Raw genomic sequence first — 115343 nt, 5'->3', positions numbered from 1 at the left:
CCCCACTGCCCGGGGTCGGCCGTCCACCCAACATGGATACCTTTTTTCGGATCTGATTCATTTTTGGCGATGGCCGGTCATGGATGCAGCCGGCACCAGGAATGCCAGCCAGAGGGGAATCAAGACACAAAATGAAGTTCAGTCTTTCCCATCGCGCTGCGGTCGGATGGGTATGAGCCGAGAATCCTGCTTGAGATTACCGATGACGTCAGGCTCGAATATTTCAGTTATATTTCATTTTAATGACAGTCACTGAACGAGCATGCCCATGAAAATCCGAGCGACCGTCATCTGCGAGGAAAATCGCCACATCTTGCTGGTGCGCAAACCCAACAGCCGTTGGGCCTTGCCGGGCGGTACCGTCGAACGCGGCGAAAGCCATGCCGACGCCGCGCTCAGGGAGCTCGCAGAAGAAACCGGATTGGGCGCCGAACACCTGCTGTACCTGATGCGCATCAGCGATGGCGACACCCTGCATCATGTATTCGAGGCTTCCGTCAGCGACACTGGGGCGGCCAGGCCACAGAACGAAATCAGCGATTGTCTCTGGTATCCGCTGGACACCATTGCGCAATTGCAGATGAAGAAAGGTACGCGGGAGATACTTGAGGCGTTCAGGCGGCGGTTGTGAGGCCACGGCACAGCTCGGTAGACTGATGCGCAAACAAAAAGGGTTGCATGAGATATCTCATGCAACCCTTTGTTTTATATGGTGCCCGAAGCCGGAATCGAACCGGCACGCCCTTACGAGCGGGGGATTTTAAGTCCCATGCGTCTACCAGTTTCGCCATTCGGGCGGTAGCGCGATCAAGCCTCGTGGAGTGGCGGATCTGAGGATCCGACAATGCCGAGGCTGTGCAGCAGAGGGACGAAATATATACATCCCTCCCCGACGAAGCAAGGTTGCCCATGTCCTTTTCAAGACAAAAGGCTTCATTGCTCCATAAAGTAAAAAGCTCTGTAAATCATAGATCTACAGAGCTTTTTAATAGTGGAGGCCGAAGTCGGAATCGAACCGGCGTAGGTGGATTTGCAATCCACTGCATAACCATTTTGCTATTCGGCCTCAAGACGCCTGATGCAATGAAGCCACATCAACCGTGTACCAACCTGATCGGAAGATAATTGCTTACTAAGCGCTATCTCCTTGAAAACATTAGGATTTTTTACGTCCCAATGCGTTCGATGGGCGCAATTATGTACTCATTTGCCAAAGCTGACAACCCCTTGATTTCAAAAAAAAATCGGTCGACGGCGGCCTCCCTGCTCGTCTCGTAAAGACTGGGCTGTGGGCTTGCTTCTGCCGGCTTGATGGCAATCCTCGAAAGACCTCCGGCATCGCCACGGGCTGCGGAGTCTTCATGCCGGAGTCGCGGCCCAGAGCCATTATGGGTAACATACCGGCCTTCCCCGCAGCCCTTCTGCGACCTGCCAAATAAGCCTTTTCCATGCCTTTTGAACTCAGCGTTGACCTCACCACCCTCGCCATTCTGACCGTTGTCGCGTTCCTGGCCGGTTTCATCGATGCCATTGCCGGGGGCGGCGGACTGCTGACCACTCCGGCGCTACTGACCGCCGGCCTGCCGCCGCACCTGGTGCTGGGGACCAACAAGCTCAGCGCGACCTTCGGTTCGGCTACGGCCAGTTTCACCTTCTACAAGCGCAAGCTGTTCGATCCGAGGCAGTGGACCCACGCATTGGTCGGCACGCTGGTGGGCGCCTTGAGCGGCGCCGTCGTCGCGCATTACCTGCCTGCCGAATGGCTGAACAAGATGCTGCCGGTGATCGTCTTTGCCTGTGGCCTGTACCTGTTGTTTGGCGGCACGCCCAAGGCGCCGCTGGACAGCGACGCACCGATCAAGAAGAAATGGCAATCGCCCCAGGGGTTTGCCCTGGGTTTCTATGACGGCGTGGCCGGTCCCGGCACGGGGGCGTTCTGGACCGTCAGCAGCCTGCTGCTCTACCCCATCGACCTGGTCAAGGCCAGCGGCGTGGCCCGCAGCATGAACTTCGTCAGCAACATTGCGGCGCTGGTGGTGTTCATGCTCTCGGGGCAAGTCGACTGGATCATCGGCCTGTGCATGGGCGTGTCGGTGATGATCGGCGCGTTCTTCGGGGCTCGCACCGCCATCAGCGGCGGCGCGAAGTTCATCCGGCCGGTGTTCATCACCGTGGTGTTGGGCCTGACCGTACGCCTAGCCTGGCAGCACTGGTTCAACGTGGCCTAAGCGCCGCGCCACGTAGAGATCGATCAGGTAGCGTGCGATGGAGCGCGAGGCCGGCAACGGTGGCAGGTCGTGGATGCTGAACCACTGGGCGTCCTCGATTTCATCTTCCTGGCACACGATGTCGCCACTGGCGTACTCGGCGTGGAAACCCAGCATCATCGAATGGGGGAACGGCCAGCACTGGCTGCCCATGTACTGGATGTTCTTCACCTCGATGCTGACTTCTTCGCGCACTTCGCGTATCAGGCAATCCTCGGCCGACTCGCCCGGCTCGGCAAACCCGGCCAGGGTGCTGTAGACCCCGGCGACGAAGCGCGGTGAACGGGCCAGCAGGACCTCATCGCCGCGGGTGATCAGCACGATCATGCTCGGTGAAAGCCGCGGGTAGTGCCGCAGGTCGCACACATCGCAATACATCGCCCGCTCCAGCGGAATCTGGCCCATGCGCTTGCCGCAACTTCCACAGAAGCGGTGCTCACGGGCCCAGGTGCCGATCTGCGCCGCATAGCCCAGCACCTTGAACAGCGTGTGATCGTCCTCGAGCATGAAGGCCCGCAGGCCTTTCCAGTTGCAGCCAGCAATCTCCTGTGAACTGTGCAGTTCCAGCAGGTAGACCGGCTCGCCATCCAGGTGGCCGATGCCATGTTCGGCGAGGACCGACAGGTCCTGGCGCTTGAGCCATTCGCGGGGAAACAGCGCGCCGTTGTCATCGAACAGGAAGCCTTCCGGGCTGCGGGCCACGGCCCAGCCGCCAGGAAGATCGGTATCGAGTACTGCGGTGGTCCAGCGTGAAATCATGGTCAGTCAATCCAGAAATTCGGGTTTCTGTTTGCTCATATGGGCGGCCATGGCCACGCGCAAATCGGTCGATTGCAACATGGCGGCGTTCCAGGTGGCGACGTATTCCAGCCCGTCGTCGATGCGGTGGTCGCGCATGTAGCTGATCATTTCCTTGGTGCCGGTGATGGCGATCGGCGACTTGGCGGCGATATCCCGGGCAATGCCCATCACGCCGTCGAGCAGGCTGGCGGTATCACTGTAGACGCGATTGACCAGGCCGATGCTCCGCGCTTCGTCGGCACCGAATGTGCGCCCCGTATAAGCGAGTTCACGCAGCATGCCGTCACCGATGATCCGGGGCAAGCGTTGCAATGTGCCAACATCGGCGGCCATGCCGATATCGATTTCCTTGATGGAGAACTGGGCATCCTCAGCGGCGTAGCGCATGTCGCAGGCGCTGATCAGGTCGATGGCACCGCCCAGGCAATAGCCCTGGATCGCTGCGAGTACCGGTTTGCGGCAGTTGTCCACGGCGTTGAACGAGGCTTGCAGTTGCAGGATCTTGCGCCGTAGCAGGCGTGCGTTGCGGCCGACGTCCTTGCCCAGCTCATTGGCCACACCGGCCAGCATCATCAGGTCGATGCCTGAGGAAAAATGCTTGCCGGCACCGCTCAGCACCACGACCCGCACTTCGTCGGTATCGTCGATCCACTGGAATATCTCGACGATCTCGCTCCAGAACGCAGCGTTCATCGCATTGATCTTGTCCGGGCGATTGATCTGCACATGGGCGATGTTGTCTGCAAGTTCAACGTTGAACGCTTGGTATTGCGACATGGCAGTGATCCTTTACCGGCTGAAAAGAGGCTTGAACTATAACAAGCGATTGCGACGGGTCGTAGGCAGTGCATCGGCCAAAAGCAGGACCTGGCAGTCATACAGGCAAGGATTAAGATAGATGTATCTGTGGCGAGGGGATTTATCCCCGTTGGGTCGCAAAGCGGCCCCAAAAGTAATTCAGTCGACACAAAATCGGGATGACTGAAAAGAGGGCCGCTTCGCAGCCCAGCGGGGCGGTGCGACGTTTCGCTAAATCCCCTCGCCACAAAAGCTCTTCCAGCGATTTATTCATTCGCCTCCATCTGCCCATCCCATCCCCCACCCAACGCTGCAATCAACTGCACGCTGGCGATCAACCGGCTCTGCTGCAGGCTCAACACGCTGCGCTCGTTGCTCAGGGCGGTGGCCTGGACGGTCACCACGTCGAGGTAGGCAATCAGCCCGGCCTTGTACTGGTTCTGGGTCAGGCGCAAGGATTCGCGCGCGGCGTCGAGGGCTTCCTGGCGCACGCGGGCTTCGTCTTCCAGCACCTTGAGCTGGATCATGTAGTTTTCCACCTCGCGGAACCCGTCGAGCACGGTCTGGCGATAGGTGGCGACGGTCTGGTCGTAGGCCGCGACGCTGCGGTCGACTTCCGCTGAACGCTGGCCGCCGTCGAATAGCGTCATGGCCAGTTGCGGCCCCACCGACCAGAAGCGATTCGGCACGCTGATCCAGTTGTCGTAGGTACTGCTGCTGTAGCCGCCACTCAGGCTCAGGGTCAGGTCCGGGTAATAAGCCGCCTTGGCCACGCCGATATTGGCGTTGGCGGCCATCACCGAGCGCTCCGCCGAGGCGATGTCCGGCCGGCGTTCGAGCAACTGCGACGGCAGCGCCACCGGGATCTGCGGCAATGACGGGATGTCCTGGGTTTCCGCCAGGTTGAACTCAGCCGGGGGCAAGCCCATCAGCACGGCGATGGCGTTTTCGAACTGGGCCCGTTGCCAGATCAGGTCGATCAGGTCGCCCTGGGTGGTCTTGAGCTGGTTTTGCGCCTGGGCCACTGCGTCCTTGCCGGACACCCCGGCGCGATACTGGTTTTCGGTCATCTTCAGCGAACGCTGATAGTTCTCCAGGGTGGCCTGCAGCAGACGTTTCTGTTGGTCGATCACGCGCAATTGCAGGTAATTCTGCACCAGCTCCGATTGCTGGCTCAGGCGCATGGCGGCCAGGTCGGCGAAACTGGCCTGGGCACTGGCTTCATTGGCCTCCAGGGTGCGCCGCAGCTTGCCCCAGACGTCAGCTTCCCAACTGACGCCGGCCTGGGCGCTGTAGGTGTCGCGGATACCGCTGGCCGAACTGCTCAGGCTTGAACTGCTGCTGCCGGTGCCCTGGCTGGAGCGGTTCTTGCCGACGGTCAGGTCCACCGAGGGGAAGAATGCGCCCCGGGCACTGCGCGCCAAGGCCTGGGCCTGACGGTACTGGGCTTCGGCCTGGGCCACGGTCTGGTTGGAGGTGTTGAGCTTTTCCACCAGGCCATTGAGCTGCGCGTCCCCGTACAGCTCCCACCAGGCACCACGGGCCAGGGCGTCGCTGGGATTGGCCTGGCGCCAGCCCTGGGCCTCCTTGTACTGCGCCGGTGCGGTGGCCTGCGGACGTTGGTAATCCGGGCCGATGGCACAGGCGCTGAGCATCGCCACGCACAGCGCCAGGCTCAGCGCCCGCGAGCCACGGGCAGTCGCCAGCGGCGCGACTAGATTGAAGAACGAACGGTCGGTCATAGCGGAGTTTCCAGGGCAGCATCAGTGCGCACGCCGCGCCAGCGGTTGAAGCGATGGCGCAGCTTGTCGAGATAGAGGTAAACCACCGGCGTGGTGTAAAGCGTCAGGACCTGGCTGAACACCAGCCCGCCGATGATGGTCAGGCCCAGCGGCTGGCGCATCTCCGAACCTTCGGCGCCGCCGATCAACAGGGGCACGGCACCGAGGATGGCCGCCAGGGTGGTCATCAGGATCGGCCGCAAACGCAACAGGCAGGCGCTGCGGATCGATTCCAGCGGAGCCTGCCCACTGCGTTCCAACTGCAACGCCAGGTCGATCATCAGGATCGCGTTTTTCTTCACCACGCCAATCAGCAGAAACAGCCCCAGCAGGGAAATCAAGCTGAACTCCCCGCCCAGCACGTAGATCGACAGCAACGCACCGACCCCGGCCGATGGCAAGGTGGAGAGGATGGTCAGCGGGTGAATGTAGCTTTCGTACAGCACACCCAGTACCAGGTACACCGCCAGCAGCGCCCCGAGAATCATGAACGGCTGGCTCTTCTGGGTCGCCGCGAAGGCATCGGCGGTGCCGGCCATTTTCACGATCACATCCTCGGGCATGCCGAGCTTGGCAATGGCCCGCTCGATGGCCGCAGTGCCCTGCTCCACCGTCACCCCTTCGGCCATGTCGAAGGAAATGCTCTCGGAAGCGAACTGACCTTCATGGCTGACCCGATCGTCCTCCAGGCTGTTCTCGTAATGAGCGATGGTCGACAACGGCACCCGCGCGCCGTTGGCGGTGATCACCTGCACCTGCTCCAGGGTGTTCGGGTCCCGGGCGTATTTGGGATTGACCTCCATCACCACCTGATACTGGTTCAGGCTGTCGTAGATGGTCGAGATCTGGCGCTGGCTGTAGGCGTTGTTCAGCACGGCGGTGACCATGTTCATGTCGATGCCCAGGCGCTTGGCCTGGTCGCGGTCCACCACCAGCGTTACCTGCTGTGCCCCGCCGCCGTCCCGGGCATCGATGGCGGTCAGCTCCGGCAAGGCCCTGAAGGCGGCCACGAGCTTGGGGTACCACTCGCGCAGGGACGCCAGGTCGGCGCTTTGCAGGATGTAGGAATATTGCGAGGTGGTCTGCTCGCGGCCGCCGCCGAACTGCAGGTCCTGGTCGGCCATCAGCATCAGTTGGGCGCCGGGCACCTTGGGCATTTCCTTGCGCAAGCGCTCGATGACTTTCTGCGCGGAAATGGACCGCTCCTTGATCGGCTTGAGGCGCACCAGCATGAACGCATTGTTGGTGCCGTTGTTGCCGCCGATGAAGCCCGCCACGCTCTGCACTGCGTCATCCTTGAGCACGGCACGGCGAAAGATCTCCATCTTCGGCTGCATCACGTTGAACGACAGACCATCGTCGCCGCGCACGAAACCGATCAACTGGCCGGTGTCCTGCTGCGGCATGAAGGTTTTCGGCACCACCACATACAGGGCGACGTTGACCCCAATGGTCACCAGCAGGCTCAGCAAGGTCAGGCGTCGATGACGCAATACCCAGTCCAGGCTGCTGGCATAACCGCAGACCATCCACTCGTTGAGACGCCGGCTCTCACGCTGCAAACGGTTTTCCTGTCCGGGTACATGGGGCTTGAGCCAGCGCGAGCAGAGCATCGGCGTAAGCGTCAGGGACACCACCAGCGAGACCACGATGGCCGCCGCCAGGGTGATGGAAAACTCGCGAAACAGGCTCTCGATGATGCCGCCCATGAACAGGATCGACAGGAACACCGCCACCAGCGAGGCGTTCATCGACAACAAGGTGAAGCCCACCTCCCTGGCGCCGAGGTATGCGGCCTTCATCGGCGGGACACCTTCGTCGATGTGCCGGGAAATGTTCTCCAGCACGACGATCGCGTCGTCCACCACCAAGCCGGTGGCGAGGATCAACGCCATCAACGACAGGTTGTTCAGGGAGAAACCGTAGAGGTACATCACCGCGAACGTGCCCACCAGCGACACCGGCACCGCCAGGGTCGGAATCAGCGAGGCGCGGAAATTGCCGAGGAACAGGAACACCACCAGCACCACCAGGGCCACGGCGATCAGCAGGGTCATTTCCGCTTCGTGCAGGGTGGCCTTGATCACCGGGGAACGGTCCATGGCCAGGTTCAGCTTGACGCTGGCCGGCAGCACCGCCTGCAACGCCGGCAGTTGCGCCTTGATTTCGTTGACTGTCTCGATGATGTTGGCGCCGGCCTGGCGGTTGATCACCAGCAGCACGGCGGCATCGTTGTTGAAGAAACCACTGTTGTAGCGGTCCTCGACACTGTCGGCGACCTTCGCCACGTCCTTGAGGCGCAGCACCGAGCCGTCCTGGTAACGGATGATCAGGGTTTCGTAGTCCTTGGCCTTCTCCAACTGGTCGTTGGCCTGGACCTGCCACATCCGCCGGTCGTCCTCGACCGACCCCTTGGGTCGACGCACGTTGCTGTTGGCGATCGCCGTGCGCACGTCATCCAGCGCCACGCCGTACTGGTTGAGCAACTGTGGTTCCAGTTCGACGCGGACCGCCGGCAGTGAACTGCCGCCGATCTGCACTTCGCCGACACCGGACACCTGGGACAGGCTCTGGGACAGGATGGTGGAGGCCAGGTCGTAGAGCTGGCCTTTTTCCAGTACGTCCGAGGTCAGCGACAGCACCATGATCGGTGCCTGGGACGGGTTGACCTTCTTGTAGGTCGGCATACTGCGCATGCCGCTGGGCAGCAGGTTGCGCGAGGCATTGATGGCCGCCTGCACTTCCCGCGCCGCGCCGTTGATGTCGCGGTCCAGGTCGAACTGCAGGATCACCCGGGTCGAGCCCTGGCTGGAGCGACTGCTCATGGTATTGACCCCGGCGATGGCGCCGAAGGATCGCTCCAGAGGCGTCGCCACCGTCGAAGCCATCACCTCCGGGCTGGCCCCGGGCAGGTTGGCCTGGACCACGATCACCGGGAAATCCATCTGCGGCAACGGCGAAACCGGCAACAGGCCGAAGCACACACCGCCGAGCAGCATGATCGCGAAGCTCAGCAGCATAGTGGCGACGGGGCGCTTGATGAATGGGCCGGAGAGGTTCATGGGGGGCAACTCCAAGCGGTTAGCTTCAAGCTGCAAGCGCTTTTGTGGCGAGGGGATTTATCCCCGTTTGAGTGCGTAGCGCTCACAAAACAGTCTGCTGCGCAGCCTGACGGGGCGGTGCGACGTTTCGCTAAATCCCCTCGCCACAAAAAGCGGCCCTGCGCCGGGCCCACGGAGGGGGCAGCTTTGCGGCCCCTCATGCCCGCACCTCTTTCCCATCAGCCTTGGCAAACCGCCGCCCGAGGCGATCGAAATACAGGTAGATCACCGGCGTGGTAAACAGCGTCAGCACCTGGCTCACCAACAACCCGCCCACCATCACCAGCCCCAGGGGCTGGCGCAGTTCCGCGCCGGAGCCGGTGGCGAGCATCAGCGGTACCGCGCCGAACAGGGCCGCCAGGGTGGTCATCAGGATCGGCCGGAAGCGCAGCAAGGCGGCTTGATAGATCGCCGTCTGCGGATCGACACCCTGGTTGCGCTCGGCGTCGAGGGCGAAGTCGATCATCATGATCGCGTTCTTCTTGACGATGCCGATCAGCAGGATGATGCCGATGATCGCGATCATGCCCAGGTCGTTGCCGCTGAGGATCAACGCCAGCAAGGCGCCGATGGCCGCCGATGGCAAGGTCGAGAGGATCGTGATCGGGTGGATGTAACTCTCGTACAACACGCCCAGCACGATGTACATGGTCACCACCGCCGCCAGGATCAGCAGCAAGGTGCTCGACAACGAAGCCTGGAACGCCTGGGCCGCGCCCTGGAACTCGGTCTGCACGCCCACCGGCATGCCGATATCGCGCTGGACCTTCTCGATCACATCCACGGCATGCCCGAGGGCCACGCCCGGTGCGAGGTTGAACGACATCATCACCGCCGGGAACTGGCCGATGTGGGCAATCGCCAATTGGGCCTGACGCTCCTCGACCCGGGCCAGGCTCGACAAGCGCACCTGTCCGCCGTCGGTGGTCTTGACGTGAATCTGATCCAGGGCCTGGGGGCCGATCTTTTCCCCGGACTGGGCTTGCAACACCACACGGTACTGGCTGGCCTGGGTGTAGATGGTGGAAATCTGCCGCTGGCCAAAGGCGTCATACAGCGCATCGGTGATGTTCGACACCGACACGCCCAGGCGCGAAGCCGCGTCGCGGTCGATCACCAGGTAGACCTGCAGGCCCTTGTCCTGCAAGTCGCTGGCGACGTCGGTCAGTTCCGGCTGACGGGCCAGGGCTTCCACCAGGCGACCGCTCCACAGGGTGAGCAATTCAGCGTCCGGCGAGGACAGGCTGAACTGGTACTGGGTACGGCTGACCCGATCCTCGATGGTCAGGTCCTGCACCGGCTGCATGAACAGGCGAATGCCCACCAATCGATCCAGTTGCGGTTGCAAGCGGGCAATGATCGCGCTGGCGCTATCATCCCGCTCGCTGTGGGGCTTGAGGTTGATCAACAGGCGCCCGCTGTTGAGCGTAGCGTTGTCGCCGTCCACGCCAATGTACGAAGACAGACTCTCCACGGCCGGGTCGGCGAGGATCACCTTGGCCAGTTCTTGCTGGCGTTCGCTCATGGCGGCGAAGGAAATCGACTGCGGCGCTTCGGAAATGCCCTGGATCACCCCGGTGTCCTGTACCGGGAAGAACCCCTTGGGCACGGCCAGGTACAGCACCACCGTGAGCACCAGGCTGCCCACCGCCACCAGCAGGGTCAGCGGCTGATGCTTGAGCACCCATTGCAGCTTGCGACCATAGGCGGCGATCAGCCAGTCGATCCACGCCCCGCTGGCACGGTAGAAGCGCCCCTGTTCATCCGCCTTGGGCTCACGCTTGAGCAGGCGCGCGCACATCATCGGCGTCAGGGTCAGGGAAACCACCAGGGAAATCAGGATCGCCACCGCAAGCGTGATGGCGAACTCACGGAACAACCGCCCCACTACGTCAGCCATGAACAACAGCGGGATCAATACGGCAATCAGCGACAGCGTCAGGGACACCAGGGTGAAGCCGATCTGCTTGGCGCCCTTGAGCGCGGCCTGCAACGGGCTGTCGCCCTCCTCTATGTAGCGGGCGATGTTCTCCAGCATGACGATGGCATCGTCCACCACAAAACCGGTGGCGATGGTCAGGGCCATCAACGTCAGGTTGTTGATGGAGAACCCCGCCAGGTACATCACACCGAACGTACCGATCAGTGACAGCGGCACGGCCACCGAGGGGATGATGGTAGCGCTGACACGGCGCAGGAACAGGAACGTCACCATGACCACCAGGGCAATGGCGATCAGCAATTCATGCTGCACGTCGGTGACCGAGGCGCGGATGGTCTGGGTGCGGTCGGTGAGCACGGTAACGTCCAGGCCGGCCGGCAGGTTGTCGGTGATGCTCGGCAGCAGCGCCTTGATCCGGTCCACCACCTCGATGACGTTGGCTCCCGGCTGGCGCTGGATGTTCAACAGCACGGCCTGGTTTTCGTTGGCCCAGGCAGCCAGGCGCTCGTTCTCGGCGCCGTCGACGATCTGCGCGACGTCCTTGAGCCGTAACGGTGCGCCGTTGGCGTAGGCCAGGATCAGCTCGGCGTAGTCCTTGGGCGAGGTCAACTGATCGTTGGCATCGAGCATCGACACCCGGGTCGCCCCGTCGAAGTTGCCCTTGGGCTGGTTGACGTTGGACGCGCCGATCAGGGTGCGCACGTCCGCCAGGTTGAGGCCGCTGGCCGCCAGGGCTTCGGGGTTGACCTTGATCCGCACCGCCTGGCGCTGGCCGCCGGCGATGGTGACCATGCCGACCCCGCTGATCTGGGCAATCTTCTGCGCCATGCGGGTGTCCACCAGATCGTTGAGCTTGGGCAGCAGCATGGTCTTGGAGGTGATCGCCAAGGTCAGCACCGGGGTGTCGGCCGGGTTGACCTTGTTGTACACCGGCGGCGCCGGCAGATCGCTCGGCAACAGGTTGGTGGCCGCGTTGATCGCCGCCTGCACCTGCTGCTCGGCGACATCCATGTTGATTTCGAGGTTGAAGCGCAGGGTAATCACCGAGGCGCCACCGGAGCTGGTGGACGCCATCTGCGTCAGGCCCGGCATCTGCCCGAACTGCCGCTCCAGGGGCGCGGTCACGGCGCTGGTCATCACATCGGGGCTCGCGCCGGGGTACAGGGTCATGACACGGATAGTCGGGTAATCGACCTGGGGCAATGCCGACACCGGCAGCAACCGGTAGGCGATCAGGCCGGCCAGGACAATGGCCAGCATGCTCAGCGTGGTCGCTACCGGGCGAAGGATGAACAGCCGCGAGAGGTTCATGCGCCGCCCTTTTTCGCCTTGTCGGCCACGGCCGGTTCAGCCGGCGCCGCGGCGGACTTGCCCTGCAGGTGTTCGGTCGGCGTGGTGGGCACGTCCTGGCTGTCGTTGACCACCTCCACTTCGCTGCCTTCCTTCAGGCGGTCGGTGCCTTCGAGCACCACCCGGTCGCCGACGGCCAGGCCTTCGGTGACCACGGTGTTTTCACCGTCACTGGCACCGACCTTGAGCTTCTTGATGGTGACCTTCTTGTCGCCCTCCAGGGCATAGACGAAGGTGCCGTTGGTGCCGAACTGAATGGCGGCGGTCGGTGCCAGGACCACGCCCTTGAGCGTGTCGGCCAACAGATGCACGTTGACGAACTGATTGGGAAACAGCGACTGCTCGCGGTTATCGTAGCGGGCCTTGAATTTCAGGGTGCCGGTGGTGATATCGATCTGGTTGTCCAGGCTTTGCAGCACACCGCTGGCCTGGAGCTTCACATCGCCACGGTCCCAGGCTTCGACGGGCAGCTTCGCGCCGCTGCGGTAGCGGGCGAGTACCGTGTCGAGGTTGTTTTCCGGCAGGGTGAACACGACGTTGATGGGCTGGGTCTGGGTAATGACCGCCAGGGCCGTGGTGTCATTGGCCGCCACCAGGTTGCCGATGTCCAGTTGCCGTAGGCCGACACGTCCGGAGATCGGCGCACGGATCTTGGTGAATTCAAGGTTGAGCCTGGCGTCGTTGACCGCCGCCTGGTTGGTCTTGACCGTGCCCTGATACTGCCCCACCAGCGCGGCAGCGGTGTCGAGGGTCTGCTTGGCGATGCTGTCCTCGGCATACAGGCCGCGATAACGCTCAAGGTCGACCTGGGCGTTCTTCAACTGGGCCTGGTTCTGCAGCAAGGTGCCCTCGGCCTGCAGCAAGGCGTTCTGGTAGGGCCGCGGGTCGATCTCGGCCAGCAGGTCCCCGGTCTTCACCATCTGCCCTTCTTCGAAGGCAATCTTGACCAGCTCACCACCCACCCGGCTGCGCACGTTGATGGTGTTGAGCGCGGTGACCGTGCCCAGCGCCTTGTAATACAACGGGAAATCCCCGGTGACGGCCGGTGCCACCCGCACCGGGATCGGCCCCGTCGCGCCGCCAAACCCGGGCCGCATGCCGCCCGAACGCCCCATGTGCCCAGCGGCGGCTTTCTGCCCGGTGGTGGACTTGTGATCCGCACCGGCCGGCCAGAACTTCCAGGCCAGCACCGCGACGACCAATACGATGAACAGGCTGAACAGCCAGCGACGGGAATTGCGGGGAGCAGAGGATTGCATGGAGTGATCAACCATTGGGCGCGTGGGCATCTTTTATGGAAGGCTGAACGATAAGCACTGGCGGGTATTTAGCAAAGCGCCTTTACCGGCAATTTACCTTGGGCTTACGTATCGCGTTGCAGGCTAAGCGTTTGAACTACAAATGAAAACGGCCTGGACAGGGCCAGGCCGTTAACAATTGTAATAAATACGCTGTTCAGGGCACTTATTTCAGTACAGCAAGTGCAGCGTCGTAGTTCGGCTCTTCGGCGATTTCCTTGACCAGTTCGCTGTGCAGCACCTTGTCGTTTTCGTCCAGCACGACCACGGCACGGGCGGTCAGACCCTTCAGCGGGCCATCAGCGATGGCCACGCCGTAGTTCTGGATGAACTCGGCGCCGCGCAGGGTGGACAGGTTCTGAACATTTTCCAGGCCTTCGGCACCGCAGAAACGCGCCTGGGCGAACGGCAGGTCGGCGGAGATGCACAGCACGACAGTGTTGTTCAGCTCGTTGGCCTGGGCATTGAATTTACGCACGGAAGTGGCGCAGGTCGGGGTGTCGACGCTTGGAAAGATGTTCAGCACCTTGCGCTTGCCGGCGAAATCCTTCAGGGAAACGTCCGACAGATTGCCGGCAACCAGGGAAAAGGCTGGCGCCGTGGAACCGGCTTGCGGCAACTGCCCATTGACTTGAACCGGGTTGCCTTTGAGGGTGACTTGAGCCATGAACGGTTTCCTTCTGACGTGTTTGAAAAAGGTCGAGGCCGGAGTTAACCATGAAATGCCGCCGCGACCTATGGCTGGACATAAAAAGTCATGGCTCGGAGGCCGCTACTTGCCCTTGAGTTTCAGGAACGACTGGTGCAGGTCCGCCGCCCAGTCATCGATGACGCCTTTGACATCATCAGGTTTCATCACCTGGGACTCGTTGGACAATGGCTTGCCCATGCCCTTGCGCACTACCTGGGCGATCACCGCGTTGGTGCCACCGTCGAGGAACACCGCCTCGGTGCCCAGCGTGGTTTCCTGGTCGCGAATACCGCTGGCAGTACTGACGGCGGCCGCCACCAGCGCAATCGGCACCACCTCATAAGGCTTCAACCCCTCGGTCTTGCTGCCAACGGCGGTGATGGCCGCACGCATCACCAGTACGCCCGGCCCCGGAGCGCTCGCCAGCGGCAAGGACTTGCCCGCCTCGCGCCTGAGCGCCTGGTCGTAATACGCGGTGATGCCGGACAAGGTGGCCTGGGGAATTTTCACCGTCGGCTGCGGCTTGGGATAAAACTGCGTCGGCTCGATATAGATCTGGGTGTACCTGCCCGGCTCGAGCTTCGGATCGACCCAACGCATCACCTCGGCCCCCGAGGGCGATTTTTCTTCCTTGAGCCGGCTGTAATCCCCCAGGAACCCGGAGTACTCATCGGGCTGAGTGACTTTGCTGGAGCACCCCGCCAAGGCGAGCGAGACGATGCATGCGGTGCCGATCATTGACGCGAGTTTCATGCTGCCACTCCTGTAAGCCACACGAGACGGGCCGGGACTACAGGTATAGCCAATGGACAATTTCTTGCCCACTCCAACATGAAAGTAACCTGCCCGATAGAAGGGAAGCCGCCTCTTCGTCGGTTGGGAACATCCTGAAAATGTGATGAGCGGCGGGTTTTATGTCCATCACCTGTCAGACCTGACAGTAGTCAATGCCGCCTCAGAGAGGTTTGATAAAACCCATCGCTGAGACGAGACGGTTCGTGATAACGGGAGCACATGACATGACCAGCCAGAACACCGACAACGAGCTCCTGGACATCGAACGGGTCCATATTCCGGGAATGATACCGGTTGAGCATCCCGCGAATCCGCACGGCGGCCTACCGCTCAACCTCCTCACCGGTGGCCTCCTTCCAATCGTGATTGATCCTTGGACGGAACAACACGCGAACGATAATGCCCGCATCCTGCTGGGTGACTCCGACATCCCCGTCTTGAACAAGACCATTCAACCAGGTGAAGAAAACGACCCCTTCACTCTCCACCTGCCAGGCGACCTGCTGAGCAATGGCATCAACAAGATTCGCCTGAGTGTGCTGCGTATCGGTCAAACGGTGCCCCAGACATCGCTGCCATTGGTCGTGCTGTTTCATCGGCCACGTCCTGGCGGCGAAGTTTCCGGTCCCGGTGATAACCCGAACCTGACCCTGACCCTGCCCGCAGATGTCATCGCCAACGGCGTGGACGCGGCAATGGCCGCCCAGGGGGTATTACTGAAAATAAGCTACCCCTACATGCGCGAGAAAGACGTCATCACCCTGGATCGCGACAGCCAGGAAACACTGCGCACCGTAACAGCCTTCGAGGCCAGCAACGGCAACGTGGAAATGATCCTGAGGACAGCGGACTTCTGGCAGGACAATCCCAGGTTCGCCTTGCGGTACAGAGTGACCGATCTGCTGGGCAATATCAGCGGCCCGCAAGCCATATGGTCACGGACCACCTATATCGACGTGCATGTGCGCCAACCGGCACTGGACCTGAGGAAGCCCAAGGTACTGGAAGCCAGGGAGCTGAACGGCGAGCGGCTGAACTTCGAGAACGATTTCTACTACGCCGACTTCGCCACCGTCGAAGTCAGCTATACCGGCTCTGCCCAAGGGCAACAGGTCAAGGTCTACTGGATCGGACGTAATTCGACTTGGGGCAGCGAAATCCAGACCGTCACCCAGGCCGGACAGACCCTGAGGTTCCTGGTTCCCAGGAACGAAGTGGTCGATTGCATCGGCACCGGAGCAGCGGTCGGGTATACCGTCAGGCTGCCAGGCACCGCTACGGATATACCCTCACCGAACTTGAACATCACTGTCACTGCGCAAAAACACCGGTTGCCGGAGCCGACGCTCGATGCCAGCAAGACCAATCTGCGGGTTTACCACCCGCTGTTTTCCACGCCCCATAGCGCAAGAATGGCGCTGTTCGGCGTGACTACCCGCTATGGCGAGGAAATCCCCATCATGCCGAACGTCAGCCAGACCGATCTGCGGGTGGATCCCGCCTGGATCAGGGAGAACCAGGGACGTCTTATCATGATCAATTGGACCCTCAGAGAAACCGGAGCCGGCACGCCACTGATTTTTTCCTGGTTTCTGAGGCTGATTGCCTGACCCCGCCGTTTAACCCAGCGTTCGACTGAACTGCAACTCACACCGCAGGAGCACTCATCATGCTTAAATTCATAAGCATGCTGTTCGTTACATTGATTGTCGGCTGTGTAGCGGTGACGACAACGCCGCCTGATGTCATCACCGTCAGGGGCGCCCAGGTACTCGACGGCCCCGGCACCGCCGACTTCCTGAACACCCTTTACAATCGAGAGTTTCCCAACTGCAACGGTTCCGACTCTCAACCGGCCTTTCTCTGTGCGGGGGTGACCCTCAGAGTAACGGTAAAAGATCCCGAGGAGGTCTACAAAGTCTGGGATCCCAGCCCAGCTTCAATAACAAATGGTGGTGTGTCTTTTTCCTATCTGCGGGCAGATGCCAATTTCGGCAGGCTGGCATGGGGTCACGGCAACGGCTATATCCTGTACCCCATCTTCGGCGCACCGGCTGACAAGATTGACCTGGACTATTTGTGCTCATATCCAATGGATGGATGGACCTGGTACCGAACGCCACCATGCGGTCCATCCTGGGACTATCCCGCCTATAGCAGACTTTGCCACATCGCTGGGGTGACCACTGCTGCGCAATGGCTGGGTGTATGGACACTCCCCGGGGGGAACCCGAACCTTCGCCAATGCGGATTCGACGTCGCTGATGAGCGCAACCATCTGGCCGGCCCCGCGTTCCACAACTCATTGTTGGCCAAGGCCTTGGTGGGCCCTTCCGGATTCAACGAACACAACGAAATCGTCATCAAAACCTGGACGCCGGGACGTCCCAATACGTTCCCCCTCATGGCTTTCTTCTTCATTGCGGGAGGCGACAATGCGGGATTGGCCGAGGCCCAGTACAACCAGCGCGACTTCTATAACTCGACCAATCCGAAGATCGTGGTACCGATCATTCGCTTGACCCCCGCCAACAGCGCCAGCGCAAAGGCAACCTTCACTTATAACGCGGCAGATCAGGTGGTGACACCCTGAAGGCCCCGGTACCATGACACCTGACGCCAAGATGAGCGTTACAGTTGATGTTCCTCTGGCATCCGCCCCTGAACAATTGGAGACTCCAGGCAGGCCTGCCCGTCGACCCAGGCCATTGCCCGAGGACATCCAATGCGCACCATCGGCCTTATCGGCGGCATGAGCTGGGAATCCAGCGCCGAATACTATCGCTTGATCAACCAGCAGGTACGGGACCGGCTCGGGCCGTTGCGCTCGGCGCAGCTGCTGATGCACAGCGTCGACTTCGGCCCGGTGGAGCAGGCTCAGCACGCCGGGCGTTGGGACGACGCCGCCGCGATCCTGGTGGATGCCGCACAACGCCTTCAAGCCGGCGGTGCAGAGTGTGTGGTGCTGTGTACCAACACCATGCACAAGGTGGCGGCGCAGATCCAGTCGGCCATCTCGATTCCATTCCTGCACATTGCCGACCCCACCGGCCAGGCCGCCCTCGAAGCGGACACCCTGACGGTCGGCCTGTTGGGGACCGCGTTCACCATGGAGCAGGATTTCCTCAAGGAGCGGCTCAGTGCCCAAGGGCTGAGCGTCCTGGTACCCGAAGCAGAAGAGCGCCAGGCGGTGCATCGCATCATCTATGACGAACTCTGCGTGGGCGTGATCAACCCCGCGTCGCGCCAGGCCTACCAGCAGGTCATCGAGTCCCTGGCCCGCCGCGGTGCCCAGGCGATCATCCTGGGTTGCACGGAAATCGGCCTGCTGATCAAACCCGAACACAGCCCCCTGCCCCTGCTGGACACCACCCACCTGCACGCACGGGCGGCAGTGGCGTTTGCCTTGGGGGACTAGCGGAGAATCATTCTCCGAGACAGTGAATGTCCAGACGCCATCGCGAGCAGGCTCGCTCCCACACTTTGCTCGGGCGTTCACAGGTTCGATGTACGCCGCAAGTCCCCTGTGGGAGCGAGCCTGCTCGCGATAGCGTTGGGTCAGCTTGCGATGATGTTGACTGTGCCACCGTATTCGCGGGCAAGCCCGCTCCCACACTTGATCTGCGCCAGGCCGGATGGCCGCACCAGTCCCAACCTCTCAGTGCCCCCCCGATCAACCATCAATCACGTGCCAACGCATTGATCGGGTCTAGCCGCGCCGCGTTGCGGGCAGGTACGAAGCCGAACAGGATGCCGATGAGTGTCGAGCAGACGACCGCGGTGATGATCGACCCCATCGAAAACACCATCTGCCATTCCTTGACGAAGATCGAAAAGACGTAGCCGATGCTGAACGACAAGCCGATGCCGATCATGCCCCCCAGCAGGCAGACCATCACCGCTTCCACCAGGAACTGCTGGCGGATATCGGACTGACGGGCGCCGACAGCCATGCGAATACCGATCTCACGGGTTCGCTCGGTCACCGAGACCAGCATGATGTTCATCACACCAATCCCCCCCACCACCAGCGAAATGATCGCAATGAGCGAGAGCAGCAACGCCAGCGACTGGCTGGTCTTCTGCACCGTCTGCATCACGCTGTCGAGGTTGTAGGTGAAGAAGTCCTTGATGCCGTGGCGCTGCTCAAGCAGCTTGACCACGTTGTCTTCCACCAGCTTGCTCGGCTGGCCGTCCTTGATCCGGACCGTGATGCTGTCCAGGAAGCGCTGGCCCAGCAAGCGTCCCGCCGCCGTTTCATAGGGCATCCAGATGTTCAGGTTCTTGCTGGTGTTGAAGACGCTCTTGCGGTCCTCGGTGACGCCGATGACGGTGCAAGGCAGGTTGTCGACAAGAATCACCTTGCCCAGCGGGTCCGTGTGCGAGCCGAACAGTCGCTGGCTGGTGTTATGGTCGATCACCACCACTTGCGACTGCCGGCGAGAGTCGTCCTTGTTGAAGGCCACGCCCGAGCCGATCTTGATCCCGCGAACCTGGAAGTAACTCTCGCTCACACCATTGACGGTCGCGTTGACGTCGATGTTCTGGTAACGCAGCAGCAGGTTGCGCCCCAGGTTGGGGGTGGCGCTGTCGATGTAATACAGGTCGCTCAGGGCCGTGACGTCGGAGAGCACCAGGGTTTCGATCGCCGTCGAGCGGCTGTCGCCCCAGTCGGCCCCGGGCATGATCTCGATGGTATTGCTGCCGATCGCCTCGATGTCCTTCAGGACGTACTGCTTGACCCCTTCGCCGATGGCCACGATCGATACTACCGACGTGATGCCGATGATGATCCCCAGCATCGTCAGCAGCGTTCGCATCCGGTGCGAGATCAACGCCACCCACGCCATGTTGAACGCTTCGCTGAACAACCCGAAGCTGGCGAGCAGCCGGTTCGACGGCTTGACCTTGGCTGGCGGAGTGCCTTGTGGCGGCTGGTCTTCCATTGACCGCTGTGGATTGGCCCGGTCGCTGACGATCTCGCCGTCGCGGATCTCGATGATGCGCTGAGCGTAGGCCGCGACTTTCTCATCGTGGGTCACGATGATCACCGTGTGCCCCGCCGCGTTGAGTTCCAGCAGGATCTTCATCACCTCCTTGCCGCTGGCGGTGTCCAGCGCACCGGTGGGTTCGTCGGCGAGGATGATCTCGCCCCCGTTCATCAAGGCCCGGGCGATACTCACCCGCTGTTGCTGCCCGCCGGAAAGCTGGCTGGGTCGATTGCCCAGGTGCCCGGTCAGCCCCAGGCGGCCCAGCAACTCCCCGGCACGGTTGTGCCGGTGCGACTCGGCGGTACCGGCATAGATGGCCGGCATCTCGACGTTATGCAAGGCACTCAGGTGCGGCAGCAGGTGATAGCGCTGAAAGATGAAACCGAAGTGGTCGCGACGCAGTTCCGCCAGCTCATGATCGTCCATCGAGCCGGTTTCGCGCCCATCCACTTTGTAGCTGCCGGAACTCGGATGGTCGAGGCAGCCGAGCACATTCATCAGGGTGGATTTGCCGGAGCCGGACGCCCCCGTGATCGCCACGATTTCCCCGGCGTTGATCGTCAGGTTGATGTTCTTGAGCGCGATGAACGCCTTTTCACCCGCTTGAAAGCTGCGGGTGATCCCCTCGAGTTCCAACAGTGGTCGCGTCATGGTCAGGCTCCCGCCACGGCTGGGGTCGGCTCGCCGATGACGACCTTGTCGCCTTCAGCCAGACCATCCTTGATTTCGGCCCTGACGTTGTTGTTGATACCCGTCTGGACATTGCGCGGCTGGGCCTTGCCTTCGGCGTCCAGCACCCGGACCACATAGCTGCCATCCTGGTTCTTCGGGCCCAGGGCCGCGACCGGAACCGTCAGCACCGCCTTGGCCTTGTCCAGGACGATGCGGACCTGGGCCGTCATCGAGATGCGCAGGCGATGATCGGGGTTCGGCACGTCGAACAGGCTGTTGTAGAACACCGCGGTGTTCTGCTTGGGCGTCCCGGCGTTCTGGGTCTCGAGGAAGTTCTGCGGTGCCGGCTCCGTGCCGCGCAGCGTGGCGTAGTAGCGCTTTTCCGCTTCACCGAGGATGGTGAAGTACACCTCTTGCCCAGGCACGATATGAATCACATCGGCTTCGGACACCTGGGCCTTGACGGTCATGGTGTCCAGGTCGGCCAGTTTCAGCAGCACCGGCGCCAGTTGCTCGGCGATCACGGTCTGGCCTTCCTGGGTCACGATCCCCACGACATAGCCGTCGATGGGCGCGACGATGTGGGTATAGGCCAGGTTGACCCGGGCCGTTTCCACCTGGATCTGCGCGTCCTTGATCTGCGCATCGAGGGACAGCAGGTTGGCAGCCTCCACCTTGTAGTTCGATTCGGCGGTCTCGTATTCCTGCCTGGAAATCGCGTCGTCCGGTTGCAGCACCTTGTAGCGATCGTAGGTGGCTTTCGCATCCTTGAGTTGGGCTGCGGTGGCTTGCCGCTTTGCCTTCAGGTTTTCTTCGTTGACCTGGGCCTGGCGCAAGGCGTTCTGCGCCAGCAGCGGGTCGATTTCCGCCAGCCACTGGCCCTTCTTCACCTTGTCGCCCAACTTGACCTTGAGCGACTTCAGTTGCCCGGACACCTGGGCACCGACATCGACCTGCTTGACGCCCTGGAGCGTCCCGGTGGCCAGCACCGCGTTCTCGATGTCAGTACGCTCGACCGTGGCGGTCAAGTATTCCGGCGGTTTCCCCGGCGACTGGGCGCTGTAGAAAACCAGGCCGGTCACCACGACCAGGACAAGCACGATAGCGATTTTGCGAAACTTCGACTTTTCCATAAATAACCATGAGTGCGTTGAGTTCAGGCCCGGCCAACGTAGCGCCGGGTTCCATGGGTGTGCCCGAAGGCTGGACGGCTAGACGTAGTCACTGGCCTCCTCCTCATCGAGCATGGGAAGGCCGTCCTGCCACCAGGCAGCCAGGTTATGGACGTGAGGCGCCTTGAGAATCGTGAAATGGTTGCCCGGGCCGTACCAGATGCTCAGGTCTGGTACGTGCTTGCGCCACCCTTCGATCATTTCCTGTTGCTCGCGCTTGTTGCCGGCGGTATCCAGGGTCGGATCATTCGCCAGCACCAGCCGCACCGGCCCGGTGTATTGATGTTGCGGTTGATAAACCGTACGCAGGGCGGTACCGAAGGCCCGCGCCGGACCACGCATCGAATCGACCGCCGAACGCTGTGGCAACATCCCGGCACGGACCATGCCGGCATGCAACAAGCGCATCTGCGCCGTATCGTCCTGGGCACCGAATACCGTGGCATCGATCCCCAGGGATTTACCCGAGGCCAGCTGCATCGCCTCGATCAGGCGATTCAATACCCCGGTTCCCGTGTAGGGCCTGCCGACCACCCCGTTGCCGCCTGGCGACTCACTGTCGATCAGCGTCAACGAGGCCACCTTGCGACCACGGGCCTTCAACCGGGCCGCCATCTCGAAGACAATCCAGCCACCGAAGGAATGCCCGAGCAGATGCACCGGTCCCTCCGGCTGCACCTTGTCGATGGCTTCGAGGTAGGCCTGGGCGGCGGTTTCCACCAGGCTGAAAGGCTCCGTGCTGCCGTCCAGCCCGCGGTGTTGCAGCCCATGGATCGGCCAGTCCGGACCGAAGGCGTCGGTCAGGCCGATGAAACCGGTGACGCTGTCGCCGGCACCCGGCACACAGAAAATCGGCGCCCGGTCGGCTCGCCCACCCTGAATCGTCAGCAGTGGCTGGTAACCGTTCTTCGGTGAGGGCGCCGGACGCGATGCAGCGGTGTGAAGCACTGCGCTGATGGCCTGGCCCAACGCCTGGACATGGGGCGCCTGCATCATGGTCTGGTGGTTACCCGGAACCTTGACGCAATGCAGCTGTGACGTCGGCAGGACTGCCTCCCAGCCCAGGTAGCCTGTGTGCTCGGGAGCGTCGTCCTTGCGTTCTTCGGCCACCAGCAGATGCACCGGTACGGAAATCGGATACACCCTGTAATGGGCCAACGCATGACCGTGGGCCACTTCGCGATCGAGGTACTGCCAGAGCTGCTCGGCACTGTAGACGGCCAACTCGGCAGGCAGCACCGTCTCGTCGCGGCAATGCTGCACCAGGCCTTCGAAATCGAATCGATCCAATTGCCCTTGCAGATCGGCCAGTTTCTCCAGGATCGCTGCAAGGACTTCTTCGCCAGGCAACGCAGCCCTCCAGAACACATCGCAGCGGTCCAGCAGATGCAGCTTGTGGGCTTCGTCCAACGCCCAGCGCGACCGGCCCTGATCCACCAGCCGAGGCAGGTAGCTGTCGATCAGACCGAGGAATTCGACCTCTTCGTCCAGGCCGATCAGCTGGATCGCGGTCTCGTAGGCCAGGACGCCACCGAACGACCAGCCGGCCAGGCGATAAGGCCCCTTGGGCTGTACCGAACGAATGATCCCCACCAGCCGCGAGGCCATGCATTCCATCGTCTGCAACTGCGGCTCGCCCCACTCGACGGCGGGCAGGCCATACACCGGGATATCCGCGTCGATGTGTTTGCCCAACGTCGGGAAGTACAGGTCAAGCCCGCTGAACTCGTGCACGAGGAACAGCGGGTTCTGCTGGCCGGTGGTGCGCACCGGTACGATGGCCTCCCTGACCTGGGCATCCTCGGTGCGGGTCTGCAGCATCGATGCCATAGCCGCGACGGTTTCGTGCTGGAACAGCTCGGCCAGTGAGACGCTCAGGTTGGCCTGTGCCAACAATCCGACCAACCGGATCGCCAGCAATGAATGACCGCCCAGCTCAAAGAAGCTGTCGTGACGACCAACCTGCTCCAGCATCAGGACCTCAGCCCACAAGCCTGCCAGCGTGACTTCCAGGTCACCTTGCGGTGCCTCGTAGCCCTGGCCCCCATAAGCGTGGATTTCCGGTACCGGCAACGCCCCGGTATTGACCTTGCCGTTCAGCGTCAGCGGCAACGACGTCAATCTCACATAGGCCGCCGGGATCATGTATTCCGGCAGCACGGAGCGCAGTTGGGCGCGCAGGGCGTCCGCATCGAAGGCCTCACCGTTCTCGTGCTCGGTGTAGTACGCGATCAGACGCTTGTCGCCCGGACTGTCTTCACGCGCGACCACCAGGGCCTCGCGCACCCCGTGACACTCGTGCAAACGGGCCTCGATCTCACCGAGTTCAATACGGAAACCACGTATTTTGACCTGCCCGTCATTGCGATCCAGGTATTCGAGGGTGCCGTCGGGCAGCCAGCGGCCAATATCGCCACTGCGGTACAGGCGCGCGGTGCCTGGATCGCTGAACGGATCGGCAATGAAGCGCTCCTCGGTCAGGTCCGCCCGGTTCAGGTAACCAAGGGCCACCCCGACACCACCGATATGGATCTCCCCCGCGACACCCACAGGTACCGGTTGGCGCGCGGCATCGAGGATATACACCCGGGTGTTGGCGATAGGACGGCCAATCGGAATACTGGTTGCGCCATGCGGTACGGCCGTGACCGCATGGGTCGTCGCAAAGGTGGTGGTCTCGGTCGGACCATAGCAATGCACCAGCCGCAGCGAAGGAGCATGGGCCAACAGCCGCCGGAAGGAAGCCGGATCACCGCGCTCGCCACCGCACAGCAGGATCCGCAGGCCTGCCAGGGCATCCGGGATCAACATCAGGTATTGATTGAACATGGCGGTGGTGAGGAACAGCACCGACACCTCGGCCTCTGTCAGCACCAGGGCGAATTGCGTCGGGCTGAGCAACGTTTCGTGATCGATGATCACAACGCGCCCGCCGTTGAGCAACGCCCCCCACACTTCCATCGTACTGGCGTCGAACGCCGGATTAGAGGCGAACGCCACCCGATCCTGCACACCGAAATCCGCGTAACCGTTGTTGATCGCCAATCGGCCAATGGCCAGGTGCGGCACGATCACCCCTTTCGGGTGGCCCGTGGAGCCCGAGGTGTACATGATGTACGCCGGTGTATCGCTGGTTTGCCCGGGGAATACCGGCGGCCGTGCAACCTGGGTCAATTGCAGCGTGTCCAGGTCCACTCGCGGCATGTCTTGCGGCAAGGCCCTGTCACCGGTCGTCAGCACCAGCACCGCGGCACTGTCTTGCAACATGAAGCGCTGCCGCTCCTCGGGCGCATGGTGGTCCAGCGGTACGTAGACGGCGGCGCACTTGAGGATCGCCAGTTCGCTGATGACGAGCTCGAACGAACGGTTCAGCATGATCGCGACCCGCGACCCTGGCTGGACACCGCGTTCCAGCAGGCAATGCGCCAGATGACTGGCTCGCTCGTGCAGTTCCCGGTAGGTGAGTTGCTGCGATCCATGCTGGAGTGCAATCCCATCGGGCCGGGCCCTGACCTGGGCTTCGAACAGACCATGGACCGTCTCTTCACGGGGATAGACCGTGTCGGTCGCATTGAAGTCGACCAGCAGTTGCCGGCGCTCCGCCGCCGGCAATATCGCCAGCTCACGCAAGGGTGCCTCGGGTGCGCGCTCAAGCGCGTCGACCAGGCTTTCCAGTGCCGTGTGCATGTAGCCACAGATGCGTTCTGCCCCGATGTGCGACTCCACCAGGGCGGTCAGCACGAAGGCCTCGCCGAGATCGTCGATGTTCAGCGACACTGGATAGTTGCTCCACTCCTCACCGCCGAGCCCTTCGATCCCGTTCCAGGCCGACTGGGCCTCCTGGGTGACCTGCGTTGCAGTGTGGCGGTAGTTCAGCAGTGCGCTGAACAACGGCGCCGGCGTGGCGACACCGCTGCAACGCTGTGCCAGTGCCAGCGACGCATGTTCGTGTCCCAACAGCGCAGTGAGGCGCGCATGCGTCGCCTTGACGCCTGCCCGGGCCCCGTCGACACCGACGTCGACCCGCAGCGGCAAGGTGTTGATGAACAACCCCAGTGCCCGATCGGCCCCCTCTCCGCCCTGCATCCGGCCCATCAATACGGTGCCGAACACCACGCTTTCGCGGCCGGACACAGCCGCCACCACCCGCGCCCAGGCCAGGTGATGCAGGCTCGCCGCGCTGACGCCAAGCAGGCGCGACTGTGTCCGCAGACGGCGACTCAAGCTGTCGTCCACGCTCAACCGGGCCTGTTCGATGACATGACTGTCGCCCTGCACGTCCTGCAGGCCGAACGGCAGGGTCGGCTCCTGGATATCCTGGAGCATGTCCCTGAAGAACGCCTCGTGGGCGCTTTGCGTCACGCCAAGCCGGGCCTGGGCCACGTAGTTGCGATACGGCACGGCATCGCCCAGCTGCACCTGCTGCCCGAGCAAGTACGCTTGCATATCGTGCTGGATCACCTCCAGCGCGGTGTGATCGAGTGCAATGTGATGGAACAGCAGCAGCGCCACCCAGCGCTGGTGCTCGTCGTCATAGGCGCAGACAAGCCGCAGCATGGGCGCCTGACGCACATCGAGCCGATAGTGCCGAGGGTCGAAACGCTCACGAAGCTGCGCCGCCACGTCCTGGCCCGGTTCGACCACGCAGGCCTGCACAGTCAATGGTGCTTCCCGCAGCACCACCTGCACCGGCTCGCGCAAGCCCTCCCATAGCACCGCCGTGCGCAGGATATCGTGGCGGTCGATCACGCTTTGCAGCGCGCTCACGAACGCATCCAACCGGGCGCGATCCTTGAGATTGAACAGAGCTTGCTGCACATAAAGATCGCCCTGCTGCGAAGCCAGGTGGTGATACAGGATCCCTTCCTGCAACGGCGCCAGGGCGTAGATATCCTGGACATTGCTCACGCCACCGGGCACCCCGGCGACGATAGCGTCGATTTGCTGTTGGGTCAGGTCGGCGAGGGACAACATCTGCGGGGTGATCCGCTTACAGCCCGGCACGATGCCGTTGTCCGGCACCACGATCTCCGTCGCGCCGTCCACGGCTGCCGCCAGCGCGGCCAGGGTCGGCTGGCCGAACAGCACCCGCACATCGGCGCTCAAGCCGGCCTGGCGCATGCGTTCGATCAGCGTGACCGCCAACAACGAGTGCCCACCCAATTCAAAGAAGTGGTCATGACGCCCCACCCGCTCGACCTTGAGCAGCTCGGCCCAGAGTTGTGCCAGCGTCGTTTCTATCGCGCCCTGCGGTGCTTCGTATTCACGGCTGATCACCGAAGCCAGGTCCGGCTCAGGCAGCGCCTTGCGATTCAGTTTGCCGTTAGGCGTCAGCGGCAGTGCATCAAGCCGCACATAGGCCGCCGGCACCATGTATTCCGGCAGTTGCGCTTGCAACCGGGCACGCAGGCTTTCAATCTCGACGCCGTGCTCGTCACCGTGCACGGTGAAGTACGCCACCAGCCGCTTGGCCCCCGGCACGTCTTCGCGAGCCAGCACCACGACCTCCTTGATCGCCTCGTGCCGGGCCAGCTTGGCCTCGATCTCGCCCAGTTCGATACGGAACCCGCGGATCTTCACCTGATCGTCGTTGCGCCCCAGGTAGTCGATGTTGCCATCCGCCAGGTAGCGACCCAGGTCGCCGGTGCGGTACATCCGGGCATTCGGCCGGTCACTGAACGGGTCGGCGAGGAAACGCTCGGCCGTCAGTTCCGGACGGTGCAGATAACCCCGCGCCACCTGGACGCCACCGATGTAGATCTCCCCGGCCACGCCCAGGGGCACCGGTTGACCATGGGCGTCGAGTAGGTAGATCCGGGTGTTGGCGATCGGCTTGCCGATCGGCGTGCTGTCCGGTGTCTCGACACCCGTGCAGTCCCATGCAGTAACGTCCACGGCGGCTTCGGTCGGGCCGTACAGGTTGTGCAACGCAGTCCCTGGGAATTGCGCCTTGAAGCGCCGCACCAGATGGCCCGGCAAGGCTTCGCCGCTGCACATCACCTGGCGCAGCCCCGCGCACTCGCCGGCCTCGCCGTGAGCCAGGAACACGTCCAGCATCGACGGCACGAAGTGCAGCGTGGTGATGCCATGCCGTTGGATCGCTTCGCGCAGGTACGCCGGATCGCGATGTCCGCCCGGACGCGCCATCACCAGCCGCGCACCGGTAAACAGCGGCCAGAAGAACTCCCACACCGAGACGTCGAAGCTGAACGGGGTCTTCTGCAGCACCGCGTCCGCCGCGCTCAATGTGTACGCGTCCTGCATCCACAACAGCCGGTTGACCACCGCGCCATGCTCGTTCATCACGCCTTTGGGCAGGCCGGTGGAGCCGGAGGTGTAGATGACGTAGGCCAAATGGCTGGCATGCAGGCCCGAGACCTGCGGATTGCCGGTCGGTCGCGTGGCGAAATCTTCGTCTTCGAGCACCATCACCCTGGCGTCGGTCGCGGGCAGGTTCGCCTGCAAGGCGCGCTGGGTCAGCACCACGGCCGGGGCGCTGTTTTCCAGCATGTAGGCCAAACGGTCGGCCGGGTAATCCGGGTCGAGCGGCACGTAGGCGGCGCCTGATTTAAGAATGCCCAGCAGCGCCGCGACCATGTCCACACTGCGGTCCATGCAGATCGCCACGCGGTCATCCGGACGAATGCCCAGTTCCAGCAGGCGATGGGCAATCTGATTGGCGCGGCCGTTCAGTTGCGTGTAGCTCAGCTGCTGCTCTTCGAACACCACGGCAACGGCATCCGGACAGGTCGTGACCCGTGCCTCGAACAGGCCATGCAGGGTCAGGCCTTGCGGATAGTCGACAGCCGTCGCATTGAACGCTTCCAGCAGGTGCTGGCGCTCAGCGTCTTCCAACAGCGGGATCTGCGCCACCAGGGCCTGCTCATCGGCAACCATAGCGCGCAAGATGCATTCGAGGTAACCGAGGTAGCGCTCCATCGTGGCCTGGTCGAACAGTGCCGTGGCGTACTCCAGCGAACCGAACAGGCGCCCATCGATCAGCGCCATGTCCAGCAACACATCGAACTTGGCGGTGCGGCTGGTCACCCCCAGCCCTTGCAGCGAGATGTCGCCCAGTTCCACCCCGCCGGCTTCGCTGTTCTGCCAGGACAACATGGCCTGGAACACCGGGCTGTGAGACAGGCTGCGCAATGGCCGGACCACTTCCACCACCTGTTCGAACGGCAGATCCTGATGCGCCTGGGCGCCCAGGGTCTGGGCCTTGACCCGTTGCAGCAAGGTCTCGACGGTCAGTTCGGACGAAACCTCGACGCGCACCGCCAGGGTGTTGACGAACAGGCCGATCAGGTCTTCGACTTGCGCATCCATGCGGTTCGCCGTCGGTGTGCCAATGACCACATCGTCCTGCCCGGACATGCGGCTCAGCAGCGCGGCCCACGCGGCCATGACCGTCATGAACAGCGTGGCGCCATGGCGTTGGCTCAAGGCCTTGAGGCCTTCGGTCAGCGCTTCATCGAAGGCGATCCCCACCGCATGACCGGAATGATCCTGCTGGGCCGGCCGTGGCCGGTCCGTCGGCAAGGTCAGCAGTGCCGGTGCGCCGGCCAGGGTGTCCTGCCAGTAGCGTTCCTGACTGTTCAATACCTCGCCGGTGAGCCAGCGCCGCTGCCAGACGGCGTAGTCGGCGTATTGCACCGGCAGGGCCGGCAACGGGTCGTCCTGGCCTTGGCTGAACGCCGCGTACAGCACGCCCAGTTCACGGGTCAGGACATCGGCGGACCAGCCGTCCGAGACGATGTGGTGCAGGGTCACCAGCAACACATGATCAGCCTCACCCATGCGCACCAGGCGACCTCGGGCCAGCGGGCCACGGCTCAGGTCGAAGGCCTGCCGCGCTTCCTCCCCGGCCATCCGCGACAGCTCGGCTTCGGCATCCGGGTGTGCAGACAGGTCAAGCCGTTGCAAGGCGAAACCGATGTCGGCCGGGGCAATGCGTTGCTCAACCTCCTGCCCCTGGACAAAGGTCGTGCGCAAGGCTTCGTGCCGGACGACGATGCGATCCAGGGCACGGCCCAGCGCGGCGGTATCCAGCGCACCGCGCAGACGCAGGCCGGTGGGGATGTGATACGCCGCGCTGGCGTTGTCCAGCTGCGCGAGGAACCACAGGCGTTGCTGGGCAAACGACAACGGCAATGCCTGCTCACGGGACACCAGCACGATGTCCGGCCGGGAGCTGCGTGCCGCTCGGGACAACACCTGGGCCAACGCGCTCAGCTCGGGTTGGGCAAACACCTCGTTCAGGCTCAGCTCCACCCCCAATTGCTCGCGCACCTGGGCAATCAAGCGCATCACCAGCAACGAATGCCCGCCCAGCTCGAAGAAGTGGTCGTGGCGCCCCACCGTTTCGACGTTGAGCAGGCCTTGCCAGATCTGCGCCAGGGCGATTTCGGTGGCGCCTTGCGGGGCTACATGAATGCGGCTGGCGAAGGCCTCGGCATCCGGTGCCGGCAGCGCCTGACGGTCGAGCTTGCGGTTCGGTGTCAGCGGCAGTGCGGCCAGGCTGACGAATGCACTCGGCACCATGTACTCGGCCAGCAGGGTCGATAGCTGTGCGCGAAGGGTTGCCGCACTCAGGGTCACGCCGGCCTGCGGCACGACGTAGGCCACCAGGCGTTTGTCCCCCGGCGTGTCCTCGCGCACGATCACCGCCGCTTCCTTGACCCCGGCACAGTCGCTGAGCCTGGCTTCGATTTCACCCAGTTCGATGCGGAAACCGCGCACCTTGACCTGGAAGTCATTGCGCCCCAGGTATTCGATGCGTCCGTCCGGACGATAGCGGGCCAGGTCGCCGGTCTTGTACATGCGGGCGTCGGGCTGGTCGCTGAACGGGTCGACGAGGAAGCGCTCGGCATTGATCGTGTCGAGGTTCAGGTAACCCCGGGCCACGCCGTCGCCACCGATGTAGATCTCTCCGGCCACGCCGAACGGCACCGGCTGGCGCTGCCCGTCGAGCAGGTAGATACGGGTGTTGGCCATCGGCGTGCCGATGCTGGCGTTGCCGGCCGCGCCGTTGGCATCGTAGTGCATGTAGGCGGCGGTGCACGACACGGTCGCTTCGGTCGGGCCATAGGTGTTGATCAATCGGGTATGGGCCGGGCGCACCGCGTCCCACATTTGCAACTTTTGCATCGACAGCGCATCACCGGTGACGTTGACCAGGCGCACTTCACGCAGATGATCCCGGGCCTGGGCCGGTGCGTTGTGCCATTCGGCCGCCAGGGTATGCCAATGTGCAGCGGTCAAATGCAGGAAAGTCGGCCGGATCTCGGCGTCCTGCTGCAACTCGACGCTACCGAACAGCTGTCGGGTCGGCGCCAGGGTGGCACCGACGACCAGCGCCGGGAAAATCTCTTCCACCGACAGGTCGAAGTTCAGCGTGTTCTGCTGCAGCACCGTGTCGGCCGGCGTCAGCTCGAACAGCCGCACGGCGTCCACGCAGTAATTGACCAGGCCACGGTGTTCGATCATCACGCCCTTGGGCGCGCCGGTGGAACCCGAGGTGTAGATCACGTAGGCCAGGTGGCGCACGCCGAGGGTCGCCACCACCGGGTTGTCTTCACGACCTGCGGCAATGCCGCTGCGCACCCGTTCGACGTAGTCGAGCAGCACCACCGGCGCTGCCAGTGGCGGCAGGCGGTCTTGCAGCGCGCGTTGGGTCAGCAGCGCGACCGGGGCACTGTCGGCGATCATGTAGGCCAATCGTTCGGCCGGGTACGCAGGGTCCAGCGGCACGTAGCCGCCGCCGGCCTTGAGTACGGCCAACAGGCCCACCAGCATCTCGGCGCTGCGCTCGACGCAGATCGCCACGCGGTCGTCCGGGCGGATGCCCAGCCCGATCAGATGGTGCGCCAGTTGGTTGGCCTGGCGGTTCAGTTCGGCGTAGCTCAGGCGCTCGCCTTCGAACACCACGGCAATGGCCTGCGGCCGGGCCGCGACCTGGGCTTCGAAGAGCTGATGGATCGTCCGTTCACGGGGGTACGCTGCCTGGTTGGCGTTGAGCCCCACCAGCAGATGCTGGCGTTCGGCGTCATCCACCAGCGCAATCTGCTCAATCAGCGCCTGATCACTCGCCACCATGGCGCGCACCATCCGCTCGAAGTAACCGAGGTAACGCTGCACCGTGGTCTCGTCGAACAAAGCCGTGGCGTATTCCAGGGCGCCGAAGATCTGCCCCTGGGCCTCGCCGAGTTCCAGGGACAGGTCGAACTTGGCGACGGTGTTCGCCACGCCCAGGCCTTCGAGTTTCAGGTCGCCCAGCACCAGTTCGCGGTTGTCCAGGGTCTGCCAGGACAACATCGCCTGGAACAGCGGGCTGTGGGACAGGCTGCGCACCGGCTTGAGTATTTCCACCACCTGCTCGAACGGCAGGTCCTGGTGCGCCTGGGCACCCAGGGCCTGGGTCTTGACCCGCGCCAGCAGGGATTCGACGGTCGGCGCGCCCGAGACATCGACGCGCACGGCCAGGGTGTTGACGAAGAAGCCGATCAGCCCTTCGACTTCCGAACGTGTGCGGTTGGCCACCGGCGAACCGATCACCACGTCGTCCTGGCCGCAAAGGCGACTCAACAATGCCGCCCAGGCCGCCATCAACGTCATGTACAGGGTCACGCCATGACGCTGGCTCAAGGCTTTGAGGTCGGCCGTCAGCTCGGCGTCGAACGCCAGCGGCAGCGCCGCCCCGCTGTAGTCCTGCTGCGCCGGGCGCGGCCGGTCCGTCGGCAACATCAGCAGCGCCGGTGCATCGGCCAGGGTTTGCTGCCAGTAGCTGCTCTGGGCCTGCAACACCTCACCGCTCAACCAGCGACGTTGCCACAAGGCGTAGTCGCCGTATTGCACGGTCAGCGCCGGCAGCGGATCGTCCAGGTCATGGCGGAACGCTTCGTAGAGCGCCGCCAGTTCCTTGATCAGCACACCGATGGACCAGGCATCCGAAACGATGTGGTGCATGGTCACCAGCAGCACATGGTCCTCGTCGCCCAGGCGGATCAACCGGCCACGGATCAGCGGGCCATGCTCCAGGTCGAAGGCGTCGGCGGCTTCCCGCGCCGCCAGGGCGTGCAGGTCGGCTTCGGCATTGGTCCGGTCGGACCAGTCATGTTGCAGCAAGGCAAAACCGCTGTCGGCTGCGGCGATACACTGCCGGGCCTCCTCGCCGTGGGCCTGCACGAAGGTGGTCCGCAGCGCCTCATGACGGGCGACGATGCGATCCAGCGCCCGTTGCAGGGCGACGCGATCCAGCGTGCCGCGCAGACGCAGGCCTGCCGGCATATGGTAGGCCGAGCTGGCCCCTTCCATCTGCGCCAGGAACCACAGGCGCTGTTGGGCGAACGACAGCGGCAAGGATTCGTCGCGGGAGGCCCTGACGATCTCCGGCAATGTGCTGCGCCCGGCCTGGGACACGGCCTGCGCCAGTGCCATGAGTACGGGATGAGCAAACAGCGCCGTCAGGCTCAGTTCCACGCCCAGACGCAAACGGACCTGGGAAATCAGTTGCATCGCCAGCAACGAATGGCCACCCAGCTCGAAGAAGTGGTCGTGACGGCCGACCTGTTGCAGGCCCAGCAGGTCCTGCCAGATCTGCGCCAACGTGGTTTCGATTTCGCCTTGGGGAGCTTCGTAGCCACGGGTGATCAAGGCATCGTGATCGGGTGCAGGCAGGGCCTTGCGGTCGAGCTTGCCGTTGGGGGTCAACGGCAGTGCGTCGAGAAGTACGTAGGCTACGGGCACCATGTATTCCGGCAACCGCGCTTGCAGATGGCTGCGCAGGGTTTCGATGTCCACTGCTGCTGACTGGGTGAAATAGGCGACCAGACGCTTATCGCCTGGTACGTCTTCGCGAGCCAGTACCACTGTTTCCTTCACGGCGTCGTGTTGGGCGAGTTTGGCTTCGATCTCGCCCAGTTCGATGCGGAAACCACGGATCTTCACCTGATCGTCGTTGCGGCCCAGGTATTCGATGTTGCCATCCGGCAGGTAGCGGCCAAGGTCGCCGGTCTTGTACATCCGGGCGTTTGCAGCACCGCTGAACGGGTCGCTGAGAAAACGTTCGGCCGTCAGATCATCACGGTTGAGATAACCCCGCGCCACCCCTGCGCCACCGATGTAGATTTCCCCAGGTACGCCCAGCGGCACCGGTTGTTTATGTTCGTCCAGCAAGTAGAACTGAGTATTCGCCACCGGCTTGCCGATGTGCGCGGCAAACCCGTCTTCACGAGCCATCGACACCCAACTCGAATAGGTCGTGGTTTCCGAGGGCCCATAGAGATTGCACAGGCGCTTGACCGAAGTCTGTTCGAACAGCGCTTCCACCAGGCTGCGCTTGAGGGCTTCACCGGCCACGTTCACCGTGTCCACGCCCTCGCCCAGCCCACCAGATTCCAGCAACGCCTTGAGCGCCGACGGCACGGTGTTGATCAGGGTGACGTCGTGCTCGCCCTGTTGCAGTTCCAGCACATTAGTGACGACTTCGATGCTGCCGCCCGACGTCAACGGTGCAAAGCATTCATAGACCGCCAGGTCGAAGTTCAGCGAAGTCGAAAACAGGGTTTTCGACAGAGTCTGGGTATCGAACGACCGATGCGCCCAGGTCAGGAAGTTCACCGTGTTGCGGTGTTCGATCATCACGCCCTTGGGCAACCCGGTCGAACCCGAGGTATAGATCACGTAGGCCAGATGCGCCGAGGTCAGGCCGTCGACCTGCGGATTGGGCGCCGTCTCGTCCTGCCAGACACCCTTGTCGAGGTCGATCACTGGCACACTCGTTTCACCCAGCAAACCGCGCGTGGCCTTTTGCACCAGGATCGCCGCCGGGGCGCTGTCCTCGAGCATGTAGGCAATGCGATCCGCCGGATAAGCTGGATCCAGCGGCACATAACCGCCCCCCGCCTTCAGAATCGCCAGCAAGCCGACGACCATGTCGAGGCCGCGTTCAACGCAGATCGCCACCCGCGAGTCCGGCTGTACACCTTGTTTGCGCAGGTAAAGAGCCAACCGGTTGGACAGCCCATTGAGCTCGCGATAGTTGAGCTGCTGCCGGCCATGCCGCACCGCCAGCGCATCCGGCGTGCGCCGCACCTGCTCCTCGAACAACCCGTGGATGGTTTGCTCCAGCGGATACTCGGCGTCGGTGGCGTTGAACGCCACCAGCAATTGCTCGCGTTCGTCGGCCGGCACAATCGACAATTCGCGCAATGCGGCGTCAGGTGTGTGCTCCAGCGCTTGCACCAGACTCTCCAGCGCCATGTGCATGTAACCGCAGACACGTCGTGCCCCCACCTCGGCCACCGCCTGGGCCGTCAGCATGAAGCCGTCGCCCAGGTCGTCGACGTTCAGGCACAACGGGTAGTTGGTCCGCTCTTCCATGCTCAGGGTGTGAATCCCGTGCCAGGCCGAAATGGCCTGGTCGGACGCGGCTTCACCGGCACTGTGGCGATAGTTCAACAGCGTGCTGAACAATGGCAGCGAGGCCGGGACGCCGCTGCAACGCTGGGCCAATGCCAGGGAAGCATGTTCATGTCCCAACAACCCACTCAACCGGGCGTGGGTTGCCTTCACCCCTGCACGGACGTTGGTCTGCCCCACACTCACCCGCAACGGCAAGGTGTTGATGAACATCCCCAACGCCCGGTCCGCGCCGTCGCCGCCCTGCATCCGGCCCATCAGCACGGTGCCGAACACCACCTCCTCACGCCCCGAGACACGCCCGACCACCTGGGCCCAGGCCAGGTGGACCAGGCTTGCCGCACTCACGCCGAGCTGACGGGCCTGCACCCGCAAGCGCTGGGCCAATGCCGCATCCACACCTTGCTGCACTTCTTCGATGCCGCTGCCGTCGCCCTGCACGTCTTGCAGACCGAACGGCAGCGTCGGTTCGTCGATATCGCCCAGCATGTCGCGGAAGAACGCTTCGTGCTGTTCGCGACTCACGCCCAACCGGGCCTGGGCCACATGGTTGCGGTACGGCACAGCCGGTGCGAGCAGCTCTGCCTGATCCAGCAAGCTGGCCTGCATTTCATGCACCACCACCTCAAGAGCGGTGTGGTCCAGCGCCATGTGATGGAACAGCAACATGCCGACCCAACGCTGGTTCGCCAGATCCTGGGCATAGGCCAGCCGCATCAGCGGCGCCTGGGCAATGTCCAGACGGTAGTGACGTGGATCGAAGCGTTCGTGCAGCTGTTGCACGGCATCGCCCGCCGCCGGATCCAGCTCGATTTCCTCAAGGGCCAGCGTCGCGTGGCGCCAGACCACTTGCACCGGTGACGCCAGGCCCTGCCAGACCATGCTGGTGCGCAGGATATCGTTACGCGACACCACGCTCTGCAAGGCCTGGGCAAAGGCTTGCAGGCGCTCGCGATGGTCAAAGCCGAACAGCACCTGCAACACGTAGGGATCGCCCTGCTCTGCGGCCAGGTGATGGTAGAGAATGCCTTCCTGCAACGGCGCCAGGGCGTAGATGTCCTGCACATTGGCGACGCCGCCCGGCACTGTCGCCACAATACGGTCGATGGCCTCTTGGTCCAGGTCGGCCAGGGGCAGCATGTCCGGAGTGATCCGTGTGCAACCGTGCGGGATCAGGTTGGCCGGCACCACGACTTCGTGGGCACCGCCCACGGCCGCCGCCAACGCGGCCAGGGTCGGCTGGCCGAACAGCACGCGCACGTCCGCAACCAGATCGACCTGACGCATGCGCTCGATCAGTTTAACCGCCAGCAGCGAATGCCCACCCAGTTCGAAGAAGTTGTCGTGACGACCCACTTGTTCGAGCTTGAGCAACTCCTGCCAGATCCGCGCGATGGCGCTTTCCACTTCCCCTTGGGGGGCTTCGTATTCGCGGCTGATCACCGCCGATTGATCCGGCGCCGGCAACGCCTTGCGATCCAGCTTGCCGTTGGTGGTCAGCGGGAACGCTTCAAGCATCACGAAGGCGCTTGGCACCATGTAGTCCGCCAGCGAACCCAGCAACTGGGTGCGCAGGTCGGCCGCCGATGGTTGCGCGCCTTCTTCGGCGATCACATAGGCCACCAGGCGCTTGTCGCCCGGCTCGTCCTCGCGGGCGATGACCACCGCTTCGCTGATACCCTCGCAGGCGGCCAGCGTTGCCTCGATCTCGCCCAGTTCGATACGGAAGCCGCGGATCTTGACCTGATCGTCGTTGCGTCCGAGGTATTCGATGCTGCCGTCCGCCAACCAACGACCGAGGTCGCCAGTCTTGTACAGGCGGGCATTCGGCTCGCTGCTGAACGGATTGGCCAGGAAGCGTTCCGCGGTCAATTCAGCGCGGTTCAGGTAACCCCGGCTGACGCCCGCGCCGCCGACGTACATTTCACCGACTACGCCGACCGGCACCGGTTCGCGTCGGGCGTCGAGTACGTACAGTTGCAGGTCGGGAATACGCCCGCCAATCGGGCTGACCCCGACCAACTGCGCATCCGCCGCACACAGTGCACGATAGGTCACGTGCACCGTGGTTTCGGTGATGCCGTACATGTTGACCAATTGCGTCTGGGCATTGATCTCACGGGCATACCAAGGCTTGAGAATGCCGGTTTCCAGCGCCTCGCCACCGAAAATCACTTGACGAAGACTGTGGCTCAGCTCGCTTTCGCCCTGGGCCGCGATCAACTGGCGGAACGCGCTCGGCGTCTGGTTCAACACCGTGACGCCGGCCTCGCACAACAGCGCGTAACATTCCTGCGGCGAGCGGCTGACCAGTTGCGGCACGACCAACAGGCGGCCACCGTGGGTCAGCGCCCCCCAGATTTCCCAGACCGAGAAGTCGAAGGCGAAGGAATGGAACAGCGCCCAGACGTCCTGCGGGCCGAAGTCGAACCACGCTTGCGTGGCCGAGAACAGTCGCGCGACGTTGCGATGCTCGACCATCACCCCTTTCGGCAAGCCGGTCGAACCCGAGGTGTAGATCACGTAGGCCAGGTGGCTGGCATCCAACCCCACCACCTGCGGATTGCGCACGGACTGGTCCTGCCAGTCGTCGCCATCGAGATCGACCACAGGCAGCGAAATGTCGGCCAACAAGCGACGTGTCGTGGTCTGTACCAACACGGCCACAGGCGCACTGTCCTGCAACAGGTAGGCGAGGCGCTCGGCCGGATAGGCCGGATCCAACGGTACATACCCTGCCCCCGCCTTGAGGATGCCCAACAGGCCGACGATCATGTCCAGACCACGCTCGACACAGATCGCCACCCGATCATCCGGGCGAATGCCCAGGGACAGCAAATGATGGGCGAGCTGGTTGGCCCGGGCGTTGAGTTCGCCGTAGTTCAGTGTCCGGTTCTCGAACACCACGGCCACTGCATCGGGTTGTACCGCCGCCCGGGCTTCGAACTGCCCATGGATCAGCGCATTGTCGGCGTAGGCCACATCCGAGGCATTCCAGGTTTCCAGCAACTGTCGGCGCTCGTCCGGCGGCAGGATCTGCAACCCGTTCAACGGCGCCTGGGGCGATTGCTCCAGCGCCTCCAGCAGATGCTCCAGCACACATTGCACATAGCCGCAGACACGCCCGGCGCCTATGGACGCCTCGGCCATGACGGTCAGGTTGAAGTCTTCACCCAGGTCATCCACCGACAACGTCAGCGGATAGTTGGTCCGCTCTTCGCCGCCCAGAACCTGGATACCTTCCCAGGCCGCGATGGCTTCGCTGGAGGCCGTCTGCGCACCGAGGTGGCGATAGTTCAGCAGCGCGCTGAACAACGGTGCCGGCGCGGTCACGCCACTGCAACGCTGGGCCAGGACCAACGAGGCATGCTCATGGCCGAGCAAGGCGGTCAAGCGTGCATGGGTCGCCTTGACCCCGGCGCGCACGCCCTGCGCACCCAGCTCCACACGCAACGGCAAGGTGTTGATGAACATCCCCAGCGCCCGGTCGGCGCCCTCGCCGCCCTGCATCCGGCCCAGCAACACAGTGCCGAACACGACGTCGTCCTTGCCCGAGACACGGCCCAGTACCTGTGCCCAGGCCAGGTGATACAGGCTCGCCGCGCTCACGCCAAGTTGGCGGGCCTGCGCCCGCAAGCGCTGGCTGAGCGCCCCATCGACCGGCTGGCGGACCTCTTCGATCCCACGTCCGTCGCCTTGCACATCCAGCAGGCCGAACGGCAACGTCGGTTCGGTCACATCGCCGAGCATCTCGCGGAAGAACCCTTCGTGCTCCTCGCGGCTGATGCCCAGGCGCGCCTGGGCCACGTAGTTGCGATACGGCACCGAAGCTGCCAGCAGATGCTCGCGCCCCATCACATGGGCTTCGATTTCCGCCGTGAGCATGGCCAGGGACGTCGCGTCGTCGACCATGTGATGGAACAACAGCATGCCGACCCAGCGATTGTTCGCCACGTCTTCGGCATAGCCGATACGCATCATCGGCGCCTGACGGATGTCCAGGCGGTAATGCCGTGGGTCCAGGTGCTCGCGCAGTTGTTGCGCGATGTCCCCCGCCGCCGGGTCCAGCACGATCTCATCGAGTTGCAGTTGCGCCTCGCGCCAGACCACTTGCACCGGTTCGTCCAGCCCTTCCCAGACCACGCCGGTGCGCAGGATATCGTGGCGGGACAGTACGCCTTGCAACGCCTTGGCAAAGTCGTCCAAGCGGGAGCGACTGTCGTAGGTGAACTGTACATATTGCAGATAGGGGTCGCCCTGGGCCGCAGCGAGGTGGTGATACAGAATGCCTTCCTGCAACGGCGCGAGAGCATAGATGTCCTGCACGTTGCGCACACCGCCCGGCACTGACGCGACGATGCGGTCGATGCCGTCCTGGTCCAGGTCGACCAGGGGCAGCATGTCCGGGGTGATCCGCGTGCAGTCGGCGGGAATGAGGTTGGCCGGCACCACGATTTCGCGCACGCCGCCTACGGCCGCCGCCAATGCCGCCAACGTCGGCTGGCCGAACAGCACGCGGACATCGGCAGCCAGGTCAACCTGACGCATGCGCTCGACCAGTTTCACCGCCAACAGGGAGTGACCGCCCATTTCAAAGAAGTGGTCATGACGCCCCACCTGCTCCACTTGCAGCAGGTCTTGCCAGATCCGCGCAATCGCCGTTTCGACCTCGCCTTGGGGCGCCTCGTACTCACGGGTCACCACCGAGGACTGGTCGGGCACCGGCAGCGCCTTGCGGTCCAGCTTGCCGTTGGTGGTCAGCGGGAACACCGTCAACATCACGAACGCGCTGGGCACCATGTATTCCGCCAGGGAACCCAGCAGCTCGGCGCGCAGCTCGGCCGCCGTCGGTGGCTCGCCCTCCTCGGCAATCACATAGGCCACCAGGCGCTGGTCACCCGGGGTGTCCTGGCGCGCCAGCACCACGGCTTCACGCACGCCGTTGCAGGCGGCCAGCTTGGCCTCGATCTCACCCAGCTCGATACGGAAACCGCGGATCTTCACCTGGTCGTCGTTGCGTCCCAGGTATTCGATACTGCCGTCCGCCAGCCAGCGACCGAGGTCACCGGTCTTGTACATGCGGGCGTTCGGCTCATCGCTGAACGGGTTGTCGAGGAAACGCTCGGCGGTCAGCTCATCGCGATTCAGATAACCACGGCTCACACCCGCGCCACCGACGTACATTTCGCCGACCACACCGACTGGTACGGGTTCGCGTTGTGCGTCGAGCACGTACAACTGCAAGTCAGGGATGCGTTTGCCGATGGGGCTGACGCCGGTCAGTTGGGCATCGGCGGCACAGAGCGCACGGTAAGTCACGTGCACGGTGGTTTCGGTGATGCCGTACATGTTCACCAATTGCGTGCGGGCATTGGCTTCGCGGGAATACCAGGGCTTGAGGATCCCGGTTTCCAGTGCTTCACCGCCGAAAATCACTTGCCGCAGGCTGTGGTCCAGGTCGCTTTCGCCCTGGGCCGCGATCAATTGGCGGAACGCGCTCGGCGTCTGGTTGAGGATGGTCACCCCAGTCTCGCACAGCAGTGCATAGCAATATTGCGGGGAGCGGCTGACCAGTTGCGGCACCACCAGCAAGCGGCCGCCGTGGGTCAGCGCGCCCCAGATTTCCCAGACCGAGAAATCGAAGGCAAAGGAATGGAACAGTGCCCAGACGTCTTGTGGGCCGAAATCGAACCACGGCTGGGTGGCCGAGAACAACCGCGCGACGTTGCGGTGCTCGACCATCACGCCCTTGGGCAAACCGGTGGAGCCGGAGGTGTAGATCACATAGGCCAGGTGGCTGGCCTCAAGGCCCGGCACATCCGGATTATGCCGTGGCTGCTGGTCGATTTCGCTGGCATCGAGCGGGTCGAGCAGCACGGTCGGTACGCTCAATGGTGGCAAGGTTTCACGCCATTCCTGCTGGGTCACCAGCGCCACCGGGCTGCTGTCGTGCAGCATGTAGGCGATACGTTCCGCCGGATAGGCCGGGTCCAGCGGCACGTAGCCCGCCCCCGCCTTCAAGATACCCAACAGGCCGACGATCATGTCCAGGCCGCGCTCGACACAGATTGCCACCCGGTCATCCGGGCGAATACCCAGGGCCAACAGGCGGTGGGCCAACTGGTTGGCGCGGGCATTGAGCTGACCGTAAGTCAGCGTCTGCTCTTCATGGATCACCGCCACGGCGTCCGGCTGGGCCATTGCCCAGGCTTCGAACTGACGATGGATCAAGGCGTCTGCGGCATATTCGGCGTCCCGGGTGTTCCAGGTTTCCAGCAACTGCCGGCGTTCGGCCGGCGGCAAGACCGTCAGGGCTTGCAGTGCGGTGTCCGGCGCGTGCTCCAGGGCGGTGACCAGGTTGTCCAGGGCCATCTGCATGTAGCCGCAGATGCGTGCCGCACCGATCGAAGTGTCGACCAGGGCCGTAAGGGCGAAACCTTCTCCCAGGTCATCGACGTTGAGGGTCAGCGGGTAGTTGGTGCGTTCGTCACCTTTCAGCGCCTCGATCCCGCTCCAGGCCGAGAGGGCGTCCTGGGTCACCTCGGCGGCGCTGTGACGGTAGTTGAGCAAGGCGCTGAACAACGGCGTCGGTGCCGCCACGCCACTGCAACGCTGGGCCAGTGCCAGGGAGGCATGTTCGTGACCAAGCAGGGCCGTCAGTCGGGCGTGGGTCGCCTTGACCCCGCTACGAACATCCTGGGCGCCTACGTCCACGCGCAAGGGCAAGGTGTTGATGAACATCCCCAGCGCTCGGTCAGCCCCTTCGCCGCCCTGCATCCGGCCCAGCAATACCGTGCCGAACACCACTTCCTGGCTGCCGGACACTTTGCCCAATACTTGCGCCCAGGCCAGGTGCACCAGGCTGGCGGCACTGACGCCCAGATGCCGGGCCTGGGCCCGCAGGCGCCTGGACAGCGCAAGATCCACCGGCTCGCAGACCTCGTCGATGCCATGGCCGTCCCCCTGTACATCCTGCAAGCCGAAGGGCAGTGTTGGCTCGTCGATATCGCCCAGCATGTCGCGGAAGAACGCCTCGTGTTCCGCCTCGCTCGCCCCCAGGCGCGCCTGGGCCACGTAGTTGCGATAAGGCATCGCTTCGCCCAACCGCTCGCCTTGTCCCAGCAGGTGCAGCTGCATTTCATGCTGCATCACATCCAGCGCGGTATGGTCCAGGGCCATGTGATGGAAAAGCAGGATCGCCACCCAACGGTCCTGGGCCTCGTCCCGGGCGTAGATCAGTTGCAGCATCGGTGCACGGCGCAGGTCCAGGCGATAGTGGCGCGCATCGAAGCGGCTCGCCAGTTGCGTGGCGACATCGCCGGCCGTGGCATCGGCTTCGAAGCACTGCGACTCCAGCTTCACGTGGCGCCAGACCAGTTGCACCGGTTCGTCCAGGCCTTCCCAGGCCACGCTGGTGCGCAGGATGTCGTGACGGTCGATCACTACCTGCAACGCCTCGATAAATACGTCGAGACGTTCGCGGTTGTCGAAGGCGAACTGCGACTGCAGCACGTAGGGGTCGCCCTGCTCGGCGGCCAGGTGGTGATAAAGGATGCCTTCCTGCAACGGTGCCAGCGGGTAGATGTCCTGCACGTTGGCAGCACCACCCGGAACGGTGGCGACGATCCGGTCAATCGTCTGTTGGTCCAGGGTGACCAGCGGAAGCATGGCCGGGGTGATATGTTCACAGCCGGACTCAATCAGGTTCGCCGGCACCTCGATTTCCCTGCCACTGCCGATGGCCGCCGCCAGCGCCGCCAGGGTCGGCTGGCTGAACAGCACGCGCACGTCGGCGCTCAGGCCGGCCTGGCGCATGCGCTCGATCAGGGTCACCGCCAACAGCGAATGACCGCCCAGTTCGAAGAAGTGATCGTGACGACCGACCCGCTCGACCTTGAGCACCTCGGCCCAGAGTCGCGCCAGGGTGGTTTCGATCTCGCCCTGCGGGGCGGCGTATTCGCGACTGGCATAGGCGTCGGCGTCCGGCGCCGGCAGTGCGCGGCGATCCAGTTTGCCGTTGGCGGTCAACGGGAAGGATGGCAGCACGACGAAGGCGCTGGGGACCATGTACTCAGCCAACGTGCTTGCCAATTGGCTGCGCAGGTCGTGCACCGACAGGATGCCGCCCGCGTCGGGAATCACATAGCCCACCAGGCGTTTCGGTCCGTTGTCGTCCTGTCGTGCCAGTACCACGGCGTCTTTGACGCCAGTGCATTGGCCCAACCGGGCTTCAATTTCGCCCAGTTCGATACGGAAACCACGGATCTTCACCTGGTCGTCGTTACGACCGAGGTAATCCACGGCTCCATCGGCACGCCAGCGCGCCAGGTCGCCGGTGCGGTAGAGCAAGGCCGCCGGATCGGCGCTGAACGGGTCGGCGACGAACTTCTCGGCGGTCAGCTCGGGGCGGTTCAGGTAACCCTTCGCCACGCCATCGCCACCGATATACAACTCGCCCGCCACACCCACCGGCACGGGCTGCTGATTCGCATCCAGCACATAGACGCGGGTGTTGCCGATCGGATGACCAATCGGGATTCCGCCCTCACCCACGTTTTTTATTTCGTAAGTGGTGGTGAACGTCGTGGCTTCGGTCGGACCATAGCCGTTGAGCAGATGCTGCGGCGCGCCGTCTTTCAGGACACGACCGATCACCGCCGGATCCAACACGTCACCGCCCACGATCAGGTAGCGCAGTTGCTTGAACACCGGCAGCAGACCAGCGGCGTACTGATGGAACAGGCCGGCGGTCATCCACAGCACGCTGACCGCTTGCTCGGTCAGCAACGCCGCAAACCGCTCCTGGGACAGCAACACATCCTGCTCGACCACCACCACGCACCCGCCGTTGAGCAACGGCGCCCAGACATCGAGGGTGCTGGCATCGAAGGCCGGGTTGGAGGCAAACGCCACACGATCCCGGGCGTTGAAATCCGCGTAGCCGTTGTTGATCACCAAGCGACTGATCGCCCGATGCGGCACCAGCACGCCCTTCGGCATTCCGGTGGAACCGGAGGTGTACATGATGTAGGCGACGGATTCGGCGCTCTGCATCAGGTTCAGGTCATCAAAGGTTCCGTCCAGCACCACGGTGTCCAGATCCACCCGCGTCATGCCTTGCGGTGTGGTCGTAGCGCTCAGGGTCAGCAGGATGTTCGCCCCGCTGTCCTGCACCATGAAGTCCTGACGTTCCAGGGGCGCGTGGATGTCCAGCGGCACATAAGCCGCCGCGCATTTGAGGATGGCCAACTGGCTGACCAGCAGGTCAATCGAACGCTCCAGCAGGATCGCCACGCGCTCACCCGGCTTGACGCCAAGGCCGGTCAGGTGACGGGCCAGGCGATTGGCCCTGGCGTTGAGTTCGCCGTAAGTCAGCTTGTGCCCATAGTGGACCGCCGCAACGGCATCAGGACGAGCCTGCGCTTGCGCTTCGAACAGCCCATGGACGGTCCTGTCCCGTGGATAGCTGCGGGTGGTTGCGTTGAAATCCACCAGCAGTTGCCGGCGTTCGGCCGATGGCAGGATCGACAAGCTGTCCAGTCGCGTCTGCGGGGCCTGCTCCAGGGCCTCCACCAAGTGCTCCAGCGCAATGTTCATATAGGCGCAGACCCGCTGCGCGCCGATCTGCGGCACGGCCAGCGCCGTCAGCAGGAAGCCTTCACCCAGGTCATCCACCGACAGCGTCAGTGGGTAGTTGGTACGTTCTTCGTTGCTCAGGATCTCGATGCCATCCCAAGCGGCCAGTGCCTCGCTCGAACTGATATCGACGGTACTGTGTCGGTAGTTAAGCAAGGCGCTGAACAACGGCATCGGCGCGACCACGCCGCTGCAGCGTTGGGCCAGGGCCAGGGACGCGTGTTCATGGCCGAGCAAACCGGTCAATCGGGTGTGGGCCGCCTTCACGCCGCTGCGCACATCCCCCGTGCCCACTTCCACCCGCAACGGCAAGGTGTTGATGAACATGCCCAACGCCCGTTCGGCGCCGTCGCCGCCCTGCATGCGTCCCATCAACACGGTGCCGAACACCACGTCCTGCTTGCCGGACACCTGGCCCAGCACCTGGGCCCAGGCCAGATGGTGCAGGCTCGCCGCGCTCACGCCCAACTCACGGGCCTGGGCCCGCAGGCGGCGGCTCAGGTCGTCGGACAGCTGCAACCCGACCTCTTCGATATCGCTGCCGTCGCCGCGCACATCCTGCACGCCGAACGGCAAGGTCGGTTCGTCGACGTCACCGAGCATGTCGCGGAAGAATTCTTCGTGCGCCTCGCGACTGACGCCCCGGCGGGCCTGGGCCACATAGTTGCGGAACGGCACCGCCTCACCCAGTTGATCGCCCTGGCCCAGCAGGTAGGCCTGCATCTCGTGGCGCACCAGTTCCAGCGCCGTGTGATCGAGGGCCATGTGGTGGAACAGCAGGATCGCCACCCAGCGCTGGTTGGGCTGGTCTTCTGCGAACGCAATGCGCATCAGCGGCGCCTGTTGCATGTCGAGGCGGTAATGCAGCGTGTCGAATCGCTCGCGCAACTGCCCGGCAATATCCCCTGCACCCGCCGCCAGCACCACCTCTTCCACCGCCAGTTGCGCCTTGCGCCAGACCACCTGCACCGGCTCATCCAGGCCCTCCCATACCACCGACGTGCGCAGGATGTCATGACGATCGATGACACCCTGGAGCGCATGGGCAAACGCGTCCAGCCGCTCGGGATCGGCGACGGTGAACGTCGCTTGCAACACGTAGGGGTCACCCGACGCGGCAGCGATGTGGTGGTAGAGAATGCCCTCTTGCAACGGCGCCAACGGGTAGATGTCCTGCACGTTGCGCGCGCCACCCGGCACCGTGTCCACGATGCGGTCGATGGCGTGCTGGTCCAGCTCCACCAGGGGCAGCATCGGCGGCGTGATCCGCGTGCAACCGAGCAGGATGCCGTTTTCCGGTACCTGGATTTCGCTGCCGCTGCCGACCGCAGCCGCCAGCGCCATCAAGGTCGGCTGGCCGAACAGTACGCGCACGTCGGCGCTCAAACCGACCTGGCGCATCCGGCCGACCAGGCTGACGGCCAGCAACGAGTGGCCACCGAGTTCGAAGAAGTGATCATGACGGCCGACGCGCTCGACCTTGAGCAGGTCCTGCCAGATCTGCGCCAGGGTGGTTTCGATTTCGCCTTGGGGGGCTTCGTAGCCGCGGGTGATCAGTGCGTCGTGGTCGGGGGCCGGCAGCGCTTTGCGGTCGAGTTTGCCGTTGGGGGTCAGGGGCAGTGCGTCGAGGTGTACGTAGGCCACCGGAACCATGTAGGCCGGCAGTTGCGCTTGCAGATGGCTGCGCAGGGTTTCGATGTTCACTGCTGCTGACTGGGTGAAATAGGCGACCAGGCGTTTGTCGCCCGGCACGTCTTCGCGGGCCAGCACCACCGTTTCCTTCACGGCGTCATGCTGGGCGAGTTTGGCTTCGATCTCGCCCAGTTCGATGCGGAAGCCGCGGATCTTCACCTGGTCGTCGTTGCGGCCCAGGTATTCGATGTTGCCGTCCGGCAGGTAGCGGCCGAGGTCGCCGGTCCTGTACATCCGGGCGTTCGGTTCACTGCTGAACGGATCCTTGAGGAAGCGTTCGGCGGTCAGGTCGTCGCGGTTCAGGTAACCCCGCGCCACCCCTGCGCCACCGATGTAGATTTCCCCTGGAACACCCAGCGGTACGGGTTGCTTGTGCTCATCCAGCAGGTAGAACTGGGTATTAGCGACAGGCTTACCGATATGCGCGGCAAATCCATCTTCGCGAGCCATCGATACCCAGCTCGAATAGGTCGTAGTTTCCGAAGGACCGTAGAGGTTACACAAGCGCTTGACTGAGGTCTGTTCGAACAGGGTTTCCACCAGGCTGCGCTTGAGCGCTTCACCGGCCACGTTGACCGTGTCCACACCCTCGCCCAGCCCACCGGACTCCAGCAAGGCCTTGAGCGCCGACGGTACGGTGTTGATCAGGGTGATATCGTGCTCGCCTTGTTGCAGTTCCAGCACATTGGTGACCACCTCGATGCTGCCGCCACAAGTCAGCGGCGCGAAGCACTCGTAGACCGCGAGGTCGAAGTTCAACGACGTCGAGAACAGGGTTTTCGACAATGTCTGGGCATCGAACGACCGATGGGCCCAGGTCAGGAAATTCACCGTATTGCGGTGTTCGATCATCACGCCTTTCGGCAAACCGGTGGAACCGGAGGTGTAGATCACGTAGGCCAGATGCGCAGAAGTCAGCTCGGGCACCTGCGGATTCGAGACGGACTCGTCCTGCCAGAGCCCGCTCCCCAGATCGATCACTGGCATCGAAGCACCGGCCAACAACCCGACCGTCGCAGCCTGAACCAGCACCACCGCCGGCGCGCTGTCCTCCAACATGTAGGCAATCCGATCCGCCGGATACGCCGGATCCAGCGGCACGTAACCGCCGCCCGCTTTCAGGATCGCCAGCAGCCCAACCACCATGTCGAGACCACGCTCGACACAGATCGCCACTCGCGAATCCGGCCGCACGCCCTGCCCACGCAGGTAATGGGCCAAGCGGTTGGCCCGCTCATTCAGCTCGCGATAACTCAGATGCTGCTCACCGTGCAGGACTGCCACGTCGAGCGGTGTCCGTTGCACCTGCGCCTCGAACAGCCCATGAACGGTCTGTTCCAGCGGATACTCGGCTTCGGTGGCATTGAACGCCACCAGCAGTTGCTCGCGCTCCGCTGTTGGCAGAATCGGCAGGCGATACAACGCGGCCTGCGGTGTCTGCTCCAACGCCTCCACGAGTTTTTCCAGCGCCGTATTCATGTACCCGCAGATCCGTTGCGCGCCGACCTGCGCCGCCACCAGCACCGTCAGGCTGAAACCGTTGCCCAGGTCGTCAACATTCAAGGTCAGCGGATAGTTGGTACGTTCCTCGCCACTCAGGGCATGCATGCCCTGCCATACCGCCGGTGCCGAGACCTCGCCCGAGCCGCTGTGTCGATAGTTGAGCAAGGCACTGAACAGCGGCAACGGTGCCGCCACGCCGCAGCAGCGCTGGGCCAAGGCCAGGGAGGCATGTTCGTGGCCCAACAAGGCTGTCAAGCAGGCGTGGGTCGCCTTGACCCCGGCGCGCACGCCTTGCGTACCCACGTCCACCCGTAATGGCAAGGTATTGATGAACATTCCCAGCGTCCGATCGGCCCCCTCACCGCCCTGCATCCGGCCCATCAGCACAGTGCCGAACACCACCTCCTGCTTGCCGGAGATCTTGCCCAGCACCTGGGCCCAGGCCAGGTGCATCAGGCTGGCGGCGCTCACGCCCAACTGACGCGCCTGTGCCCGTACGCGCAAATCCAGCGCCGCCTCCAGAAACTGTCGGACCTCCTCGATGTCACGGCCGTCGCCCTGCACATTGTGCAAGCCGAACGGCAGCGTCGGTTCGTCGATATCGCCAAGCATCTCGCGGAAAAAAGCTTCGTGCTCCTGTTCGCTCGTACCCAGTCGAGCCTGAGCCACGTAATTACGATAAGGCATCGCTTCGCCCAACTGCGCGCCCTGCCCCAGCAGGTGTAGCTGCATTTCATGCTGCATCACATCCAGCGCGGTGTGATCGAGCACCATGTGATGGAACAGCAAGGTTGCGACCCGTCGTTGGTTGGCTTCGTCCTGCCCATGGACCAGGCGCATCAGCGGTGCCCGACTGACGTCCAGGCGCTGATGCCGTGGATCGAAGCGCTGGCGCAGTTGCGTCACGGCATCATCGGTGGCTGGGTCGAGATCGACCGCTTCGACGTACAACTTCGCCTTGCGCCAGACCACTTGCACAGGCGACTCCAAACCATCCCACACGACACTGGTACGCAGGATATCGTGGCGATCGATCACCACCTGTAAGGCTTCGATAAACGCCTCGAGACGTTCACAGTTGTCGAAGGCGAACTGCGATTGCAGCACGTAGGGGTCGCCCTGTTCGGCGGCCAGGTGGTGATAGAGGATGCCTTCCTGCAACGGTGCCAGCGGGTAGATGTCCTGCACATTGCGCGCGCCGCCCGGTACGGTCGCCACCAGACGGTCGATCGTATCCTGGCTCAGGTTGACCAGCGGCAACATGTCCGGGGTGATGTGTTCGCAATCCAGCGGAATCAGGTTTTCCGGGACCACGATCTCTTTGCCCCCACCGACGGCCGCGGCCAGCGCCATCACGGTCGGCTGGCTGAACAGCACGCGCACGTCGGCGCTCAGGCCGGCCTGGCGCATGCGTTCGATCAGGGTCACCGCCAACAGCGAATGACCGCCCAGTTCGAAGAAGTGATCGTGACGACCGACCCGCTCGACCTTGAGCACCTCGGCCCAGAGTCGCGCCAGGGTGGTTTCGATCTCACCCTGCGGGGCGGCGTATTCGCGACTGGCGTAGGCGTCGGCGTCCGGGGTCGGCAGTGCGCGGCGGTCCAGCTTGCCGTTGGCGGTCAACGGGAAGGATGGCAGCACCACGAAGGCGCTGGGGACCATGTACTCAGCCAACGTGCTTGCCAATTGGCTGCGCAGGTCGTGCACCGACAGGGTGGCGCCCGCGTCGGGAATCACATAGCCCACCAGGCGTTTCGGTCCGTTGTCGTCCTGGCGCGCCAGCACCACGGCGTCTTTCACGCCGGTGCATTGGCCCAACCGGGCTTCAATTTCGCCCAGTTCAATGCGGAAACCACGGATCTTCACCTGGTCGTCGTTACGACCGAGGTAATCCACGGCTCCATCGGCACGCCAGCGTGCCAGGTCGCCGGTGCGGTAGAGCAAAGCGGCCGGATCGGCGCTGAACGGATCGGCAACGAACTTCTCGGCGGTCAGTTCCGGGCGGTTCAGGTAACCCTTCGCCACGCCATCGCCACCGATATACAACTCGCCCGCCACACCCACCGGCACGGGTTGCTGATTCGCATCCAGCACATAGACGCGGGTGTTGCCGATCGGATGACCAATCGGGATACCGCCCTCGCCCACGCTCTTGATTTCGTAAGTGGTGGTGAACGTCGTGGCTTCGGTCGGGCCATAGCCGTTGAGCAGATGCTGCGGCGCACCGTCTTTCATGACCCGAGCGATCACCGCCGGATCCAGCACATCACCGCCCACGATCAGGTAGCGCAGCTGCTTGAACACCGGCAGCAGACCGGACGCGTACTGATGGAACAGACCGGCCGTCATCCACAGCACGCTGACCGCTTGCTCGGTCAGCAACGCCGCAAAACGCTCCTGGGTCAACAACACGTCCTGCTCGACCACCACCACGCAGCCGCCGTTGAGCAACGGCGCCCAGACGTCGAGGGTGCTGGCGTCGAAGGCCGGGTTCGAGGCAAACGCCACCCGGTCCCGGGCGTTGAAGTCGGCGTAGCCGTTGTTGATCACCAAGCGACTGATCGCCCGATGCGGCACCAGCACGCCTTTTGGGGTACCGGTGGAGCCGGAGGTGTACATGATGTACGCGACGGATTCGGCGCTCTGGCTCAGGTCGAGGTTGTCGGCCGACTCATCCAGTTCGACGACATCCAGGTCCACCCGTTGCGCACCTTCAGGCACCATCATCGTGCTCATCGTCAGTACGATCTGGGCGCCGCTGTCCTGCACCATGAACTGCTGGCGTTCGACCGGTGCATTGATATCCAGCGGCACATAGACGGCCGCGCATTTGAGAACGGCCAACTGGCTGACCAGCAAGTCAACCGAGCGCTCCAGAGCAATCGCCACGCTGTCGCCCAGTTGTGTGCCCAGGCCGAGCAGGTGACGAGCCAGGCGGTTGGCCCTGGCGTTGAGTTCGCCGTAAGTCAGGCTGTGCCCTTCATGGACCACCGCAACGGCATCAGGACAAGCCTGCGCTTGCGCTTCGAACAGCCCATGGACGGTCCTGTCCCGTGGATAGCTGCGGGTGGTTGCGTTGAAATCCACCAGCAACTGCCGATGCTTGTCCGGAGACAGGATATTGAGCCGCCGCAACGGCATGTCCGGGGTTTGCTCCAGCGCCTGGACCAGGCTCTCAAGTGCCGTCAGCATGCATTCGCCGACGCGCCGGGCGCCAATTTCCGTCAAAGCCAGGACACTCAGGCTGAAGTCCGCGCCCAGGTCATCCACCGACAGGGTCAGCGGGTAGTTGGTTTCCTCCGCACTTGCCAGAGCCTGCAAACCTTCCCACGCCTTGAGTGCCTGGGGCACCGGCATCTGTTGGGTCGTGCCGCTGTACCGATAGTTGAGCAACGAACCGAACAACGGCGCAGGTGCCGGAATGCCGCTGCAACGCTGGGCCAGTGCCAGCGACGCGTGCTCGTGACCCAACAGGGCCGTCAGGCTTTCATGGGTGGACTTCACACCTTCACCCACGCCTTGCCCGGTCGGTCGCACCCGCAATGGCAGGGTATTGATAAACATGCCCAACGCACGGTCGGCACCCTCGCCGCCCTGCATCCGGCCCATCAATACGGTACCGAATACCACGTCATCCCTGCCCGCAAGCCCGCCCAACACACGGGCCCAGGCCAGGTGATGCAAACTCGCCGCGCTGACACCCAACTGACGGGCTTGCGCCCGCAGACGATGGCTCAACGCGCTATCGACCGACAAACGCACTTCCTCGACCGCCGCTTCGCGCTTGGGCACTTCGGCAAAGCCCAACGGCAACGTCGGCTCATCGACATCGGCCAGCATCTCGCGGAAAAACGCCTCATGGGCGTCCTCACCCGCCCCCAACCGGACCTGCGCCACATAGTTGCGATACGGCACCACCTCGGGCAGGGCATCAGGCATGCCGAGCAGGAACGCCTGCATTTCGTGCTGCACCAGTTCCAGCGCCACATGGTCCAGTACCATGTGGTGAAACAACAGGATCGCCACCCAACGCTCATTCGGGCGGTCCTGCGCGCAGACCAGGCGCAATAACGGCGCCTTGCCCACATCCAGCCGATGGTGCCGGGTGTCGAAACGTTGTTGCAATTGCCATTCGATGGCACCGTCAAGCGGATCGAGTACGATCTCTTCCAGCACCAGGGTGGCGGCGCGCCAGACCACCTGCACCGGCTCATCGAGACCTTCCCAGGCCACCGAGGTGCGCAGGATGTCGTGGCGATCGATCACCCCTTGCAGAGCCTGGGTAAAGTCGTCCAGACGTGTGCGCCGGTCAGCCCCGAACAAGGCCTGGAGCACATAGGGATCGCCATGTTCCGCGGCCAGGTGATGGTAAAGAATGCCTTCCTGCAACGGCGCCAGCGGATAAATGTCCTGCACGTTGCTGGCGCCGCCGGGCACACTCTCGACGATCCGGTCGATGTCCTCCTGGGTCAGGTGCGCCAGCGGCAACATGTCCGGGGTGATGCGAAATGCCGGGCTCAACCAATCGCCGCCATTGCTCCCCACCAAATCGAGTAATTCCTGCTTATACGCGGTAAGGCTGTCCCACAACGCACCGTCCAGCCCTTCGTCATCGCCCTGGATCACCAGGTTGTCGCCGTCCTGCTGGAGACGGATCGGGTGCTTGGAAAGAGCTGCCATCAGTTCGCTGAATTGCATCGAAGGACCTGCTTTTCTGGTTCGGAGTGGTTGACGATCAATGTGACTTTCAGAGACGGCGTGTCGCCTGGACGCGAGGATTGGCGGTGATGGGCCGATCACGTCGGGCAGGCCAATGCAGTGAATATCGTCATGTTCAACCGAAGGAGATCCCTCTCCGGGACTGTCTCCTTACAGGCCAAAAAAAATTAGAGCATTCAGTAGGGCATGTCTGTCATGGGAAGCAGGGACAAGTCCCGGCGGGGGGGGGGGGCAGGCGGAGGTAGATCCTGTGCGAGCCGGGCTTGCCCGCGATGGCGGTGGCACACTCAGCATTGATGCCAACAGGCCCACCGCTATCGCGAGCAGGCTCGCTCCCACCCTGGATCGTGGAGGTGCATAACATCTGGGGAACACCCCGAACCCCTGTGGGAGCGAGCCTGCTCGCGATGACGTCAGCCCAGCCAACATCGCCGCCAGCAGACAGGCTCCCAGGGGTTCAGATACGTCGCTGACGCGTGAGCGCCGGAATCTTCGTCTCGGGCACGTCGATGCGTTGTACCTGTCCCACCGCCGCGGCCACCGACGCCAGTGTCGGTTGACCGAACAACACTCGTACATCGGCCTCCATGCCTTCCCTGCGCATACGTTCGATCAGCGCCACGGCCAACAACGAGTGCCCGCCCAGTTCAAAGAAATGGTCATGGCGGCCGACACGCTCGACCTTCAGCAACTCGGCCCACAGCGCTGCGAGCTTCATCTCGGTGTCACCCAGGGGGGCTTCGTATTGACGCACGGAGTACGCGCTGCTGGCGGGTACCGGCAGGGCCTTGCGGTCGAGTTTGCCGTTGGGGGTCAGTGGCAGTGTGTCGAGGTGTACGTAGGCCACCGGAACCATGTAGGCCGGCAGTTGCGCTTGCAGATGAGCGCGCAGAGCCTCGATGCCCGCTGCTTGCGACTGGGTGAAATAGGCGACCAGTCGCTTGTCGCCCGGCACGTCTTCGCGGGCCAGCACCACGGCTTCTTTCACCGCATCGTGTTGAGCGAGTTTGGCTTCGATCTCCCCCAGTTCGATGCGGAAACCGCGGATCTTCACCTGATCGTCGTTACGGCCCAGGTATTCGATGTTGCCATCCGAGAGATAGCGGCCCAGGTCGCCGGTCTTGTACATCCGGGCGCTTGCAGCGCTGCTGAACGGATCCTTGAGGAAGCGTTCAGCCGTCAGGTCATCACGATTGAGATAACCCCGCGCCACCCCTGCGCCACCGATGTAGATTTCCCCTGGCACGCCCAGTGGCACCGGTTGTTTATGTTCGTCCAGCAAGTAGAACTGGGTGTTCGCCACAGGCTTGCCGATGTGCGCGACAAACCCGTCTTCGCGGGCCATCGACACCCAACTCGAATAGGTCGTGGTTTCCGAAGGACCATAGAGGTTGCACAGCCGCTTGACCGAGGTCTGTTCGAACAGCGCTTCCACCAGGCTGCGCTTGAGCGCTTCACCGGCCACGTTGACCGTGTCCACACCCTCGCCCAGCCCACCGGATTCCAGCAACGCCTTGAGCGCCGACGGCACGGTGTTGATCAAGGTGATGTCGTGCTCGCCCTGCTGCAGTTCCAGCACATTAGTCACGACTTCGATGCTGCCGCCGGACGTCAGTGGCGCAAAGCATTCATAAACTGCCAGGTCGAAGTTCAATGACGTCGAGAACAGGGTTTTCGACAGGGAGTTCGAATCGAACGACCGATGGGCCCAGGTCAGGAAGTTCACCGTATTACGGTGTTCGATCATCACGCCTTTGGGCAAACCGGTGGAACCGGAGGTGTAGATCACGTAGGCCAGATGCGCCGAGGTCAGCACGGGCACCTGCGGATTCGAGACGGACTCGTCCTGCCAGAGCCCGCTACCCAGATCGATCACCGGCATCGAAGCACCGGCCAACAACCCGACCGTCGCAGCCTGAACCAGCACCACCGCCGGCGCGCTGTCCTCCAGCATGTAGGCAATCCGATCCGCCGGATAGGCCGGATCCAGTGGCACATAACCGCCACCCGCCTTGAGGATCGCCAGCAGCCCGACCACCATGTCGGTACCGCGTTCGACGCAGATTGCTACTCGCGAATCCGGCCGCACGCCCTGCCCGCGCAGGTAATGCGCCAACCGGTTGGCCCGCTCGTTCAGCTCGCCATAGCTCAGGCGTTGCCCGCCATGCAGCACCGCCAGCGCATCCGGTGTGCGCTGCACCTGTTCCTCGAACAACCCATGAATCGTCTGTTCCAGCAGATATTCAGCCTGAGTAGCATTGAACCGTTCCAGCTGCAGGCGCTCGGTTTCGCCAAGCAAGGCAATCTCATCGACGGCCGCATCGGCATCCGCCACCATCGCCCGCAACATGCGTTCCAGGTAACCGAGGTAACGCTCGATGGTCGTCCGGTCGAACAGCGCCGTGGCGTACTCCAACGCCCCCTGGATACAGCCGTCGACCTCGCCCAGGTCAAGGGACAGATCGAATTTCGCCGTTCGCCTCGCCGCCCCCAGTGCTTCCAGCTTCAGGTCACCCAGGACCCGTTCAGCGCCCTCAGTGTTCTGCCAGGACAACATGGTCTGGAATATGGCGCTGTGAGACAGGCTGCGCACCGGCTTGACCAGTTCCACGACCTGTTCGAACGGCAGGTCCTGGTGGGCCTGAGCCTCCAACGTCTGCATCTTGACCCGTTGCAACAGGACTTCGACGCTGGGCTGGCCCGACACGTCGATGGGCAAGGCCAGGGTGTTGACGAAGAAACCAATCAGGTCCTCGACTTCCCCTCGCCTGCGGTTGGCGGTCGGCGAGCCGATGACCACCATGTCCTGCCCTGAAAGTCGTCCAAGCACCGCGGCCCAGCCGGCCAGCACCGTCATGTACAGCGTCGTGCCATAGCGCTGGCTCAAGACCTTGAGGTCCGCGGTGAGCGCCGCATCGAAGCGCACCGCCAGGCTTGCGCCGGCATAACTCTGGTGTGCCGGCCGTGGATGGTCGGAGGGCAACATCAGCAGCCCCGGCGCATCGGCCAGAGCAGCTTGCCACCAGGCGCCCTGGCACTTGAGCACTTCGTTGCTCAGCCAGCGGCGTTGCCAGACCGCGTAGTCGGCATACTGCACCTCCAGCGCCGGGAGTGGGTCCTCTCGACCCTCGTGATAGGCGCTGTAGAGCGTGACCAGCTCCCGGGTCAGAACCCCTATCGACCAGCCATCCGAAACGATGTGGTGCATCGTCACCATCAATACATGTTCGTCATCCGCCAACCGCACCAGCCGGCCACGGATCAGCGGTCCGCGCTCGAGGTCGAAGACCGCGCCGGCTTCCCCGTCGATCATCGCCTGCATTGACTCCCGCGCCATGGAGTCGGCGCGCAGATCGAGAGTTTCCAAGGCAAACCCACTGTCCCGGGCGGCGATACGCTGCCAGGCCGGTTGTTCCGGACTCTGGACGAACGTCGTACGCAGGGCTTCGTGGCGCGCCACGATCCGGTCCAGGGCACGCTGTAGCGCATTGCGGTCCAGTGCTCCCGTCAGGCGCAAGGCCACCGGCAAATGATAGGCCGAGCTGGCCCCTTCGATCCGCGTCAGGAACAGCAGGCGCTGCTGGGAGAAGGACAGCGGCAGCGGCTCATCCCGATCGACCGGCACGATCGACGGCAACGTACTGCGCGCCGCACCGGATACCACCAGGGCCAGCGCACTCAACTGCGAATGAGCAAACAGATCGCCGAGCGTCAACTCTACCCCAAGGCGCTGGCGCACCTGGGAGATCAGCCGCATCGCCAACAGCGAATGCCCACCCGATTCAAAGAACCGATCATGCCGACCGACCCGCTCCAGGCCCAACAGTTGCTGCCAGATCTCTGCCAGTAGCAGCTCGACATCACCCAGTGGTGCCTCATAGGCGTCCAGACCCAGGGCCGTCGACTCCGGTGCCGGCAGCGCCTTGCGATCCAGCTTGCCGTTGGGCGTCTGTGGCATCGCGTCCAACCGCATATAGGCCACCGGCACCATGTACTCGGGCAGTTGCCCAAGCGCCAAGGTCCGCAACGCCTCGGCCATCGACGCGTGCGGGTCGGCCTGGGTGCGGTAATACGCGACCAGACGCTTCTCGCCGGGCAGGTCTTCGCGCGCGATGACCACGGCCTCGCTCACCCCCGGGCAACCGGCAAGCACTGTTTCGATTTCCCCCAGTTCTATGCGCAGGCCACGGATCTTGACTTGCCCATCGTTGCGGGTCAGGTACTCGATCCGGCCGTCCGGCAGGTAGCGACCGATGTCACCGGTGCGGTACATCCGTGCGTCCGCCTGGACACTGAACGGATCCTTCAAAAAGCGTTCAGCGGTAAGGTCCGCGCGGTTCATATAGCCCCGCGCCACGCCTGCGCCGCCAATGCAGATCTCACCCGCAACGCCGACAGGCACTGGATTGCCGTGGTGGTCGAGCAGGTAGAAGCGCGTATTGGCGATGGGCCGGCCGATACTGACCGAGCCGCCACCCGCCTCTGAGGCCCCGACCGGCATGGACGATGACCAGATCGTCGTTTCGGTCGGGCCATAGACGTTGAACAAAGTCCGGACCCGCTCCGCCACGCGCTGGGCGAGGTCGACAGGCAGCGCTTCGCCGCCGCAGAGTGCCGTCAGCCCGGGCGCGCCTTCCCAACCCGACTCCAGCAACATGCGCCAGCTTGCCGGAGTCGCCTGGGCCTGGGTGATACCGTGGGAGGCGATCATCCGAGCCAGCGCCTGGCCGTCTCGGCCCTGTTCACGGGAGGCCAGCACTACCCGTGCGCCGCAGATCAGCGGCAGATAGAGTTCCAACCCGGCGATGTCGAAGCCCAGGGTGGTCAGTGCCAGCATCCGGTCGCTGGGGGCCACGCCCAGGGTGTCGCGCATCGTCCACAACAGGTTGACCACACTGCGGTGCTCGACCATCACGCCCTTTGGCCTGCCGGTCGATCCCGAGGTGTAGAGCACGTAAGCCAGGTGTGCCGAAGTCAGCCCGGGCACGGACGGGTTGTCCGGGGAAAAAGCCTGACTCTCAGCGCTGTCGAGGTCGACGAGCACCAACCCGGTGTCGGCCAACAGGCCTCGGGTGGTGCCGTGCACCACCAGCGCCAATGGCGCGCTGTCATCAAGCATGTAGGACAGGCGCTCGTTCGGGTACGCCGGGTCCAAGGGGACATAGGCCGCGCCCGACTTCAGGATACCCAGCAGCCCCACCAGCATGTCGGGGCCACGTTCCACACAGATCGCCACCCGGTCGTCCGGGCGCACGCCCTGCGCAAGCAGGCGATGGGCGAGCCGGTTGGCCTGGCCGTTCAGTTCGGCGTAACTCAACGAGCGGTCGCCAAAGACGACGGCCACGGCATCAGGTGATACCTGCGCCTGGGCCTGGAACAGTTGATGGATCGTCTGCTCCAGCGGATAGCTGACTTGCGTGGCGTTCCAGGTGTCCAGCAACAGCTCAAGTTCGGCCGACGGCAGGCTTTGCAGTGTATGCAAGGCAGTATCGGGTGCGTTTTCCAAGGCGCTGACCAGGCTGTAGAGCGTGGTCTGCATGTAGCCCGCGATGCGTCGGGCATCGATCCCGGCCATCGCCTGCACGACCAGACTGAACCCTTCGCCTTCATCATCCACTGCCAGCGACAACGGGTAGTTGGTGCGTTCCTCGCCACCGAGAACCTCGATGCCCTGCCACACCGCCTCTGCCCCGACCTCCACCGTCACGGCATTGTGACGGTAGTTGAGCAACGCACTGAATAGCGGTGTCGGCGCCGTCACACCGCTGCAACGCTGCGCCAGCGCCAGCGGCGCGTGCTCATGTCCCAACAGCTCGGTGAGCCGCCTGTGGATGGCTTTGACCGACTCACGTGCAACCTGCTCACCGAGGCTGACCCGCAACGGTAAGGTATTGATGAACATGCCCAAGGCACGGTCGGCGCCGTCCCCCGCCTGCATCCGCCCCAACAGCACCGTGCCGAAGACCACTTCTTCGCGACCGCTGACGCGGCCCAATACCTGGGCCCAGGCCAAGTGCATCAGGCTCGCCGCGCTGACGCCCAACCGCCGCGCCTGCCCACGCAGACGCCGACACAGCCCTGCCTCCACCGCCTGTTTCACCTCCTCCACATCATTGCCGTCGCCCTGCACGTCCTGGCGACCGAACGGCAACGTCGGTTCCTCGATATCGCCGAGCATTTCGCGAAAGAACGCTTCATGCTCCTCCTGGCTGCCGCCCAAGAGGGCCTGACCCACGTAGTTGCGGTATTGCACCGCAGGACCCAACTCGTGTGCCCTGTCGAGCAGGTGGGCCTGCATCTCATGCACCAGGGTTTCCAGTGCCGTGTGGTCCAGCACCGTATGGTGGAACAGCAGCGTCGCGACCCAGCGCTGGTTGGGCGCGTCCTCGGCTACGATCAGACGCAACATCGGCGCCTGGCGCAGGTCCAGCCGGTAATGCCGGGCGTCGAAGCGCTCATGCAACTGCTTGGCGACGTCACCGCGAGCCGGATCGGGCATGAAGGTTTCCAGATGCAGCGGAGCTTGGCGCCAGACAATCTGAACCGGCTCGTCGAGGCCTTCCCAGGCGAGCGACGTGCGCAGAATATCGTGACGGTCGATCACTTGCTGCAGCGCCCTGGCGAAGGCATCGAAGCGCTCGCGGCTGTCGAAGGCGAACTGTGATTGCAGCAGGTAGGGATCACCCTGTTCGGCAGCCAGATGGTGGTAGAGAATGCCCTGTTGCAACGGCGCCAGCGGGTAGATGTCCTGGACATTGCTCACGCCGCCCGGCACGCCCGCCACCAGGCGATCGATCGTCGTCTGGTCCAGGGCAGTCAACGGCAGCATGTCCGGAGTTATCCGCTGGCTGCCTTCGATGATCGCGTTGGCCGGCACCACCACCTCGCGATGCCCGCCTACCGCAGCGGCCAAAGCCTGCAATGTCGGCTGGCTGAACAGCATGCGCACATCGACCGCCAGACCGAGCTGGCGCATCCGTTCGATCAACCTCATCGCCAGCAACGAATGGCCGCCCAGTTCGAAGAAATCATCATGCCGACCGATCCGATCCACACCCAGCAACTCGCACCAGATCCCGGCCATGCGGGTTTCCATGTCACCCTCGGGCGCTTCATGGCCCCGGCTCGAATAGTCCTCGCTGCCAGGGGCCGGCAAGGCGCGGCGGTCAAGCTTGCCGTTCGGCGTCAATGGCAACGCATCGAGGCGCAGATAGGCCGACGGCACCATGTGCCGGGGCAAGTGCACCTGCAACTGCCCACGCAGACTATCGGTCGTCGGTGCCGGGGCTTCACCCTCCTGCACCGTGTAGTAGGCCACCAGACGCTTGTCCCCCGAGGCGTCCTCGAGCGCAACGACCACTGCCTCCCGCACGCCGGCACAATCGCCGAGCCGGGACTCGATTTCTCCCAGTTCGATGCGCTGGCCGCGGATTTTCAGTTGCCCATCATTGCGCCCCTGGTACTCGATGTTGCCGTCCGGCAGGTAGCGTCCGAGGTCTCCGGTGCGGTACATCCTGGCGTCCTGGGCCGGGCTGAAAGGATCCCTCACGAAGCGCTCGGCAGTCAGTTGCTCACGGTTCAGGTAACCCCGCGCCACCCCCGCGCCGCCGATGTACAGCTCACCCGTCGCCCCGACAGGAACCGGTTGCAATCGGGCATCGAGCAGGTAGACCCGGGTATTGCCCACCGGCTTGCCGATATGCAGCACCGCCTGCGTGGCGTCGATCCGCCCCGAGGTGGCGACCACGGTGGTCTCGGTGGGGCCATAGTTGTTGATCAGTTCGAAAGCAGCGTCCACCGGCAGCTTGCGCAGGCGATCACCGCCAATCAGCAAGGTGCGCAAGCGCGGGTGGCCCAGGTTGCGGCCAAAGGCATACTCGGCGACCGGGGTGGGCAGGAAGCACACATCCAGGGCCTGGGCCTGCCACCAATCGAGCAACCCATCGACATCCTCGCTGCCCGCATGGGCCGGTGGCAGCAACAAGGTGGCCCCCGCGCACAGCGCCGGCCAGACCTCCCAGGCGGCGGCGTCGAAGCCGAAACCGGCCACGCTTGAAGTGCGGCTGCCGCGTCGCACCCCGAAGGCCTCGCAATGCCAGCCCACCAGGTTGCGCAAGTTACGATGTTCGACCATCACGCCCTTGGGCAGGCCGGTCGAGCCCGAGGTGTAGATCACATAAACCAGATGCCCCGCGCCGAGTCCGGGAACGTCCGGGTTGGCCACGGCTTCGGCAGCGATGTTCAGATCCAGATCCAGGACCGGTACCAAGAGCTCGCCCAGGAGCGAGCGCGTGGAAGATTGCGCCAGCACCGCCACCGGCGCGCTGTCCTGCAGCATGTAGGCGATACGTTCCGCCGGATAGGCCGGGTCCACCGGGACATAAGCCGCCCCGGATTTCAACACGCCCAGTAGCCCGACGATCATCTCCAGGCTGCGTTCGACACAGATCGCCACTCGATCATCCGGGCTGACTCCCAACGCCAGCAGTCGATGAGCGAGTCGATTCGCCCGGACGTTGAGTTCGCCGTAGGTCAGCGTCTGGCCTTCATACACCACCGCCACCGCTTCAGGCTGGGCGCTGGCCTGGTCTTCGACCTGCCGGTGAATCAGCGCAGCACCGGCATAGACCCGGTCTGTCGCGTTCCAGGTTTCGAGTACCTGGCGGCGCTCGGCCTGGGGCAAGATCTCCAGGCTATGCAAGCATGTCCCGGGGTTGAACTCCAGTGCCGTGGCCAGGCTGTGCAGCGCGGTTTCCATGTAGGCACAGATCCGCTGCGCATCCACGCCCTGGGTGGCCAGAGCAGTCAAGGCGAAGTCTTCACCCAAGTCATCCACCGACAGGGTCAGCGGATAGTTGGTACGTGATTCGCCGCTCAGTATTTCGATATCCTGCCAGGCCGCCAGGGTGTCCTGTCCAGCCGCCTGCTCGCTGGAGTTACGGTAGTTCAGCAAGGCACTGAACAGCGGCGTTGGCGCGGTAACCGCACTGCAACGCTGGGCCAGGGCCAACGGCGCATGCTCATGCCCCAGCAGGGCTGTCAGCCGGGCATGAACCGCCTTGACGCCCGCCTTGACGTCCAACTCATCGACATCGACGCGAAGCGGCAGGGTATTGATGAACATGCCCAATGCGCGATCGGCTCCTTGGCCGCCCTGCATCCGCCCCATCAGGACCGTGCCGAACACCACATCGCTGCGGCCCGATACCCGGCCTAGCACCTGTGCCCAGGCCAGATGGTGCAGGCTCGCCGCGCCCACGCCCGACTGGCGTGCCAGACGCCGCAAGCGACGGCTCAGGTCGCTGTCAAGTAGCCGTGTGGTGGTCTCCATCTCACTACCGTCACCCTGCACATCCTGCAGACCGAACGGCAGCGTTGGTTCATCGACGTCAGCGAGCATCTCGCGGAAGAAACGCTCGTGCTCTTCACGACTCACCCCCAGGCGCGCCTGGGCCACATAGTTGCGGTACGGCGCGGGGCTGTCCAACTGGTCAGCCTGGCCAAGCCGATACGCCAGCATTTCACGCTGCACCACTTTCATTGCCGCATGATCGAGGGCGATGTGGTGGAACAGCAGCATCGCGATCCAGCGCTGGTTGGACGGGTCTTCTGCGCATGCCAGGCGCATCAGCGGCGCCTGGGTCAGGTCCAGGGCATAGTGCCGGGCGTCGAAGCTACGGTGCAGTTGCGCGGTGACGTCGCCAGCCTGCGGATCCGCAACGAACGCCTCCAACCCCAGCCGTGCTTCGCGCCAGACCACTTGTTGAGGTTCGTCGAGGCCTTCCCAGACGATGGCGGTACGCAGGATGTCGTGGCGATCGATCACCACTTGTAACGCCTCGACGAACTCATCCAGACGCTCGCGGTTGTCGAAGGCGAACTGCGACTGCAACACGTAAGGGTCGCCCTGTTCGGCGGCCAGATGGTGATAGAGGATGCCTTCCTGCAACGGCGCCAGCGGGTAGATGTCCTGTATGTTGCCCATGCCACCCGGCACCGTCGACGCGATATGGTCGATGGCATCCTGGTCCAGACGGGCCAGCGTCAGCATGTCGGGCGTGATCCGCGCGCAGTCGAGCGGGATGCCGTTGGCCGGTACCTGGATTTCGCTGCCGCTGCCGACCGCTGCCGCCAGCGCCATCAATGTCGGCTGGCCGAACAGGACGCGAACGTCGGCACTCAGGCCAGCCTGGCGCATCCTTTCGATCAGGTTGACAGCCAGCAGGGAGTGGCCGCCCAGTTCAAAGAAGTGGTCGTGACGACCAACGCGCTCGACCTTGAGCAGGTCCCGCCAGATCTGCGCCAGGGTGGTTTCGATTTCGCCCTGGGGGGCTTCGTAGCCGCGGCTGATCAATGCGTCGTGGTCGGGGGCAGGCAGGGCCTTGCGGTCGAGCTTACCGTTAGGGGTCAGCGGTAGAGCGTCGAGCTGTACGTAGGCCACGGGCACCATGTACTCCGGCAACCGCGCTTGCAGATGGCTGCGCAGGGTTTCGATGTCCACCGTTTCCGATTCGGTGAAGTAAGCCACCAGACGCTTGTCACCCGGCACGTCTTCACGGGCCAGCACTACGGCTTCTTTCACAGCCTCGTGTTGGGCGAGCTTGGCTTCGATCTCGCCCAGTTCGATGCGGAAGCCGCGGATTTTCACCTGATCGTCGTTGCGGCCGAGGTATTCGATGTTGCCGTCCGGCAGGTAGCGACCCAGGTCGCCGGTCCTGTACATCCGGGCGTTTGGTTCACTGCTGAACGGATCTTTGAGGAAACGCTCGGCGGTCAGGTCATCACGATTGAGATAACCACGGGCGACACCGGCGCCACCGATGTAGATTTCCCCTGGAACACCCAGCGGTACGGGTTGCTTGTGCTCATCCAGCAGGTAGAACTGGGTATTAGCGACAGGCTTGCCGATATGCGCGGCAAATCCATCTTCGCGAGCCATCGATACCCAGCTCGAATAGGTCGTGGTTTCCGAAGGACCATAGAGGTTGCACAGCCGCTTGACCGAGGTCTGTTCGAACAGCGCTTCCACCAGGCTGCGCTTGAGCGCTTCACCGGCCACGTTGACCGTGTCCACACCCTCGCCCAGCCCACCGGATTGCAGCAACGCCTTGAGCGCCGACGGCACGGTGTTGATCAAGGTGATGTCGTGCTCGCCCTGCTGCAGTTCCAGCACATTAGTCACGACTTCGATGCTGCCGCCCGACGTCAATGGTGCGAAGCACTCGTACACCGCCAGATCGAAGTTAAGCGAGGTCGAGAACAGGGTTTTCGACAAGGTTTGCGCATCGAACGACCGATGGGCCCAGGTCAGGAAATTCACCGTATTGCGGTGTTCGATCATCACGCCTTTCGGCAAACCGGTCGAACCGGAGGTGTAGATCACATAGGCCAGATGTGCAGAGGTCAGCTCAAGAACCTGAGGATTCAGAACGGATTCGTCCTGCCAGAGCCCGCTACCCAAATCAATCACCGGCATCAAAGCACCAGCCAACAAGCCGACCGTTGCCGATTGGGCCAGAACCACCGCCGGCGCGCTGTCCTCCAGCATGTAGGCAATCCGATCCGCCGGATACGCCGGATCCAGCGGCACATAACCGCCGCCCGCCTTCAGGATTGCCAGCAGCCCGACCACCATGTCGATACCGCGCTCGACACAGATCGCCACCCGCGAATCCGGCCGCACGCCCTGCCCGCGCAGGGAATGCGCCAAGCGATTAGCCCGCTCGTTCAGCTCGCCATAGCTCAGGCGTTGCCCCTCATGCAGCACCGCCAAAGCATCCGGCGTGCGCTGCACCTGTTCCTCGAACAGCCCGTGAATCGTCTGCTCCAGCGGATACTCGGCATCGGTGGCGTTGAACGCCACCAGCAGTTGCTCGCGCTCCGCCGACGGCAGAATCGGCAAACCGGCCAATGGCGACTCAGGCGCACGCTCCAGCGCCTCCACCAGACTCGCCAGCGCCATTTCCATATAGGCCCCGACCCGCTGTGCGCCGATCTGAACGCTCGCCTGCACCTCCAAGGCAAAGTCATCGGAGAAATCGTCCACCGAAAGGATCAGCGGATAGTTGGTCCGTTCCTGGGCGCCCAGGGTTTCAATGCCCTCCCAAGCCTGGAGCGCTTCCGGCGCGGATACCCGGGCCGCACCAGCGCTGTGGCGGTAGTTCAACAATGCACTGAACAATGGCACCGGTGCCGCCACGCCACTGCAACGTTGTGCCAGGGCCAGGGAGGCATATTCGTGGCCGAGCAAAGCGCTCAACCAGCCATGGGTGCTCTTTACCCCATCGCGTGCACTCTGCGCGCCCACGTCCACCCGCAACGGCAGAGTGTTGATGAACATGCCCAGTGCCCGACTCAGGCTCTCTCCGGCCTGCATGCGCCCAAGCATCACGGTACCGAACACGACATCTTCACGCCCCGAGACACAGCCCAGCACCTGGGCCCAGGCCAGGTGGAAAATGCTCGCCGCGCTGACCCCGAGTTGGCGGGCCTGTCCACGCAAGCGTCGGCTGAGTTCAGGCGCCAGCGGTCGATGGCTTTCCTCGATGGTGCTGCCGTCGCCCAGCACATCCTGCTGACCGAATGGCAGCGTCGGCTCATCGACATCGCCAAGCATCTTGACGAAGAAGGCCTCATCGGCCTGACGCTGGGCGGCCTGCCGGGTGCGCGCCACATAGTTTCGGTAAGGGACGGCAGGCTCAAGTTGGCCGCCCTGCCCGGTCAGCCAGGCCTGCATTTCATGCTGCACGATGGCCAGCCCGGCATGGTCGAGGACCATATGATGGAACAGTAGCAAGGCAACCCAACGCTGATTGGCCACGTCTTCGGCGAAGGCGAGCAACAGCAACGGTGCCTGACTGATATCCAGGCGGTATTGGCGGGGATCGAAAGAGGCCTGCAGCTGCGCCATGACATCGCCCTCGCCGAGCGAGTCGCCAAGGTCCCTGACGCCCAGTCGAGCCCGGCGCCATACCACTTGTACCGGCTCCTCCAGTCCCTCGCGCACGATCGCGCTACGCAGGATGTCGTGGCGATCGATCACGCTTTGCAAAGCCTCGACGAAATCCGTCAGGCGCTCGCGCCGGCCGAAGCTGAAGCGAGCCTGCAAGACGTAGGCATCGCCGCGGACGGCGGTCAGGTGATGGTACAGAATGCCTTCCTGCAAGGGTGCCAGTGGGTAGATGTCCTGCACGTTGGCGGCGCCACCGGGCACCGTCGCGATGATGCGATCGATAGCCACCTGGTCCAGTGTCACCAGCGGCAGCATCTGCGGGGTAATCCGCGTGCAGCCGGCGGGGATGGTATTGGCGGGGATCTCGACGCTTGCGGTCTGGCCGGCGTCGTATTGCCCGGCCTGAATCAGCTCGATCAACGTAGCTTTGTGCTCGCGCAGCAAGGCCAGGACCGCCGGCTCGCTCAACGACTGCTTCCGGCCCCGCACCACGAGCTGATCGCCCTTGACCGCAAGCTGTACGTCTTTTTCCTTCAGGGTCGCCAACAGTTCGATCACGTTCACAGGACAATCTCCATTTTTTCTGTCATTGCCGCGTAATCCGAGAGCGTCGGTTGCTCGAACAGTGTCCGCACATCCGCTTCCATGCCCTCCTGGCGCATCCGCTCCATCAGGCTGACAGCCAGTAAGGAGTGCCCACCCAGCTCGAAGAAGTCATCGTGGCGGCCAACGCGTTCCACATTGAGAATTTCAGCCCACAGTTGGGCCAGCGTGATTTCGGTGTCCCCCACCGGGGCTTCGTAACCGCGGCGGATGACGCTCGCCAGGTCCGGTGCCGGCAAGGCCTTGCGATCGAGTTTTCCGTTGGGGGTCAACGGCAACAGGTCGAGGCGCACGTAGGCGGCCGGGACCATGTGGCCCGGCAGCCTGGATTGCAGGTGCATGCGCAGGGTTTCGATGTTCACCGTCGCGTCTGGATCAAGCTGTGTGAAGTAGGCCACCAGGCGTTTTTCCCCCGGCATGTCTTCGCGCACCAGTACCACGGCGTCCTTCACGTCTGCATGCTGGGCCAGCCTGGCTTCGATCTCGCCCAACTCGATACGGAAGCCGCGGATCTTCACCTGGTCATCGTTGCGGCCCAGGTATTCGACCCTGCCATCCGGCAGATAGCGGCCGAGGTCGCCCGTGCGGTACATACGGGCGTTCGCAACATCGCTGAACGGATCGCAGAGGAAGCGTTCGGCGGTGAGCTCATCGCGGTTCATGTACCCCCGCGCCACCCCTGCGCCACCGATGTAGAGTTCGCCCGCTACGCCCACCGGTACAGGCTTGCCGTGAGCGTTGAGCAGGTAGAACCGGGTGTTGGCTATAGGCCGACCGATATTGACCGGGCCGTCGTCCGACTCCGGATCTTCAACCGGAGTGGACGATGACCAGATCGTCGTTTCGGTAGGGCCGTAGACATTGAACAGCGTCTTGACCCGGGTACCCAGGCGCTGGGCCAGCTCAGCGGGCAACGCTTCACCGCCGCACAGCGCGGTCAGTTGCTGATCCCCCGGCCAACCCGACTCCAGCAACATGCGCCAGCTCGCCGGGGTGGCCTGGGCAACGGTGACGCCATGGTTGGCAACCACCTCGGCCAGGGATTGGCCATCGCGCCCCTGGTCACGGGTTGCCAACACCACGCCTGCACCGCAGACCAGCGGCAGGTACAGCTCCAGGCCAGCAATGTCGAAGCCCAGGGTGGTCAGTGCCAGCACGCGATCGGTCGGCGCGACAGCCAGGGTGTCGCGCATCGCCCACAGCAGGTTGGTCAGGTTGCGATGCTCGACCATCACCCCCTTCGGCTTGCCGGTGGAGCCCGAGGTGTAGATCACATACGCCAAGTGGGCCGGAATCAGGTCCGTCACGGACGGGTTGCCCGTCGGCCGGTCCAACCAGGCATCGCCGTCGACGGCAATGAGCGGAATCGCAGCCCCTGTCAGCAGCCCACAGGTGCCGGCTTCCGCCAGCACTGCAGCAGGCGCGCTGTCCTCCAGCATGTAGGCGATCCGATCCAGCGGGTAGGCCGGGTCCAGTGGCACATAGCTGCCGCCCGCCTTGAGGATCGCCAGCAGCCCCACGACCATGTCGAGGCTGCGTTCGACACAGATCGCCACGCGCGAATCCGGCTTCACACCCTGCTCAAGCAGGTAATGCGCCAATCGGTTGGCACGCGCATTGAGCTCGCGATAGCTCAGCTGCTGCTCACCCTGCTGTACCGCCAGGGCTTGCGGCGTGCGCTCCGCCTGGGCTTCAAAGGCGCGATGGAAAATCGGGTCTTCTGGATAGTCGACTTGCGTAGCGTTGAACGCCTCCAGCAGTTGCTCGGACTCTTCTGTCGGCAGGATCGCCAGTTGGTGCAGCGGCGCCTCGGGTGTCTGCTCGAGCATCCATATGAGGTTGTGCAACGCCTGTTGTACATAGCCGCACAGACGCTGAGCACCAATCCTCGCCGGGGTCATGATGCTGAATCTGAACCCCCCGCCCTGGTCGTCGACCGACAGGGTCAACGGATAGTTGGTCCGTTCTTCACCGCCGAGCAGTTCGATACCGCTCCAGGCCGTCAGCGCCTCGGTCGAGGCGACCGTGGCGGTGTGGCGATAGTTGAGCAAGGCACTGAACAGCGGCATGGGTGCTTCCACGCCACTGCAACGCTGGGCCAGCACCAGCGAAGCATGCTCATGGCCCAGCAGCGCGGTCAGGCGGGCATGGGTCGCCTTGACCCCGGCACGCACCCCGACCTGCCCCAGGCTCACCCGCAACGGCAAAGTGTTGATGAACATTCCCAGGGCCCGGTCGGCCCCCTCCCCCCCCTGCATCCGTCCGACCAGCACGGTGCCAAACACCACGTCGTCCCGGCCCGACACCGCGCCCAGCACCTGCGCCCAGACCAGGTGATACAGGCTGGCGGGGCTCACGCCCAACTGACGGGCCTGACTGCGCAGGCGCCGTGCCAGGTCTGCGCTGACGTCCTGGCGCACCTCTTCGATACCGCTGCCGTCACCCTGCACGTCCAGCAAGCCGAACGGCAGTGTCGGTTCGTCGACGTCACCGAGCATGTCACGGAAGAACCCTTCATGGGCCTCGCGACTCACGCCCAGGCGTGCCTGCGCCACATAGTTGCGATAAGGTACCGAAGCGAGTAGATGCTGCGCCTGACCGAGCATGTGCGCCTCGATTTCCGCGGCCAGCACCCCCAGCGAAGTGGCGTCATCCACCAGGTGGTGGAACAGCAGGATGCCCACCCAGCGCTGGTTCGCCGGGTCCTGGGCATAAGCAACCCGCATCATCGGTGCCTGACGGATGTCCAGGCGGTAATGACGCGGATCGAAGCGCTCATGCAACTGCCCGGCAATGTCCCCGGCTGTCGGGTCCAGCAGCACCGGTTCGACATCCAGCTGCGCTTGCCGCAAGACCACCTGCACAGGCTCGGCCAGCCCCTCCCAGAGCACGGCCGTGCGCAAGATGTCATGCCGTGCAACGACGACCTGCAGCGCCTGGGTGAAAGCTTCGAGACGGCTGGCGGTATCGAACGCAAACGTCATGTACTGAAGGTAGGGATCGCCCTGCACAGCGGCGAGGTGATGGTAGAGAATGCCTTCCTGCAACGGCGCCAACGGGTAGATGTCCTGCACGTTGCCGGCGCCACCGGACACTCTTGCGACCAGTCCGTCGACCGCCTGTTGATCCAGGTCGGCCAACGGCAGCATATCGGGGGTGATACGGGTGCAACCATCGGGAATATCATTGGCCGGTACCGTGATTTCGCGGACACTGCTTACCGCCGCGGCCAGCGCCGCCAGCGTTGGCTGGCCGAACAGCACCCGGACGTCGGCAGCCAGATTGATCTTACGCATACGCTCGATCAGTTTAACCGCCAGCAACGAATGGCCGCCCAGTTCAAAGAAATTGTCCTGGCGCCCCACCTGTTCGAGCTGGAGCAGGTCTTGCCAGATCCCGGCAATGGCAGTCTCGACCGCGCCTTGAGGGGCCTCGTAGCCGCGGCTCACCACCGAGGACTGATCGGGCACCGGCAAAGCCTTGCGGTCGAGTTTGCCGTGGCTGGTCAGCGGGAAAGCGTCCAGCAACACAAAGGCGCTCGGCACCATGTGCTCGGCCAATGTGCCGAGCAGGCGCAGGCGCAGATCGGCGGCGGTGAGTTGTACATCCGCCATGGCGATGACATAAGCCACCAGGCGCTTGTCGCCCGGTTGGTCTTCCCGGGTAATGACCACCGCGTCGCGGACTCCTTCGCAATCGGCCAAGGTCGCTTCGACTTCTCCCAGCTCGATACGGAAGCCGCGGATCTTCACCTGGTCGTCGTTGCGTCCCAGATACTCCAGGCTGCCGTCGGCCAGCCAGCGCCCCAGATCGCCGGTCTTGTACATCCGTGCGTTCGGCTCGGCGCTGAAAGGATTATCGAGGAAGCGCTCGGCGGTCAGCTGGGCGCGGTTCAGGTAGCCACGACTGACACCGGCGCCGCCGACATGGATTTCACCGACCACACCCACCGGCACCGGCTCGCGCCGGGCATCGAGCACGTACAGTTGCAGGTCTGGAATGCGCTTGCCAATGGGGCTGACGCCAACCCGTTGGGCATCCGCAGCCTCCAGCGCATGGTAAGTCACGTGCACGGTGGTTTCGGTGATGCCGTACATGTTCACCAGTTGCGTACCAGTATTGGCTTCGCGGGCATACCACGGTTTGAGGATCCCGGTTTCCAGTGCTTCACCGCCAAAGATCACCTGGCGCAAGCTGTGGCTCAGATCGCTCTCGCCCTGGGCCGCGATCAACTGGCGGAACGCGCTTGGGGTCTGGTTGAGCACGGTGACCCCCGATTCGCACAGCAACGCGTAGCAGTTCTGGGGAGAACGGCTGACCAGTTGCGGCACCACCAGCAATCGCCCGCCATGGAGCAAGGCGCCCCAGATTTCCCAGACCGAGAAATCGAAGGCAAACGAGTGGAACAACGCCCAGACATCCCGCGGGCCAAACTCGAACCACGTTTGCGTGGCCGAGAACAGGCGCGCCACGTTGCGGTGCTCGACCATCACCCCCTTGGGCTGCCCAGTGGAGCCCGAGGTGTAGATCACATAGGCGAGGTGGTGCGACGTCAGCCCCGGCACGTGCGGATTGACCTCGGGTTGGCTCTGCAACCCGGGACCATTCAGGTCGACTATCCGGACCGACTCCTCGACCAGCAGGCCCCGGGTCGCGGTGTGCACCACAATCGCCACCGGCGCGCTGTCTTCAAGCAGGTAAGTGATGCGCTCTGCCGGATAGGCCGGATCGACCGGTACGTAGCCGGCCCCGGATTTCAGGATGCCCAGTAACCCCACGATCATGTCCAGCCCGCGCTCGACGCAGATCGCCACCCGATCATCCGGGCGGATACCCAGCGACAGCAAGCGATGGGCAAGCTGGTTCGCCCGGGCGTTGAGTTCGCCGTAGGTCAGCACCTGCTCTTCGAAGAGCAGAGCCGGCGCATCGGGTTTCGCCACCGCCCAGGCTTCGAACCGAGCATGCAACAGTGCGTCATGGGCATGCACCTGGTCCGCCGTATTCCAGTCGTCGAGCAACTGCCGACGCTCGGCCGCTGGCATCACCGTCAGATTCTGCACCGGTGTCTGCGGCGCCTCTTCCAATGCATCCACCAGGCTGCGAAGCGCCTTCTGCATGTAGCCACAGAGGCGTTGGGCATCGAGTTGCGCGTCCACCTGGACCGTCAGGCTGAAGCCTGTGCCGAGGTCATCGACGTTCAGGGTCAGCGGATAGTTAGTGCGCTCTTCGCTGGACAGCATCTGCATGCCATCCCAGGCCAACAACCCTTCATCCGTCATCTCCACCGAACTGTGCCGGTAGTTCAACAGCGCGCTGAACAGAGGTGTCGGTGAGGCCACACCGCTGCCACCGCTGGGCCAATGCCAGCGAGGCATGCTCGTGGGCCAACAGCCCGGTCAACCGCGCATGGGTCGCCCTGACGGCCTCGCGCACGCCTTGCCCGTCTACCTGCACCCGGATCGGCAGGGTGTTGATGAACATGCCCAATGCCCGATCGGCGCCTTCACCGCCCTGCATCCGGCCCAACAGAACCGTGCCGAACACCCACCCCGGACTGGCCGGACGCCAAGGCCAGAACCTGTGCCCAGGCCAGATGCACCAGGCTCGCGGCGCTCACCCCCAACAGTCGGCCCTGGGTGCGCAGGCGCTGGCTCAAGCCCTCGTCGACCACCTCCGTCACCTCCTTGATACCGCTACCATCACCTCGCACCTGGGCAAGCCCGAAGGGCAGCGTGGGTTCATCGACATCACCGAGCATCTCGCGGAAGAACGCCTCGTGCTCCGCCTCGCTCGCCCCCAGGCGCGCCTGGGCCACGTAATTGCGATAAGGCGCCGCTTCCGTCAATTGCCCAGCCTGGCCCATCAGATAAAGCTGCATCTCGTGGTTCACCACCTCCAACGCGGTATGGTCCAGGGCCATGTGGTGGAACAGCAGGATCGCCACCCAGCGGTCCTGAGCTTCATCCTGGGCGTAAACCAGTTGCAGCATCGGTGCCCGACGCAGGTCCAGGCGATAGTGGCGAGCATCGAAGCGGCTCGCCAGTTGCGTGGCGACATCGCCGGCCGTGGCATCGGCTTCGAAGCACTGCGGCTCCAGCTTCACGTGGCGCCAGACCAGTTGCAGCGGTTCGTCCAGGCCTTCCCAGGCCACGCTGGTGCGCAGGATGTCGTGGCGGTCGATCACCACCTGCAATGCTCCGACAAACGCCTCGAAGCGCTCAAGGGTGTCGAAGGCGAACTGCGACTGCAGCACGTAGGGGTCGCCCTGCTCGGCGGCCAGGTGGTGATAAAGGATGCCTTCCTGCAACGGTGCCAGCGGGTAGATGTCCTGGACGTTGGCAGCACCACCCGGAACGGTGGCGACGATCCGGTCAATCGTCTGTTGGTCGAGGGTGACCAGCGGGAGCATGGCCGGGGTGATATGTTCACAGCCGGACTCAATGAGGTTCGCCGGCACCTCGACTTCCCTGCCACTGCCGATGGCGGCCGCCAGTGCGGCCAGGGTCGGCTGGCTGAACAGCACGCGCACATCGGCACTCAGGCCGGCCTGGCGCATGCGTTCGATCAGGGTCACCGCCAGCAGCGAGTGACCGCCCAGTTCGAAGAAGTGATCGTGACGCCCCACCTGCTCGACCTTGAGCACCTCGGCCCAGAGTCGCGCCAGGGTGGTTTCGATCTCGCCCTGCGGGGCGGCGTATTCGCGACTGGCGTAGGCGTCCGCGTCCGGGGCCGGCAGTGCGCGGCGGTCCAGTTTACCGTTGGCGGTCAGCGGGAAGGATGGCAGCACGACAAAGGCGCTGGGCACCATGTACTCAGCCAGCGTGCCTGCCAACTGGTTGTGCAGGTCGTGCACCGACAGGGTGGCGCCCGCTTCGGGAATCACGTAACCCACCAGACGTTTAGGACCGTTTTCGTCCTGTCGTGCCAGCACCACGGCGTCTTTCACACCGGCGCACTGGCCCAACCGGGCTTCAATTTCGCCCAGTTCGATACGGAAACCACGGATCTTCACCTGATCGTCGTTACGGCCCAGGTAATCCACGGTTCCGTCGGTACGCCAGCGCGCCAGGTCGCCGGTGCGATAGAGCAAGGCCGCCGGATCTGTACTGAATGGGTCGGCAACGAATTTCTCTGCGGTCAGTTCCGGACGGTTCAGATAGCCGAGGGCCACGCCATCGCCACCGATGTACAGCTCACCCGCCACGCCGACTGGCACGGGTTGCTGATTAGCGTCCAGTACGTAGACGCGGGTGTTGGAGATCGGTCCGCCAATCGACAGGCTTTGCGCATCCTCTGCCACCGTCTTCACTTCCAGAGTGGTGGCATAGGTGGTGGTTTCAGTCGGGCCATAGCAATGTACCAGACGCAATGTCGGCGCCAGCCCCAACAGGCGCCGGAACGACGTCACGTCGGCCCGTTCGCCACCGCACAGCAGAATGCGCAAACCACCAATGGCCTCAGGAATCAGCTGCACGTACTGATTGAAGATTGCTGTGGTCACGAACAGTACGGTGGCCCCCGACTCACTCAACAGTTGGGCAAAGCGTGCTGGCTCAAGCAACGTTTCGTGGTCAACCACCACCACTTGCCCGCCATTGAGCAGCGCGCCCCACACGTCCATGGTGCTGGCGTCGAATGCCGGGTTGGAGGCGAAGGCCATCCGGTCCTGCTCGTTGAAATCGGCGTAGCCGTTGTTGATTACCAATCGATTGATTGCCCGGTGCGGTACCAGCACCCCCTTCGGCGTACCGGTGGAACCGGAGGTGTACATGATGTAGGCGACCGATTCAGCGCTCTGGTTCAGATCAAGATTATCGGCGGACTCGTCCAGTTCGACGATATCCAGGTCCACACGTTGCAGACCTTCAGGCACAACCCTAGTGCTCAGGGTCAGTGCCACCTGTGCGCCACTGTCCTGGACCATGAACTGCTGGCGCTCGACCGGCGCGTTGATATCCAGCGGCACATAGACGGCGGCGCATTTGAGAACGGCCACTTGACTGACCAGCAGGTCAATCGAACGCGCCAACCCAATTGCCACGCTGTCGCCCGGTTGGGTGCCCAGACCGATCAGGTGACGGGCCAGGCGGTTGGCCCTGGCGTTGAGTTCCCCATAAGTCAGGCTGTGCCCATCGTGGACAACCGCAACGGCATCGGGGCGAGCCTGCGCTTGCGCTTCGAACAGCCCATGGACGGTCCTATCCCGTGGATAGCTGCGCGTGGTCGCGTTGAAGTCTGCCACCACCCGTTGACGCTCGGCCGACGGCAGGATCGACAAGCTGTTCAACCGCGTCTGCGGCGCCTGCTCCAGGGCCTTCACCAAGTGTTCCAGCGCAATGTTCATATAGACGCAGACCCGCTGCGCGCCGATCTGCGGCACGGCCAACACCGTCAGCCCAAAGCCGTCGCCCAAGTCATCCACCGAGAGGCTCAGCGGATAGTTGGTACGCTCCTCAATATCCAGGGTTTCGATCCCTTCCCAACCGGCCAGGGGCGCGCTCGACCGCTCATCGACCGCGCTATGCCTATAATTGAGCAACGCACTGAACAGCGGCAACGGTGCCGCCACGCCGCTGCAACGCTGGGCCAGGGTCAGAGAGGCATGTTCATACCCCAGCAGGCCGGTCAGCCGGGCGTGAGTGGCTTTCACGCCGTCACGAACGCCCTGGTCGCCCACGTCCACCCGCAACGGCAAGGTGTTGATGAACATACCCAGCGCCCGATCGGCGCCATCGCCGCCCTGCATCCGGCCCATCAGCACAGTGCCAAACACCACATCCGGTTTGCCGCAGACCTGGCTCAGCACCTGCCCCCAGGCCAGATGAACCAGGCTGGCCGCACCTACGCCGAGATGGCGCGCCTGGGCCCGCAGACGCAGGCTCAAAGACAGGTCGACAGACAACCCGGCCTCCTCGATATCCCGTCCGTCGCCCTGTACATCCTGGAGACCGAACGGCAATGTCGGCTCCTGAACATCCCCGAGCATCTCGCGGAAGAAGGCTTCGTGCTCCTGCTGACGCCCCCCCAGGCACGCCTGGGCCACATAGTTGCGGTACGGCACAGCCGCCACCAGTGGACCCGACTCGCCCAGCAGGCGCGCCTGCATCTCGTGACGCACCACCTCCATGGCCGTGTGATCCAGGGCCATATGGTGAAACAACAACAGTGCGACCCAACGCTGGTTGAGCGGGTCCTTTGAATACACCAGGCGCATCATCGGGGCCTGGGTGATATCGAGCCGGTAATGCCGTGGGTCAAAGCGAGCCTGCAACTGAGTAGCGATATCGCCAGCGGAGCTGTCCAGGTCGACGGCTTCCAGATGCAGCGCCGCCTCGCGCCAGACCACCTGTACCGGTGAGTCAAAGCCTTGCCACACTACACTGGTGCGCAGGATGTCATGGCGATCAATGACATGTTGCAGCGCATCGACGAATGCCGTCAGCCGGTCCCGGCTCTGCAGGTCGAAGAGCACTTTGAGCACGTAGGGATCGCCCTGCTCGGCGGCCAGGTGGTGATAAAGGATGCCTTCCTGCAACGGTGCCAGCGGGTAGATGTCCTGGACGTTGGCAGCCCCCCCCGGAACGGTGTCGACGATCCGGTCAATCGTCTGTTGGTCGAGGGTGACCAGCGGGAGCATGGCCGGGGTGATATGTTCACAGCCGGACTCAATCAGGTTCGCCGGCACCTCGATTTCCCTGCCACTGCCGATGGCCGCCGCCAGCGCCGCCAGGGTCGGCTGGCTGAACAGCACGCGCACGTCGGCGCTCAGGCCGGCCTGGCGCATGCGCTCGATCAGGGTCACCGCCAACAGCGAATGACCGCCCAGTTCGAAGAAGTGATCGTGACGACCGACCCGCTCGACCTTGAGCACCTCAGCCCAGAGTCGCGCCAGGGTGGTTTCGATCTCACCCTGCGGGGCGGCGTATTCGCGACTGGCGTAGGCGTCGGCGTCCGGGGTCGGCAGTGCGCGGCGGTCCAGCTTGCCGTTGGCGGTCAACTGAAAGGATGGCAGCACCACGAAGGCGCTGGGGACCATGTATTCGGCCAGGGTGCTTGCCAATTGGCTGCGCAGGTCGTGCACCGACAGGGTGGCGCCCGCTTCGGGAATCACATAGCCCACCAGACGTTTCGGTCCGTTGTCGTCCTGGCGCGCCAGCACCACGGTGTCTTTCACGCCGGTGCATTGGCCCAACCGGGCTTCAATTTCGCCCAGTTCAATGCGGAAACCACGGATCTTCACCTGGTCGTCGTTACGACCGAGGTAATCCACGGCTCCATCGGCACGCCAGCGTGCCAGGTCGCCGGTGCGGTAGAGCAAAGCGGCCGGATCGGCGCTGAACGGATCGGCAACGAACTTCTCGGCGGTCAGCTCGGGGCGGTTCAGGTAACCCTTCGCCACGCCATCGCCACCGATGTACAGCTCGCCCGCCACACCCACCGGCACGGGTTGCTGATTCGCATCCAGCACATAGACACGGCTGTTGCCAATCGGACGGCCAATCGGAATGCCACCCTCGCCCACGGTCTGGATCTCATGGGTCGTGGTGAACGTCGTGGCTTCGGTCGGACCATAGCCATTGAGCAAATGCTGCGGTGCGCCGTCCTTCAGCACACGCCCGATCACCGCCGGATCGAGCACATCACCGCCGACGATTAGGTAGCGCAATTTTTTGAACACCGGCAGCAGGCCGCTGGCGTACTGGTGGAACAGGCCGGCGGTCATCCACAGCACGCTGACCGATTGCTCGGTCAACAGCGCGGCAAAATGCTCCTGGGACAGCAGCACGTCCTGCTCGACCACCACCACGCAGCCGCCGTTGAGCAGAGGCGCCCAGACGTCGAGGGTACTGGCATCGAAGGCCGGGTTGGAGGCAAACGCCACACGATCTCGGGCGTTGAAATCCGCGTAGCCGTTGTTGATCACCAAGCGGTTGATCGCCCGATGCGGCACCAGCACGCCTTTCGGCGTGCCGGTGGAACCGGAGGTGTACATGATGTAGGCGACCGATTCGGCGCTCTGGGTCAGGTCGAGGTCCGCGCACGCATCCTCCAGCGCCACGCCGTCCAGGTCGACACGCAGCGTGCCTTCAGGAACGTCCATGCCAGCCAGGGTCAGCAAAACCTTCGCCCCGCTGTCTTCGACCATGAACTGTTGGCGTTCCAAAGGCGCGCTGACATCCAGCGGCACGTAGACGGCGGCGCATTTGAGCACCGCCAGTTGGCTGACCAGCAGCTCAATCGAACGCGCCAACCCCAGCGCCACGCTGTCGCCCGGCTGTACGCCCAGGCCGACCAGATGACGGGCCAGGCGATTGGCCTGGGTGTTCAGCTCGGCGTAGGTCAGACAGTGCTCGTCGTGCACGACCGCCGGCGCCTCGGGATTGGCCCGCACCTGCGCTTCGAACAGGCCATGGACCGTCTTGTCCCGTGGATAGTCGCGTGCGGTTGCGTTGAACGCATCCAGCACCTGTTGACGCTCGGCTTGCGGCAGCACGGTCAGGTCCTGCAGACGTGACGCAGGGCTGGACTCCAGCGCAGTGGCAAGGCTTTGCAATGCGCGCTCCATGTAAGCGCAGACCCGTTGAGCGCCTACACCGTTCGCCGCCAGGACCGTCAAGGCGAAATCTTCGCCCAGGTCGTCCACCGACAGCGTCAGCGGATAGTTGGTGCGGGCTTCACCGCTCAGCGTCTCGATGCCCTGCCAAGCCAAGGCCTCACTCTGCGTATCCACCTGTTCACTGGAGTTGCGGTAGTTCAGCAACGCGCTGAACAGCGGTGTCGGTGCACTCACCCCGCTGCAGCGCTGTGCCAGCGCCAGCGAGGCATGTTCATGCCCCAACAGCGCGGAGAGACGTCCATGAACGGCCCGGACACCCTCCTGCACGTTCTGCTGACCCACCGCCACCCGCAATGGCAAGGTATTGATGAACATCCCCAACGCACGATCAGCGCCCTGGCCACCGTGCATCCGGCCCATCAGCACCGTACCGAACACCACGTCAGGTGTGCCCGAGACGCACGCCAGCACCTGCGCCCACGCCAAGTGATGGAGACTGGCCGCCCCCACGCCGGACATCCGTGCCAGACGTCGCAGACGGCGGCTCAGATCGCGGTCGAGCAGCCGCCTGGCCTCCTCGATGTCATTGCCGTCGCCCTGCACCTGTTGCAAGCCGAACGGCAGCGTCGGTTCATCCACGTCGCCGAGCATGTCGCGGAAGAACGCCTCATGCTCTTCACGACTCACACCCAGGCGTGCCTGCGCCACATAGTGACGATAAGGCACCGGCGCATCCAACTGTCCGATCTGTCCCAACAAATGCATCTGCATCTCGTGCTGCACCACCTTGAGCGCCGTGTGATCGAGCGCAATGTGGTGGAACAGCAGCAAGGCCACCCAACGCTGGTTAGGCTTGTCTTCGGCGAACGCCAGGCGCATCAACGGTGCCTGGGTCATGTCAAGCCCATAGTGCCGAGCGTCGAAACGCCGATGCAGTTGTTCAATGATGTCCCCGCCTTGCGGATCCGGCGTGAACTCTTCCAGGCCCAGCCGCGCTTCGCGCCAGACCACTTGCTGAGGCTCGTCGAGCCCCTCCCACACGATGGCGGTGCGCAAGATGTCGTGGCGATCGATGACGCCCTGCAACGCCCGAATGAAGTCGTCGAGGCGCTGCCGGTCCTGCAGGCCGAACAGGGCCTGCAGGACATAGGGATCGCCCTGCTCGGCCGAGAGGTGATGGTAGAGAATGCCTTCCTGGAGCGGTGCCACGGGGTAGATTTCTTGCACGTTGCGTGCACCGCCCGGCACCGTCGCCACGATGCGGTCGATGGCATCCTGGTCCAGGCTGGTCAACGACAGCATTTGCGGCGTGATCTTCATGCAGCCGTGGGCAATGCCGTTGGCCGGCACCACGATTTCGCTGCACCCGCCCACTGCCGCCGCCAATGCCGACAGCGTCGGTTGGCCGAACAATACACGCACGTCGGCACTCAGGCCGGCTTGACGCATACGCTCGATAAGGCTGACGGCCAACAGCGAATGACCGCCCAGCTCGAAGAACTGGTCGTGACGGCCGACCTGTTGCAGGCCCAGCAGGTCCTGCCAGATCTGCGCCAGGGCGATTTCGACTTCGCCTCGGGGGGCTTCGTAGCCGCGGGTGATGACCGAATCCAGGTCCGGGGCCGGCAAGGCCTTGCGATCGAGCTTGCCGTTGGGGGTCAACGGCATGGCGTCGAGACGCACGTAGGCCACCGGCACCATGTATTCCGGTAGCTGTCCTTGCAGGTGGCGGCGCAAGGTTTCGAGGTCCGTTGTTTCGTTCGCCGGCGTGAAGTAAGAGACCAGGCGTTTGTCGCCGGGCACGTCTTCTCGGGCCAGCACCACCGCTTCCTTCACGGTTTCGTGCTGAGCGAGCTTGGCTTCGATTTCGCCCAGTTCGATGCGGAAACCACGGATCTTCACCTGGTCGTCGTTACGGCCAAGGTATTCGATGTTGCCGTCCGGGAGGTAGCGGCCGAGGTCGCCGGTTTTGTACATCCGGGCGTTCGGTTCACTGCTGAACGGATCCTTGAGGAAACGCTCGGCCGTCAGGTCATCACGATTGAGATAACCACGGGCGACACCGGCGCCGCCGATGTAGATTTCCCCTGGGACGCCCAGCGGTACGGGTTGTTTGTGTTCATCCAGCAGATAAAACTGGGTGTTGGCGACCGGTTTGCCAATGTGCGCGGCAAAACCGTCTTCACGGGCCATCGATACCCAACTCGAATAGGTCGTGGTTTCCGAAGGACCGTAGAGATTGCACAGGCGCTTGACCGAAGTCTGCTCGAACAGCGCCTCCACCAGGCTGCGCTTGAGCGCTTCGCCGGCCACGTTCACCGTGTCCACGCCCTCGCCTAGACCACCCGATTCCAGCAGCGCCTTGAGCGCCGACGGCACGGTGTTGATCAGGGTGATCTCGTGCTCGCCCTGTTGCAGTTCCAGCACATTAGTGACCACCTCGATGCTGCCGCCCGACGTCAATGGTGCGAAGCACTCGTACACCGCCAGATCGAAGTTAAGCGAGGTCGAGAACAGGGTTTTCGACAAGGTTTGCGCATCGAACGACCGATGGGCCCAGGTCAGGAAGTTCACCGTGTTGCGGTGTTCGATCATCACGCCTTTCGGCAAACCGGTCGAACCGGAGGTGTAGATCACGTAAGCCAGATGTGCCGAAGTCAGTTCGGCAACCTGCGGATTCGAGACGGACTCGTCCTGCCAGAGCCCGCTACCGAGATCGATCACAGGCATCGATGCACCAGCCAACAACCCAAGGGTTGCCGCCTGGGCCAAGACCACGGCCGGCGCACTGTCTTCCAGCATGTAGGCAATCCGATCCGCCGGATACGCCGGATCCAGCGGCACGTAACCGCCACCCGCCTTGAGGATCGCCAGCAAACCCACCACCATGTCGAGGCCACGCTCGACGCAGATCGCCACCCGAGAATCCGGCCGTACACCCTGCTTGCGCAGGTAATGCGCCAGTCGGTTGGCCCGCTCGTTCAGTTCGCCATAGCTCAGGCGCTGCCCGCCATGCAGCACCGCCAGTGCATCCGGCGTGCGCTGCACCTGCTCCTCGAACAACCCATGGATGGTCTGTTCCAGCGGGTACTGCGCTTGCGTGGCATTGAAGCATTCCAGCTGGCGACGTTCGGCATCGTCCGGCAGCACGATGTCGCTGATGGCGACGCGGGCATCCGCCACCATCGCCCGCAACATGCGTTCCAGATAGCCGAGGTAACGCTCCATGGTCGTCTGGTCGAACAATGCCGTGGCGTATTCCAGGGAGCCTGAAATCAGGCCATCTACCTCACCCAGGTTCAGCGACACATCGAATTTCGCGCTATGCCCCGGTGCCTCCACGGTCTCCAGCGTCAGTCCTTCCAGGACGAGGTTCTGTTCAACGGCCGCCTGCCAGGACAGCATGGCCTGGAACAACGGGCTGTGGGACAGGCTGCGCATCGGCTTGACCCGCTCCACCACTTGCTCGAACGGCAGGTCCTGATGGGCCTGGGCGCTCAACGTCTGGGCTTTTACCCGTTGCAGCAACGTTTCGACGCTCGGCCCCCCGGACACATCGATGGGCACGGCCAGGGTGTTGACGAAGAACCCGATCAGCTCCTCGACCTCCACACGCCGACGGTTGGCCGTCGGCGAGCCGATAACGATCGTATCCTGCCCCGAGAGGCGGCCAAGCACCGCTGCCCAACCGGCCAGCACCGTCATGTACAAGGTCGTGCCGTGGCGCTGGCTCAGCGCCTTGAGATCGGCTGTCAGCGCTTCATCGAAGAGCACTGGCAAACGCGCTCCGGCATAGTCCTGTTGCGCGGGTCGCGGACGGTCTGCAGGCAAGGTCAATAAAGGTGGTACATCCGCCAGAGTCCGTTGCCAGTAGGCATTCTGCTCACTCAACACGTCGCCGCTCAGCCAGCGGCGCTGCCAGACGGCATAGTCCGCATATTGGATCGGCAGCGGTGGCAACGGATCGGCCGCGCCATGCAGGCAAGCCTGGTAGAGCCTCCCCAACTCACGGGTCAGCACGTCCATCGACCAACCATCCGAGACGATGTGGTGCAGGGTCACCAGCAGAACATGCGTCTCGTCCGCCAGCCGCACGAGGCGACCGCGGATCAAGGGCCCCTGTTGCAGATCGAACGGCGCCCGCGCCTCGTCCGCGGCCAACCGGGCCAGCTCGCCTTCGGCGTCGGTATGCAGGGACAGGTCATGGAACGTCAAGGCAAAGCCGGCCCCTTCGACGGCGATGCACTGCACCACTTCACCGTCGACCTTGTCGAACGTGGTGCGTAACGCTTCGTGACGCGCCACGATCCGGTCCAATGCCCCATGCAGGGCTTGCGGTGACAGCCGGCCCTTGAGACGCAAGCCACCGCAGATGTGATAAGCAGCGCTGCCGTCCATCTGCGCCAGGAACCACAGGCGCTGCTGTGCGAACGACAGGGGTATCGCGCTGTCGCGCGGTACCGCCTCGATGGGCGGCAACGTGCTCGCCGACGCTTGGGAGGCCCAGGCTGACAATCCCATCAATCCGGCGTTGGCAAACAGTTCCGCCAGGGTCAGTTCCACGCCCAGTTGCTGGCGCACCTGAGACATCAATCGCACGGCCAGCAACGAATGCCCGCCCAGCTCGAAGAAATCGTCATGACGACCGATCTGCTCTACGCCCAGCAACTGACGCCAGATATCGGCGATGCGCATTTCCATGTCGCCCTGTGGCGCCTCATGGTCGCGGCTCGAATAGGCCGCGCTGTCCGGGGCGGGGAGCGCTCGGCGATCAAGCTTGCCATTGGCCGTCAAGGGCAGCGCGTCGAGGCGCACGTAGGCCGACGGCACCATGTGCCGGGGCAGGTGCACCTGCAATTGCGCACGCAAATTGTCGGCCGACAGGGCCGGGTATTCGCCCTCGTGTGACGTGTAATAGGCCACCAGACGCTTGTCATCCGGCGCGTCACCAGCCGCGATGACCACCGCCTCGCGCACACCGGCACAATCGCTGAGCCTGGACTCGATTTCACCCAGTTCAATGCGCAAGCCGCGTATTTTCAGCTGACCATCATTGCGCCCCAGGTATTCGATATTGCCGTCCGGCAAATAACGTCCAAGGTCACCGGTACGGTACATTCTCGCGTTCTGCATGGGGCTGAATGGGTCTTGCACGAAACGCTCGACGGTCAGCTCGGCACGGTTCAAGTAACCTCGCGCAACCCCTGCTCCCCCGATATAAAGCTCACCCGTCGCACCGACCGGAACCGGTTGCAAGTGTGCATCGAGCAGGTAGATCCGTGTGTTGCCCACCGGCTTGCCGATATGCAACACCGCCTGGGAGGCGTCGATCCGGCCCGAGGTGGCGACCACCGTGGTTTCCGTGGGGCCATAGTTGTTGATCAGCGTAAAGCGTGGGTCGGCGGGCAGTCGGCGCAGGCGGTCACCGCCGATCAGCAGCGTGCGCAACCGATCGTGGCTGAGGTTGCTGCCGAAGGCGTACTCGGCAATCGGCGTAGGCAGGAAGCACACATCCAGCGCCTGGGCCTGCCACCAATCCAGCAGTGCGTCGACATTCTCGCTGCCCGCATGGGACGGTGGCAGCAACAGCGTGGCCCCGGCGCACAGGGCGGGCCAGATCTCCCAGGCCGCGGCATCGAAACCGAAGCCGGCAACGCTGGACGTGCGGCTGCCGCGTACCAGCTCGAAGGCCTGACAATGCCACCCCACCAGGTTGTTGAGGTTGCGATGCTCGACCATCACCCCTTTGGGCAGACCGGTCGACCCCGAGGTGTAGATCACATAGACCAGATGACTCGGCTCCAGGCCCGGCACCTGAGGGTTGGTACCACCACCGTCCGGGCTGATCTCCTGCTCAAGATCAATCACCGGCACCGATACGTCGACCATGAGGCCGCCGGTAGCCAGTTGCACCAGGACCGCCGCCGGGGCGCTGTCTTGCAGCATGTAGGCAATGCGCTCGGCCGGATAGGCCGGGTCTATCGGTACGTAACCCGCTCCGGACTTCAGGATGCCCAGCAACCCGACGATCATCTCCAGGCTGCGCTCGACACAGATCGCCACGCGGTCATCCGGGCGCACACCCAGCGCCAGCAGATGATGAGCAACCTGGTTCGCCCGGGTGTTGAGTTCGCCGTAGCTCAGTGACCGACCTTCATACACCACCGCCGTCGCCTCAGGCTGCATGGCGGCCTGGTCTTCGACCTGGCGATGAATCAGCGCTTGTTCGGCATACATCGCGTCCGTGGCGTTCCAGGTCTCGATCAACTGTCGACGCTCGGCCTGGGGCAGGATGTCCAGGCTGTGCAAAGGCGCTTGCGGTGCCTGTTCCAACGCATCAACCAGACTTTCCAATGCCACCTGCATATAGTCACAGATGCGCTGCGCGCCGATAGGGGACTGGACTTGCGCCGTGAGGCTGAATCCCTCGCCCAGGTCATCCACTGAGAGCGTCAGCGGGTAGTTGGTGCGCTCCTCGCCTCCCAGGGCTTCGATCCCCTGCCAGGCTGATGACGATTGCAGTGCGAGGGGCTCCGCCACCGAATGCCGGTAGTTGAGTAATGCGCTGAATAGCGGTGTGGGCGTGGCCACGCCACTGCAACGTTGGGCCAGTGCCAGGGAAGCGTGTTCATGCCCCAACAAACCGGTCAACCGCTCATGGGTCGCCAGCACGCCCTCACGCACACTGAGTGCCCCCAGTCGCACGCCGATCGGCAAGGTATTGATAAACATGCCCAGTGCCCGGTCGGCGCCTTCGCCGCCCTGCATCCGGCCCATCAGTACCGTACCGAACACCACGTCTTCGCGACCCGATACCCGGCCCAGCACCTGAGCCCAGGCCAGATGATGCAGACTGGCCGCACTCACGCCCAACTGACGCGCCTGCCTGCGCAGGCGCTGGCTCAGATCGGGGGCGATGCCCTGACGGGCCTCTTCGACGCTACTGCCGTCGCCACGCAGATCCTGTAGACCGAACGGCAGCGTCGGTTCATCGATAGCGCCGAGCATCTCGCGGAAAAACGCCTCATGCTCTTTCGGACTGACGCCCAGGCGAGCCTGAGCCACATAATTACGGTACGGCACCGCATCGCCTATCTGGTCGACCTGTCCGAGCAAATGAGCCTGCATTTCATGGCGAACCACTTCCAGCGCCGTGTGATCGAGCGCCATGTGATGGAACAGCAGTGTCGCCACCCAACGCCGTTTCACCGCATCCTCGGCGAAACGGATACGCATCAGCGGGGCCTGGCGGATGTCCAGGCGCGCATCGAAGTCTGCCTGCAGTTGCTCGGCAATATCGCCGTCCTCGTGGCGCAACGCCACGTGCTCGACACCCAGCACGGCCTTGCGCCAGACCACTTGCACCGGTTCATCCAGCCCTTCCCAGGCCATGGCCGTGCGCAGGATATCGTGGCGGTCGATCACGCCCTGCAAGGCCTGGGTGAAATCGTCCAGGCGCTCGCGGTTGTCGAAGGCGAACTGCGCTTGCAGCACATAGGGGTCGCCCTGTTCGGCCGCGAGGTGGTGATAGAGAATTCCCTCCTGCAACGGCGCCAGCGGGTAGATGTCCTGCACATTGGCCGCGCCGCCCGGCACGGTCGCGACGATGCGGTCGATGGCCTCCTGAGGCAACGTCACCAACGGCAGCATGTCGGGGGTTATGCGTTGGCAGTCCGGCGCGATCAGGTTCGCCGGGACGCTGACCTCATTGCTGTCATTGTTGCCGACAGCCGACGCCAGCGCGGCCAGGCTCGGTTGGCTGAACAGCACGCGCACGTCGGCGCTCAAGCCGACCTGGCGCATGCGCTCGATCAGGCTGACAGCCAGCAGCGAGTGGCCGCCGAGTTCGAAGAAGTGGTCGTGACGACTGACCTGTTGCAGGCCCAGCAGGTCCTGCCAGATCTGCGCCAGGGCGGTTTCGATTTCGCCTCGGGGGGCTTCGTAGCCGCGGGTGATCAGTGCATCGTGTTCCGGAGCCGGCAAGGCCTTGCGGTCGAGCTTGCCGTTGGGGGTCAACGGCATGGCGTCGAGACGCACGTAAGCCACCGGCACCATGTATTCCGGCAGTTGTGCTTGCAGATGATCGCGCAGGGTTTCGATGTCCGCTGTTTCGTTCGCCGGCGTGAAGTAGGCCACCAGGCGCTTGTCGCCCGGTACGTCCTCGCGAGCCAGCACCACGGCTTCCTTAACGTCTGCATGTCGGGCGAGCCGGGTTTCGATCTCGCCCAGTTCGATGCGGAAGCCACGGATCTTCACCTGATCGTCGTTACGGCCCAGGTATTCGATGTTGCCGTCCGGGAGATAGCGGCCCAGGTCGCCGGTCTTGTACATCTGGGCGCTGGGTACGCTGCTGAACGGATCCTTGAGGAAACGCTCGGCCGTCAGGTCATCACGATTGAGATAACCACGGGCGACACCGGCGCCGCCGATGTAGATTTCCCCTGGAACACCCAGCGGTACGGGTTGCTTGTGCTCATTCAGCAGGTAGAACCGGGTATTAGCGACAGGCTTACCGATATGTGCGGCAAAGCCATCTTCCCGGGCCATGGATACCCAGCTGGAATAGGTCGTGGTTTCCGAAGGACCATAGAGATTGCACAGCCGCTTGACCGAGGTCTGTTCGAACAGCGCCTCTACCAGGCTGCGCTTGAGCGCTTCACCGGCTACGTTCACCGTGTCCACACCCTCGCCCAGTCCACCGGCTTCCAGCAACGCCTTGAGCGCCGACGGTACGGTGTTGATCAGGCTGATGTCGTGCTCGCCCTGCTGCAGTTCCAGCACATTAGTGACCACTTCGATGCTGCCGCCGGACGTCAGTGGCGCAAAGCATTCATAAACTGCCAGGTCGAAGTTCAATGACGTGGAGAACAGAGTTTTCGACAACGTCTGGGCATCGAACGACCGATGCGCCCAGGTCAGGAAATTCACCGTATTGCGGTGTTCGATCATCACGCCTTTGGGCAAACCGGTGGAACCGGAGGTGTAGATCACGTAGGCCAGATGCGCAGAAGTCAGCTCAGGGACCTGAGGATTCAGAACGGATTCGTCCTGCCAGAGCCCGCTACCCAAATCAATCACCGGCATCAAAGCACCAACCAACAAGCCGACCGTTGCCGATTGGGCCAGGACCACCGCCGGTGCACTGTCTTCCAGCATGTAGGCAATCCGATCCGCCGGATACGCCGGATCCAGCGGCACGTAACCGCCACCCGCCTTGAGGATCGCCAGCAAACCCACCACCATGTCGAGGCCACGCTCGACACAGATCGCCACCCGCGAATCCGGCCGTACACCCTGCTTGCGCAGGTAATGCGCCAGTCGGTTGGCCTGCTCGTTCAGTTCGCCATAATTCAGGCGCTGCCCACCGTGCAGCACCGCCAGCGCCTCCGGCGTGCGCTGCACCTGTTCCTCGAACAGCCCATGAACGGTCTGCTCCAGAGGGAAATGGGCTGCGGTGTTGTTGAAATCCTGCAACACCTGCCTGCGCTCGTTTTCAGACAGGATTTCCAGATCGTTGATCGCGGATTCCGGCGCACGTTTCAGTGCCTCCACCAGGCTCGCCAGGGCCGTCTGCATGTAGGCGCCGACCTGGCGGGCATCAACCCCGCCGGCCGTCTGCACGCTGAGCAGGAAGCCTTCGCCCTGATCGTCCACCGAGAGCATGCACGGATAGTTGGTCCGCTCCATGACCTCCAGCACCTGGGTACCTGCCCAACGCTCGACACTGTCGCCTTCCTGGAGCGGGCTGTGCCGATAGTTCAGCAACGCACTGAACAGCGGCAGCGAAGCCGGTACGCCGCTGCAACGCTGGGCCAGTGCCAGCGAGGCATGTTCGTGGCCCAACAGGGCCGTCAGGCGCGCGTGGGTCGCCTTGACCCCGGCGCGTACACCCTGCCCACCCACATCGACGCGCAACGGCAAGGTATTGATGAACATGCCCAGGGCGCGGTCCGCGCCCTCGCCACTCTGCATGCGGCCCAGCAACACGGTGCCGAAGACCACGTCCTCACGGCCGGACACGCGTCCCAGTACCCTTGCCCACGCCAAGTGATGCAAGGCAGCCGCGCTCACGCCGAGTTGACGCGCCTGCTGCCGCAGACGTCGGCAAAGATCCGGATCGACGTTGAGCTTGACCTCTTCGACGCCCCGGCCATCCCCCTGGACTTCCCGCAGGCCGAACGGCAGCGTCGGCTCGTCGACATCAGCGAGCATGTCGCGGAAAAAGCGCTCATGCTGCTCACGCGGCACGCCCAGCAGGGTTTGCGCCACGTAATTACGGTAAGGCATGGCCGCTTCCAGGCGGTCGGACTCGCCATTGAGGAACGCCAGCATTTCCTCCTGCATCACGTCCAGGGCGGTATGGTCCAGAGCGATGTGGTGAAACAGCAGAACCGCGACCCAGCGCTGGTGCACACTGTCCCAGGCGCAGGCCAGGCGCATCAGTGGCGCCTTGTCGAGGTCCATCCGGCAACGGCGAGGATCGAACATCCCTTGCAGTTGCGCCACGATATCGCCCCTGGCCGGATCAAGGGCCTGCTCTTCGAGCATCAACCGGCACTGGCGCAGGACCACCTGCAACGGCGCCTCAAGGCCTTCGCGCAGCAACGCGGTCCTGAGGATATCGTGCCGGTCGATCACAGCCTGCAAGGCCGCGACGAAGCCGTCGAGTTGCGCGCGGCTGTCCATGGCGAAGGTGGCTTGCAACAGGTAGGGGTCGCCCTCTTCGGCGGCGATGTGGTGATAGAGAATGCCTTCCTGCAACGGCGCCAGCGGGTAGATGTCCTGGACATTGCCCACACCGCCCGGCACACCGGCGACGATCCGGTCGAGGGTTGCCTGGTCCAGCGTCACCAGCGGCAGCATCGACGGGGTGATCCGTTCGCAACCCGCAATAATGCCATTGGCCGGTACGCTCAGCTCAGCGCGACTGCCCACCGCCGCTGCCAGGGCGGCCAAGGTAGGCTGGCCGAACAGCACCCGCACATCGGCGCTCAGCCCAGCCTTGCGCATCAACTCGATCAGCTTCACTGCCAGCAGCGAATGCCCGCCCAGTTCGAAGAAATGATCGTGCCGCCCCACCTGCCCGACACCGAGCACGTCAGCCCACAACCCCGCCAGCGTGGTTTCCACCTCACCCAGTGGCGCTTCGTACGCGCGGCTGGCGAAGGCGTCCGCTTCCGGGACCGGCAGCGCGCGGCGGTCGAGTTTGCCGTTGGGCGACAAGGGCAGTTTTTCCAGGCGCACGTAGGCCGCCGGAACCATGTAGTCCGGCAGCAGCGCCTGCAAGTGCGCGCGCAGTGCATCGGCCTGCGGCGCTGCGTCCGCCGCTTGGGCGGTGATGTAGGCCACCAGGCGTTTCTCGCCGGGTTGGTCCTCTCGGGCGACGACCGCCGCTTCCTTGACTCCGCCATGCTGGCAGAGCCTGGACTCGATCTCCCCCAGTTCGACACGGAAACCACGGATCTTGATCTGATCGTCGTTGCGCCCCAGGTATTCGATATGACCGTCGGGCAAGTAGCGGCCCAGGTCACCGGTCTTGTACAGGCGCGCCTGCCCATCGGCCGCGAACGGATCGCGAATGAAGCGCTCGGCGGTCAAGTCATCGCGATTCAGGTAGCCCCGGGCGACACAGACCCCGCCGATGTGGATCTCGCCGGCCACGCCGACCGGAACCGGTTGCTGCTGCGCGTCCAGCAGATAGATACGGGTGTTGGCCACCGGCTGCCCGATAGCGGGCAGCGTCGGCCAGGCGGCGACATCGTCCGGCAGCGTCAGGGCGGTGGTGACGTGGGACTCGGTCGGCCCATAGTGGTTGTGCAGGCGGCAGCCTTCCAGACGCTCGAACAAGGCGCGGATCTGTGGCGTGATGCGCAACTGTTCGCCGGCGGTGATGACATCCTTCAAGTCGCAGGTCAGCGGCGTGCCTTCATGCGCGCCGGCGACCGCTTCGGCCAGGGCCTGCAGGGCAATGCACGGCAGGTACAGGCGTTCGATGCGCTGTTGGCAGATATGCTCGAACAGGCGATGGAAATTCAGGCGGATGTCGGCATGGATCAGCGACAGCTCACCGCCAGCACACAGGGTGCTGAAGACTTCCTGGAACGCCACGTCGAAGCCCAGTGCGGCAAACTGCAAGGTCCGTGCAGCGGCCCGCCCCTGCTGCGCGGCCTGGTCGATCTGCCACTGCATCAGGTTGACCAGGGCACGGTGCGCCATCGCCACGCCCTTGGGCTGACCGGTGGAGCCCGAGGTGTAGATGACATACGCCAGGCTGTCGGGGCTCAGGCCGCTCGCCCGTGCATCCGGGTTGGTGGCTGGCTGCCGGCTGATGCCCGCGGCGTCGCGGTCCGCGTCGTCGAGCAGCAACGCAGGGACACCCGAACCCGGGAATCGCTCTTGCAGGCTGCGCTGGGTCAGCAACACCTTCGGCGCGCAGTCCTCGAGCATGTAGACCAGGCGTTCGGCCGGATAAGCCGGATCCAGCGGCACATAGCCGGCGCCGGCCTTGAGAATACCCACCAGCCCCGCCACCATTTCCAGGCTGCGCTCCACGCAGATCGCCACCCGGTCGTCGGCGCGGATACCCAACTCGATCAAGCGATGGGCGATCTGGTTGGACAGCCGGTTCAGCTCGCCGTAGCTCAGGCTCTGCCCCTGATACGTCAGCGCAACGGCCTCGGGCTGAGCTTGCGCATGGCTCTCGAACAGTTGATGGACCAACAACCCCGACGGGTACACCGCATCGAAGGCATTGAAGTCTTGCAGCAATTGCTGACGCTCGCTGGCGGGAACAAAGGCCAGTGTGTGCAGCGGCGCTTCCCCATCCTGGTCGAGGGCATCGGCCATTGCTTCGAGCACAGTGTGCACGTAACCGCAAACCCGCTGCGCCCCGATCCCGGCCACGGCTTGCACGGTGAGCCCGAACGATTCGCCGAGGTCATCCACCGACAGCGACAGCGGGTAGTTGGTCCGTTCTTCGCCGCCTAGAATTTCCGCCCCGGCCCAGATGCGCGCCTGGCCCGCATCCTCACTCGCCTGGGCCGCCACGGCGGTCTGCCGATAGTTCATCAGCGCGCTGAACAGCGGCGCCGGCGCCGCAACGCCGCTGCACCGCTGTGCCAACGACAACGGCGCGTGTTCGTGGCCCAGCAGCGCCGCCAGGCGGCCATGGGTCGCCTGCAACGCGGCCAGCACTCCCTGGTTCCCCGCCTCGACCCGCAACGGCAGGGTGTTGACGAACATGCCCAAGGCATGTCCGGCCTCCTGTCCGCTGTGCAACCGGCCCATCAATACGGTGCCGAACACTACGTCCTGACGGCTGGACAAACGCCCCACCACCTGGCCCCAGGCCAAGTGATGCAAGCTGGCCGTGCTCACTCCCAGGCGCCGGGCCTGGGCACGCAGACGCCGGGCCAGCCCGACTTCCAGCGTCAGCCTGGCCTCTTCGATACCGCTGCCGTCGCCCTGCACATCCTGCAGGCCCAACGGCAGCGTCGGCTCGTCCACGTCACCGAGCATCTCGCTGAAGAACGCCTCATGTTGCTCGGGATGATTGTCCAGGCGGACCTGAGCCACGTAGTTGCGGTAGGGTACCGACACCGGCAGGTCCGCCGCACGACCTTGCAGGTGCGCGTCGATTTCCTTGCCCAGCATGCCGAGGGAGGTCGCGTCATCGATCAGGTGATGGAACAGCAACACCGCCACCCAGTTGCCGCCGGCAGTATCTTCGGCAAAGTGAATACGCATCATCGGCGCCTGGCGCAGATCGAAGCGGGTATGGCGCGGATCGAAACGAACCTGCAACTGGTCGGCGATGTCGCCTTCGACCGGGTCCAGGGCCAACTCTTCGACCTTCAAGCGAGCCTCGCGCCAGACCACCTGCACCGGCTCGCCCAGCCCTTCCCACACCATCGAAGTACGCAGGATATCGTGCCGGGCGATGACCGCCTGCAAGGCCTGCCCGAACGCTTCCAACTGCTGGCGAGTACCGAAGCGCAACAGCGCCTGCAGCAGGTACGGATCGCCCTCGCTGGTCGCCAGATGGTGATAGAGAATGCCTTCCTGCAACGGCACCAGGCCGTAGATGTCCTGCACATTGTCGGTGCCGCCCGGCACCGTTGCGACAATGCGGTCGATTTCGCCCTGGGTCAGGGTCGCCAGGGGCAGCATGTCCGGGGTAATGCGCTCGACATCCCGGGGAATCCGATTCTCCGGCACCACCACGCCGCCACTGGTGCTCGTGGCAGCGGCCAGGGTCTCCAGCGTCGGCTGGCCGAACAGCACGCCCACGTCGGCGTTCAGGTCCAACTGGCGCATGCGTTCGATCAGCTTGACCGCCAGCAGCGAGTGGCCGCCCAGTTCGAAGAAACGGTCGTGACGCCCCACCTGCTCGACGCCAAGCAGCTCGGCCCACAACGCGGCCAGGGTGATTTCCACCTGGCCCACCGGCGCTTCATAGCTGCGTCGGGCAAATGCTTGCGAGTCGGGAGCCGGCAGCGCCTTGCGGTCGAGCTTGCCATTGGTGGTCAGCGGGAAGGCGTCGAGCATCACGAAGGCGCTCGGCACCATGTAGTCCGCCAGCGAGCCCAGCAGCTCGCTGCGCAACTCACCCGCAGACACACAGACGCCGTCTTCGGCAAGCACATAGGCCACTAGCCGCTTGTTCCCCGGCTCGTCTTCCCGGGCGATCACCACGGCCTCGCGCACTTTTGTGCAGGCCGTCAGCCTCGCTTCGATTTCACCCAGTTCGATACGGAAACCGCGGATCTTCACCTGTTCATCGTTACGCCCCAGGTATTGCAGTTCGCCATTGTGCAGCCAACGACCGAGGTCGCCGGTACGGTACATCCGCGCGTTCGCGGCGGTGTCGAACGGATCGGCCAGGAACCGCGTTGCGTTGAGCTCCGGCCGGTTCAGGTAGCCTCGCGCCACACCGGCGCCCCCTACGTACAACTCACCCTCCACGCCCTTGGGCACCGGCTTGCCATACTTGTCCAGCAAGTACAGGCGCAAATCGGGAATCCGCTTGCCGATCGGGCTGACACCGATCAATTGGGCATCGGCCGCTTGCAGCGCACGATAGGTCACATGCACCGTGGTTTCGGTGATGCCATACATGTTCACCAGTTGCGTACCGGCATTGATTTCCCGGGCGTACCACGGCTTGAGGATGCCGGTTTCCAAGGCTTCGCCACCGAAAATCACTTGCCGCAGGTTGTGTTTCAGATCGCTTTCGCCCTGGGCCGCGATCAACTGGCGGAACGCGCTCGGTGTCTGGTTCAACACCGTGACACCGGCCTCGCACACCAGCGCATAGCAGTCCTGCGGCGAACGGCTGACCAGCTGCGGCACCACCAGCAGGCGACCGCCATGGGTCAGCGCACCCCAGATTTCCCAGACCGAGAAGTCGAAGGCGAAGGAATGGAACAGCGCCCAGACATCCTGCGGACCGAAATCGAACCAGCGTTGCGTGGCCGAGAACAGCCGCGCGACGTTGCGGTGCTCGACCATCACCCCTTTGGGCAAGCCGGTCGAGCCCGAGGTGTAGATCACGTAGGCCAGGTGATGGGACGCCAGGGTACCGATATTCGGATCATGCCGTGGCTGCTCGGCAAACCCCGCGGCTTCAGGCTGATCGAGCAGCAGCACCGGGACGGCCGGCGCAGGCACCTGGGCTTGCAGCGCCGCTTGGGTCAGCAACGCCACCGGCGAGCTGTCCTCGAGCATGAAGGCCAGGCGGTCCTGGGGATAGGCCGGATCAAGCGGCACATAGCCGGCACCGGACTTCAGGATACCCAGCAGGCCAACGATCATGTCCAGGCCGCGTTCGACGCAGATGGCTACCCGGTCATCCGGGAACACACCCAGGGCCAGCAGCCGATGGGCGACCTGGTTCGCCCGGGTGTTCAGTTCGCCGTAGGTCAGGGTCTGGCCTTCATGGACCACCGCCACCGCGCTCGGCTGCGCGGCGGCCCGCGCTTCGAACAGGCCATGGATCGTGCGGTCGTGCTCATACCGCCGCGCATCACTCGCGTTCCAGGCCTGGAGCAAACGGGCTTCAGCCGGTGTCGGCAGGACAAAGTCCCGGATCGGCAGCGTATCGTCACCCAGGGCCTGCTCCAGTACGTGGACGAAGCGCTCGGCCATCGACTCGATTTCATCGGCTTGCAGGAACGCCTGGTTGTAGATCCAGTGCACCCAGGCATTTTTCTCGTTGGGGTTGGTCCGGAAATGGATCGCCAGGGGCATCTGTTCCTGGCCGTTGGAACTCTTCACCGAATAGGCCGTGGCGTCGCCGAACCGGTATAGATAATTCTCTTCTTCGTAGGAAAACGACACATCGAACAGCTGGGCACGGTTGTCACGCCGCAGCTCCAGGGAGCGATGGATGTCGCTTAAAGGAAACCGCTGGTAGCGATAGTCCTGCTTGAGCGCGCGCGCCACCTCTTGGATCAGCTCACCGAACGGCAGGTCATCGGCGAACCGCAAGCGCATGGCACTGACCTGGGTGAACAACCCTACGGTTTGCTTGAAGGTCGGATTGGAACGATTGAGGATCGGCAGGCCCACCACCAACTCGTCGCGCTGGGTCGTGCGGACAAAGTACACGTACAACGTCGCCAGCAGCACCGGAAAACGCGAGACCTGATGGGTCAGTGCCAGGGCGTCGATCCGCTCGTTCAGCGTCTGTGGGAACGGCGTCATGGCATGGGCGCTGGGCACCACGGGCTCGACGTAGCGATCACGGTAACGGGCGGTGAACAACGGATCCGGCACATCCCGGTATTTGTCCAGCCAGTAGGCCTGGTCGCGCTGGAAACGGTCCGAGTCGTGGTAACGGGCATCATCCTCGATGAACCCGGCATAGGACGGTGCCGACAGGTCGGGTTCGCGGTTTTCCTCCAGCGCGTTGTACAGGTCACTGAGAGAAGCGAGCATCAGGTTGATGCCCCAGCCGTCCTGGATAATGTGATGCAGGTTGACGACGAAATAGAACGAAGCGTCATTGAGCTTGACCAGGTAGAAGCGGAACAGCGGCCCCTTATCGAGCTCAAATGCCACTTCCAGCCCCTGTTGTACCCAGGTCTGGGCCGCAGTCTGCGGTTCGGGGCGATTGGAGAAATCGATCAACGGGACCCGCACCTCCAGCGACTCGACCAGGGTCTGCATGGGCACGCCGTCGCCACCGACGTCGCAGTGCAGGACCGTGCGCAAGGCATCGTGCTTACGGACCAACAGTTCGACTGCCTGCTGGATACGTTCAGGGTCGACGGCACCCTGGATATGAAGGTAGCCACCCATGGTGTACAAGGGCGAATCGCCCTTGGTCATCTGGTCCAGCCAGATATCCCGCTGGGACGCCGTCAGCGGATAGGTTGCCGCAAGCTCCAGGGACTGGTTCATACCCGGCCCCCCGTCACGTGTGCACCGACAAGCACTGGATTTCGGCTGGCCGAACGGCCCATTGCAACAACATCACCCACAGCAAAGAAAAATGTCATACGTTCCTTCTCAGATATTTGTCAGTGCTGCCCGCGACAAACGCAACAGGGCACGCCTGGAGTTGATGATGCAGATCCGCGCAGACAGCCGGTGCCACCCGACAGGCGTTCCACTGCTGTCGGGTGCGGCTTGGTGTCAGGCGTCTTTTACGGGTTGGCAGGGGTGTTGTCGCTACAACATCGCCAGCCGTACGGTACGGTCAAAACAGCCATTCAGGCGCGCTTGTCGCGAATGGCGCAGTTGATATCGGAGACGATGTGCCCGTCCGCCAGCTTGATGATCCGGTCAGCCAGCTGGAAGTACTGGTCGTCATGGGTAATGATCAGCACCGTCTTGCCGCGCCGCTTGAGGTCGGGCAGCAGTTCTTCGTAGAAGAACTTCTTGAACGGCGGATCCTGGTCGGCGGCCCATTCATCGAGCACGTAGACCGGCCGGTCCTCCATGTAGGCGCATACCAGGGCCAGGCGTTTCTGCTGACCGTAGGACAAAGCCTTGAGGGTCGAATAGCCGTGCCCTTCGATCTTGATCTTGTCGGCCAGCCCGAGGGTTTCCAGGTACTTGCTCGCCAGTGTGGGGTTGCCGTCCTCCTCGTCGGGACCGATCAGGCGATTGAACAGGTGGAAGTCAGAGAACACTGCGGAGAACAGATCGCGGTAGTCACTGCGACTCTCGTCGGTGATCGTCAAGCCGTCGAGCAGCACCTCGCCGCTCTGCGGGATGTAGAGCCCGCATAACACCTTGGCCAGGGTGCTCTTACCGCAACCGTTGCCGCCAACGATGTAGATCAATTCACCCGCCTGTACCGTCAGGTCGATAGGGCCCAGGGAGAAACCGCTTCCAGCATGCGGGTCCTGATAATGCATCCGCACGCCCTTCAACTCGATGCTGTCCCAGGTCTTCTTGTGCTCGAGCAGATGCACCTTCGGTGCTTCGACCGCAACGGGCTCGGGATGTGGATCGTTGATCGCGAAACCGAATTCCGCGAGCCGGGTACAGGCGACCCGGCCCGCCGCCAGCACCGGCATCGCCCCCACCAGCAGCGACAGCGGCCCCATGATGTAGAGCACCGCCAGCACACTGGCCGTCATCACCTTGGGATCGACCGTGCTGACCAGCGGCGCGGCGAACAGCAAGCAACCGATCAGCAACGACAGAGTGAACTGGCCCACGTTATCGGCGGCGGTGTACCACAGCCGCTCGACGAAGTTGTAGCGGGCCACCCGGGTCGAGGAAGCCTCGATGGCGGAGCGGCCGAACCAGCGACGACGAATGCCGTTGAGCTTCAGTTCCTTGAGACCGAACACCAGGGCATGGGTGTATTCGTTGAACGCGGTGAACTCGTCCCGAACCCGATTGGTGGACCTCACGCCGCTGGCGAAGAAGAACAGGTACAAGCCCACGCCCAGGATCATCAGCGAAACCGTCAAGGCCAGGACCACCCATGACAGGTACGCCAGGTAAGCGATACCGAACAGGAAGACCGTCGTCTCTACCAGCACCGTGGGCATGACGATCAGCGTCGTGTTCAGCTGCGGGATGTCGTTGGTCAGCATGGTCAGCACGTTGGGCGGGCCGCGCCGGTCCACCTCTTCCAGGGGCGTCGCGAGGATCTTGCGACACAGCGCGATGCGCAACCGGGTCATGATCCGCATGCTGGCGTAGGCCGGGAACAACGCGGCACCGTTGCGCAGGATCAGCGCGGTGGCACTGAGCCCGACAAACAAATACAGCGCCTGCATGCGATCGCCGTCATTGTGGATGGCCTGGTTGATCACACTCACCACCGCGATGGACGCGACCCCGCTGATGACACCGCAGATCAAGGTGAAAAACGTCAGCCAGGGATGGTTGCGCCACAACAGGCGCATGACCGAACCCGGCTTGGGCTTCTTCTCTTTCTGGTTTTTCATGGGTTGCTATCCTCGAATGAACTCGCGATATGGCTCAGGCCGGCTGCCAGACGTCGCCCCTGGCGGTCATCTCGCCCATCGCCACCACAATCAGGCGCGGTTCCTCGTAAGGATCCCGTGCGTGGGCGGCCAGCATGTTGTCGAGCATGACCACGTCGCCCTTGCGCCAGTCGAACCTGACGGCGCAGGCCTCATAGGCGTCGCCGACCAGGGCCATGACCTCGTCCTCGATCGGTGTTCCATCGCCATAACTGACCATGCGCGGCAGACGGTCGGCACCGAACATATCGAGCAGGTCCTCGCGCATGTCTTCGCCGAGACAGAACGGATGGTGCAACTGCACCTGATTGAAGAACGCCGCCTCGCCGGTCTGCGGATGACGGATCACTGCCGGGCAGAGGGTGCGCACTTGCAAAGTGTCGCCGTCGAGCCATTCGAAAGCGGTGCCCTGTTCCCGGCAGCGTTGTTCGACTGCGCTGCGGTCGGTGGTGCCGAAGAACGCTTCCCAGCTCGGCTCGACGCCGGCGGTGAAGGTGCGGCTGTACGTCAGCCCCTTTTGTTCGAAGCGTGCCACCACCTCGGCAGGCAGGTGCCGCAGCACTTGCCGGATGTCCGCCAGCGGCGTCGCGCCGCCAACCCGTGAAGGCTGTTCGCAATAGAACCATTGCTTGCGCGGCCAGCTTTCCAGGTGCGAACTCTCGTTGTGGTAGAGGATCATTTCCCGTTCGGGATAAGGCGTGGAGCGATAGACGTTACGTCCGCCCTCCTTCTTCGGCAGATCGCCGTAACTGCCATGCAACCCGGGGGACAAGGCTTCGGCAAATGCCTCGAAGGCCGGCACCGAGGCCAGCTCGAAGCCGCGAAACAGCACCGCGCCATGGCGGCACAACAAAGCCTCGATGGCCTCGCGATGGGTGGCGGCCCATGCCGACGGATCCAGGCCAGGGGCGATCGCTTCGATCACCACGGGCAAACTCAGGCCATCGGCGAGCAGCGACAATCGGACCTGCCCCTCAACTCCCTGACCGGGCCAGGAAAGCGAATCCGCCATCCCGTCATCGCTCATCACGGGCGAAGCGTTAGTTTGAAGACTCATGCATCACTCCTGAACCACGGATCCTCGGATCCACGTCGTACGGGGCAAAACCAATGCGCCCCACTGTCGGGCAAGGATAAAAACACTGATCCAGGGTGATGTCTGGCACCGCAAACCGGGACACACCTGGTTACACCATCGCTCGCAGCGCATCCCAGGACGGTTTGTCCCCATTTCCCGCGACAGACGCAGGCACAAAGTCGGTGCTGAAATGCGGCAGCTGCGAATCGCACAGGCGCATCAGACGATCCCGTGGGCCGCAGTGACGTCTCGAGTGCAACGGTTTTCGCAAACGCGCAAATACGCTGCACCTGGCATTCAACAGGAGCGTTAGTCATGCCGATTAAGAACACTGGCGGATCGGTTAACCCCGCGCCAGCCCCCCTCACGCCCGGTGCATTCCTGCATGAGATTTTCATCGCCCGGGCCCGTGAATTTCCCCAGCGAACGGCGGTATCCGACGCCACTCGCTCGCTGAACTATGAACAACTCGACGCCGTTTCGTCGCAGCTGGCCGCCAGACTTCGCCAGGAAGGCGTCAAGGACGGCATGCTGGTCGGGATGTGCCTGACGCGCAGCGTCGACCTGGTCATCAGCCTGCTGGGCATCCTCAAGGCCGGTGGCACCTACGTCCCGGTCGACCCGCAATACCCCGGCAAGCGCGTCGAACACATCGTGCGCGACAGCGGCCTGAGCCTGATGATCGGCGAGCCCGCCGAGCTGGCGCAGAGCCCGTCCGTGCGCGTGCTGCCCCTGGCCGAGTTGCTGGCCGGCCCGGCGCTGGAACTCAATGGCGATGTCGACCGCCGCAACCCCGACCAGGCACCGGCCTACGTCATCTACACCTCCGGTTCCACCGGCGAACCCAAGGGTGTGCTGGTGGCCCACGCTAACGTCAGCCGCCTGCTGGAAAGCACCCAGCGCGAATACGCTTTCAACGAGCACGACGTCTGGTCGATGTTCCATTCCATCGGCTTCGACTTTTCGGTCTGGGAAATCTGGGGCGCATTGGCCCACGGCGGCCACGTTGCCGTAGTGCCTTACGATGTGTCGCGCTCGCCATCCGCCACCCGTCAATGGCTGGTCGACCAGGGCGTGACCGTCCTGAGCCAGACCCCATCGGCCTTCCGTGGCCTCGATGAAGCCGACCGCCAGGCCAAGGCGCCGCTGGCGCTGCGCTACGTGGTGTTCGGTGGCGAAGCATTGCCGGCCACGGTGCTGCGGCCCTGGGTCGAACGCCATGGCGACCAGAAGCCTGCGCTGATCAACATGTACGGCATCACCGAAGCCACGGTGCACACTACCTTCAAGCGCGTGCTGGGCCAGGACCTGGAAAGCGCCGCCATGGTATCGATTGGTACTCCGCTGGACGGCTGGCGCCTGAACCTGCTCGATGCCGACCGGCAACCCGTGCCCCAGGGTACCGCCGGTGAACTCTACATCGAAGGCGCTGGCGTGGCGCTGGGTTACCTGAACCGTCCGGCCCTGAACAGCGAGCGTTTCGTGCAACTGCCGGGGACCTCCAGCCGCGCCTATCGCACCGGCGACCTGGTGGTACTGGGCGATGACGGCGAGTACCGCTACGCCGGTCGTTGCGATGAACAACTGAAGATCCGCGGTTTCCGCATCGAACCCGGCGAGGTCGAAGCCTGCCTGCAGAGCAGCCCCGCCGTGGCCGCCGCCCATGTGGCCGGCCACGATTACGGCGACGGCGACTGGCGCCTGGTCACCTACGTGGTGCCGACCCAGGGCGTGAATGCCTGGACCGAACAGACCCGCAGCGAAGTCGCCGCGCTGGTGGCCGCCAACCTGCCGGACTACATGCGTCCTTCTGCCTACATCGCCCTGGCGCAACTGCCGGTCACTGACCACGGCAAGATCGACAAGAAACGCCTGCCCTCGCCCGAATCCGTAGAAGCCACCGTACAACACACGGCCGACAGCCTGACCGAACAAGAGCAATTCGTGCTCAAGGTCTGGTCGCAAGACATCGGCCTGAAGAACATCGGCCTGAACGATGACTTCTTCGACTTTGGCGGCACCTCCCTGGCACTGATCCGCTCCCTGAGCACCTTCAAGGCCCATTACCAGGTCAACCTGGACCCCGGTGTGCTGGCCAACGGTGCAACCGCCAAAGTGTTGGCCGAATGCATCCAGCGCTCCCTCGTCCAAGCCCATTGACCGAAAAGGAAAAGCCCATGAGCAAGAAATTCGCCTTGACCCCGGAAGAACGCGCGTCCTTTGAGAAGAACGGTTTCATCGGTCCTTTCGACGCCTATTCACCCGAAGAGATGAAAGAAACCTGGAAGCGCACCCGCCTGCGCCTGCTCGACCGCAGTGCCGCGGCCTATCAGGACCTGGACGCGATTTCCGCCGGCACCAACATCGCCAACTACGATCGCCACCTGGACGACGAATTCCTCGCCGGCCACATCTGCCGTCCGCAGATCTGCGACCGCGTCGAAAGCATCCTCGGCCCGGACGTGCTGTGCTGGCGTACCGAGTTCTTCCCTAAGTACCCGGGTGACGAAGGCACCGACTGGCACCAGGCCGACACCTTCGCCAACGCTTCGGGCAAGCCGCAGATCCTCTGGCCGGAGAACGAAGACTTCGGCGGCACCATCACCGTCTGGACCGCGTTCACCGACGCCAACATCGCCAATGGTTGCCTGCAGTTCATTCCGGGCACCCAGAACAGCATGAACTACGACGAAACCAAACGCATGGCCTACGATCCCGATGCCAACAACAGCACGGTGGTCAAGGATGGCGTGCGCCGCGGTTTCTTCGGCTACGACTATCGCCAGCTGCAAATCGACGAGGACTTCAAGCCTGACGAATCCGCCGCCGTACCGATGCAGATGAAGGCCGGCCAGTTCATCATTTTCTGGTCGACCCTGATGCACGCCTCCTACCCCCACAGCGGCGAGTCCCAGGACATGCGCATGGGCTTCGCCTCACGCTATGTACCGTCCTTCGTGAAGATCTACCCGGACTCCGAACACATCGAGGAGTACGGCGGTCGCATCAGCCTTGAAAAATACGGCGCGGTCCAGGTAATCGGGGACAAGACCCCGGAATACAACCGCCTTGTCACCCATACCACCCGAGGCAAGAAATTCGAAGCGGTCTGATCTTTCAGTGCCATAAGACAGTGGCATGCGCAACGTGCCTGACAGGAGTCCCCAATCCATGACTATTTCCACCGACGCAGCTACGCGCCTGTGTGAGACCGTGAGGATGCTTAGGCACCTTGCCATCCATCTGCCCGATCCCATTTGCCTGAGCTTTATCGCTCAGGCAAATGAGCCGCCACCCGACCAGGCCTCCCCCAGCGTGAGAGCCACGGAGCGGGCGGTCAGCGCCACCTTCGCACGCATCGGCGTCAAAGCCGTGCAGTACGTGCACGATGGCGAGGCGCAGCTGTCGTCCTTCGAGATGTTTATCAGCAAGAAAATCTGCCAGGCGCTGGATTTCTCCTATGACCACTTCGACGCGTTCGAAAGTGTCAGGGATTTCGGGCGCCTGGTCAGACACTTCGATTTCAGTGGTTCGGTGCCCGAGGTTGAAACCGTGCACCTGATCACCCGCGACAACGTCGCGTTGTCGGTGCATGCCAGCACCGATCACAAGCGCCCGGCTATCGTCCTGGCGCTGCCCTGCGGCATGCCGTTCGACCTGTGCCGCGACTGGTTCAATGCACTGAGCGAGCGGTTTTTCGTGGTCACCTGGGAAACCCGTGGGTTGTTCGGCTCCTGTACCTCGTTCGACCAACTCTCCGTGGACACCGACGCCCAGGTCGGCGACCTGATCAACGTGATGAACCACTACGAGCTGCCCAGTGCACACCTGATGGGCATCTGCGGCGGTGCGGTAATCGCATTGAGCGCCGCCGCCATCCACCCCGAGCGGGTGAACTCCCTGAGCCTGTGGCATGGCGACTACAACCTGGGCGACAACAGCCTGCGCACCGCCCATCAGCAGAACTTCGAATGGCTGATGGAATCGGCCGCCGTCGACCGCAACGAAGCCAGCGACTTGCAAGCGTTGTTCCTCGACCAGGCGACACTGGCGACCATCCCCGACTCGATCGCCCATGCGGCGCTCTACCCTTACGTCAACGAGGAGCTGTTCTACCGTTATGCACGGCTCAACGACGCGCTGAACAAGACCGAGCTGCAATCACGACTGGAACAGATCAGCGTGCCGACCCTGGTGGTCGCCGGCGACGCCGACGACACCACCCACATCGGTGGCTCCCAGCGCATTGCCGAATCCATCAACGATGCCATGCTGCACGTGGAGCGCAACGGCAGTCACCTGGCGTTCTTCGAATCGACCCAACGCTCGAAACAGACTGCCTTCCGCTTCCTTGAATCGACGCTGGAATCAGTCGCCGTCTGAAGCCTTTGGTCTCAGGATCTGGGCAAAGCCCTGCGAACGGTGCCGCCCCTTCAGGTCGGCACCGTGTGGTTGAATAGGCGCACTCTGCTCAAGACGGGTTGACCACGCTCCGACTCTTGCCATCGACATGACGCAACGGCAGAGCGCGGTAATCCAAGCCATCGATACAGCACGCGTTCACGCTGAGGACCTCAGGATTGCTGCGACGTCGGTGGTATACATAGATACCGCATGTAGCGCAGAAGTAATGCTGGGCCACGCCGCTGTTCCAGCGATACAGACGAAGGATTTCCTGACCACGGGTGATGCGAAAATGCTCGCGTGGAACCGTGGCCATCAACGCATTACGCTTGCTGCACAGCGAACAGTCGCAACTGATCAATTCTTCAAGCTCGGCCTCAAAAGCGAAGCCAACCGCTCCACAGTGACAGGTGCCCGTGTAGTTCATCGTGGGTGTGTCTCCGTTGTCAGTGAGTTTGCAGTTTTATCGTAGTGGATTACACACTGTGCTGCGCGGGGGGATAAACCCGAATCTTTCATTGCATCTTCAATAGCTGGATCGTCCCGGGATGCTGATGAAGAACTTGCAGGCATAGAAAAGCCCCAATACCCCACGGTACCGAGGCCAGACGCCTGCACAAGCAGGATCTATAGACCTGCTGAGCCATTCGCATTTGGGGGCTGACTGACATTACACTCCAGGTTGGATATCAATCCCAGGCGGCCTTGAGTGAAAAATTCAAGGAAATCTATGGTGAAACACCAGGGCGGGTGCGGCGTGAGATGTAAACTCTCCCTGCGAGTCCTCGCTTGGCCGCTCTATTTCTAATGGACTACCTATGCACCACCGCATCCATGCTGCTTATCATCAAGCAAAATGTAACCGTAGCAGCTGTGCCTGGCTGTTTATCGACGACCTGCCTATCGAGGAGTGGCTCGCCAGTCACCTCGAAGATCCCGATCTCGACAGGAATGGTCTTTCATTGATGTGGTTGCTGGACGAGGAGGAAGACGCCCTCGCCCAACGGCGTTTCGCGCCCGCCGAAGACGGCACGTCGACACCGGTACCGCTGCTGGTCTGCAGCGATGACATGGACTTCGATTGCTTTGTACTGATGACAGAACAGGTGATTGACGGAGAGACCTTGCACTGGCGCCGCTTTGGGTTGAGCGTTTCCCGCGGTCTGGAGGTTGGCATCACCACTCGGTGGGACGCCGAAAAGCGCCCGATCAGTTTTTCTCTGGTGGAGTTTCGCACGGCGCTGGAGGACTTCTACAGGCTGATGAAGGCTTGAAGGGCTAATGACAGCCGCATACGGCAAGTGGTATCCCATTCTTGGGCTCGTCCTGGAGTCGTATCTGTCCCTTCGTTGCTGACAACGATCCTGCAATACCAGCAGAAATGAATCGGGTTCAGGAGAGCCCGAAGATCGGATTGAGCGTACGCCTTTTGGCAAGGCAGCCAACCTCTACGGACTCTATCGAGGAATGTTTGTAATGACCCACCATCACAACGACTTGAGGGTTGACTTCATAGAGGCGCTCAAAGAAGTCTCAGCGCTGATGTCCAGCGCATACGAGCAACTCGACCCTGTACCGAATGATCACGCGTTAGCTCAAGCTGGATTAGAAAATGGCTGTGAAATCGTTCTGGACTATGTAGATCACAACGAAGCCAGAGTCGCGTTCGAACACCTGCTTTACATGATTAACGAGCCACCGCTTGTTGTTTCTGAACACTGCAAAAAAATTTTAGCCAGGATCGCAAAGACCTTGGGAGTGCAATCCATGGGCACAAAAGTGGGCTCGCATGAGGAACAGCTATTAATTGGAAGCAGGCCCAGCTGATCGCCAGACAGGGTGTCACAACCGTGTCCGCCGGCTCGACTCATTCGCGGCTGGCATTACATGCGTTATCCCGGGGGGCGTTCACCTGTCTACTAAGGCCAAGGAGCAGCAATGACGAGACAGTCAGAAGGAAGCGGGTTATTTCCAGCCTGGGTACACGACAATCTCGCCGTGCCTGAGACACTGGGTTTTACAGCCTGGGTTCGCGTCTGGACGGAGCTTGGGGTCAGATGCGCGTCGCCAGAGACGCACGAAAAACTCATTCGACACTACGACGAGCCACACCGCGCGTACCACAACCGCAATCACTTGGCCGAGTGCCTCCAGGTGCGCCGACTCGTCAACGCTACCTGCCAAGCCCCCGCCGAAGTCGACCTCGCGCTGTGGTTCCACGACGCGATCTACGACCCCCTGCGCAGCGACAACGAACTGCGCAGCGCCCAATGGCTGGACGAGGTGGCCCGTGCTAGCGGCCTGGGCGACGAAACGCGCCGCAGGCTTTACGACCTGGTCATGGTGACCCGACACGACAGTGCCCCGCAGTCGTTAGAAGAGGCGGTGTTGGTGGACACGGATCTGGCGATCCTTGGGGCATCGTTCGAGCGGTTCGAGGAGTACGACCAACAAGTCCGCCGCGAGTACCTGCATGTGCCGATGCCTGTATATCGCCGGAAGCGACGCCAGATCCTGGAGGGCTTTCTAATGCGCGAGCGCATTTATACAACCGCACCCTACTTCGACGCATTCGAGCAGCCGGCACGCGCAAATCTTGCACGTGCCATTGATCGCCTTGACTGAAATCAAATCCATGCAGCAGCAAAGGGTATCCCCTTCTCTGTCACCTGACCATGATGACAGATTAAGTTCTACTCCCACAGCTGGACCCTGGGGCACGGACGCCCGGCTAAGTATGCTGTACAGAGATTCGCTTTCGACCGAAGATGCCCCTCGCGGATGGCAACAACCGGCCAGGAGCAGCCACTCGAACCAGGTTTTACCTGCCCGGTATGAGGTATTAAAAACAGCTATGACCCTTTCCAAAGACGACTTCATAAAACTAATCCACGTCGACCCCACGAAGGCTGTGTATGTTGACTGGATAAACTCTCGCGATGCGGCGCCTGGGGATATCGCAGTTGTCAAAGAAACTTTTAGTACGGAGTCCGGACTCATCGTCCGTCTATTGTGCGAGCCCCGATCAGGCTTTCAAGAATGGTACTCCACATTTCATGAAGCAGATTTGACCTATGAGTTGTTGCTCATAAAACCAATTCACGATGACTAAGCTTGAAAATCCGTTTCGGGTTGTGGATTCAAGACAAATAGAAAACGGTCAAAAGCCAACGTTCGTGAACGGGCGTTCTCGAGCGTTTCTGTTGAAAAAGTCGGCGTTTGGATTCAGTCTCTTCTACAGAGCCGATCCATAACGACCGTTCCATCAGAGTTCCGAACACCATAACGGCCTTAACAAACGGAGCCCCGAATATGAATCATGAACTTTGGCAGGAACCTGATGGCTGTCAGACCTTTTGTCTAGCTGGTGCTCAAGGTGATGGTGCGCGTGCGCTTATGCATTCAGAAGCGAAGCTTGTTTGGGAGGTCGAGGCTGAAAGTCATTTTGAAGCGATGGCTAAATATTATGCGCACATGCAGTGGGGCGAATACCTGACGGACTTTCCCGAACAAGACAAGACTTCCTACAGAAAACTGGGTTGGGAATGACCAGTCTAGAGCCGGATAAAGCTGCGGAACTTTCTTTATTTGATATCCACTTGACATGGTCTGCTTTAGGTCGACTTTGCTACAGAATAGAGTTCCTGTGTCATCTACGGCAAAATCACTCCACCGGCCAGCGGGAAGATTACGCGCATGATGGGATAGTTATCGAGTAGGCAGGAACGACTGTTGCACTCGTTCGATGTGGCGAGTAGATCTCCGGTGGTGATTTAGCCTCGGCCGTTTGCTGGTGGTCTGGTGGTACCAGCCTCACTAGCGGTTCGGTAATTCTAAATCCGTTGCTTCCCCGAGACCTTCCGCAATACGCAACTCAAGGTTGTCAAATCCGAGTCTTTTTTCTGGTTCGGGCTCAGCCTTCAGTATTTCGTATGCTTGAGCCAACCAAGTTGAGGCCGCCGCCTTCTCTCCGGCCTCGTTAAGAATGGCTGCAAAGTACACTCGGCTCAGTATTTGTCCATTCAGATTCTTTGAATAGTTTTTTGCAATGATGGTCGGCATTAGATCCATGACTAGCTTGGCGAGCCTTTCCTCACCATGGATCCTGGATGCGTGGACTAGTTGGGCTAATACCTCAGCGTCATATTGGCTGTAGGTACGTTCCTCCAGCCGCAAATACTTAGCCGCGGCCTTCGCGTAGGCACTTGAGGCATCTGCATTCCGGCCCGTCCTAACATAGGCCCGGCCGATAAATAATTGCAGCTTTACATACGCGGAGTCGATGTTCACTAGCCTGTCGACCATATCGCTGGCCTGTCTGATATCGCCGTTAGCAACCGCCGTACGGATGGTGTACGCCAGGCTGTCGGTTCGAGGCGAAACGTAGAGAGTGTCGCGCATGCCTTGGGTAAGATCCTCTGCCTTGCCGTAGTCCCTGTGACGAGCGTAGTACCGCGCCCATTCCATCGGCGTGTGTTTCTGCGGCGTGATTATTGCGGCCATCTCGGTCCGGTCATTCAGTAACGCGACATTGACCATTCCCGTCCTGACATTAGTCTGCTGCCATTGAGGCAGGCGGTAAACGCGTTGCTCAGCCGCCTGGAGTGCTTTTTCCAGCCCTATTTCGTCACCCGCTAATCCAAGCAACTGCGCCAGGCTGAGGTATATATAAGGGTCGTCGTCACCCTGAGTTGCTTTGGCGAACGCGACAAGGTCTTGAGCTAAAGCTGAGGCCAGAGGAGCGTTTTCGCTGATTGCCAGATCCTCAAGTATACGTCTGGTGTAATCACGGTTGCCCCGAGCATCAGCCATAGCTTTTCGGCAAATACCGATGGCTCGTTCGGGCTTGCCGAGATTCGCCCACGCCAGCGCAATACTTACTTGCTGGTCTGGAGAGGTGGCTGCCCGGAGCGCTTCGTCGAGGATGTGAGTGCGCTGAGTGTCTGTGAGCCCTTTGCCTTTTTCCGCGATGACCCTCAGAACATAGGATTTACTATTTCGGAAGGGTTCATCGGCGCGGGCAATGGCTATATCAGTAAAGCCGGATCGAGCCAGGGAGATGGCAATGTCCGAACTTGGACGTCTACTCCAAGCGAAGTCATAGATCTGGATTCCCGCTGCAGTCCAAGCGCCGCGTTTGATGAGTTGCGGCACTTCCTCATCCGCGTGGACGTTGACAGGAGCCCACAAAAAGAATGACGCGATCAGAATTCGAATAAGCATCAAGGCCGCTTAGTTTGGGGAGTGGGCACAGAGTAGCCGTGCTGAAATGTCACAGAAAGCTTGTTCGCCCTCTGTCGATCACTACAGACGGGCGTCGGCTAAAGCAGCCATTGCGTAGATGCTGAACGAGATGCGAGTTCAATTCGACGTAGGCGCCTACAGCCATGACCCTATAACCAATCTGACGCCTACTTCCACACACCTCGTCGACAGGCTTACCGTATCCGATACAACACAGCAGCCCCTGGCTTGGGTTCGAAAGCCGGCACAGTGCGCTGCTTGAGTGGCATACCCGCTGCATCCCAAACCAAGGTGTCCGATGGGTACTCGTCCTTGCGGGTCATGGCGTCGATCTGCTTGACGATCACTTCCGAGCTTGCAGGCACTTCGGGGTTCCATTCGAATACGCCAACGCTACCGTAGAACACAGCCGGTGCGTCGACGTCGAGGCGCCGGTCGGGACACATGACCAGGCCGCGGTCAAGCATGACCCGCAACGCGCCGACTGGCACCGCCTTCACCGTGGGCGTGGTGCGCTCGGTGCTGTGGCCTGGGCAGACGTTGGCCGAGCGAGTCACCATGTCCTCGACCACTTCACGATCGGATTGGGCCTGCGCCGAAAAGGCAACGGCAGACAGGGCGAGCACTACAAGATTTGACTTCCAGGGCACCCGAAACCTCCTATGTAAAAAATACTCCAGCATTGCGGACCGCCCCCGGTAAGAACAGCCTGTTGCCTGGGGGGCACACTTGAAGACTACCACGGCATTGGTTTGTTCCGCTTGCTGATTGACGACCGATCAGATTCCTGGGGTTACGGATGGTGCCGCGTTGTTGAGCAGATTTGAAATCGAGAACAAAGTCATTCTGGATAGCACTCAACCTGGATGACCGCTTCTAGCCGATTACTGCCCTTGGTGACCGGCTGAATACAGCCAAAAACGGCGTTCGACTCACTACCCCCCCACATCGGTGGCTCCCAGCGCATTGCCGAATCCATCGACGATGCCATGCTGCACGTAGAGCGCAACGGCAGTCACCTGGCGCTCTTCGAATCGACCCAACGTTCGAAACAGACTGCCTTCCGCTTTCTTGAATCGACGCTGGAGTCGGTGGCGGTCTGAAGCCCCTTGGGTCACCACTAGTCCCCTGATGGGTGCGAGCCTGCTCGCGATGCTGACCCAGTCAACAATGATGCCGACCGGCATGGCCCTTTCGCGAGCAAGCTCGCTCCCACAGTGGATTTGTGGTGTACGTGATATTTGTGTCTGACACTGGACCTGTGGGAGCCACGCTGCCGGCGATGGCGGTGGCTCATCCGACATGAATGCAAGCTGAACCGACGCCATCGCGAGCAGGCTCGCTCCCACATTGGATTGTGGTGCATGTGATATTTGTATCTGGCACCAGACCTGTGAGAACAGGCTGCCCGTGATGGCGGTGAGCACATTCAACAGGGGATGCAAGCTGAACCAATGCCTTCGCTCGTACGGTAAGTCTGGGGATACGGCATTTACTCGCCGATAGCAAAGCCCTGTGGGAGCGAGCCTGCTCGCGATGGCGTCGCTTCAGCCGGCCGGTGATGTCCGCTGACATGCCCTCTTTGCGAGCAGACTCCCCCCATCAAACCAGCTCGACCTCACGCAGCCATATGCTTCTCGCGATGGAACTCAAGATACAAAACAGTGCGGTAGGCCCTTGAGGCATTGACGGCGAAATGATCGAGCGAGCCATCGAAGATCACCAGATTGCCGTTGGTGCTCTGGTTGAAGCTGCCTTTGACGTTGAGGTAAGAGTAGTTATCGGTCGTCGGTGCGTCGATGGTCAGTTGCATGTGCAATAGACCTTCTTCCCAGGTGCCGGTGTGGGCATGGGTGCTGACGAATACGCTGGGCTCCATGCGCAGCAAGGCGCAGAGCTTGATACCGGGAAGCTTGCTCAACAGTTCGATGGTCCGAGGCATGGCGGCACGGGCATAAGGAATCGGAGTGTCATAGGCAACCAGGCCGTACTGCGTCCACTCTGGCTTGATTTCCATGTTGTCGCCCCATCCCCAGAGCCAGCCATACTGACCACCGGCCTTCATATGCGCGGCGACCTCATCGACGATCTGGGTGATCGACTTGCCCACGCGGTTGATGGACAGGGTCGGCGCATCGAGGGCGAGAAACTCTTCACGAATTACTTCCCAGTTGTCGGCAAGCTCCACAAGCTTGGGAAAACGGCTGATCTCATAAAACGGCGGGCGCATAAGGTGCTCCTTGTATCGGGGGGTGTCGATTCAGATGGCGATGCAAATACCGTTCTGCCAGACCCGCGTGCTGGTCCGGCAGAGACTCGGTAAAGGTTGACTCAGCGCCCCCGGCCTGTCTGTCACGGGAATCCGGTACAACAGGCCATGTCCGCTATCACAAGGCGTTGACCGAGGGGCTGTCGCTCGCCTGTACGGTTTCCGCTTGCGGCTGCGCCTCGGCCAGACGCCGCATCGGCCTATAGAGCAGAATGCCCAAAGGAAGAAGTGCAAAAAGCGCACCGGCAACCACGAACAGCATTCCTACGCCACGTCCAGCGCCCACCCCCAGCCAGAGGCCGATCGAATCAGCGTAGAGACCACCGGATACCAGAGCCGGCTGGAACCAGTGATCCACCAGTAAACCACCGACGAAGATCACCAGGCTCGTGGCGGCAATGGTCAACATATTGATCAGCGCAAACACACTGGCGCGATTACCGCTAGGGATCTTGTGCATCCACAGCGAGCTCACGCAAGCCTCAGCGACACAGGCCGAAGTGATGGCGAAGAACGCCAGGACACAATAGGCGACGGGGTGCAGAACCCCTCCCAATGAGATGACGCAGATTGCCAGCGACAGATCGGCCACTCCCACCAAGGCCATCAACCTGCGCGGGTTGCCGATAAGAATCAGCAATCCGGCGCCGAACAATCCTCCCAGGGCCGACCATGTATAAACCATGCCCAGCATCTGACTGCTGAGGGTAGACAACACCAACGGCGTCATCATCACCGTCGCCAACGAAAGAAGCGCGTTGCGTGCCACGGTGTAAACCAATAACCAGACCATCAGGTAATCGACAGAAAGGAATTTCAACGCCGAGGCAATGTTGCGCAGCACGCTGCGAAACACCGATCCCTTACCGACAACGTGCTGGCGCTGCGAGGTGTGCAACGCATGGGAAAACGCCTTGACCACCAGTACGGTGCCGGAACAGAAAGTCACCACGTTCAGAACCAGAATCATCGACAGGCCAGCCTTGGCCATGATGATCCCCGCCAGTTGCGGCGCTACCAATGCCGAAACGTTCTTGCTGATGCTGATCAGCCCGGAGGCCCGGGTGAATTTCTGCGGCGCGACAATGGTCGTGACGGCCGCCTGATAAGCCGGTTTGCGGAAAGCGGCGACGATTGAAGCCAGGCAATTGAAGATGTACAGATGCAGGGGTTCCAGGTGATCGAGCCAGAGCAACACAATAACCCCGAAAAGCAGCAAGGTCAGGATCACATCGCAGCAGACAATGATCACTCTGTGACTGATCCGGTCGGCCAACCCTCCCGCCAACGGCAAAAACACAAGCGCCGGCAACGTTGTCGCCAATATCGCGTTGGAAAATGCCATCGCTGAGCCCGTGTGGGAATAGATCCAGACACCCAGGGCAAATCCCATCATCGTGGTGCCCACTACCGTCAGCGATTCACCGCACCAGAGCAAATAGAAACTGCGTCCAAGATCGAATCGCCAGTGCGCGCTCCTGAGATTCATGTGCGTGCATCGCGAGGTGTGCCTGCACCCATCAGCTTGTGCGTCAATCGATAGAGCAGAGAATAGGCCACTACACCCAACACCAACGGCGCATAACGGGAGAACAAAAAGCTGCGCAGCACTCGCCTGGCAATGGGCGAGCGGATATCGCCACTGACATGCAAGGGTGTCGGGAACGTGGCAGCGACGGTGGCGCCGAACGCATCGTCGATGGATTGCACCGCATGCCACCAATAAACCGGTATGTACAGGGCATCGCCCGGTTCCACCACCGTGCGCAACGCGTGCAAGCCCCGGATGCCAGGGAAGCGCCGGGTATCGATGTCATACAGATACCCCGCCTCTTCGACCACCGGCCGCAACGCCCGCCAACTGGTTTCGTCCGGCGGCAGCAGGAGGACCTCCTTGGCACCGACCACCTGGGCCATGAAGGTCTCGTCAATGACATGGAAATGCCAATCGGTGTAGGAGTTGCGATACAGAAAACTGCGATGGGCCGGGTAATGCCGCGGCTTGGAGAGTTGCGGCATGAATGGCAGGCCACCGACGTCATCTTTCATCTGCTCGATGGCCGAGCCCGCGGAAAAACGGCAGCTGTCGGCGACCAGTGGATTACCTTCTTCACCCAGGCTGTCGAGAAATTCGTGGAACGGCATCTGTCGATAGACCGTTTTCGCATCCTCGGCCAAGGCCGCCCTGACGTCGGGCTTCGACCAACCAATGACCTCCGAAACGATCCGCGTGCGCACCTTCACCGCATGGTTGCGCGAATGAGTCTTCAGGTAATCGAGTTGGTTCCATTTGTGAAAGGCCGGCCAGTGCCGCACCGCATTTTTGATCAGGCAGGGACGGTTTTGATTGACATACTTGCGGATGAATTCCTCCCTGGAAATCGTCAGGGCATCAATCACTTCGACCGATCCGGCTTGAGGATGGTTGGGAAAACGGGACAGGCTCCAGAACTTTGATGCTGGACGTTCCAGTTCGGCGGTCAATGGCATCTCACGATCCTCGCAAGCACTCTCGGGACCGTTGATATAACAGACTCCCGCGACCATCCCAAACGCCGCGCGCCACCGTTTCCACTGTTGTCCCTGCTTACCATGACAGACACCACCCAGCGGATGCTCTAGTTTTTTCCCATGATGTCATCCGCCCCTTTCGACGACGTGTCGTCCAGGCAGCGTGCACCGTTGCTGTCGTCCGAAGAGACGCCCACTGATTCTGAAAGCAGGTATTCCAACATGGATTCGTCGATCGAGCAGCTGTCCAGGCAAGCCCCAGTGTCCCACGAACTGGCCTCCGTCCAGCAGGGCATCTGGCTCGACCAGATCGCGCACCCTGACCTGCCCTACTACAACATCGGCATGTCCCTGGAAATCAAGGGTGAGATCAACATCCCGCTGTTCGAGAAAGCCATCGAGCTGGTCGCCAACAACCACGACGCCCTGCGGCTGAGCTTCAGCCATGAAGGCGGCATCGGCCGCCAACGGGTCTTGCCCGAGGTCAAGGTCAAGCTGGAGGTGGTGGAGTTCACCGAGGCCGAAGCCGATGCCGGACTGGCGATGGAATACCTGCGCAACGCCTTCCGCCAGCCGTTCCCGGAGCTGACCGGCCAGCTCTGGGAAGCACGCATGGTGCGTTGTGGCCCGAACCGCCACTACTGGCTCAACCGGTACCACCACCTGGTCACCGACGGCATCGGCGTGGCGCTGATCGGCCATGCCGTGGGTGCAGCGTACAACGGCTTGCTGGCCGGCAACGAGGAAGTTGCCGAAGGGCATTCCTACCTGTCGTTCCTGGAGGACGACCGGGCCTACCTGCAATCGTCCCGCTACGAGCGCGACCGTGAATTCTGGCAGGAAACCTACGCGCAGTTACCACCGTCGCTGCTGCAACGCCGGGCCGACTTCAAGACCGGCCAGGCCAATGAACTGGCCCCCAGCGCCCAGGTCCAGGCGATGCTGCCGCGCGCGTTGTACAACGCCCTGACGCAGTTCGCCAGCGAGCGCAGCCTGTCGGTGGCCCACGTGCTGATCAGCGTGGTCGCCACCTATTTCTGCCGCACCGTGGGCGTCGATGAGATGGTCATCGGTATGCCCGTGCACAACCGCACGAACGCCCGCACCAAGGAAACCGCCGGGATGTTTTCCTCGGTGAGCCCGATTCGCCTGCCAGTCGATCTCGACGCCTCGCTGCTGGACCTGATGCACACCGCCGGCGGCCAGCTGCGCCGCTGCTACCGCCACCAGCGCTTCCCGATTGCCGAACTCAACCGTGTCCTGCGCCTCGCACAGACCGGGCGCCGACAACTGTTCGACGTATCGCTGTCGTTCGAAAGCCTGGACGGTGACGATCAGTTCGGCGGCACCTCCTCCACCGTCATCACCATGGACAACGGCTACGAGCAGACGCCCATGGCGATCTTCGTGCGTGACTACCATCCGTTCGAAGACGTGCATCTGGACTTCAACTTCAACACCGCCTATTACAGCGTGGAAGAAGCACGCCTGCTGCAACAACGCATCGTCTCGATGCTCGAAGCGGTACTTGAGCAACACGACACGCCGGTGGGCGACTTCCCGCTGATGAGCGCGGCCGAGCGGCAGCGCCTGCAAGTCGAGTTCAATGCCACGGCCCGCGAGTATCCCCGGGATGTGCTGATCCACACCTTGTTCGAGCAGCAGGCCGCGCAACGTCCGCACGCCTGTGCCGTGCGTGGCGACGGCGGGCCGCTGCTCAGCTACGCGCAACTCAACCGCCAGGCCAACCAGCTCGCCCATCGCCTGATCGAACTGGGTGTAAAGCCGGATGACCGCGTGGCGGTGAGCCTCAAGCGTGGCCCGGAAATGGTCGTCGCCTTGCTGGGGATTCTCAAGGCCGGCGGCGCCTATGTGCCCGTCGATCCGGACCTGCCGAGCGCACGCCAGGCGTATATGCTCGAAGACAGCGCCCCTCGCGCCGTACTGAGCAGCCGGGCCCTACTGGAGCAATTGCCGGCGTTGGCGATTCCGGTACTGGTGCTCGATGACGACGAGCGTGTCACGCAGCCCGAACACAACCCGGACCCGCATGACCTGGGCCTGACAACGAAACATTTGGCCTACGTGCTCTACACCTCGGGCTCCACCGGTACCCCAAAAGGGGTGATGAACGAACATCTGGGCGTGGTCAACCGTCTGCTGTGGGCCCGTGACGAATATGGCGTCGATGCCAGCGACCGGGTCCTGCAAAAGACCCCGTTCGGTTTCGACGTGTCGGTCTGGGAATTCTTCCTGCCCTTGCTGGCCGGTGCCGAGCTGGTCATGACCCGTCCCGGCGGTCATCAGGAACCGGCTTACCTGGCCCAGGTAATGCGCGAGGCGGGCATCACCATGCTGCACTTCGTGCCGTCGATGCTCGACCTGTTCCTGGAGCACCCCGACAACCGCGACTTCCCCGAGCTGCGTCGGGTGCTGTGCAGTGGCGAAGCCCTGCCCCGAGCCCTGCAACGGCGTTTCGAACGGCAACTGGCGGGCGTCGAGTTGCATAACCTGTACGGCCCGACCGAGGCGGCCATCGACGTGACCGCCTGGCACTGCCGCCCCAGCGATCCCGGCGAAAGCGTGCCCATCGGCAAACCGATTGCCAACATCCAGATGCACGTGCTCGACGCCCGTGGCAAA

36 protein-coding genes, 2 tRNA genes and 3 pseudogenes (1 of these 41 only partly in view) are annotated in these 115343 nt (G+C 62.8%); 14 read left to right on the top strand and 27 right to left on the bottom strand.

The genetic code is table 11. The features are described 5' to 3' along the window. The first annotated feature begins 268 nt into the window (after positions 1-268). On the top strand, positions 269-631 hold the full coding sequence (locus LOY67_RS13115; protein WP_265067574.1) for an NUDIX hydrolase: 363 nt from the start codon (positions 269-271) through the stop codon (positions 629-631). A 79-nt stretch (positions 632-710) separates the two neighbouring features. Here LOY67_RS13115 and LOY67_RS13110 read toward each other — a convergent pair. Further along, a tRNA-Leu gene (locus tag LOY67_RS13110) sits at positions 711-797 on the bottom strand. Between the two features lie 195 nt (positions 798-992). After that, positions 993-1066, bottom strand: a tRNA-Cys gene (locus LOY67_RS13105). A 382-nt stretch (positions 1067-1448) separates the two neighbouring features. Between LOY67_RS13105 and LOY67_RS13100 the strand changes: the two genes are divergently transcribed. Further along, on the top strand, positions 1449-2228 hold the full coding sequence (locus LOY67_RS13100; RefSeq protein WP_265067573.1) for a TSUP family transporter: 780 nt from the start codon (positions 1449-1451) through the stop codon (positions 2226-2228). Here LOY67_RS13100 and nudC read toward each other — a convergent pair. From nudC to LOY67_RS13060, 8 genes are all read right to left on the bottom strand, one after another. Continuing rightward, positions 2196-3026 (bottom strand): NAD(+) diphosphatase, encoded by an 831-nt coding sequence (nudC, locus tag LOY67_RS13095; protein WP_265067572.1) that lies wholly within the window; start codon positions 3024-3026, stop codon positions 2196-2198. The two genes, LOY67_RS13100 and nudC, sit on opposite strands and share 33 nt — an antisense overlap. Positions 3027-3032: 6 nt before the next feature. After that, on the bottom strand, positions 3033-3845 hold the full coding sequence (locus LOY67_RS13090; protein ID WP_265067571.1) for a crotonase/enoyl-CoA hydratase family protein: 813 nt from the start codon (positions 3843-3845) through the stop codon (positions 3033-3035). 287 nt (positions 3846-4132) lie between these two features. Next, positions 4133-5608 carry an efflux transporter outer membrane subunit gene (locus tag LOY67_RS13085; protein WP_265067570.1) on the bottom strand — a complete coding sequence of 492 codons (1476 nt, stop codon included), beginning with the start codon at positions 5606-5608 and terminating at the stop codon, positions 4133-4135. Further along, complete coding sequence (locus LOY67_RS13080) at positions 5605-8709, bottom strand: efflux RND transporter permease subunit (protein ID WP_265067569.1); 3105 nt, start codon at positions 8707-8709, stop codon at positions 5605-5607. The genes LOY67_RS13085 and LOY67_RS13080 overlap by 4 nt, the downstream gene beginning before the upstream one ends. 196 nt (positions 8710-8905) lie before the next feature. After that, on the bottom strand, positions 8906-12001 hold the full coding sequence (locus LOY67_RS13075) for an MdtB/MuxB family multidrug efflux RND transporter permease subunit (protein ID WP_265067568.1): 3096 nt from the start codon (positions 11999-12001) through the stop codon (positions 8906-8908). After that, positions 11998-13314 carry an MdtA/MuxA family multidrug efflux RND transporter periplasmic adaptor subunit gene (locus LOY67_RS13070; protein WP_265067567.1) on the bottom strand — a complete coding sequence of 439 codons (1317 nt, stop codon included), beginning with the start codon at positions 13312-13314 and terminating at the stop codon, positions 11998-12000. The genes LOY67_RS13075 and LOY67_RS13070 overlap by 4 nt, the downstream gene beginning before the upstream one ends. A 190-nt stretch (positions 13315-13504) precedes the next feature. Next, complete coding sequence (gene tpx, locus LOY67_RS13065) at positions 13505-14005, bottom strand: thiol peroxidase (RefSeq protein WP_265067566.1); 501 nt, start codon at positions 14003-14005, stop codon at positions 13505-13507. A gap of 105 nt (positions 14006-14110) precedes the next feature. Beyond that, positions 14111-14782, bottom strand: a complete 672-nt coding sequence (locus tag LOY67_RS13060) for a DUF3313 domain-containing protein (protein ID WP_265067565.1) — start codon at positions 14780-14782, stop codon at positions 14111-14113. A gap of 266 nt (positions 14783-15048) precedes the next feature. Here LOY67_RS13060 and LOY67_RS13055 point away from each other — a divergent pair, with 266 nt between their 5' ends. The 3 genes from LOY67_RS13055 (at position 15049) to LOY67_RS13045 (ending at position 18242) form a co-directional block, all read left to right on the top strand. Continuing rightward, positions 15049-16434: a hypothetical protein gene (locus LOY67_RS13055; protein ID WP_265067564.1), complete on the top strand. Its 1386-nt coding sequence runs from the start codon at positions 15049-15051 to the stop codon at positions 16432-16434. A gap of 59 nt (positions 16435-16493) precedes the next feature. Beyond that, positions 16494-17417 carry a halovibrin HvnC gene (locus LOY67_RS13050; protein WP_265067563.1) on the top strand — a complete coding sequence of 308 codons (924 nt, stop codon included), beginning with the start codon at positions 16494-16496 and terminating at the stop codon, positions 17415-17417. Positions 17418-17549: 132 nt separating this feature from the next. Further along, positions 17550-18242: an aspartate/glutamate racemase family protein gene (locus LOY67_RS13045; RefSeq protein WP_265067562.1), complete on the top strand. Its 693-nt coding sequence runs from the start codon at positions 17550-17552 to the stop codon at positions 18240-18242. Positions 18243-18504: 262 nt separating this feature from the next. On the opposite strand, the gene LOY67_RS13040 is transcribed toward LOY67_RS13045, so the two are convergent. The 11 genes and pseudogenes from LOY67_RS13040 to LOY67_RS13010 all read right to left on the bottom strand — a co-directional run bounded on the left by LOY67_RS13040 (position 18505) and on the right by LOY67_RS13010 (position 98251). Then, positions 18505-20466, bottom strand: coding sequence for a MacB family efflux pump subunit (locus LOY67_RS13040; protein ID WP_265067561.1), 1962 nt, complete (start codon positions 20464-20466; stop codon positions 18505-18507). A 2-nt stretch (positions 20467-20468) separates the two neighbouring features. Then, on the bottom strand, positions 20469-21620 hold the full coding sequence (macA, locus tag LOY67_RS13035) for a macrolide transporter subunit MacA (protein WP_265067560.1): 1152 nt from the start codon (positions 21618-21620) through the stop codon (positions 20469-20471). A 78-nt stretch (positions 21621-21698) separates the two neighbouring features. Next, entirely contained in the window at positions 21699-52610 is a 30912-nt protein-coding gene (locus LOY67_RS13030; protein ID WP_265067559.1) for a non-ribosomal peptide synthetase, read from the bottom strand. Between the two features lie 478 nt (positions 52611-53088). Beyond that, positions 53089-66147, bottom strand: coding sequence for a non-ribosomal peptide synthetase (locus tag LOY67_RS13025; RefSeq protein WP_265067558.1), 13059 nt, complete (start codon positions 66145-66147; stop codon positions 53089-53091). Further along, positions 66144-71525 carry an amino acid adenylation domain-containing protein gene (locus LOY67_RS28510; RefSeq protein WP_413776188.1) on the bottom strand — a complete coding sequence of 1794 codons (5382 nt, stop codon included), beginning with the start codon at positions 71523-71525 and terminating at the stop codon, positions 66144-66146. Before LOY67_RS28510 ends, LOY67_RS13025 begins: the two co-directional genes overlap by 4 nt. Continuing rightward, positions 71455-71712, bottom strand: a complete 258-nt coding sequence (locus tag LOY67_RS28505; protein ID WP_413776187.1) for a hypothetical protein — start codon at positions 71710-71712, stop codon at positions 71455-71457. The genes LOY67_RS28510 and LOY67_RS28505 overlap by 71 nt, the downstream gene beginning before the upstream one ends. Next, entirely contained in the window at positions 71690-85393 is a 13704-nt protein-coding gene (locus LOY67_RS28500; RefSeq protein ID WP_413776213.1) for an amino acid adenylation domain-containing protein, read from the bottom strand. Before LOY67_RS28500 ends, LOY67_RS28505 begins: the two co-directional genes overlap by 23 nt. Before the next feature lie 129 nt (positions 85394-85522). Then, positions 85523-88564: pseudogene (locus tag LOY67_RS28495) on the bottom strand (non-ribosomal peptide synthetase); the annotation flags it as partial. Between the two features lie 120 nt (positions 88565-88684). Continuing rightward, positions 88685-95146, bottom strand: a pseudogene (locus LOY67_RS28490) (amino acid adenylation domain-containing protein); the annotation flags it as partial. Positions 95147-95457: 311 nt separating this feature from the next. Beyond that, positions 95458-97155 carry a cyclic peptide export ABC transporter gene (locus LOY67_RS13015; RefSeq protein WP_265067557.1) on the bottom strand — a complete coding sequence of 566 codons (1698 nt, stop codon included), beginning with the start codon at positions 97153-97155 and terminating at the stop codon, positions 95458-95460. A 34-nt stretch (positions 97156-97189) separates the two neighbouring features. After that, positions 97190-98251: a TauD/TfdA family dioxygenase gene (locus LOY67_RS13010; protein WP_265067556.1), complete on the bottom strand. Its 1062-nt coding sequence runs from the start codon at positions 98249-98251 to the stop codon at positions 97190-97192. Between the two features lie 336 nt (positions 98252-98587). Between LOY67_RS13010 and syrB1 the strand changes: the two genes are divergently transcribed. From syrB1 to syrC, 3 genes are read left to right on the top strand one after another with little or no spacing between them, the layout of a single operon-like run. Beyond that, complete coding sequence (gene syrB1, locus LOY67_RS13005) at positions 98588-100432, top strand: syringomycin E biosynthesis L-threonine--[L-threonyl-carrier protein] ligase SyrB1 (protein ID WP_265067555.1); 1845 nt, start codon at positions 98588-98590, stop codon at positions 100430-100432. Between the two features lie 17 nt (positions 100433-100449). Next, entirely contained in the window at positions 100450-101385 is a 936-nt protein-coding gene (gene syrB2, locus LOY67_RS13000; RefSeq protein WP_265067554.1) for a syringomycin E biosynthesis L-threonyl-[L-threonyl-carrier protein] 4-chlorinase SyrB2, read from the top strand. Between the two features lie 58 nt (positions 101386-101443). After that, on the top strand, positions 101444-102655 hold the full coding sequence (gene syrC, locus LOY67_RS12995) for a syringomycin E biosynthesis aminoacyltransferase SyrC (RefSeq protein WP_265067553.1): 1212 nt from the start codon (positions 101444-101446) through the stop codon (positions 102653-102655). A gap of 88 nt (positions 102656-102743) precedes the next feature. Here the strand turns inward: syrC and LOY67_RS12990 are convergent, their stop codons facing one another. Further along, positions 102744-103103: a GFA family protein gene (locus tag LOY67_RS12990; RefSeq protein WP_265067552.1), complete on the bottom strand. Its 360-nt coding sequence runs from the start codon at positions 103101-103103 to the stop codon at positions 102744-102746. A gap of 199 nt (positions 103104-103302) precedes the next feature. Here LOY67_RS12990 and LOY67_RS12985 point away from each other — a divergent pair. The 5 genes and pseudogenes from LOY67_RS12985 to LOY67_RS12965 all read left to right on the top strand — a co-directional run. After that, positions 103303-103444 (top strand): annotated as a pseudogene (locus LOY67_RS12985) (helix-turn-helix domain-containing protein); the annotation flags it as partial. A gap of 50 nt (positions 103445-103494) precedes the next feature. Then, the gene (locus LOY67_RS12980) at positions 103495-103950 is read left to right on the top strand and encodes a hypothetical protein (RefSeq protein WP_265067551.1); all 456 of its coding nucleotides are present in this window, start codon (positions 103495-103497) and stop codon (positions 103948-103950) included. A 202-nt stretch (positions 103951-104152) separates the two neighbouring features. Then, positions 104153-104503, top strand: coding sequence for a hypothetical protein (locus LOY67_RS12975; protein WP_265067550.1), 351 nt, complete (start codon positions 104153-104155; stop codon positions 104501-104503). Positions 104504-104614: 111 nt separating this feature from the next. Continuing rightward, positions 104615-105301, top strand: a complete 687-nt coding sequence (locus LOY67_RS12970) for a hypothetical protein (RefSeq protein WP_265067549.1) — start codon at positions 104615-104617, stop codon at positions 105299-105301. Positions 105302-105988: 687 nt separating this feature from the next. Then, on the top strand, positions 105989-106225 hold the full coding sequence (locus LOY67_RS12965; protein ID WP_265067548.1) for a hypothetical protein: 237 nt from the start codon (positions 105989-105991) through the stop codon (positions 106223-106225). Positions 106226-106492: 267 nt separating this feature from the next. Here the strand turns inward: LOY67_RS12965 and LOY67_RS12960 are convergent, their stop codons facing one another. From LOY67_RS12960 to LOY67_RS12940, 5 genes are all read right to left on the bottom strand, one after another. After that, the gene (locus LOY67_RS12960; protein WP_265067547.1) at positions 106493-107899 is read right to left on the bottom strand and encodes a hypothetical protein; all 1407 of its coding nucleotides are present in this window, start codon (positions 107897-107899) and stop codon (positions 106493-106495) included. Between the two features lie 215 nt (positions 107900-108114). Further along, positions 108115-108570: a hypothetical protein gene (locus LOY67_RS12955; RefSeq protein ID WP_265067546.1), complete on the bottom strand. Its 456-nt coding sequence runs from the start codon at positions 108568-108570 to the stop codon at positions 108115-108117. A 968-nt stretch (positions 108571-109538) separates the two neighbouring features. Then, positions 109539-110150 carry an aspartyl/asparaginyl beta-hydroxylase domain-containing protein gene (locus tag LOY67_RS12950; protein ID WP_265067545.1) on the bottom strand — a complete coding sequence of 204 codons (612 nt, stop codon included), beginning with the start codon at positions 110148-110150 and terminating at the stop codon, positions 109539-109541. Between the two features lie 157 nt (positions 110151-110307). Beyond that, positions 110308-111678, bottom strand: coding sequence for an MFS transporter (locus LOY67_RS12945; RefSeq protein WP_265067544.1), 1371 nt, complete (start codon positions 111676-111678; stop codon positions 110308-110310). Next, positions 111675-112679 carry a cupin-like domain-containing protein gene (locus LOY67_RS12940; protein ID WP_265067543.1) on the bottom strand — a complete coding sequence of 335 codons (1005 nt, stop codon included), beginning with the start codon at positions 112677-112679 and terminating at the stop codon, positions 111675-111677. The genes LOY67_RS12945 and LOY67_RS12940 overlap by 4 nt, the downstream gene beginning before the upstream one ends. A 243-nt stretch (positions 112680-112922) precedes the next feature. Here LOY67_RS12940 and LOY67_RS12935 point away from each other — a divergent pair, with 243 nt between their 5' ends. Then, positions 112923-115343 carry the 5' end (the start) of a non-ribosomal peptide synthetase gene (locus tag LOY67_RS12935; protein ID WP_265067542.1) on the top strand. 13731 nt of this gene lie beyond the right edge of the window, so 2421 of the gene's 16152 nt are visible here — the first part of the coding sequence; the start codon lies at positions 112923-112925; its stop codon lies off the right edge, out of view.

It is taken from the genome of Pseudomonas sp. B21-056, from assembly GCF_026016325.1.
Classification (GTDB): domain Bacteria; phylum Pseudomonadota; class Gammaproteobacteria; order Pseudomonadales; family Pseudomonadaceae; genus Aquipseudomonas.
This window is presented reverse-complemented; position numbering and strand designations above follow the sequence as displayed.

Bases quoted from the DNA above. Each gene is read 5' to 3' on its own strand.
- LOY67_RS13115 (WP_265067574.1), top strand. From the start codon at position 269: ATGAAAATCCGAGCGACCGTCATCTGCGAGGAAAATCGCCACATCTTG.
- LOY67_RS13100 (WP_265067573.1), top strand. From the start codon at position 1,449: ATGCCTTTTGAACTCAGCGTTGACCTCACCACCCTCGCCATTCTGACC.
- nudC (WP_265067572.1), bottom strand. From the start codon at position 3,026: ATGATTTCACGCTGGACCACCGCAGTACTCGATACCGATCTTCCTGGC.
- LOY67_RS13090 (WP_265067571.1), bottom strand. From the start codon at position 3,845: ATGTCGCAATACCAAGCGTTCAACGTTGAACTTGCAGACAACATCGCC.
- LOY67_RS13085 (WP_265067570.1), bottom strand. From the start codon at position 5,608: ATGACCGACCGTTCGTTCTTCAATCTAGTCGCGCCGCTGGCGACTGCC.
- LOY67_RS13080 (WP_265067569.1), bottom strand. From the start codon at position 8,709: ATGAACCTCTCCGGCCCATTCATCAAGCGCCCCGTCGCCACTATGCTG.
- LOY67_RS13075 (WP_265067568.1), bottom strand. From the start codon at position 12,001: ATGAACCTCTCGCGGCTGTTCATCCTTCGCCCGGTAGCGACCACGCTG.
- LOY67_RS13070 (WP_265067567.1), bottom strand. From the start codon at position 13,314: ATGGTTGATCACTCCATGCAATCCTCTGCTCCCCGCAATTCCCGTCGC.
- tpx (WP_265067566.1), bottom strand. From the start codon at position 14,005: ATGGCTCAAGTCACCCTCAAAGGCAACCCGGTTCAAGTCAATGGGCAG.
- LOY67_RS13060 (WP_265067565.1), bottom strand. From the start codon at position 14,782: ATGAAACTCGCGTCAATGATCGGCACCGCATGCATCGTCTCGCTCGCC.
- LOY67_RS13055 (WP_265067564.1), top strand. From the start codon at position 15,049: ATGACCAGCCAGAACACCGACAACGAGCTCCTGGACATCGAACGGGTC.
- LOY67_RS13050 (WP_265067563.1), top strand. From the start codon at position 16,494: ATGCTTAAATTCATAAGCATGCTGTTCGTTACATTGATTGTCGGCTGT.
- LOY67_RS13045 (WP_265067562.1), top strand. From the start codon at position 17,550: ATGCGCACCATCGGCCTTATCGGCGGCATGAGCTGGGAATCCAGCGCC.
- LOY67_RS13040 (WP_265067561.1), bottom strand. From the start codon at position 20,466: ATGACGCGACCACTGTTGGAACTCGAGGGGATCACCCGCAGCTTTCAA.
- macA (WP_265067560.1), bottom strand. From the start codon at position 21,620: ATGGAAAAGTCGAAGTTTCGCAAAATCGCTATCGTGCTTGTCCTGGTC.
- LOY67_RS13030 (WP_265067559.1), bottom strand. From the start codon at position 52,610: ATGCAATTCAGCGAACTGATGGCAGCTCTTTCCAAGCACCCGATCCGT.
- LOY67_RS28500 (WP_413776213.1), bottom strand. From the start codon at position 85,393: ATGCTGCCGTTGGTGACGTTGCCTCAGGAGGCCATCGACCGCATCGTC.
- LOY67_RS13015 (WP_265067557.1), bottom strand. From the start codon at position 97,155: ATGAAAAACCAGAAAGAGAAGAAGCCCAAGCCGGGTTCGGTCATGCGC.
- LOY67_RS13010 (WP_265067556.1), bottom strand. From the start codon at position 98,251: ATGAGTCTTCAAACTAACGCTTCGCCCGTGATGAGCGATGACGGGATG.
- syrB1 (WP_265067555.1), top strand. From the start codon at position 98,588: ATGCCGATTAAGAACACTGGCGGATCGGTTAACCCCGCGCCAGCCCCC.
- syrB2 (WP_265067554.1), top strand. From the start codon at position 100,450: ATGAGCAAGAAATTCGCCTTGACCCCGGAAGAACGCGCGTCCTTTGAG.
- syrC (WP_265067553.1), top strand. From the start codon at position 101,444: ATGACTATTTCCACCGACGCAGCTACGCGCCTGTGTGAGACCGTGAGG.
- LOY67_RS12990 (WP_265067552.1), bottom strand. From the start codon at position 103,103: ATGAACTACACGGGCACCTGTCACTGTGGAGCGGTTGGCTTCGCTTTT.
- LOY67_RS12980 (WP_265067551.1), top strand. From the start codon at position 103,495: ATGCACCACCGCATCCATGCTGCTTATCATCAAGCAAAATGTAACCGT.
- LOY67_RS12975 (WP_265067550.1), top strand. From the start codon at position 104,153: ATGACCCACCATCACAACGACTTGAGGGTTGACTTCATAGAGGCGCTC.
- LOY67_RS12970 (WP_265067549.1), top strand. From the start codon at position 104,615: ATGACGAGACAGTCAGAAGGAAGCGGGTTATTTCCAGCCTGGGTACAC.
- LOY67_RS12965 (WP_265067548.1), top strand. From the start codon at position 105,989: ATGAATCATGAACTTTGGCAGGAACCTGATGGCTGTCAGACCTTTTGT.
- LOY67_RS12960 (WP_265067547.1), bottom strand. From the start codon at position 107,899: ATGCTTATTCGAATTCTGATCGCGTCATTCTTTTTGTGGGCTCCTGTC.
- LOY67_RS12950 (WP_265067545.1), bottom strand. From the start codon at position 110,150: ATGCGCCCGCCGTTTTATGAGATCAGCCGTTTTCCCAAGCTTGTGGAG.
- LOY67_RS12945 (WP_265067544.1), bottom strand. From the start codon at position 111,678: ATGAATCTCAGGAGCGCGCACTGGCGATTCGATCTTGGACGCAGTTTC.
- LOY67_RS12940 (WP_265067543.1), bottom strand. From the start codon at position 112,679: ATGCCATTGACCGCCGAACTGGAACGTCCAGCATCAAAGTTCTGGAGC.